General features: G+C 32.6%; 115 protein-coding genes, 4 riboswitches and 2 other annotated features (2 of these 121 only partly in view). Of the genes, 98 read left to right on the forward strand and 17 right to left on the reverse strand.

The genetic code is table 11. The annotated features are described in order from the left end of the window. From secE to rpsI, 51 genes are all read left to right on the forward strand, one after another. On the forward strand, window positions 1–11 hold the end of the coding sequence (secE, locus tag ACWJJ7_RS13310; RefSeq protein ID WP_462964994.1) for a preprotein translocase subunit SecE. The gene continues 214 nt to the left of window position 1, outside the view; the window shows 11 of its 225 coding nt (coding positions 215–225); its start codon lies beyond the left edge, outside the window; the stop codon is at window positions 9–11. 46 nt (window positions 12–57) lie between these two features. Continuing rightward, on the forward strand, window positions 58–579 hold the full coding sequence (nusG, locus tag ACWJJ7_RS13315; RefSeq protein WP_462962514.1) for a transcription termination/antitermination protein NusG: 522 nt from the start codon (window positions 58–60) through the stop codon (window positions 577–579). A 77-nt stretch (window positions 580–656) separates the two neighbouring features. Continuing rightward, window positions 657–1,082, forward strand: coding sequence for a 50S ribosomal protein L11 (gene rplK, locus ACWJJ7_RS13320; protein WP_071614644.1), 426 nt, complete (start codon window positions 657–659; stop codon window positions 1,080–1,082). 58 nt (window positions 1,083–1,140) lie between these two features. Further along, window positions 1,141–1,830, forward strand: a complete 690-nt coding sequence (gene rplA / locus ACWJJ7_RS13325) for a 50S ribosomal protein L1 (protein WP_462962515.1) — start codon at window positions 1,141–1,143, stop codon at window positions 1,828–1,830. 36 nt (window positions 1,831–1,866) lie between these two features. Beyond that, window positions 1,867–2,003, forward strand: a sequence feature (ribosomal protein L10 leader region). A gap of 34 nt (window positions 2,004–2,037) precedes the next feature. Beyond that, the gene (gene rplJ, locus ACWJJ7_RS13330; RefSeq protein WP_462962516.1) at window positions 2,038–2,538 is read left to right on the forward strand and encodes a 50S ribosomal protein L10; all 501 of its coding nucleotides are present in this window, start codon (window positions 2,038–2,040) and stop codon (window positions 2,536–2,538) included. A 117-nt stretch (window positions 2,539–2,655) separates the two neighbouring features. After that, the gene (rplL, locus tag ACWJJ7_RS13335; RefSeq protein WP_462962517.1) at window positions 2,656–3,015 is read left to right on the forward strand and encodes a 50S ribosomal protein L7/L12; all 360 of its coding nucleotides are present in this window, start codon (window positions 2,656–2,658) and stop codon (window positions 3,013–3,015) included. 261 nt (window positions 3,016–3,276) lie between these two features. Further along, a complete protein-coding gene (gene rpoB, locus ACWJJ7_RS13340) occupies window positions 3,277–6,990 on the forward strand; it encodes a DNA-directed RNA polymerase subunit beta (RefSeq protein ID WP_462962518.1) in 3,714 nt (1,237 codons plus the stop codon). Between the two features lie 20 nt (window positions 6,991–7,010). After that, complete coding sequence (rpoC, locus tag ACWJJ7_RS13345) at window positions 7,011–10,544, forward strand: DNA-directed RNA polymerase subunit beta' (RefSeq protein WP_462962519.1); 3,534 nt, start codon at window positions 7,011–7,013, stop codon at window positions 10,542–10,544. Between the two features lie 121 nt (window positions 10,545–10,665). Further along, the gene (locus ACWJJ7_RS13350; RefSeq protein ID WP_462962520.1) at window positions 10,666–10,908 is read left to right on the forward strand and encodes a ribosomal L7Ae/L30e/S12e/Gadd45 family protein; all 243 of its coding nucleotides are present in this window, start codon (window positions 10,666–10,668) and stop codon (window positions 10,906–10,908) included. 117 nt (window positions 10,909–11,025) lie between these two features. After that, on the forward strand, window positions 11,026–11,406 hold the full coding sequence (gene rpsL / locus ACWJJ7_RS13355; RefSeq protein WP_462962521.1) for a 30S ribosomal protein S12: 381 nt from the start codon (window positions 11,026–11,028) through the stop codon (window positions 11,404–11,406). Between the two features lie 143 nt (window positions 11,407–11,549). Then, complete coding sequence (gene rpsG, locus ACWJJ7_RS13360) at window positions 11,550–12,020, forward strand: 30S ribosomal protein S7 (RefSeq protein WP_165414408.1); 471 nt, start codon at window positions 11,550–11,552, stop codon at window positions 12,018–12,020. Window positions 12,021–12,094: 74 nt separating this feature from the next. Further along, window positions 12,095–14,158 carry an elongation factor G gene (fusA, locus tag ACWJJ7_RS13365; RefSeq protein ID WP_462962522.1) on the forward strand — a complete coding sequence of 688 codons (2,064 nt, stop codon included), beginning with the start codon at window positions 12,095–12,097 and terminating at the stop codon, window positions 14,156–14,158. Between the two features lie 45 nt (window positions 14,159–14,203). Next, window positions 14,204–15,397, forward strand: coding sequence for an elongation factor Tu (gene tuf / locus ACWJJ7_RS13370; protein ID WP_462962513.1), 1,194 nt, complete (start codon window positions 14,204–14,206; stop codon window positions 15,395–15,397). Window positions 15,398–15,806: 409 nt separating this feature from the next. Beyond that, entirely contained in the window at window positions 15,807–16,115 is a 309-nt protein-coding gene (gene rpsJ, locus ACWJJ7_RS13375; protein WP_071614633.1) for a 30S ribosomal protein S10, read from the forward strand. 120 nt (window positions 16,116–16,235) lie between these two features. Further along, the gene (rplC, locus tag ACWJJ7_RS13380) at window positions 16,236–16,865 is read left to right on the forward strand and encodes a 50S ribosomal protein L3 (RefSeq protein WP_165414236.1); all 630 of its coding nucleotides are present in this window, start codon (window positions 16,236–16,238) and stop codon (window positions 16,863–16,865) included. A gap of 23 nt (window positions 16,866–16,888) precedes the next feature. Further along, window positions 16,889–17,509, forward strand: coding sequence for a 50S ribosomal protein L4 (rplD, locus tag ACWJJ7_RS13385; protein ID WP_462962523.1), 621 nt, complete (start codon window positions 16,889–16,891; stop codon window positions 17,507–17,509). After that, window positions 17,509–17,802: a 50S ribosomal protein L23 gene (gene rplW / locus ACWJJ7_RS13390; RefSeq protein WP_165414238.1), complete on the forward strand. Its 294-nt coding sequence runs from the start codon at window positions 17,509–17,511 to the stop codon at window positions 17,800–17,802. The genes rplD and rplW overlap by 1 nt, the downstream gene beginning before the upstream one ends. A 56-nt stretch (window positions 17,803–17,858) precedes the next feature. Further along, on the forward strand, window positions 17,859–18,692 hold the full coding sequence (rplB, locus tag ACWJJ7_RS13395; protein WP_462962524.1) for a 50S ribosomal protein L2: 834 nt from the start codon (window positions 17,859–17,861) through the stop codon (window positions 18,690–18,692). 63 nt (window positions 18,693–18,755) lie between these two features. Beyond that, complete coding sequence (gene rpsS / locus ACWJJ7_RS13400) at window positions 18,756–19,037, forward strand: 30S ribosomal protein S19 (protein ID WP_462954934.1); 282 nt, start codon at window positions 18,756–18,758, stop codon at window positions 19,035–19,037. Between the two features lie 20 nt (window positions 19,038–19,057). Then, on the forward strand, window positions 19,058–19,393 hold the full coding sequence (rplV, locus tag ACWJJ7_RS13405; RefSeq protein WP_462962525.1) for a 50S ribosomal protein L22: 336 nt from the start codon (window positions 19,058–19,060) through the stop codon (window positions 19,391–19,393). A 16-nt stretch (window positions 19,394–19,409) separates the two neighbouring features. Beyond that, on the forward strand, window positions 19,410–20,075 hold the full coding sequence (rpsC, locus tag ACWJJ7_RS13410) for a 30S ribosomal protein S3 (protein WP_462962526.1): 666 nt from the start codon (window positions 19,410–19,412) through the stop codon (window positions 20,073–20,075). 25 nt (window positions 20,076–20,100) lie between these two features. After that, window positions 20,101–20,544 (forward strand): 50S ribosomal protein L16, encoded by a 444-nt coding sequence (gene rplP / locus ACWJJ7_RS13415; RefSeq protein WP_462962527.1) that lies wholly within the window; start codon window positions 20,101–20,103, stop codon window positions 20,542–20,544. Continuing rightward, window positions 20,534–20,746: a 50S ribosomal protein L29 gene (gene rpmC, locus ACWJJ7_RS13420; protein WP_165414244.1), complete on the forward strand. Its 213-nt coding sequence runs from the start codon at window positions 20,534–20,536 to the stop codon at window positions 20,744–20,746. The genes rplP and rpmC overlap by 11 nt, the downstream gene beginning before the upstream one ends. A 21-nt stretch (window positions 20,747–20,767) precedes the next feature. Next, window positions 20,768–21,022: a 30S ribosomal protein S17 gene (gene rpsQ / locus ACWJJ7_RS13425; RefSeq protein ID WP_165414245.1), complete on the forward strand. Its 255-nt coding sequence runs from the start codon at window positions 20,768–20,770 to the stop codon at window positions 21,020–21,022. Window positions 21,023–21,058: 36 nt separating this feature from the next. After that, entirely contained in the window at window positions 21,059–21,427 is a 369-nt protein-coding gene (gene rplN / locus ACWJJ7_RS13430) for a 50S ribosomal protein L14 (RefSeq protein WP_165414246.1), read from the forward strand. 17 nt (window positions 21,428–21,444) lie between these two features. Continuing rightward, window positions 21,445–21,768 (forward strand): 50S ribosomal protein L24, encoded by a 324-nt coding sequence (gene rplX / locus ACWJJ7_RS13435; RefSeq protein ID WP_462962528.1) that lies wholly within the window; start codon window positions 21,445–21,447, stop codon window positions 21,766–21,768. A gap of 22 nt (window positions 21,769–21,790) precedes the next feature. After that, window positions 21,791–22,333 (forward strand): 50S ribosomal protein L5, encoded by a 543-nt coding sequence (rplE, locus tag ACWJJ7_RS13440; RefSeq protein WP_462962529.1) that lies wholly within the window; start codon window positions 21,791–21,793, stop codon window positions 22,331–22,333. A gap of 15 nt (window positions 22,334–22,348) precedes the next feature. Further along, window positions 22,349–22,534 (forward strand): type Z 30S ribosomal protein S14, encoded by a 186-nt coding sequence (locus tag ACWJJ7_RS13445; protein WP_462962530.1) that lies wholly within the window; start codon window positions 22,349–22,351, stop codon window positions 22,532–22,534. 32 nt (window positions 22,535–22,566) lie between these two features. Beyond that, window positions 22,567–22,965, forward strand: coding sequence for a 30S ribosomal protein S8 (gene rpsH, locus ACWJJ7_RS13450; protein ID WP_125002884.1), 399 nt, complete (start codon window positions 22,567–22,569; stop codon window positions 22,963–22,965). Between the two features lie 201 nt (window positions 22,966–23,166). Next, window positions 23,167–23,706 (forward strand): 50S ribosomal protein L6, encoded by a 540-nt coding sequence (rplF, locus tag ACWJJ7_RS13455; protein ID WP_462962531.1) that lies wholly within the window; start codon window positions 23,167–23,169, stop codon window positions 23,704–23,706. A 20-nt stretch (window positions 23,707–23,726) separates the two neighbouring features. Then, on the forward strand, window positions 23,727–24,089 hold the full coding sequence (rplR, locus tag ACWJJ7_RS13460) for a 50S ribosomal protein L18 (protein ID WP_462962532.1): 363 nt from the start codon (window positions 23,727–23,729) through the stop codon (window positions 24,087–24,089). Window positions 24,090–24,106: 17 nt separating this feature from the next. Then, a complete protein-coding gene (gene rpsE / locus ACWJJ7_RS13465) occupies window positions 24,107–24,604 on the forward strand; it encodes a 30S ribosomal protein S5 (protein WP_165414252.1) in 498 nt (165 codons plus the stop codon). A gap of 12 nt (window positions 24,605–24,616) precedes the next feature. After that, a complete protein-coding gene (gene rpmD, locus ACWJJ7_RS13470; RefSeq protein WP_462962533.1) occupies window positions 24,617–24,796 on the forward strand; it encodes a 50S ribosomal protein L30 in 180 nt (59 codons plus the stop codon). An 18-nt stretch (window positions 24,797–24,814) separates the two neighbouring features. Continuing rightward, a complete protein-coding gene (gene rplO, locus ACWJJ7_RS13475; RefSeq protein ID WP_462962534.1) occupies window positions 24,815–25,255 on the forward strand; it encodes a 50S ribosomal protein L15 in 441 nt (146 codons plus the stop codon). Continuing rightward, window positions 25,256–26,536: a preprotein translocase subunit SecY gene (secY, locus tag ACWJJ7_RS13480; protein WP_462962535.1), complete on the forward strand. Its 1,281-nt coding sequence runs from the start codon at window positions 25,256–25,258 to the stop codon at window positions 26,534–26,536. It abuts the gene before it with no gap. 22 nt (window positions 26,537–26,558) lie between these two features. Next, a complete protein-coding gene (locus ACWJJ7_RS13485; protein WP_462962536.1) occupies window positions 26,559–27,212 on the forward strand; it encodes an adenylate kinase in 654 nt (217 codons plus the stop codon). Next, window positions 27,209–27,955, forward strand: coding sequence for a type I methionyl aminopeptidase (map, locus tag ACWJJ7_RS13490; RefSeq protein ID WP_462962537.1), 747 nt, complete (start codon window positions 27,209–27,211; stop codon window positions 27,953–27,955). Before ACWJJ7_RS13485 ends, map begins: the two co-directional genes overlap by 4 nt. 14 nt (window positions 27,956–27,969) lie before the next feature. After that, window positions 27,970–28,251: an RNA-binding protein gene (locus tag ACWJJ7_RS13495; RefSeq protein ID WP_462962538.1), complete on the forward strand. Its 282-nt coding sequence runs from the start codon at window positions 27,970–27,972 to the stop codon at window positions 28,249–28,251. A gap of 7 nt (window positions 28,252–28,258) precedes the next feature. After that, the gene (gene infA, locus ACWJJ7_RS13500) at window positions 28,259–28,477 is read left to right on the forward strand and encodes a translation initiation factor IF-1 (protein ID WP_125002904.1); all 219 of its coding nucleotides are present in this window, start codon (window positions 28,259–28,261) and stop codon (window positions 28,475–28,477) included. Window positions 28,478–28,492: 15 nt separating this feature from the next. Next, window positions 28,493–28,606, forward strand: coding sequence for a 50S ribosomal protein L36 (gene rpmJ, locus ACWJJ7_RS13505; protein ID WP_007062395.1), 114 nt, complete (start codon window positions 28,493–28,495; stop codon window positions 28,604–28,606). Between the two features lie 130 nt (window positions 28,607–28,736). Next, the gene (gene rpsM, locus ACWJJ7_RS13510; protein ID WP_462962539.1) at window positions 28,737–29,105 is read left to right on the forward strand and encodes a 30S ribosomal protein S13; all 369 of its coding nucleotides are present in this window, start codon (window positions 28,737–28,739) and stop codon (window positions 29,103–29,105) included. A gap of 15 nt (window positions 29,106–29,120) precedes the next feature. Next, the gene (gene rpsK, locus ACWJJ7_RS13515) at window positions 29,121–29,513 is read left to right on the forward strand and encodes a 30S ribosomal protein S11 (RefSeq protein ID WP_165414260.1); all 393 of its coding nucleotides are present in this window, start codon (window positions 29,121–29,123) and stop codon (window positions 29,511–29,513) included. Between the two features lie 44 nt (window positions 29,514–29,557). Further along, on the forward strand, window positions 29,558–30,178 hold the full coding sequence (gene rpsD / locus ACWJJ7_RS13520; RefSeq protein WP_071614607.1) for a 30S ribosomal protein S4: 621 nt from the start codon (window positions 29,558–29,560) through the stop codon (window positions 30,176–30,178). Window positions 30,179–30,241: 63 nt separating this feature from the next. Continuing rightward, window positions 30,242–31,189: a DNA-directed RNA polymerase subunit alpha gene (locus tag ACWJJ7_RS13525; protein WP_462962540.1), complete on the forward strand. Its 948-nt coding sequence runs from the start codon at window positions 30,242–30,244 to the stop codon at window positions 31,187–31,189. A 12-nt stretch (window positions 31,190–31,201) separates the two neighbouring features. Then, complete coding sequence (gene rplQ / locus ACWJJ7_RS13530) at window positions 31,202–31,543, forward strand: 50S ribosomal protein L17 (protein WP_165414263.1); 342 nt, start codon at window positions 31,202–31,204, stop codon at window positions 31,541–31,543. A gap of 80 nt (window positions 31,544–31,623) precedes the next feature. Then, entirely contained in the window at window positions 31,624–32,469 is an 846-nt protein-coding gene (locus ACWJJ7_RS13535) for an energy-coupling factor transporter ATPase (protein ID WP_462962541.1), read from the forward strand. After that, entirely contained in the window at window positions 32,454–33,308 is an 855-nt protein-coding gene (locus ACWJJ7_RS13540; protein WP_462962542.1) for an energy-coupling factor transporter ATPase, read from the forward strand. Before ACWJJ7_RS13535 ends, ACWJJ7_RS13540 begins: the two co-directional genes overlap by 16 nt. A 78-nt stretch (window positions 33,309–33,386) precedes the next feature. Further along, on the forward strand, window positions 33,387–34,190 hold the full coding sequence (locus ACWJJ7_RS13545) for an energy-coupling factor transporter transmembrane component T family protein (protein WP_216302376.1): 804 nt from the start codon (window positions 33,387–33,389) through the stop codon (window positions 34,188–34,190). A 62-nt stretch (window positions 34,191–34,252) separates the two neighbouring features. After that, window positions 34,253–34,993, forward strand: a complete 741-nt coding sequence (gene truA / locus ACWJJ7_RS13550) for a tRNA pseudouridine(38-40) synthase TruA (RefSeq protein WP_462962543.1) — start codon at window positions 34,253–34,255, stop codon at window positions 34,991–34,993. A gap of 164 nt (window positions 34,994–35,157) precedes the next feature. After that, window positions 35,158–35,592: a 50S ribosomal protein L13 gene (gene rplM / locus ACWJJ7_RS13555; RefSeq protein ID WP_462954946.1), complete on the forward strand. Its 435-nt coding sequence runs from the start codon at window positions 35,158–35,160 to the stop codon at window positions 35,590–35,592. A 24-nt stretch (window positions 35,593–35,616) separates the two neighbouring features. Beyond that, window positions 35,617–36,009: a 30S ribosomal protein S9 gene (gene rpsI / locus ACWJJ7_RS13560; RefSeq protein ID WP_165414269.1), complete on the forward strand. Its 393-nt coding sequence runs from the start codon at window positions 35,617–35,619 to the stop codon at window positions 36,007–36,009. Between the two features lie 116 nt (window positions 36,010–36,125). Here the strand turns inward: rpsI and ACWJJ7_RS13565 are convergent, their stop codons facing one another. Continuing rightward, complete coding sequence (locus ACWJJ7_RS13565; protein ID WP_462962544.1) at window positions 36,126–36,770, reverse strand: superoxide dismutase; 645 nt, start codon at window positions 36,768–36,770, stop codon at window positions 36,126–36,128. A gap of 260 nt (window positions 36,771–37,030) precedes the next feature. Between ACWJJ7_RS13565 and ACWJJ7_RS13570 the strand changes: the two genes are divergently transcribed. Both ACWJJ7_RS13570 and cwlD read left to right on the forward strand, forming a co-directional pair. Further along, entirely contained in the window at window positions 37,031–38,647 is a 1,617-nt protein-coding gene (locus tag ACWJJ7_RS13570; RefSeq protein WP_462962545.1) for a Na/Pi cotransporter family protein, read from the forward strand. A gap of 260 nt (window positions 38,648–38,907) precedes the next feature. Beyond that, the gene (gene cwlD / locus ACWJJ7_RS13575) at window positions 38,908–39,585 is read left to right on the forward strand and encodes an N-acetylmuramoyl-L-alanine amidase CwlD (RefSeq protein WP_462964995.1); all 678 of its coding nucleotides are present in this window, start codon (window positions 38,908–38,910) and stop codon (window positions 39,583–39,585) included. A 174-nt stretch (window positions 39,586–39,759) separates the two neighbouring features. Here cwlD and ACWJJ7_RS13580 read toward each other — a convergent pair whose 3' ends face one another. Both ACWJJ7_RS13580 and ACWJJ7_RS13585 read right to left on the reverse strand, forming a co-directional pair. Further along, window positions 39,760–40,539 (reverse strand): DUF3048 C-terminal domain-containing protein, encoded by a 780-nt coding sequence (locus ACWJJ7_RS13580; RefSeq protein WP_462962546.1) that lies wholly within the window; start codon window positions 40,537–40,539, stop codon window positions 39,760–39,762. 217 nt (window positions 40,540–40,756) lie between these two features. Continuing rightward, a complete protein-coding gene (locus ACWJJ7_RS13585) occupies window positions 40,757–40,936 on the reverse strand; it encodes a L,D-transpeptidase (protein WP_462964996.1) in 180 nt (59 codons plus the stop codon). 286 nt (window positions 40,937–41,222) lie between these two features. Here ACWJJ7_RS13585 and ACWJJ7_RS13590 point away from each other — a divergent pair, with 286 nt between their 5' ends. The 3 genes from ACWJJ7_RS13590 (at window position 41,223) to ACWJJ7_RS13600 (ending at window position 44,188) form a co-directional block, all read left to right on the forward strand. After that, window positions 41,223–42,542, forward strand: a complete 1,320-nt coding sequence (locus ACWJJ7_RS13590) for a tetratricopeptide repeat protein (protein ID WP_462962547.1) — start codon at window positions 41,223–41,225, stop codon at window positions 42,540–42,542. A gap of 229 nt (window positions 42,543–42,771) precedes the next feature. Then, window positions 42,772–43,089: a thioredoxin gene (trxA, locus tag ACWJJ7_RS13595; protein ID WP_462962548.1), complete on the forward strand. Its 318-nt coding sequence runs from the start codon at window positions 42,772–42,774 to the stop codon at window positions 43,087–43,089. Window positions 43,090–43,318: 229 nt separating this feature from the next. Beyond that, window positions 43,319–44,188, forward strand: coding sequence for an NAD(P)/FAD-dependent oxidoreductase (locus tag ACWJJ7_RS13600; protein ID WP_462962549.1), 870 nt, complete (start codon window positions 43,319–43,321; stop codon window positions 44,186–44,188). A gap of 129 nt (window positions 44,189–44,317) precedes the next feature. On the opposite strand, the gene ACWJJ7_RS13605 is transcribed toward ACWJJ7_RS13600, so the two are convergent. Both ACWJJ7_RS13605 and ACWJJ7_RS13610 read right to left on the reverse strand, forming a co-directional pair. After that, a complete protein-coding gene (locus ACWJJ7_RS13605; protein ID WP_462962550.1) occupies window positions 44,318–44,872 on the reverse strand; it encodes a cell wall hydrolase in 555 nt (184 codons plus the stop codon). Further along, a riboswitch (cyclic di-AMP (ydaO/yuaA leader) is annotated at window positions 44,873–44,994 on the reverse strand. A 79-nt stretch (window positions 44,995–45,073) separates the two neighbouring features. Then, window positions 45,074–46,108: a hypothetical protein gene (locus ACWJJ7_RS13610; protein ID WP_462962551.1), complete on the reverse strand. Its 1,035-nt coding sequence runs from the start codon at window positions 46,106–46,108 to the stop codon at window positions 45,074–45,076. A gap of 236 nt (window positions 46,109–46,344) precedes the next feature. Here ACWJJ7_RS13610 and cdaA point away from each other — a divergent pair, with 236 nt between their 5' ends. The 9 genes from cdaA to glmS all read left to right on the forward strand — a co-directional run bounded on the left by cdaA (window position 46,345) and on the right by glmS (window position 57,365). Next, entirely contained in the window at window positions 46,345–47,193 is an 849-nt protein-coding gene (cdaA, locus tag ACWJJ7_RS13615; protein ID WP_462962552.1) for a diadenylate cyclase CdaA, read from the forward strand. Further along, a complete protein-coding gene (locus ACWJJ7_RS13620) occupies window positions 47,163–48,461 on the forward strand; it encodes a CdaR family protein (protein WP_462962553.1) in 1,299 nt (432 codons plus the stop codon). Before cdaA ends, ACWJJ7_RS13620 begins: the two co-directional genes overlap by 31 nt. Further along, window positions 48,442–50,040, forward strand: a complete 1,599-nt coding sequence (locus ACWJJ7_RS13625; RefSeq protein ID WP_462962554.1) for an NAD(P)/FAD-dependent oxidoreductase — start codon at window positions 48,442–48,444, stop codon at window positions 50,038–50,040. Before ACWJJ7_RS13620 ends, ACWJJ7_RS13625 begins: the two co-directional genes overlap by 20 nt. Before the next feature lie 90 nt (window positions 50,041–50,130). Continuing rightward, the gene (gene ptb / locus ACWJJ7_RS13630; RefSeq protein ID WP_462962555.1) at window positions 50,131–51,039 is read left to right on the forward strand and encodes a phosphate butyryltransferase; all 909 of its coding nucleotides are present in this window, start codon (window positions 50,131–50,133) and stop codon (window positions 51,037–51,039) included. Between the two features lie 107 nt (window positions 51,040–51,146). Continuing rightward, a complete protein-coding gene (gene buk / locus ACWJJ7_RS13635) occupies window positions 51,147–52,217 on the forward strand; it encodes a butyrate kinase (RefSeq protein ID WP_462962556.1) in 1,071 nt (356 codons plus the stop codon). Between the two features lie 319 nt (window positions 52,218–52,536). Continuing rightward, entirely contained in the window at window positions 52,537–52,929 is a 393-nt protein-coding gene (locus ACWJJ7_RS13640) for a DUF2089 family protein (protein ID WP_462962557.1), read from the forward strand. Next, a complete protein-coding gene (locus ACWJJ7_RS13645) occupies window positions 52,922–53,335 on the forward strand; it encodes an SHOCT-like domain-containing protein (RefSeq protein ID WP_462962558.1) in 414 nt (137 codons plus the stop codon). Before ACWJJ7_RS13640 ends, ACWJJ7_RS13645 begins: the two co-directional genes overlap by 8 nt. Before the next feature lie 374 nt (window positions 53,336–53,709). Then, window positions 53,710–55,059 carry a phosphoglucosamine mutase gene (gene glmM, locus ACWJJ7_RS13650; protein WP_462962559.1) on the forward strand — a complete coding sequence of 450 codons (1,350 nt, stop codon included), beginning with the start codon at window positions 53,710–53,712 and terminating at the stop codon, window positions 55,057–55,059. Window positions 55,060–55,538: 479 nt separating this feature from the next. Further along, window positions 55,539–57,365 carry a glutamine--fructose-6-phosphate transaminase (isomerizing) gene (glmS, locus tag ACWJJ7_RS13655; protein WP_462962560.1) on the forward strand — a complete coding sequence of 609 codons (1,827 nt, stop codon included), beginning with the start codon at window positions 55,539–55,541 and terminating at the stop codon, window positions 57,363–57,365. A gap of 378 nt (window positions 57,366–57,743) precedes the next feature. Here glmS and ACWJJ7_RS13660 read toward each other — a convergent pair whose 3' ends face one another. Continuing rightward, on the reverse strand, window positions 57,744–60,206 hold the full coding sequence (locus ACWJJ7_RS13660) for a transglycosylase domain-containing protein (protein WP_462962561.1): 2,463 nt from the start codon (window positions 60,204–60,206) through the stop codon (window positions 57,744–57,746). 556 nt (window positions 60,207–60,762) lie between these two features. Beyond that, window positions 60,763–60,882, forward strand: a riboswitch (SAM riboswitch). Between the two features lie 93 nt (window positions 60,883–60,975). Continuing rightward, a riboswitch (SAM riboswitch) is annotated at window positions 60,976–61,080 on the forward strand. A gap of 119 nt (window positions 61,081–61,199) precedes the next feature. Between ACWJJ7_RS13660 and ACWJJ7_RS13665 the strand changes: the two genes are divergently transcribed. From ACWJJ7_RS13665 to ACWJJ7_RS13690, 6 genes are all read left to right on the forward strand, one after another. After that, window positions 61,200–62,189: a methionine ABC transporter ATP-binding protein gene (locus ACWJJ7_RS13665; RefSeq protein WP_462962562.1), complete on the forward strand. Its 990-nt coding sequence runs from the start codon at window positions 61,200–61,202 to the stop codon at window positions 62,187–62,189. A gap of 42 nt (window positions 62,190–62,231) precedes the next feature. Continuing rightward, a complete protein-coding gene (locus ACWJJ7_RS13670) occupies window positions 62,232–62,876 on the forward strand; it encodes a methionine ABC transporter permease (protein WP_462962563.1) in 645 nt (214 codons plus the stop codon). A gap of 50 nt (window positions 62,877–62,926) precedes the next feature. Then, complete coding sequence (locus ACWJJ7_RS13675) at window positions 62,927–63,730, forward strand: MetQ/NlpA family ABC transporter substrate-binding protein (RefSeq protein WP_462962564.1); 804 nt, start codon at window positions 62,927–62,929, stop codon at window positions 63,728–63,730. Between the two features lie 227 nt (window positions 63,731–63,957). Next, the gene (locus tag ACWJJ7_RS13680; RefSeq protein WP_462962565.1) at window positions 63,958–65,487 is read left to right on the forward strand and encodes an alanine/glycine:cation symporter family protein; all 1,530 of its coding nucleotides are present in this window, start codon (window positions 63,958–63,960) and stop codon (window positions 65,485–65,487) included. A 142-nt stretch (window positions 65,488–65,629) separates the two neighbouring features. Next, a complete protein-coding gene (rbr, locus tag ACWJJ7_RS13685) occupies window positions 65,630–66,214 on the forward strand; it encodes a rubrerythrin (protein WP_462962566.1) in 585 nt (194 codons plus the stop codon). A gap of 451 nt (window positions 66,215–66,665) precedes the next feature. Next, window positions 66,666–67,151 (forward strand): hypothetical protein, encoded by a 486-nt coding sequence (locus ACWJJ7_RS13690; protein WP_462962567.1) that lies wholly within the window; start codon window positions 66,666–66,668, stop codon window positions 67,149–67,151. 97 nt (window positions 67,152–67,248) lie between these two features. On the opposite strand, the gene ACWJJ7_RS13695 is transcribed toward ACWJJ7_RS13690, so the two are convergent. Together ACWJJ7_RS13695 and ACWJJ7_RS13700 are read right to left on the reverse strand one after the other, a co-directional pair. Then, window positions 67,249–67,818 carry a DUF1003 domain-containing protein gene (locus ACWJJ7_RS13695; RefSeq protein WP_462962568.1) on the reverse strand — a complete coding sequence of 190 codons (570 nt, stop codon included), beginning with the start codon at window positions 67,816–67,818 and terminating at the stop codon, window positions 67,249–67,251. A 170-nt stretch (window positions 67,819–67,988) separates the two neighbouring features. Then, window positions 67,989–68,840 carry a DMT family transporter gene (locus ACWJJ7_RS13700; RefSeq protein ID WP_462962569.1) on the reverse strand — a complete coding sequence of 284 codons (852 nt, stop codon included), beginning with the start codon at window positions 68,838–68,840 and terminating at the stop codon, window positions 67,989–67,991. Between the two features lie 274 nt (window positions 68,841–69,114). On the opposite strand from ACWJJ7_RS13700, the gene ACWJJ7_RS13705 reads away from it, so the two are divergent. From ACWJJ7_RS13705 to ACWJJ7_RS13715, 3 genes are read left to right on the forward strand one after another with little or no spacing between them, the layout of a single operon-like run. Next, window positions 69,115–69,474, forward strand: coding sequence for an ArsR/SmtB family transcription factor (locus ACWJJ7_RS13705; RefSeq protein WP_462962570.1), 360 nt, complete (start codon window positions 69,115–69,117; stop codon window positions 69,472–69,474). 52 nt (window positions 69,475–69,526) lie between these two features. Then, complete coding sequence (locus ACWJJ7_RS13710; RefSeq protein ID WP_462962571.1) at window positions 69,527–70,543, forward strand: permease; 1,017 nt, start codon at window positions 69,527–69,529, stop codon at window positions 70,541–70,543. A 28-nt stretch (window positions 70,544–70,571) separates the two neighbouring features. Further along, complete coding sequence (locus tag ACWJJ7_RS13715; RefSeq protein WP_462962572.1) at window positions 70,572–70,799, forward strand: thioredoxin family protein; 228 nt, start codon at window positions 70,572–70,574, stop codon at window positions 70,797–70,799. Window positions 70,800–70,916: 117 nt separating this feature from the next. Here the strand turns inward: ACWJJ7_RS13715 and ACWJJ7_RS13720 are convergent, their stop codons facing one another. After that, window positions 70,917–71,354 carry a hypothetical protein gene (locus tag ACWJJ7_RS13720; protein ID WP_462962573.1) on the reverse strand — a complete coding sequence of 146 codons (438 nt, stop codon included), beginning with the start codon at window positions 71,352–71,354 and terminating at the stop codon, window positions 70,917–70,919. 1 nt (window position 71,355) lies between these two features. Continuing rightward, on the reverse strand, window positions 71,356–71,553 hold the full coding sequence (locus ACWJJ7_RS13725; RefSeq protein ID WP_462962574.1) for a helix-turn-helix transcriptional regulator: 198 nt from the start codon (window positions 71,551–71,553) through the stop codon (window positions 71,356–71,358). Window positions 71,554–71,998: 445 nt separating this feature from the next. Here ACWJJ7_RS13725 and ACWJJ7_RS13730 point away from each other — a divergent pair, with 445 nt between their 5' ends. The 9 genes from ACWJJ7_RS13730 to ACWJJ7_RS13770 all read left to right on the forward strand — a co-directional run bounded on the left by ACWJJ7_RS13730 (window position 71,999) and on the right by ACWJJ7_RS13770 (window position 81,734). Continuing rightward, the gene (locus ACWJJ7_RS13730; protein WP_462962575.1) at window positions 71,999–72,343 is read left to right on the forward strand and encodes an ArsR/SmtB family transcription factor; all 345 of its coding nucleotides are present in this window, start codon (window positions 71,999–72,001) and stop codon (window positions 72,341–72,343) included. Window positions 72,344–72,392: 49 nt separating this feature from the next. Then, entirely contained in the window at window positions 72,393–73,457 is a 1,065-nt protein-coding gene (arsB, locus tag ACWJJ7_RS13735; protein ID WP_462962576.1) for an ACR3 family arsenite efflux transporter, read from the forward strand. A gap of 46 nt (window positions 73,458–73,503) precedes the next feature. Next, the gene (gene arsD, locus ACWJJ7_RS13740) at window positions 73,504–73,899 is read left to right on the forward strand and encodes an arsenite efflux transporter metallochaperone ArsD (RefSeq protein ID WP_462962577.1); all 396 of its coding nucleotides are present in this window, start codon (window positions 73,504–73,506) and stop codon (window positions 73,897–73,899) included. A 77-nt stretch (window positions 73,900–73,976) separates the two neighbouring features. Next, window positions 73,977–75,719: an arsenical pump-driving ATPase gene (arsA, locus tag ACWJJ7_RS13745; protein WP_462962578.1), complete on the forward strand. Its 1,743-nt coding sequence runs from the start codon at window positions 73,977–73,979 to the stop codon at window positions 75,717–75,719. Window positions 75,720–75,807: 88 nt separating this feature from the next. Next, window positions 75,808–75,873: riboswitch (Fluoride riboswitch) on the forward strand. 64 nt (window positions 75,874–75,937) lie between these two features. Continuing rightward, entirely contained in the window at window positions 75,938–77,119 is a 1,182-nt protein-coding gene (locus ACWJJ7_RS13750) for a cation:proton antiporter (protein ID WP_462962579.1), read from the forward strand. A gap of 264 nt (window positions 77,120–77,383) precedes the next feature. Beyond that, entirely contained in the window at window positions 77,384–77,626 is a 243-nt protein-coding gene (locus ACWJJ7_RS13755; RefSeq protein ID WP_462962580.1) for a hypothetical protein, read from the forward strand. Window positions 77,627–77,737: 111 nt separating this feature from the next. Continuing rightward, entirely contained in the window at window positions 77,738–78,157 is a 420-nt protein-coding gene (locus tag ACWJJ7_RS13760; RefSeq protein ID WP_462962581.1) for an arsenate reductase ArsC, read from the forward strand. Between the two features lie 635 nt (window positions 78,158–78,792). Next, window positions 78,793–80,481, forward strand: a complete 1,689-nt coding sequence (locus tag ACWJJ7_RS13765) for a ribonuclease J (RefSeq protein ID WP_462962582.1) — start codon at window positions 78,793–78,795, stop codon at window positions 80,479–80,481. Between the two features lie 347 nt (window positions 80,482–80,828). Then, complete coding sequence (locus ACWJJ7_RS13770; RefSeq protein WP_462964997.1) at window positions 80,829–81,734, forward strand: metal ABC transporter substrate-binding protein; 906 nt, start codon at window positions 80,829–80,831, stop codon at window positions 81,732–81,734. Between the two features lie 90 nt (window positions 81,735–81,824). On the opposite strand, the gene ACWJJ7_RS13775 is transcribed toward ACWJJ7_RS13770, so the two are convergent. After that, entirely contained in the window at window positions 81,825–82,691 is an 867-nt protein-coding gene (locus tag ACWJJ7_RS13775) for an SDR family oxidoreductase (RefSeq protein WP_462962583.1), read from the reverse strand. Between the two features lie 225 nt (window positions 82,692–82,916). Here ACWJJ7_RS13775 and ACWJJ7_RS13780 point away from each other — a divergent pair, with 225 nt between their 5' ends. The 3 genes from ACWJJ7_RS13780 (at window position 82,917) to ACWJJ7_RS13790 (ending at window position 86,205) form a co-directional block, all read left to right on the forward strand. Then, the gene (locus ACWJJ7_RS13780; RefSeq protein ID WP_462964998.1) at window positions 82,917–83,174 is read left to right on the forward strand and encodes an HAD family hydrolase; all 258 of its coding nucleotides are present in this window, start codon (window positions 82,917–82,919) and stop codon (window positions 83,172–83,174) included. 167 nt (window positions 83,175–83,341) lie between these two features. Then, entirely contained in the window at window positions 83,342–84,388 is a 1,047-nt protein-coding gene (locus ACWJJ7_RS13785) for a Gfo/Idh/MocA family protein (protein WP_462962584.1), read from the forward strand. Window positions 84,389–84,546: 158 nt separating this feature from the next. Further along, complete coding sequence (locus ACWJJ7_RS13790; protein ID WP_462962585.1) at window positions 84,547–86,205, forward strand: glutamine--tRNA ligase/YqeY domain fusion protein; 1,659 nt, start codon at window positions 84,547–84,549, stop codon at window positions 86,203–86,205. A 53-nt stretch (window positions 86,206–86,258) separates the two neighbouring features. Here ACWJJ7_RS13790 and thrS read toward each other — a convergent pair whose 3' ends face one another. The 3 genes from thrS to ACWJJ7_RS13805 all read right to left on the reverse strand — a co-directional run bounded on the left by thrS (window position 86,259) and on the right by ACWJJ7_RS13805 (window position 89,821). Next, window positions 86,259–88,196 carry a threonine--tRNA ligase gene (thrS, locus tag ACWJJ7_RS13795; protein WP_462962586.1) on the reverse strand — a complete coding sequence of 646 codons (1,938 nt, stop codon included), beginning with the start codon at window positions 88,194–88,196 and terminating at the stop codon, window positions 86,259–86,261. A 133-nt stretch (window positions 88,197–88,329) separates the two neighbouring features. Further along, window positions 88,330–88,532, reverse strand: a binding site (T-box leader). 102 nt (window positions 88,533–88,634) lie between these two features. Next, window positions 88,635–89,531 carry a polysaccharide deacetylase family protein gene (locus ACWJJ7_RS13800; protein WP_462962587.1) on the reverse strand — a complete coding sequence of 299 codons (897 nt, stop codon included), beginning with the start codon at window positions 89,529–89,531 and terminating at the stop codon, window positions 88,635–88,637. 47 nt (window positions 89,532–89,578) lie between these two features. Further along, entirely contained in the window at window positions 89,579–89,821 is a 243-nt protein-coding gene (locus ACWJJ7_RS13805; protein WP_462962588.1) for a hypothetical protein, read from the reverse strand. Between the two features lie 426 nt (window positions 89,822–90,247). On the opposite strand from ACWJJ7_RS13805, the gene ACWJJ7_RS13810 reads away from it, so the two are divergent. Together ACWJJ7_RS13810 and ACWJJ7_RS13815 are read left to right on the forward strand one after the other, a co-directional pair. Continuing rightward, window positions 90,248–92,365, forward strand: coding sequence for a sensor domain-containing protein (locus ACWJJ7_RS13810; protein WP_462962589.1), 2,118 nt, complete (start codon window positions 90,248–90,250; stop codon window positions 92,363–92,365). 215 nt (window positions 92,366–92,580) lie between these two features. Then, a complete protein-coding gene (locus ACWJJ7_RS13815; protein WP_462962590.1) occupies window positions 92,581–93,594 on the forward strand; it encodes a C40 family peptidase in 1,014 nt (337 codons plus the stop codon). A gap of 240 nt (window positions 93,595–93,834) precedes the next feature. Here the strand turns inward: ACWJJ7_RS13815 and ACWJJ7_RS13820 are convergent, their stop codons facing one another. Continuing rightward, on the reverse strand, window positions 93,835–94,044 hold the full coding sequence (locus ACWJJ7_RS13820; protein ID WP_462962591.1) for a DUF1450 domain-containing protein: 210 nt from the start codon (window positions 94,042–94,044) through the stop codon (window positions 93,835–93,837). Between the two features lie 212 nt (window positions 94,045–94,256). Between ACWJJ7_RS13820 and ACWJJ7_RS13825 the strand changes: the two genes are divergently transcribed. Together ACWJJ7_RS13825 and ACWJJ7_RS13830 are read left to right on the forward strand one after the other, a co-directional pair. Further along, entirely contained in the window at window positions 94,257–94,937 is a 681-nt protein-coding gene (locus ACWJJ7_RS13825; RefSeq protein WP_462962592.1) for a response regulator transcription factor, read from the forward strand. A 3-nt stretch (window positions 94,938–94,940) separates the two neighbouring features. After that, window positions 94,941–96,326 (forward strand): sensor histidine kinase, encoded by a 1,386-nt coding sequence (locus tag ACWJJ7_RS13830; protein WP_462962593.1) that lies wholly within the window; start codon window positions 94,941–94,943, stop codon window positions 96,324–96,326. 244 nt (window positions 96,327–96,570) lie between these two features. Here ACWJJ7_RS13830 and ACWJJ7_RS13835 read toward each other — a convergent pair whose 3' ends face one another. After that, entirely contained in the window at window positions 96,571–97,488 is a 918-nt protein-coding gene (locus tag ACWJJ7_RS13835; protein ID WP_462962594.1) for a transposase, read from the reverse strand. A 294-nt stretch (window positions 97,489–97,782) separates the two neighbouring features. On the opposite strand from ACWJJ7_RS13835, the gene ACWJJ7_RS13840 reads away from it, so the two are divergent. The 4 genes from ACWJJ7_RS13840 (at window position 97,783) to ACWJJ7_RS13855 (ending at window position 102,920) form a co-directional block, all read left to right on the forward strand. Further along, window positions 97,783–98,028, forward strand: coding sequence for a FeoA family protein (locus tag ACWJJ7_RS13840; RefSeq protein WP_462962595.1), 246 nt, complete (start codon window positions 97,783–97,785; stop codon window positions 98,026–98,028). A 79-nt stretch (window positions 98,029–98,107) separates the two neighbouring features. Beyond that, the gene (locus tag ACWJJ7_RS13845) at window positions 98,108–98,869 is read left to right on the forward strand and encodes a FeoB small GTPase domain-containing protein (RefSeq protein WP_462964999.1); all 762 of its coding nucleotides are present in this window, start codon (window positions 98,108–98,110) and stop codon (window positions 98,867–98,869) included. A 16-nt stretch (window positions 98,870–98,885) separates the two neighbouring features. After that, window positions 98,886–100,277 (forward strand): nucleoside recognition domain-containing protein, encoded by a 1,392-nt coding sequence (locus ACWJJ7_RS13850; RefSeq protein ID WP_462962596.1) that lies wholly within the window; start codon window positions 98,886–98,888, stop codon window positions 100,275–100,277. Window positions 100,278–101,195: 918 nt separating this feature from the next. After that, the gene (locus tag ACWJJ7_RS13855) at window positions 101,196–102,920 is read left to right on the forward strand and encodes a phospho-sugar mutase (RefSeq protein ID WP_462962597.1); all 1,725 of its coding nucleotides are present in this window, start codon (window positions 101,196–101,198) and stop codon (window positions 102,918–102,920) included. A gap of 519 nt (window positions 102,921–103,439) precedes the next feature. Here ACWJJ7_RS13855 and ACWJJ7_RS13860 read toward each other — a convergent pair. After that, window positions 103,440–105,521 (reverse strand): methyl-accepting chemotaxis protein, encoded by a 2,082-nt coding sequence (locus ACWJJ7_RS13860; protein WP_462962598.1) that lies wholly within the window; start codon window positions 105,519–105,521, stop codon window positions 103,440–103,442. Window positions 105,522–105,853: 332 nt separating this feature from the next. Here ACWJJ7_RS13860 and addB point away from each other — a divergent pair, with 332 nt between their 5' ends. The 4 genes from addB to ACWJJ7_RS13880 all read left to right on the forward strand — a co-directional run. Beyond that, the gene (gene addB / locus ACWJJ7_RS13865) at window positions 105,854–109,444 is read left to right on the forward strand and encodes a helicase-exonuclease AddAB subunit AddB (RefSeq protein WP_462962599.1); all 3,591 of its coding nucleotides are present in this window, start codon (window positions 105,854–105,856) and stop codon (window positions 109,442–109,444) included. Next, the gene (addA, locus tag ACWJJ7_RS13870; protein ID WP_462962600.1) at window positions 109,444–113,292 is read left to right on the forward strand and encodes a helicase-exonuclease AddAB subunit AddA; all 3,849 of its coding nucleotides are present in this window, start codon (window positions 109,444–109,446) and stop codon (window positions 113,290–113,292) included. The genes addB and addA overlap by 1 nt, the downstream gene beginning before the upstream one ends. Before the next feature lie 321 nt (window positions 113,293–113,613). After that, window positions 113,614–114,873 carry an exonuclease SbcCD subunit D gene (locus ACWJJ7_RS13875; RefSeq protein ID WP_462962601.1) on the forward strand — a complete coding sequence of 420 codons (1,260 nt, stop codon included), beginning with the start codon at window positions 113,614–113,616 and terminating at the stop codon, window positions 114,871–114,873. Then, on the forward strand, window positions 114,854–115,343 hold the 5' portion of the coding sequence (locus tag ACWJJ7_RS13880; RefSeq protein ID WP_462962602.1) for an AAA family ATPase. It continues 3,143 nt past the right edge of the window; the window shows 490 of its 3,633 coding nt (coding positions 1–490); its start codon is at window positions 114,854–114,856; its stop codon lies beyond the right edge, outside the window. The genes ACWJJ7_RS13875 and ACWJJ7_RS13880 overlap by 20 nt, the downstream gene beginning before the upstream one ends.

Genomic DNA, 115,343 nt, shown 5'->3' on the forward strand with positions numbered 1-115,343 from the left:
TCTTTAAATAAGGTAAAGGAAGGAGGTAGGGGGACGGAATACTCCACCCCTTGAACTATGGCAGATAAAGCTAAATGGTATGTTGTACATACATATTCTGGTTATGAAAATAAAGTTAAAGTCAACCTAGAAAAAGCGATCGAAAATAGAAATCTTGAAGAATATGTACACGATATTCAAGTTCCTATGGAAGAAGTAGTTGAAGTAAAGGATGGGAAAAAGAAAATAACTTTAAAAAAAGTGTTTCCAGGTTATGTTATGGTTAAAATGCTTATGACAGATGAATCTTGGTATATAGTTAGAAATACCAGAGGTGTAACTGGGTTCGTAGGACCAGGTTCTAAACCGGTAGCTCTTACTGAAGACGAAGTTAGAACTATGGGTATATCAGAAAAAACTATAGTTGTTGACTACGAAATAGGTGAGAATATTCAGGTGACGTTTGGACCATTAGAAGGATTTGTTGCTTTAATACAAGAAATTCATTTGGAAAAGCAAAAAATCAAAGCACTTATAAATATGTTTGGCAGGGAAACTCCTGTTGAACTAGAATTCAATCAAATACAAAAATTAGACTAGGTACTTAATAAAACGAAAGTTTTAGTAAGTGGGAGGATTTTTAATCCGCTTTACCACAATATAGGAGGTATAAATTCATGGCTAAGAAAATAACAGGGATGATAAAACTTCAACTTCCTGCAGGAAAAGCTACCCCAGCACCACCAGTTGGACCAGCACTTGGACAACACGGAGTTAATATCATGGGATTCTGTAAAGAATTCAACGCAAAAACTTCAGATCAAGCAGGTATGATAATACCAGTAGTGATAACAGTATATCAAGATAGATCTTTTAGTTTCATACTAAAAACTCCGCCAGCAGCAATATTGTTAAAGAAAGCAGTTGGATTAGAAAGCGGTTCTGGTGTTCCAAACAAAACCAAAATTGCTACAGTTTCTAAAGCTAAAGTAAGAGAAATAGCAGAACTCAAGATGCCAGATTTAAATGCAGCATCAATTGAATCTGCTATGAGTATGATAGCGGGAACAGCAAGAAGTATGGGAATAGTTGTAGAAGAATAAATTTAAATTAATTACGTGGGAGGTAAAAACCGTTATTACCACGAAGGAGGATACTGATATGGGAAAAAATTACATAGAAAGCGCTAAGCTTATAGATAAAAATGCTCTATATACACCAACAGAAGCTATGGAACTTGTGGTGAAAACATCTAAAGCTAAGTTCGATGAAACTATAGAACTTGCTATAAGTCTTGGTGTTGATCCAAGACATGCAGACCAACAAGTTAGAGGTGCAGTAGTACTTCCTCATGGAACAGGTAAAACAGTTAAAGTTTTAGTTTTTGCTAAAGGCGATAAAGCTAAAGAAGCAGAACTTGCAGGAGCAGACTTCGTTGGAACTGATGAATTAGTTGAAAAAATACAAAAAGAAAATTGGTTTGGATTTGATATAGTTGTTGCTACTCCAGATATGATGGGTGTTGTTGGTAAATTAGGTAGAGTACTTGGACCTAAGGGATTAATGCCAAATCCAAAGTCAGGAACAGTTACATTTGATGTTTCTAGAGCAATAAATGAAATAAAAGCTGGTAAAGTTGAGTATAGAGTTGATAAAACTTCTATAGTTCATGTACCACTTGGAAAAAAATCTTTTGGTGCTGAGAAATTAGTTGCAAACTTCCATGCTTTAATGGAAGCAGTAGTTAAAGCTAAACCATCAGCAGCTAAAGGACAATACTTAAAATCAGTATCAGTTTCAAGCACTATGGGACCTGGAATAAAAGTTAATCAAGCTAAAGTATTAGACTAGTATTGACGAATAGGTTTAAACATGATACAATGTTAAAAGTGAATAAATGATATTCCGTAGATAGTAGGTGCGAAAGCGTAAAAGACAACATGCCTACCGAGGATTCCTATAAGTATACTTGTGTACGTAAAATGGGTCTCTTCGTGTCTACGGAGAGATTTTAATTTTTTATAAAGCGGTTAAAAACTGTTAGGAGGTGGATACACAGTGTTAAGCAATAATAGACAATTAAAAGAAGCAAAAGTAGCAGAAATAAAAGAAAAATTAGAAAAAGCTCAAGGTGTAGTACTTAGTCAATATCAAGGTCTAAATGTAGAAGAAGATACAGAACTAAGAAAAAAACTTAGAGAAGTTGGGGTAGAATATAAAGTTTATAAAAACACTTTAGTTATTCTAGCGGCTAGGGAATTAGGAATTGAAGGTATAGTAACTCACCTACAAGGATCTATTTCGATGGCATTTGGATATGAAGATGCAACTGTTGCAGCTAGAGTTTTAAATGAATTTGCAAAAACTCATAAAAAATTAGAACTTAAAGCAGGCATAATTCAAGGCAAAATATTCGATGGTGCTGAGGTTAATGCTCTTGCATCAATACCACCAAGAAATGTTCTTATTGCAAAATTACTTGGAAGCTTCAAAGCTCCATTATCAAATCTTGCATACCTATTGAATTCAGTTAAAGAGCAAAAGGAATCAGCTCAATAATATTTCAAATATTAAGCTGAAGTACATAGCAAATTTTAATTGATTCAAATTATGCCTTTTTTAAAAGGTAAGTACAAAACAGTATTTATATGAAAAAAATTCGGAGGTGCATTTATAATGACAAGAGAAGAAATTATTCAAGCTATAAAAGATATGAGTGTTTTAGAATTAAATGAATTAGTAAAAGATTGCGAAACAGAATTTGGAGTGAGTGCTGCTGCACCAGTTGCTGCAGCAGGAGTTGCTACAGCTGCTGTTGAAGATAAAACTGAATTCGATGTAATTTTAACTAGTGCAGGTGCTAGCAAAATTAAAGTTATTAAAGTTGTTAGAGAAATAACTGGATTAGGATTAAAAGAAGCTAAAGATATCGTTGATGGAGCACCTAAGACAATTAAAGAAGCTATAAGCAAAGAAGATGCAGAAGCATTAAAAGCTAAAATAGAAGAAGTTGGCGGCGGAGCAGAAATAAAATAATTTTATCATAAACAGGGTACTTTTAGATAAGAGTGCCCTTTTTTAAAATGTTATGTTGACATAGAGTTATACTTGTAATAACATAGCATAATGCATTAAAAATTAGTAGTTTAGCGTTAAAAAAATGAAATTACTGGTTAATGTGAATTAAATTAACAAAAAAGGTTATAATAACATAATAAATATGTGAATCCAAAAGCATAAGGTCCTAGGGGAAAGTGTGTTTTTGGTTATTTTAGTTTATACAAGGGGTGAAAGCTGATGGTACATCCTGTCCAATTAGGTAAAAGAACAAGAATGAGTTTTTCAAAAATAAGCGAAGTAACTGATATGCCAAATTTAATTGAGATACAGTTAGACTCTTATGATTGGTTTTTAAAAGAAGGACTTCAAGAGGTTTTTGACGATATAAATCCTATTCAAGATTATACTGGAAATCTTGTTCTAGAGTTTGTAGGATACAAACTTGATACAGATAACATTAAGTATACTGAAGAACAATGTAAGGAAAGAGATACAACTTACGCAGCACCATTAAAAGTTAAGGTTAGATTGCGTAATAATGAAACAGGTGAAATTAAGGAACAAGAAGTCTTTATGGGAGACTTCCCACTTATGACACCACAAGGAACATTTGTTATAAATGGGGCAGAAAGAGTTATAGTAAGTCAATTGGTTAGATCACCAGGGGTTTATTACAATTATTCTGTTGATAAAACTGGAAAAAAACTTTACTCTGCAACAGTTATTCCAAACAGAGGAGCATGGCTCGAGTATGAAACAGATTCTAATGAAATTGTATATATTAGAATTGACAAGACAAGAAAACTGCCTATAAGTATTTTAGCCAGAGCTATGATGGACAATGGTAGTGATTTAGACTTACATCAATTATTAGGTGAAGAAGAAAGACTAAAAGCTACAATAGAAAAAGATAATACTAAAACAAGAGAAGAAGCTTTGATAGAAATATATAAGAGATTAAGACCAGGCGAACCACCTACAGTGGATAGTGCGGTATCTCTTATTGATTCACTATTCTTTGATGCTAAGAGATATGATTTATCAAGAGTTGGTAGATATAAGTTTAATAAGAAGTTATCAATTAATCACAGAATTGCAAACAAAATTGCTGCTGAGAATATTGTTAACCCTACAACTGGTGAAGTTATAGTTGAAAAAGATCAAAAGATAGACAGAGAAATTGCTTTAGAAATTCAAAACTTAGGAATTAATGTAGTAGATCTTCAAGTAGAGGATAAGGTGTTAAGAGTTATAGGAAATCACTTTGTTAACATTAATAAAGTAGTTAACTTTGATATTTCTGATCTTAATATTAGGGAAATGGTTCACTATCCTACATTAAAAGAAATATTGGATAATTTTAGTGATGAAGAATCAATTAAAGAACAAATAAAAGCTAATAAAAGTAGATTAATACCTAAACATATAATTAAAGATGATATGTATGCTACAGTGAGCTACGAGTTAGGACTAACTTACGATATCGGTTATATTGATGATATTGATCATTTAGGGAACAGAAGGATTAGATCTGTAGGTGAACTTTTACAGAATCAATTTAGAATAGGTTTGTCTAGAATGGAAAGAGTTGTCAAAGAAAGAATGACAATCCAAGACCAAGAAGGAATAACGCCTCAGGCGCTTATAAACATAAGGCCTGTAGCCGCAGCTATAAAAGAATTCTTTGGAAGTTCACAGCTTTCTCAATTTATGGACCAAACAAATCCATTATCAGAACTTACAAATAAAAGAAGATTATCTGCACTAGGACCAGGCGGTCTCTCCAGGGAGAGAGCTGGGTTTGAGGTTAGAGATGTTCATTACTCACATTATGGCAGAATGTGCCCTATAGAAACGCCAGAAGGCCCTAATATAGGACTTATTAATTCACTTGCGAGTTACGCTAAAGTTAATGAATATGGGTTTATTGAAACACCGTATAGGATTGTAGATAAGAAAACATCAGCAGTTACAAATAAAATTGTGTATATGACTGCGGATGAAGAAGATGCATATCTAGTAGCACAGGCAAGTGAGCCAATTAGCGAAGATGGTACTTTTGTAGATGAAAAAGTAACTGTAAGAGCTAAGGAAGAAGTAATGGTTGTTCCAAAAGAAGAAGTAGATCTTATGGACATATCGCCAAGACAGATAGTTTCTGTTGCTACGGCAATGATTCCGTTTCTTGAAAATGATGACGCCAGTCGTGCACTTATGGGTTCTAACATGCAGCGTCAAGCAGTACCGCTACTCAAGTCACAATCGCCAATTGTAGCCACTGGAATAGAATATAGAGCTGCAGTAGATTCTGGTGTTCTTCCGAAAGCTAGAAATGCCGGCACAGTTGAGTATGTAAGTGCTAACGAAATTAAGGTAAGAAGAGATTCAGATAGTGGATTAGATGTTTATAAAATTTTAAAATTTAAAAGATCTAATCAGGGTACGTGTATAAATCAAAAACCTATAGTTAATAAAGGCGAAAAAGTTGAAGTAAATACTGTTTTAGCAGATGGACCTTCAACTGACCTTGGAGAAATAGCATTAGGTAAGAACATCCGTATTGGATTTGTAACTTGGGAAGGTTATAACTATGAGGATGCAATGTTAATATCTGAAGAACTTGTTCGTGATGATATATTTACATCGGTGCACATTGAAGAATATGAATCGGATGCAAGAGATACAAAGCTTGGACCAGAAGAAATAACTAGAGATATTCCTAATGTTGGAGAAGATGCACTTAAGGATATAGATGAGGGCGGAATAATAAGAATAGGTGCTGAGATAAGATCTGGAGATATTCTAGTTGGAAAAGTAACTCCAAAGGGAGAAACAGAACTTACCGCAGAGGAAAGATTATTAAGAGCAATATTTGGTGAAAAGGCAAGAGAAGTAAGAGATACATCACTTAGAGTGCCACATGGCGAAGCTGGAATAATAGTTGACGTTAAAGTGTTCACTAGAGAAAATGGAGATGAACTTCCACCAGGTGTAAATGAACTAGTTAGATGTTATATAGCTCAAAAGAGAAAGATATCTGTAGGCGATAAGATGGCAGGAAGACATGGTAATAAAGGGGTTATATCTAGAGTATTACCAGTAGAAGATATGCCGTTTTTACCTGATGGAAGGGCACTTCAAATATGCTTAAATCCACTAGGTGTTCCTTCTCGTATGAACATAGGTCAGGTATTAGAAGTCCACTTAGGATGGGCAGCTAGTGAATTAGGTTGGCATATTGCAACACCAGTATTTGATGGTGCGCTTGAAGAAGAAATTGAAGCATGCTTGGAAAAAGCAGGATATAATACAGATGGAAAAACTGATTTATATGATGGAAGAACAGGAGAAGCATTTGACAACAGAGTTACTGTTGGCTATATGTACATCTTAAAGTTACATCATTTAGTAGATGACAAAATACATGCTAGATCTACAGGACCATATTCTCTCGTAACTCAGCAACCATTAGGTGGTAAAGCACAGTTTGGTGGCCAAAGATTTGGAGAAATGGAAGTTTGGGCATTAGAAGCTTATGGTTCAGCTCATACATTACAAGAGATTTTAACAGTTAAATCCGATGACGTAGTAGGTAGAGTTAAAACATATGAAGCAATAGTAAAAGGCGAGAATATTCCAGAACCTGGTGTGCCTGAATCCTTTAAAGTTCTTATAAAAGAATTACAAGCGTTGTGTTTAAATGTTAAAGTTCTTACTGATGAATTAGAAGAAATTAAACTGAAGGAATCAGTTGATGATGAAATGGAAGAATTAAATTTAAATGTTAACATAGAAGGATCAGAAGATATAATTCCTGAAGCACCAACGGAAGAGTACATTGAGCTTATCGATGAAGATGAAGAACTAGACATTGATATAAATTACGATGAAATACCGGCAGAAGAATTTGGTGAAGACTTAGAATTAAATGATTTTAATGATGAACATTAATATGAAGGGAGGATGAACCCTTGTTTGAATTTAATAATTTTGATGCTATTCAAATAGGATTAGCATCACCGGAACAGATCAGAGAATGGTCAAAAGGTGAAGTGAAAAAACCAGAGACTATAAACTATAGAACTTTAAAACCTGAAAGAGATGGGTTATTTTGTGAAAGAATATTTGGACCAATTAAAGATTGGGAATGTCACTGTGGAAAATACAAGAGAGTAAGATATAAGGGAATAGTTTGTGATAGATGTGGTGTTGAAGTTACAAAATCTAAAGTAAGACGTGAAAGAATGGGGCATATCGAACTTGCTGCCCCAGTATCTCACATTTGGTATTTTAAAGGAATACCGTCTCGTATGGGACTTATTTTGGATATGTCACCTAGATCTCTAGAAAAGATTCTTTATTTTGCTTCTTATGTAGTATTGGATCCAAAAGAAACATCATTACTTAAAAAACAAATCCTTAGTGAAAAAGAATACAGAGAAGCTATTGATAAATTTGGAAATGATAGTTTTGTAGCGGGTATGGGTGCAGAATCTGTGAAAGTACTTTTACAAGATATAAACTTAGAAGAATTATCTAAGGAATTAAAAGAAGACCTAAAAACAAGTACAGGACAAAAAAGAATCAGAAGTATAAGAAGACTAGATGTGGCAGAATCATTTAGAAAATCTAAAAACAAACCTGAATGGATCATAATCGATGTAATCCCAGTTATACCTCCTGATTTAAGACCGATGGTACAATTAGACGGAGGAAGATTTGCTACATCTGATTTAAATGATCTGTATAGGAGAGTAATAAACCGTAACAATAGACTAAAAAAACTTCTAGATTTGGGTGCTCCAGATATAATTGTTAGAAATGAAAAAAGAATGCTTCAAGAAGCTGTAGATGCATTAATTGATAATGGAAGAAGAGGAAGGCCAGTTACGGGACCAGGGAATAGACCTTTAAAATCTCTATCTGACATGTTAAAAGGAAAGCAAGGAAGATTCAGACAAAACTTACTTGGAAAACGTGTTGATTACTCAGGCCGTTCAGTTATAGTTGTTGGACCAGAGTTACAAATGTATCAATGTGGTCTTCCGAAAGAAATGGCTTTAGAATTATTTAAGCCTTTTGTTATGAAAAAGCTAGTTGGAAGTGGAGTAGCACATAATATTAAGAGTGCTAAGAGAATGGTAGAGAGAGTTATGCCTCAAGTATGGGATGTACTTGAAGAAGTAATATCTGATCATCCAGTACTATTAAATCGTGCACCTACACTTCATAGACTAGGAATTCAAGCTTTCCAACCTATACTTGTAGAAGGTAGGGCTATTAAATTACATCCGCTTGTATGTACGGCTTATAATGCTGACTTTGATGGAGATCAAATGGCGGTACATGTACCTCTATCTGTTGAAGCTCAAGCTGAAGCAAGGTTCTTAATGCTTGCTGCACATAACATTATGAAACCATCAGATGGTAAACCAGTTTGTGTACCTACTCAAGATATGGTTTTAGGCGCTTACTATTTAACTATTGATAAAGATGGTGCTAAAGGAGAGGGAAGATCATTCTCATCGCCAGATGAAGTAATAATGGCTTATCAAGTAAAGGATATTGATATTCATGCTAAAATTAAAGTTAAGTTATTTGGCACCGTCGATGGTGTAAGTATAACTTCAATCATAGAAACTACACCTGGGAAATTAATTTTCAATGAAACTATACCTCAGGATTTAGGGTTTATTGATAGAAGCATTCCTGGCAATGAATTGAAATTTGAGATAGATTTCTTGGTAAGTAAAAAGAATCTTGGTAGTATTATTGATAAATGCTACTTAAAATATGGTCCTTCAGAAACTTCTAAGATGCTAGATAAAATAAAGGCTAAGGGATACCATTACTCAACAATTGGAGCGATTACGGTTGCTACATCTGACATGGTGGTTCCAGAGGCTAAAAAAGCATTGTTAAAAGATGCAGATGAAACTGTTGAAAAAATTGAGAAGATGTATCGAAGAGGATTTATATCCGAGGAAGAAAGATACCAAAGAGTAATAGAAAAATGGACTAAAACTACAGAAGATGTGGCAAATGCACTAATGGATAGTTTGGATAAATTCAATCCGATATTCATGATGGCAGATTCAGGTGCCAGAGGGTCTAAGAGTCAGATTAAGCAATTAGCAGGTATGAGAGGTCTTATGGCTAATCCATCTGGTAAGATAATTGAGTTGCCTATTAGAGCATCCTTTAGAGATGGACTAAGTGTATTAGAGTACTTTATTTCAACACATGGAGCTAGAAAGGGTAACGCAGATACAGCACTTAAAACAGCTGACTCAGGTTATTTAACAAGAAGGCTTGTTGATGTATGCCAGGATGTTATCGTAAGACACGAAGATTGTGGAACAAATGAAGGTTTTGAAGTTTCAGAAATTTGTGATGGAAGTGAAGTAATTGAACAGTTAGTTGAAAGATTGACTGGAAGATATTCTGCTGAAGATATTATTCATCCCAAAACAGGAAAAGTAATAGTTCCTAAGAATGAGTATATGGATATTAAGTTAGCAGAAGAAGTTCAAAAGTCTGGTGTAAAGAAAGTTATGATTAGATCGGTATTTACATGTAATGCTAAAATTGGAGTTTGTGCTAAATGTTATGGAATGAATATGGCAACGTCTCAAAAGATTAACATTGGCGAAGCCGTAGGTATAATTGCAGCTCAATCTATAGGAGAACCGGGAACACAGCTTACAATGAGAACATTCCATACAGGTGGAGTAGCGGGATCAGATATAACTCAAGGTCTTCCAAGAGTTGAGGAATTATTTGAAGCTAGAAAACCAAAGGGACTCGCAATAGTAAGTGATGTATGCGGTAGCGTTAAAATGGAAGATACTAAGAAAAAGAGGGTTGTCATTGTAATTGGTGATGCAGGAGAAGAATTAAGTTATGATATACCTTTTGGATCAAGATTAAAAGTTTCAAATGGGGATAGAATTGAGGCCGGAGATGAGATAATTGAAGGTTCAGTTAATCCGCATGATATTTTAAGAATAAAAGGCGTTAACGGAGTTAAAAATTATTTATCATCAGAGGTACAAAAAGTTTATAGACTTCAAGGTGTTGATATAAATGATAAACATTTAGAAGTTGTTGTGAGACAGATGACAAGAAAAGTAAAAGTTGAGGAATCTGGAGATACTGAACTACTTCCAGGAAATTTAGTAGATATATTTGCTTTTGAAGATGCTAATGCAAAAATCGAAGCTGTAGGTGGCGTACCTGCTCAGGGGAAAATTTCTCTATTAGGTATAACTAAAGCGGCACTTGCAACGGAATCATTCTTGTCAGCAGCATCATTCCAGGAGACAACAAGAGTACTTACTGATGCGGCTATTAAGGGTAAAATTGATCCATTGCTTGGATTAAAAGAAAATGTAATAATTGGTAAATTGATACCTGCGGGTACTGGCATGACGAGATATAGAACGATAAAAATCAATACTGAAGATGATGAAAATGTAGAAATTGAAAATGATTTGGAAGTATAGGGTGTAACTAGTTGACAGGGTGATAGTAAAATGATAAAATACACCTTGTGTGTGATTTAAATCGAGTAGATGCATCTTAATTAGGTAAATCTTTTGATTATAATTGTGAAGGGGGTTAGAAATGGTAGGTAAAATTGTAGGTCAGAAAGTCGTTGGAGTTAAACAAACCCTAAAAGCGTTAAAGAATAGTCAGGGTAAAGTTTTGTATATAGCCAAAGATGCTGATAGTAGTATTACTGATCCTATTCTAAAACTAGCCAAGGTTAATTCCCTACAAATAATATTTGTAGACACAATGAAAGAATTAGGAAGTCTTTGTGATATAGATGTTGCATCAGCAACAGCATTGCGTTTCGAAGATTAAATTAATGCTAGCAACTAAATAATATAGATATATCCATGCGGTAACATAGCCATTTAGTTATGTTACGCTGCATTGATATAAATGAAGATCAGCTTATAAAAATGAGGGGGTGAAATCATGCCAACTATCAATCAATTAGTAAGAAAAGGCAGAAAGACATTAGCAACAAAGTCAGCTGCACCAGCATTGAAAAACTGTCCACAAAAAAGAGGAGTTTGTACAGTAGTTAAAACAACAACTCCTAAAAAGCCAAACTCAGCATTAAGAAAAGTAGCAAGAGTTAGACTTACAAACGGATACGAAGTTACTGCTTATATACCAGGTGTAGGCCACAATTTACAAGAACATAGTGTTGTACTTATAAGAGGTGGAAAAGTTAAGGATTTACCAGGAGTTAGATACCACATCATCAGAGGGTCATTAGACTCTGCTGGAGTTGCGGGCAGACTACAAAGTAGATCTAAATACGGTACTAAGAGACCAAAGCAAAAAAAATAATGCTTTGAATTAAGGTGCAATGTCTTCAGCATTTATATATATGAAAGTTTATATTTACATACATTTGCAGGAGTACAGAGTACTTTGCGGTAGAGATATCGAGTACCTATGAGTTAATTAAAATTGTTAAGGAGGGAAGTAAAGTGCCGAGAAAAGGATATATTGCAAAAAGAGATGTATTACCAGATCCTATGTACAACAGCAAAGTCGTTACAAAGTTAATTAACAATGTAATGGAGGATGGTAAAAGAGGAGTAGCACAAAAAATATGCTATGAGGCTTTTGACATAATCAAAGAAAAAACAGGTAAAGAACCTTTAGAGGTTTTTGAAGAAGCGTTAAATAATGTTATGCCATTACTTGAGGTAAAAGCTAGAAGAATAGGTGGAGCTAATTATCAAGTGCCTATCGAGGTTAGACCTGAGAGAAGACAGACATTAGGACTAAGATGGTTGCTTATTGCTGCAGATAATAGAGGAGAGAAGTATGCAAGAGAAAAACTTGCTAACGAATTGCTCGAAGCTGCAAACAATACTGGAGCAGCAGTAAAGAAGAGAGAAGATATTCATAAAATGGCTGAAGCTAACAAGGCTTTTGCTCATTACAGGTATTAATATTAAAACTGTTTTGGCTTTGCCAAGACAGTTTTGTCAAATTTAAAATCACTCGTTGACAGGAGGGGCAAATAGTGGATAGAGAATATTCTTTAGAAAAATTCCGTAATATAGGTATTATGGCTCATATTGATGCTGGTAAAACAACAACAACTGAGCGTATATTATTCTATACAGGAAAAACACATAAGATTGGTGAGGTTCATGATGGCGGAGCTACTATGGACTGGATGGTACAAGAACAGGAAAGAGGTATAACAATAACTTCTGCGGCTACAACTTGTTTCTGGAAGGGTTATAACATAAATATCATTGATACACCAGGGCACGTAGATTTCACAGTTGAAGTTGAAAGATCTTTAAGAGTACTTGATGGTGCAGTTTCTGTATTCTGTGCAAAAGGCGGAGTAGAACCACAATCTGAAACAGTATGGAGACAAGCAACTAAATATAAGGTACCAAGAATGGCATATGTTAATAAAATGGATATAATGGGTGCAGACTTCTATCACGTTGTAGACATGATGAGAGAAAGACTTCATGCTAATGCAGTTCCAATACAGCTTCCAATAGGTAAAGAAGAAGCATTCCTAGGTATTATAGATTTAGTTAGAAATGTTGCAGAAGTCTATAAAGATGATTTAGGAACACAAATAGAAGAAATAGAAATTCCAGAAGATATGAAATCATTAGCAGAAGAATACAGAGCAGCTATGGTTGAAGCGATAGCTGAACTAGATGAAGAGCTTATGATGAAATATCTTGATGGTGAAGAAATAAGTGAAGAAGAATTAAAAGCAGCATTACGAAAAGGTGTAATTAAGAATGAAATAGTACCTGTAATTTGTGGTTCTTCATATAAAAATAAAGGCGTTCAAATGATGATAGATGCTGTTATAGAATACATGCCGTCACCACTTGACATACCAGCTACCAAAGGACAAGATGTTGATACTGGTGAAGAAATGGAAAGACTCCCAAGTGATGATGAGCCAATGGCAGCATTAGCGTTTAAAATAGCTACAGATCCCTTTGTTGGCAGACTTGCGTTTACAAGAGTTTACTCGGGCGTAATGAAAACTGGTACATATGTATTAAATGCTAACAAAGGTAAAAAAGAAAGAGTTGGTAGACTAGTTAAAATGCATGCTAATCACAGAGAAGAAGTTGAAGAATTACGTTCAGGAGAATTAGGTGCAGTAATTGGACTCAAAAATACAACTACTGGAGAAACTTTATGTGATGAAGATCATCCAATATTATTTGAAACCATGGACTTCCCAGATCCAGTTATTCATGTAGCTATCGAACCAAAAACAAAAGCTGGTCAGGAAAGAATGGGTATGTCTCTTGCAAAGCTTTCTGAAGAAGATCCTACTTTTCAAACTTATACTGATCAAGAAACAGGTCAAACAATAATTGGTGGTATGGGCGAGCTTCATCTAGAAATTATTGTTGATAGACTTCAAAGAGAATTTAAAGTTGAATGTAATGTAGGAAAACCACAAGTAGCTTATAAAGAAACAATACGAAAAGCAGTTAAGGCAGAAGGTAAATTCATTAAACAATCAGGTGGACGTGGACAATACGGTCACTGTTGGATAGAGTTAATACCAACTACTGAACCTTACTCATTTGAAAATTGTACGGTTGGTGGATCTATTCCAAGAGAATTTATAGCTCCAATTGAGAACGGAATTAAAGAAGCATCAAAAAATGGTATTCTTGGTGGATACCCAGTTCTTAACTTTAAAGTTAAAGTAGTTGATGGATCATACCATGATGTTGACTCAAACGAAATGGCATTTAAGGTTGCTGGTTCAATGGCATTCAAGAACGGTATGGCAAAAGCAGATCCAGTTTTGCTTGAACCAATAATGAAGGTCGAAGTAACAGTACCAGAAGAGTACATGGGAGACGTTATGGGAGACATTAATTCAAGAAGAGGTAGAATAGAAGGAATGGAAGCTCAAGCAGGCGCTCAAGTAATTAGAGCTATGGTTGCATTATCAGAAATGTTTGGATATGCTACGACACTTAGATCGAGAACTCAGGGTAGAGGAGTATACAGTATGGAATTTGCTGCATATGAACCAGTTCCAAAGGGTATTCAAGAACAAGTTATAGGAAGTAAATAACAAGTAAAATATGAGATAATATGCAAATATAAGGAGGAATACAAAATGGCAAAGGCAAAGTTTGAAAGAAGTAAACCACACGTAAACATTGGAACAATAGGGCACGTAGATCACGGTAAGACAACATTAACAGCTGCAATAACAGCGGTACTCTCAACTAAAGGTTTAGCAGAAGTATCTAGGTTTGACCAAATAGACAAAGCACCTGAGGAAAGAGAAAGAGGAATTACAATAAACACATCACATGTTGAGTATCAAACAGAAAGCAGACATTATGCACATGTTGATTGCCCAGGACATGCGGATTATGTAAAGAACATGATTACAGGCGCAGCACAAATGGATGGAGCGATTCTAGTTGTTAGTGCAGCAGATGGTCCAATGCCTCAAACAAGAGAGCATATACTATTAGCAAGCAGAGTTGGAGTAGGATATATAGTAGTATTCTTAAACAAAGCAGATATGGTAGATGATCCAGAGTTATTAGAACTCGTTGAAATGGAAGTAAGAGAATTATTAAGTGAGTATGACTTCCCAGGTGACGACATTCCAGTAGTAACAGGTTCAGCTTTAAAAGCATTAGAAAACCCAACTGATGCAGAAGCATCAAAATGCATAGATGAATTAATGGAAGCAGTAGATAGCTATATTCCAACACCAACAAGAGCAACAGATAAATCATTTTTAATGCCAGTAGAAGATGTATTCACAATCACAGGTAGAGGAACAGTTGCTACAGGAAGAGTTGAAGCTGGAATACTTAAGGTTGGAGAAGAAGTCGAAATAGTAGGACTCAGCGAAGAGAAAAGAAAAGTTGTATGTACAGGAGTTGAAATGTTTAGAAAACTTCTAGATCAAGCAATGGCTGGAGACAACATCGGAGCATTACTAAGAGGAGTACAAAGAGCAGATATTCAAAGAGGTCAAGTACTTTCTAAACCAGGTTCAATACATCCACATGATAAATTTGTAGGTCAAGTATATGTACTTAAAAAAGAAGAAGGCGGAAGACATACCCCATTCTTCGACGGATATAGACCACAATTTTATTTCAGAACAACTGATGTAACAGGATCAATAAAATTACCAGACGGAATGGAAATGGTAATGCCAGGAGATCACATAGACATGAATGTTGAACTAATCACTCAAGTAGCAATGGATGAGGGATTAAGATTCGCAATCAGAGAAGGTGGAAGAACAGTAGGTTCAGGAGTTGTTACTTCAATAGTTAAATAAGAATTTACAATGTATTTATAACCATCAATTGATGAATTTCAATAATAATAAAAGCTTTTATTATTAAGGAGAAGAGGACGCTCTTCTCCTTTTAAATACAATAAAACTTTTGTATAAATATAAGCAGAAACAACAAATATAAAAATTATGAAATAATAGTGAAAAAATACTTGTCAAAGCAAAAGAAGTGTTGTATACTTTAGAAGTTGTATTGTGGTAACAGTGATGAGGTAAGAGGTTGCCGGACTTCCGGGTAATTCTTCACCGAGCATGTCCTGATCTTGAATCGGACGACGGGGTTCCTACGATTGTTTCATGCATTTATTGAATGAAACACCCGGAGCAGTTTACAGAACATCCGCTGTTGCACGTAAGAAGTAGAGCGTGCGATGAAAAGGAGGAAATAATAATGATAAAACAAAAAATCAGAATTAGATTAAAGGCTTTTGATCACAACATATTAGATCAATCAGCTGAGAAAATTGTTCAAACAGCTAAAAGTACAGGAGCTAAAGTAGCTGGTCCAGTACCACTACCTACAGAAAAAGATGTAATTACAGTATTGAGAGCTCCACATAAGTATAAAGATTCAAGAGAACAATTTGAAATAAGAACGCATAAGAGACTAATAGATATAATTAGTCCATCACCTAAAACTGTTGATGCCTTAATGAGATTAGACTTACCAGCTGGTGTTGATATCGAAATAAAACTATAAGCGTACATATAAGTGCGATGAAGCGTATAAGTGTAATTTACTGTACGTAAGCATTAAATTAATATTACTAACTGTTATGATCACTAATGTGGTCCGCTAATAAGTAGGAGGTGTATTTTCATGAAAAAAGCAATAATGGGTAAAAAACTTGGCATGACTCAAATATTTGATGAGAATAAAAGAGTTGTTCCAGTAACAGTTGTTGAAGCAGGTCCATGTGTTGTTATTCAAAAGAAAACTATCGAAAACGATGGTTACAATGCAATTAAAGTTGGATTTGGTGACATAAGAGAAAAGTTAGTTAACAAACCAATGCAAGGACAATTTGCTAAAGCAGGAACATCTTTAAAAAGATTCGTAAAAGAATTTAGAATGGAAGATATAAGTGCTTATGAAGTAGGTCAAGAATTTAAGGCAGATATATTTGCTGCTGGAGATAAAATTGACGTATCAGGAATATCTAAGGGAAAAGGATTCCAAGGTTGTATTAAAAGATGGAATCAGCATACAGGACCAATGAGTCATGGATCTAAATTCCATAGAGCAGTTGGATCAATGGGAGCATCTTCCGATCCGTCAAAAACATTTAAAAACAAACGTATGCCAGGTCATATGGGTAATGTTAGTAGAACAGTAATAAACCTTGAAATAGTTAAAGTAATGCCTGAAAAGAACATTATATTAGTTAAAGGTGGTATACCGGGACCTAACAAAGGCACAGTTGTAATAAGAAATGCTGTTAAAGCGTAACTTTAAAGAAAGGAGGATGCAGAATGCTTACATTAGATTTATTTAGTAAAGAAGGACAAAAGGTTGGAGACATTCAATTAAATGAAAATATATTTGGAGTTGAGATCAACACAGATGCTATGCATCAAGTTGTAGTAGCACAACTTGCAAATAAAAGACAAGGAACTCAATCAGCTAAAACTAGAGCTGAAGTTCGAGGCGGTGGAATAAAGCCTTGGAGACAAAAGGGAACTGGTAGAGCAAGACAAGGTTCTATTAGAGCGCCACAATGGATACATGGTGGTATAGTATTTGCTCCAAAGCCAAGAGATTACCGTGTTTCTGTACCGAAGACAATGAGAAGAGTTGCTTTCAAATCAGCTTTATCAGCTAAAGTAGCTTCAAATGAAATGATAGTTATAGATAGCTTAGAATTTGATTCACCAAAAACTAAAGCAATGTTAGAGGTTTTAAACGCTTTTGGAACTAAGAAAACTTTAATAGTTGTTGAAAAGTCAGATGAAAATGTCTATAAATCAGCAAGAAACATACCTGGAGTACAAGTATCACCAGTAAATAATTTGAACGTTTATGACATACTAAAGTATGAAAAATTCATAGTTACAAAGGATGCTGTATCTAAAATTGAGGAGGTGTATATATAATGAAGCTAACTAGCCATGATATTATAAGAAAACCGATAATTACTGAAAAAAGTATGGCTGTAATGGCGGAAAAAAAATACACCTTTATAGTTGATATTCATGCAAATAAAACTCAAGTTAAAAAAGCGGTAGAAGAAGTATTTGGAGTTAAAGTTGAAAATGTAAGAACTCTAAGAAATATAGGTAAAACTAAAAGAGTTGGAGTTCACATTGGAAAAAGAGCTGACTTCAAAAAAGCTATTGTTACTTTAACAACAGAAAGCAAGACAATTGAGTTTTTTGATGGAATGTAATTATTAAGCAGGTATTGGCAGAGGCCAGATAAGCGATAAAGAAGGAGGAAAGTCACATGGGAATTAAGAAATTTAGACCGACCACACCTTCAAGAAGAAATATGACTATGGCTGATTTTGCAGAAATAACAACAGATAAGCCATTAAAATCACTTCTTGTAAGCACAAAAAGATCAGGTGGTAGAAATAATCAAGGTAAAATAACTGTTCGTCACCGAGGTGGTGGAGCAAAACAAAGTTACAGACTAATAGATTTCAAGAGAACTAAAGATAATATTCCAGCAAAAGTTTCTACAATTGAGTACGATCCAAATAGATCTGCTTACATAGCTCTTGTTGCATATTCTGATGGTGAAAAAAGATACATAATTGCTCCAGTTGGATTAAAAGTTGGAGATGTAATTGTATCCGGTGCTGATTCTGATATAAAAGTTGGAAATACTCTTCCAATAATTAATATACCAATAGGTTCTACGATTCATAATATAGAACTACAGGTTGGAAAAGGTGCTCAACTTGTAAGATCAGCAGGTTCTTCAGCGCAACTTATGGCTAAAGAAGGAGAATATGCTCAAGTAAGACTTCCAAGTGGCGAAGTAAGATATGTTAGAGTAAATTGTAGAGCTACTATAGGAACGGTTTCTAATGTAACTCATGGTATTGTTAACATAGGTAAAGCAGGAAGAAAAAGACACTTAGGATTTAGACCTACAGTCAGAGGTTCAGTAATGAATCCTTGCGATCATCCACATGGTGGTGGAGAAGGTAAATCGCCTATAGGTCATGCTAGTCCGATGACTCCGTGGGGTAAACCGGCACTAGGATATAAAACTAGAAAAACTAAAAAGTACTCTGACAAATTTATTGTCAAGGGAAAAAATAGAAAATAGTTTGAAGAGAATTTAAATTCTCTTTAAAACAATGGTTATGGTGTATGAAGGGAGGCCACAAAAATGAGTAGATCAGTTAAAAAAGGACCTTATGTACAAGAAGTTTTGTTAAGCAGAATTAACGAAATGAATAAAAATGGCGAGAAAAAAGTAATAAAGACTTGGTCAAGAAGTTCTACTATTTTCCCGCAAATGATAGGGCATACTATCGCAGTACATGATGGAAGAAAACATGTACCAGTTTATGTTTTAGAAGATATGGTAGGACATAAATTAGGCGAATTTGCTTTAACTAGAACATTTAAAGGACACATTGTTAGAGAAAAAACAAGCAGAGTAAAATAGTGTGGAAGGAGGAGACAATCATGGAGGCTAAAGCTATAGCTAAATATGTGAGAACGTCCTCAATGAAAATCGGGATTGTTCTTGATTTAATAAGAGATAAAAATGTAAATGAAGCTTTTGCTATATTACAATACACTCCAAAAAATGCAGCTGAAGTAGTAACTAAAGTACTAAAATCAGCTGTAGCAAATGCAGAGAACAATTTAAATTTAGATATCAATAGACTATACGTTGCTAAGGCTTATGCATGTCAGGGTCCAACACTTAAGAGATTTAGACCGCGTGCACAAGGAAGAGCTTATAGAATAAGAAAAAGATCTAGCCATATAACTATTACAGTTATGGAAAGATCATAAGAAGGAGGGTTTTAGCGTGGGACAAAAAGTACATCCACACGGCTTTAGGGTTGGTGTAATAAAAGACTGGAGTTCTAAATGGTATGCAGATAAAAAGAATTTTGCAGATAATCTTGTTGAAGATTTTAAGATTAGAGAATTCTTAAAAAGTAAACTTTACACAGCTGGGATTTCTAAAATTGAAATTGAAAGAGCTGCTAAAAGAGTTAAAATCAACATACACACTGCTAAACCAGGAATGGTTATTGGTAGAGGTGGCTCTGGAATTGAAGTTATAAAGCTAGACATGAAAAAAATCATAACAGATAAGAATGTTTTAATTAACATAGTAGAAGTAAAACAAGCTGAAAACAACGCTCAATTAATGGCTGAAAATGTTTCTTCGCAATTAGAAAAGAGAATTTCTTTTAGAAGAGCAATGAAACAAACAATTCAAAGAGCTATGAGATCTGGCGTAAAAGGTGTTAAAATTTCATGTGGAGGAAGACTTGGCGGAGCAGAAATAGCTAGGACTGAACACTATCATGAAGGTACAATACCATTACAAACATTAAGAGCTGATATAGACTATGGATTTGCAGAAGCAGATACAGTATATGGTAAAATTGGTGTAAAAGTTTGGGTATATAGAGGCGAAGTTCTTCCTACAAAGAAAATCGTTAAGGAAGAAATAAAAGCGTAGAAGTGTAAGGAAGGAGGAATAAGACATGTTAATGCCTAAGAGATCTAAACATCGTAAGGTTCAACGTGGTAGAATGAGAGGAAAAGCTACAAGAGGAAACTTTATTGCATATGGTGATTATGCATTACAAGCTATGGAATGTGGCTGGGTTAAAAGTAATCAAATAGAAGCTGCCAGAGTTGCTATCAATAGATATGTAAAAAGAGGCGGAAAGGTTTGGATAAAAATCTTCCCTGATAAGCCAGTAACTGAAAAACCGGCTGAAACTCGTATGGGTTCTGGTAAAGGATCAGTAGAATATTGGGTAGCAGTTGTTAAACCAGGTAGAGTCTTATTTGAAATTGCAGGGGTAACAGAAGAAGCTGCTAGAGAAGCAATGAGACTTGCTTCACACAAACTTCCAATTAAAACTAAGTTTGTATCTAGAAAAGATTTTGAGGAAATGGGTGGTGAAGTCATTGAAGGCTAATGAATTAAAAGAATTAAGACAAAGTAATCCTCAAGATTTGCTAGTGAAAATGTCTGATCTAAAGGCAGAATTATTTAACCTTAGATTTCAGTTAGCTACAGGGCAACTAGAAAACCCTATGAGAATTAAACAAGTGAAAAAATCTATAGCCCAAATTAAGACCATTCTTAGGCAAGAAGAAATAAAAGCTTTTGAACAGTAAAACTGAAAGGAGGTTGCTCTTGTGGAAAGAAATAATAGAAAAACAAGAACAGGTAAAGTAGTTTCTGATAAGATGGATAAGACAATAGTTGTTGCAATTGAAACAAAAGTTCGTCACCCATTATACGGAAAAATACTTAATACAACAACAAAATTTAAAGCTCATGATGAAAAGAATGAAGCTAAAATCAATGATAAAGTTACAATTATGGAAACTAGACCATTATCTAAAGATAAAAGATGGAGAATTACTGGAATAGTTGAAAAAGCTAAATAGTATTTCGGTTTAACAACTGAAAGGAGGGTATTTGATATGATACAACAGCAATCGAGATTAAAAGTTGCAGATAATTCTGGTGCAAAAGAAATTATGTGTATTAGAGTATTAGGTGGTTCCAAGAGAAAATGGGGAAACATCAGTGATACAATAGTTGCTAGCGTAAAAAGTGCAACACCAGGTGGAGTTGTTAAAAAAGGTGAAGTAGTTAAGGCAGTTATAGTTAGATCAGTAAAAGGATTAAGAAGAGCGGATGGATCATACGTCAAATTTGATGATAATGCAGCTGTTATCATAAAAGACGACAAAACCCCAAAGGGGACTCGTATATTCGGACCTGTTGCAAGGGAGTTAAGAGATAAAGACTTCAGTAAGATCTTATCATTAGCGCCTGAAGTTCTATAAGATAGGAGGTGTCTAACATGGCAGTTAAAAAAATGCACGTAAGAAAAAAAGATTCAGTAATGGTTATATCAGGTAAAGACAAAGGCAAAATAAGCGAAGTCTTAGCTGTATATCCTAAAACTGGTAAAGTTTTAGTGAAAGATGTTAGTGTAGTTACAAAACATCAAAAACCGAGCAAACAAAATATGCAAGGTGGAATAACTCACAGAGAAGCGGCTATAAATAGTTCAAAAGTTATGTTATATTGTACAAAATGCAAAAATGTAACAAGAATAAGTAGCAAAATTCTAGAAGATGGAACTAAAGTAAGAGTTTGTAAGAAATGTGGAGAAACATTTTAATTCCTGAAAGGAGGTTTAACATATGAGTTCAAGACTACAAGAAAAATATGAAAATGAAGTAGTTCAAGCGCTAATGGAAAAATTCGGTTATAAAAATATAATGGAAGTACCAAAGCTTGAAAAAATTGTTTTAAATATGGGAGTTGGAGAAGCTAAAGACAATTCTAAAGTTTTAGATGCAGCTCTTAGCGATATGCAAATTATAGCGGGTCAAAAACCAATTATAACAAGAGCAAAGAAGTCAATAGCTAACTTTAAGTTAAGAGAAAACACTCCAATAGGTTGTAAAGTTACATTAAGAAAAACTCAAATGTTCGAATTTGCAGATAAATTAATGAACGTTGCATTACCTAGAGTTAGAGATTTTAGAGGAGCTTCTTCTAAAGCATTTGACGGAAGAGGGAATTATGCTATAGGAATTAAAGAACAACTTATATTTCCTGAAGTAGAGTATGATAAAATTGATAAAATAAGAGGTATGGATATAATATTTGTTACTACAGCAAAGACAGACGAGGAAGCAAGAGAGTTATTAAGATTCCTTGGAATGCCATTTGCTCAATAATAAGGAGGGAAACATATGGCACGTAAGGCTTTAATAGAGAAATGGAAAAAAGAACCTAAATTTGCAACTAGAGCTTATACAAGATGTAGACTTTGTGGAAGACCACATTCTGTTTTACAAAAATTTGGTATATGCCGTATCTGTTTTAGAGAACTTGCACACAAGGGAGAAATTCCTGGTTGCAGAAAAGCAAGTTGGTAATTAGAACATTTTAATGAAAGGAGGCACGAAAAATGGTTATGACTGACCCAATCGCAGATTTGCTAACACGTATAAGAAATGCAAATGTTGTTAGACATGAAATAGTAGAAGTACCTTCTTCAACTATAAAGAAGGAAATTGCAAATATATTGCTTCAAGAAGGATATCTTAAAAATATTGAAGAATATAATGATGGCGTTGTTCCAATGATGAGACTTGCAATGAAGTATGGTCAAAACAAGGAAAGAGTTATCACTGGACTTAAGAGAATATCTAAGCCAGGTTTAAGAGTGTATTCTAAAAATGAGGATATTCCAAAGGTACTAAACGGATTAGGAGTTGCTATAATATCAACTTCAAAAGGTCTAGTAGCAGATAGAGATGCTAGAAAATTAGGTTTAGGCGGAGAAGTTATTTGTTACATTTGGTAATATAATAATTTTAATGCATAACAGTATTGAGTTATTATGTACATAGTAATAATAGATAATTCACAGAAAAACAAAATTGTTATGTGCCTAAAGTAATATAGAGACTAAACAATTAAGAATTGGTTAGTATTTAAAAGGAACACACGAGACGTAGCAATTAATAATTGTTATGTGTCTAAAAAGAATACAGGAGGTGTAAGTATGTCGAGAATCGGAAGACTTCCAGTAGCTATACCTAATGGAGTGACTGTTACAGTTTCACCAATGAATGTTGTAAATGTAAAAGGACCAAAAGGTGAGTTAACTCAAAACATGAGTACTAAAATGAATATAGCTATGGAAGATAATACTGTGGTAGTTACGAGACCGAGCGATGTAAAAGAACATAGAGCTCTTCATGGATTGACAAGATCATTGATAAATAATATGGTTATTGGAGTAACAGAGGGATACCAAAAAACACTTGAGTTAGTTGGTGTTGGTTACAGAGCTCAATTAAAAGGAACTAAAATAACATTAAGTCTTGGATATTCACATCCAGTTGAAATAGATGCAGTTGCAGGAATCCAATTTGAATTACCTGATGCTAACAAAATAATAGTAAAAGGTACTGATAAACAATTAGTTGGAGCTGTTGCAGCAACAATAAGAGCTTGGAGAAAACCAGAACCTTACAAAGGAAAAGGAATTAGATATTCTGACGAAATTGTCAGACGTAAGGAAGGTAAAACAGGTAAATAAAGTAGGAAGGAGTGAATGATGTGTTCAAGAAGGAAGATAGACAAAAGTCAAGAGTTAAGCGTCATCTTAGAGTTCGTAAAAAGATTTCTGGTACAGCACAAAGACCTAGATTAGCTGTATATAGAAGTGAAAAGAACATATATGCTCAAGTAATAGATGATGTTGCAAGAATCACACTAGTTTCTGCTTCAAGCGTAGATAAAGCTTTTGAACAAGAGATAGGAAGCAATAAAGATGCTGCAAAATTAGTAGGAAAAATGATTGCTGAAAGAGCGCTTGAAAAAGGAATAGAAGAAGTAGTATTTGACAGAGGCGGATATGTATACCACGGTAGAGTACAGATCCTCGCTGAGGGAGCAAGAGAAGCTGGACTTAAATTCTAAGAGAAGGAGGGAAACACATGAAAATAGATCCTAGCACATTAGATCTTAAAGAAAAAGTAGTTAATATAAACAGAGTTGCTAAGGTTGTTAAAGGTGGAAGAAACTTCAGATTCAGCGCATTAGTTGTTGTTGGAGACGAAAACGGACACGTTGGCGTTGGAATGGGTAAATCTGTAGAAATTCCTGAAGCAATTAGAAAAGGGATAGAAGATGCTAAAAAGAATTTAATAAATGTAGCTATGGTTGGAACAACTATTCCACATACTATTGATGGAAAGTTCGGTACTTCAGTTATACACATAATGCCAGGTGCTGAAGGTACAGGAATTTTAGCTGGTGGTCCAGTTAGAGCAGTTCTAGAATTATCAGGATTAAAGGATGTTAGAGCTAAATCTTTAGGCTCTAGTAATGCAAGAAATGTGGTTAATGCTACTATCGAAGGTTTAGCAGGTTTAAGAACAGTAGAAGATGTTGCTAAATTAAGAGGCAAGACTGTAGAAGAAATTTTAAGATAGGAGGGGAAAACCTTGGCTAAAGTTAAAATAACATTGATTAAAAGCTTAATAGGTAGAAAGAAAGAACACATAGCTACAGTTAATGCTTTAGGATTAAGAAAAATAAGAAATAGTGTTGAGCACGAGGAAACTCCTCAGATCAAAGGTATGATTAACAAAATTATATATCTAGTAAAAGTAGAGCAAGTATAAAAAAGAGGAGGTGTTGACATGAAACTTCAAGAGTTAAGACCTGCAGAAGGTTCCAAAAAATCTCCTAAGAGAATCGGTAGAGGTACTGGTTCAGGATGGGGAAAAACTGCGGGAAGAGGTCAAGATGGACAAAACTCCAGATCAGGTGGAGGAACAAGACCAGGATTTGAAGGAGGTCAGATGCCTTTATACAGAAGATTGCCTAAAAGAGGGTTCACAAATATTTTTGCGAAAAAATATTCTTGTATAAATGTAGATAGACTGAATATGTTTGAAGATGGTACAGAAGTTACAACAGAATTGCTATTAGAGAGAAGAGTCATAAGAAAAGTATATGACGGAGTTAAGATACTTGGAAATGGTGATTTAGAAAAGAAATTAACTGTAAAAGTATCAAGATTCTCTAAAGGAGCAGCTGAGAAAATTGAAACAGCTGGAGGAAAAGTTGAGGTGATATAAATGTTATCAACCCTACGTAATGCCTGGAAAATTCCTGATTTAAAAAAGCGTATGATATTCACGCTACTTATGGTTGCAATTATGCGGATGGGTATTTTCATTCCTGTCCCTGGTGTAGATGCTAGCAAACTTGTAGACTTAACTAGTAATGGTGGAACATTAATTAGTTTTTATGATTTAATGTCAGGTGGTGCATTAAGTAAATTTAGTATTTTTGCTATGGGTGTTGGTCCATACATAACCTCATCAATTATAATGCAGTTACTTGTAATAGCAATTCCGTATTTAGAGCAACTTTCTAAAGAAGGGCTTGAAGGACGTAAGAGAATACAAGATCTTACTAGATATGTTTCAATAGTGCTGGGGGCTATACAGGCCTTCGGTATGTATGCAATTATTGCAGGTACTGGAGCATTCACAGATACATCTAGTTTAGCCATATTTTTAGTGATACTAACGATGACTACTGCATCAACATTTTTGGTGTGGATAGGTGAACAAATCACAGGTAAAGGTATAGGTAATGGTATTTCATTAATAATTTTTATTAATATGGTATCTGGATTACCTTCAACAGTGTATAAAATTGCTGAACTTCAGAAGGCAGGCACTGTAAATTTTGTAGAGGTTATAATGTTTATTGTAGTTGCTATAGCATTATTAGTTGCAGTAGTAATAGCAAGTTTAGGGGAAAGAAGAATTCCGGTTCAATATGCTGGAAAAGCTATTGGAAACAAGGTTTTTAAAGGACAATCAACACATATTCCAATTGGTGTAACTGCATCTGGAGTTATCGGTATAATTTTTGCAATGTCAGTAATGACATTCCCAGAAACAATAGCACAGATTAAACCGACATCTTCAATTGCAAAATTCATTGTAGGAAGTCCTTGGAGCATATTTGAAAGAAACAGTTGGAAATATTCCTTGGTGTATTTTGTATTAATAGTATTCTTTACATGGTTTTATACTCAGGTAACATTTAAACCAGATGAAATGGCTGAAAATATGCATAAATCATCAGGTTTCATACCAGGGATTAGACCGGGAGAGAATACAGCAACGTATATCGATAAGGTATTGACTAAGGTTTCGATACTTGGAGGAACTTTTGCCGCTGTTATAGCAATATTTCCTATTTTTATAGAGGGATATACTCACTTTAAGGGAATATATTTTGGAGGTACAATGTTATTAATTATGGTGAATGTTGCTCTTGAAACTTTAAGACAACTTGAATCACAATTAGTAATGCGACATTACCAAGGATTCCTTAAATAAATTATTACCAGGAGATGATACTATGAGAATAATCTTGTTAGGTCCTCCGGGAGCCGGAAAAGGAACGCAAGCAAAATCCATAAGTAATAAATTTTCCATACCACATATATCAACAGGGGACATATTCAGAAAGAATATTTCAGAAAAAACCCCTCTTGGAATTGAAGCTAAGAAACATATTGATAAGGGGCACTTAGTCCCAGATGAATTGACTATAGATATAATCAAGGATAGGTTAAATAATGAAGATTGTAGTAATGGATTTTTGCTAGATGGCTATCCTAGAACTGTTAATCAAGGTGAAGCCTTAAAAACTTTATTAGACGAAAAGGGTAACTCCCTTGATACAGCGTTATTAATAAAGGTGCCTAGAGAATTTATTCTAAGTAGAATGACTGGTAGAAGGGTTTGTCTTACATGCGGTGCTAGCTATCATATTAAATTCAATCCGCCGAAAGTGGACGGAAAATGTAATTTATGTGGATGTGATCTTGTACAAAGAGCTGATGACACTGAAGAAACCGTTAATGAACGGATAGACATATATGAAGCTCAAACACAACCATTGATAAAGTACTATGATGACAAAAACTTATTATCAGCAGTTGATGGGACACTAGAAATTAACAGCGTATTTGAAAGTATCTGTGGTATCTTAGAAGAAATAAAAAAATGATAAACATAAAAAGTGATATGGAAATTCAATACATGAGAAGTGCGGGTAAAGTGGTTTCAGAAGCTCTTGTAATAATTGAACAGGTAATAAAACCTGGAATAACCACTGCAGAACTGGATAAATTAGCTGAAGAGTTCATAGTAAAACAAGGTGCTAAACCATCTTTTAAGGGTTATTGTGGATTTCCAGCTTCCATATGTACATCTGTTAATGATGAAGTGGTTCATGGAATTCCATCTAACCGTATTTTACTTGAAGGAGACATAATTAGCATAGATTGTGGTGCCATATTAAATGGCTATCATGGAGATGCTGCTAGAACTTTTCCAGTAGGAAAAGTATCCAATGAAGCTACAATGCTCCTCGAGGTCACTAAAAATACTTTCTTTAAGGGTGTTGAAAAAGCTATAATCGGTAATAGATTATCAGATATATCTGCTGAAATTCAGTGTTATGCTGAAGGCCATGGATATTCTGTGGTTAGGGATTTTGTAGGTCATGGAATTGGTAAATCGATGCATGAAGATCCTGAAATTCCTAATTATGGTGTTCCAAATGGAGGCCCTAAGTTAGTTCATGGTATGGTACTTGCAATTGAACCTATGATAAATATAGGAAAGCATTATGTCAAAATAAGGTCTAATAAGTGGACGGTAGTAACACGAGATGGCAGTTTATCTGCACATTATGAAAATACTGTTGCTATTTTAAAAAATGGTCCTGAAATATTAACTTTGAACTAATAGAGGTGAATGATTTGGATAAAAATAGCCTTATAGGTAAGGTAGTACATTCTAAAGCGGGAAGGGATATGCATAGAGATTTTATTGTGGTAGGAATGCTAAATAACGAATATGTGTATATTTCTGATGGAGAGTTAAGAAAGACTGAGAAACCTAAAAAAAAGAAGGTTAAACATCTAAAATTTACTGACACAGTAGCTGAGGAAATTAGAGATATGATTTTATCTAAAAAAGAGGTTACTAATTCTAAAATTAAAATATTTTTGCAGTCTGCAGATATTGGTAAGGAGGTTTAATTACCTTATGTCAAAAGATGATATAATTGAAATGCAAGGTGTGGTATTAGAAACTTTGCCCAATGCAATATTTCAAGTTGAGCTTGAGAGTGGGCATAAAATATTAGCTCACATTTCAGGAAAGTTAAGAATGAATTTCATAAGAATATTACCAGGAGACAAGGTTACAGTGGAACTTTCCCCATATGATTTGACTCGTGGGAGAATAACTTGGAGAGACAAGTAATAAGGAGGGTTAGCTATGAAAGTAAGGCCATCAGTTAAACCTATGTGTGAAAAATGTAAGATTATAAAGAGAAAAGGAAGAGTAATGGTTATCTGTGAAAATCCTAAGCATAAACAAAAACAAGGTTAATCGATTTTATTTACAAATGATATTGAATTAAATATCAAAGCGAATATATTAATAAATGTTCATTACATCGTTTTTAAATTACAGATGTAATAAATTATAACAACAATTACGTGGGAGGTGTAAACAGTAAATGGCAAGAATAGCAGGTATTGACCTACCAAGGGAAAAAAGAGTTGAAATAGGTTTAACATATATATTTGGTATTGGTTTAACTAAATCACAGGGAATACTTAAAACAACAGGAGTAAATCCTGACACAAGAGTTAAGGACTTAACTGAAGAAGAAGTTAATGAATTAAGAACATACATCAACAAAAACTTTATTATTGAAGGTGACTTAAGAAGAAGAGTTGCACTAGATATAAAAAGGTTAATGGAAATTGGATGTTATAGAGGAATAAGACATAGAAAAGGTCTTCCAGTAAGAGGACAAAAAACTAAAACTAATGCAAGAACAAGAAAAGGCCCTAAGAAAACAATGGCGGGTAAGAAGAAATAGTAAGGAGGGAATGTAATGGCTCAAAAAGTTAAAAGAAGTAGAAGAAAAAAAGAAAGAAAAAATGTTGAGCACGGTTGTGCACACATAAAGTCTACTTTCAATAATTCCATCGTTACACTTACAGATGCAGCTGGTAATGCTTTATCTTGGGCAAGTGCAGGTGGATTAGGTTTTAGAGGATCAAGAAAGAGTACTCCGTTTGCAGCTCAAATGGCAGCAGAAGCTGCTACAAAAGCAGCTATGGAGCACGGATTAAAGAGTGTTGACGTATTCGTTAAAGGACCAGGAGCAGGTAGAGAAGCGGCAATTAGATCACTTCAAGCGGCTGGATTAGAAATTACATTAATCAAAGACGTTACTCCAATTCCACATAACGGATGCAGACCACCAAAAAGAAGAAGAGTATAGTACTTAGTAAGTAAAGAGTATAGTAAATAGGAGGTGTAATTTGAATGGCAAGATATACTGGAGCTACTTGTAGACTTTGTAGAAGAGAAGGCATGAAGCTAAACCTTAAGGGTGATAGATGCTTTACAGATAAATGTGCATTTGCCAGAAGAGGCTATGCACCAGGACAACATGGACAGAGTAAGAAAAAAATGTCTAATTATGGATTACAATTGAGAGAGAAACAAAAGGCTAAGAGAATATACGGAGTGCTTGAAAGTCAATTTAGAAGATACTATGAAAAAGCTGACAAGTTAAGAGGAATAACAGGTGAAAACCTATTAAGACTTTTAGAAGTGAGACTTGATAATGTAGTCTATAGATTAGGTTACGGAAATTCAAGGCAAGAAGCTAGGCAACTAGTAACTCACGGACATTTCTTAGTTAATGGTAAAAAGGTAGATATTCCTTCTTACAGTTTAACAGCAAATGAAGTGGTATCTGCATGTGAAAAAAGCAGAGCTACTGAGAAGTTTAAGGTTTTCATTGAAAATCCTAAAACTTTACCAAATTGGTTAGAAGCTAACTTAGAGAAATTTGAAGGAAAAGTTTTAGCACAACCAACTAGGGAAGATATAGATGTTCCTGTTAATGAAACGTTAATCGTCGAGTTATACAGCAAATAGTCATTAATATAGAATCAGTTGCCCTCATAATAGGTTGCCAATTAAAAAAGAGGAGGGTTTATTATGTTAGAGATAGAAAAGCCAAAAATAGAATGTGTAGAAACAGCTGAAGATGGTTCTTATGGTAGATTCGTAATTGAACCATTGGAAAGGGGCTATGGTATAACTTTAGGGAATGCATTAAGAAGAATTCTTCTTTCTTCATTACCTGGAGTTGCTACAAGTGCAGTTAAGATTGATACAGTACTTCATGAATTCTCCACTGTTAAAGGTGTTAAAGAAGATGTTACAGAATTAATTCTAAACATCAAAAGCTTAGCATTGAAAATGGAGGGAGAAGGTCCTAGAACAATTTATATTGATGCTAAAGGACCTGGAGTAGTTACTGGGGCAGATATTAATACTGATGGAGATATAGAAGTCGTTAACACCGATTTACATATAGCAACATTAGATGATGATGCTAAATTATATATGGAACTAACTGTTAACAAAGGTAGAGGATATGTGTCTATGAGTAAAAACAAGACAGATGAATTGCCAATAGCTACAATACCAGTAGATTCAATTTACACTCCAGTTAAGAGAGTAAATTTTGCTGTTGAAAACACTAGAGTAGGCCAGATTACTGATTATGATAAATTAACTATTGAAATTTGGACTAATGGAACAATTAGACCAGATGAAGCTATCGGTTTATCAGCTAAAATCCTTATCGAACACTTTAAGTTATTTATGACATTAACAGATCATGCTGATAATGTTGAAATAATGGTTGAAAAAGAAGAAGATAAGAAAGAAAAAGTTCTTGAAATGACTATTGAAGAACTTGACCTTTCTGTTAGAAGCTATAATTGCTTAAAAAGAGCTGGAATTAATACAGTTCAAGAACTAACAGAAAGATCAATGGATGATATGATGAAGGTTAGAAATTTAGGTAAGAAATCACTTGAAGAAGTTGAACAGAAACTTCAAGCTTTGAGTCTGAACTTAAAACTAACTGAAGAGTAAGGAGGAGAACACATGGCACAATATCGTAAATTAGGACGCGCCACTGATCAAAGAATTGCAATGTTTAGAAGTCTTGCAACTAATTTGTTGAAATATGGAAAAATTGAAACTACAGTAACTAGAGCAAAAGAAACTAGAAAATTTGCTGAAAGAATGATAACTCTTGGAAAAAGAGGAGATCTTCATGCTAGAAGGCAAGCACTTGCATTTATTACTGAAGAAAGCGTTGTTAAAGATTTATTTGAGAATATTGCACCCAAGTATGCTGAGAGAAACGGCGGATATACTAGGATAATGAAAATGGGTCCAAGAAGAGGCGACGCAGCAGAAATGAGCATAATAGAATTAGTATAGTTTGAGAAAAGGGGATTAAGTGGGAACAAACTTAATCCCCATTTTCATATTCATATTTATAAACGTAGGGAGTGACACTTATGGGTGAAAAAATGGTTAAATGTAATAAACTTGTTTATAAGTACCCTCGAAGTGAAGATGAACAACCTAAAGTAGCCATAGATGGATTAGATCTAGAGGTTGACAAGGGTGAATTTTTAGTAGTATTAGGTCATAATGGCTCAGGAAAATCAACCTTTGCTAAACATATAAATGCACTTTTAATACCAACTGAAGGGGAAATCTATGTAGATGGATTGCAAACCTCTGTAGAATCTAATCTATGGAAAATTAGGAATGTAGCTGGCATGGTATTTCAAAATCCAGATAATCAAATTGTTGCAACGATTGTAGAAGAAGATGTAGCATTTGGTCCAGAGAACTTAGGCCTAGATCCTAAAGAGATTAGACAAAGAGTGGATGAATCATTAAAAAATGTAAAAATGTACGAATATACAAAACATGCTCCACATTTACTTTCAGGTGGTCAAAAACAAAGGGTAGCTATCGCCGGTATTCTTGCTATGAGGCCAAAGTGTATTGTTTTTGATGAACCAACAGCTATGCTTGATCCATTTGGGAGAAAAGAAGTTATTAGAACTATTAAAGAAATAAACAAAAAACATGGCATAACAATAATTTTAATAACCCACAATATGGAAGAATCAGTAGAAGCCGATAGAATTGTAGTTATGGATAGTGGCAAAATTGTAATGAATGGAAAACCTAAAGAAATATTTAGAAATGTACATGTTATGAAAAAAATAGGTTTAGATGTTCCAATGGTGACAGAACTCGCGTATGAACTTAAGCAAAATGGCATTAATATAGAAACAGATATATTAACTATAAATGAGATGGTGAATGCATTATGTCAATTAAAATAGAAAACTTAACGTATATATATATGCCAAAAACTCCTTTTGAAAAAAAAGCTATAGACAATGTATCTATAGAAATAAAGCAAGGGGAATTTGTAGCACTAATTGGGCATACAGGTTCAGGGAAATCTACCCTAATACAACATATAAACGGACTATTAAAACCAACATCAGGTAGAATATTAGTAGACGACATAGATATAACAAATAAAAATGTGAAATTGACAAACATAAGGAAAAAGGTTGGACTAGTATTTCAGTATCCTGAATATCAACTTTTTGAAGAAACTATTGAAAAAGACATTGCTTTTGGGCCACAAAATTTAGGCTTAGATAATGATGAAATAAACAAAAGAGTTCAGCGAGCTATGAAAATAGTTGGACTGGATTATGAAGAGTATAAGGACAAATCACCTTTTGAAATAAGTGGTGGTCAAAAGAGAAGAGTAGCTATTGCAGGAGTAGTGGCTATGCAGCCAAAGGTTTTAATTTTAGATGAACCAACGGCAGGACTCGATCCAAAAGGAAGAGACGATATCTTAAATAAGCTTGTTGAATTGTACAACCAAAACGACATGACTATAATTTTAGTATCGCATAGTATGGAAGATGTGGCCAAGGTTGCAAATAGAATTGTAGTAATGGATAAAGGAAAGTGTATTCTAGACGGGTCGCCACAGAAGGTATTTAGTGAAATAGAATTATTAGAAAGTGTAGGTCTAGCAGTGCCACAGGCAACATACTTAATTAGGGAACTACGTAATAAAGGATTCGATTTATCACAAGATATATTTACCTTAGAAAAAGCTAAACAAGAATTGCTTAGAATATTAAAAAAGAATTAGTATAAATTTTTTGTATTAAGAAGACATCATATATAAAGCAGTAAGATGTGCTTCTTTCAGCACAGTGGAGGAATTTGTATGATCAAAGATATTACAATAGGTCAATATATACCAGGGGAGTCTTTTGTACATAAATTAGATCCAAGATTTAAGATACTAATATCCCTTTTGTTTATTGTAGACCTATTTTTGGTAAATAATTTTATAGGATATTTATTTATAATTATATTTCTTTTAGCCACAATAATAATAGCTAATTTGTCATTTAAGTACATTTATAATGGGTTAAAGCCTATTTTAGTTTTATTACTTATTACAGCAGTATTAAACATTTTTATGACTAGCGGGAAAGAGTTAAATTTAATTTTTCACTATGGGTTTATAAATGTTTATAAAGAAGGTCTAATAGTTGCAGCGTTTATGATTCTTAGACTTGTGTTTTTAATTATGGGAACATCAATATTGACATTGACTACATCCCCAATAGAGTTGACAGATGGCATAGAAAATCTTTTAAATCCATTTAAAAGAATAGGCGTGCCAGCCCATGAGTTAGCAATGATGATGACTATTGCATTAAGGTTTATTCCTACTCTTATGGATGAGACTGATAAAATTATGAAAGCACAAATGGCAAGAGGTGCTGATTTTGAGTCTGGAAATTTGATAAGTAGAGCAAAAAGTTTAATTCCTATTTTAGTACCCTTGTTTATAAGTTCTTTTAGACGGGCTGATGAATTAGCAATGGCTATGGAATCAAGATGTTATAAAGGTGGAGAAGGAAGAACTAGAATGAAACAACTAAAGATAACAAAAAAAGATTATGTTGCAAGTTTTGCTTTTACACTGTTGTTTATTATTACTATTGTTAGTAGAACATAATATTCTGCTAAAGTGCAAAGGATTATTAAATCCTAGGTATAAATAGAAAAGGGCGTGGAATAGTGAAAAATATAAAGCTCATAATAGAATACGATGGAACAAACTATTCAGGATGGCAAAGGCAAAAGCAAAATAACGTTATAACTATTCAAGAAAAAATAGAGCTTGCTATTGAAGAGATTACAGGTGAAAAAACTCAAATTACGGGGTCTAGTAGAACAGATGCCGGAGTTCATGCAAAAGGGTATACAGGAAACTTTTATACTGATAGTAAAATATCTGCGGAAAAATTCACAGGAGCTATAAATAGTAAGCTCCCTCTAGATATTGTGATTTTACATTCTATCGAGGTTCCATATGAGTTTCATTCAAGGTATAATAGTAAAGGGAAGCGGTACAGTTACACTATACTTAATAGGCGAGAGTCTGTTGCCGTAGGACGTAATTACATATATAACCATAAAGAGATATTAGATGTAGATGCTATGAGACTAGGGGCGTTATATTTTATAGGTACTCATGATTTTTCTGCATTCAAAAATCTGGGCAGTTCGGTTAAAACTTCTGTAAGAACTATTTCGCAACTAGATATAATAAAGGATGAAGAACTTATAAAAATATATATTGCTGCTGACGGATTCCTTTATAATATGGTTAGAATAATAGTTGGAGCGCTAATTAGGGTTGGAGAAGGAAAAATTAAACCTAATGAAATTAAAGATATAATTGAGTCAAAAGAGAGAGCAAAGGCTGGAAAATCTGCACCACCCGGGGGATTATGTTTGGAGGAAGTTTTTTATTAAAATAAAAAACAATAAAACTCAAACAGCACGTGTAAAAACATTGACACACCCGGTAGAATGTATTATACTTATTAATGTTTGTATAAAATATCGTGTATAAGATCCACTAGCCCCGGATCTTTAGCATAGGAAGTTAATTGTTAAAAGTTCAGGGAGGGAAAATAATGAAATCATACTTAGCAAAACCACTAGAAGTAGAAAGAAAATGGTTCGTTGTAGATGTAGAAGGAAAAGTTTTAGGAAGAGCAGCTAGTCAAATAGCAGCTATATTAAGAGGAAAGCACAAACCAACATTTACACCACATGTTGATACAGGTGACTTTGTAATTGTAATAAATGCTGATAAGATAGTTTTAACTGGTAAGAAATTAGACCAAAAAATGTTAAGACATCACTCTTTTTATCCAGGTGGATTAAAAGAAGTTCCATATAGAATAGCAATAGTTAAAAAACCTGAGTTTATTTTTGAAGAAGCAGTAAGAAGAATGCTTCCAAAGGGACCATTAGGTCGTCAAACACTTAAAAAATTAACTGTATACAGAGGATCAGAGCATAAAAATGAAGCACAAAATCCAGAAACACTAGTGCTTAAATACTAATTAGATTCGGAGGGAGGATACATAATGGCAAAGGTTCAATATATAGGAACAGGAAGAAGAAAGAAATCAGTTGCTAGAGTAAGACTTGTACCTGGCGAAGGTAAAATTGTTATAAACAAAAGAAACATAGAAAATTATTTTGGATTAGAAACTTTAATTCTTATAGTTAACCAACCTTTAGTATTAACTGGAACTAAAGATAAATTTGATATTCTAGTTAATGTAAACGGTGGAGGATATACAGGTCAAGCTGGAGCAATAAGACACGGTATTTCTAGATCTTTATTAAAAGCTGACGAAACTTTAAGACCAGAGCTTAAAAAAGCAGGATTTTTAACAAGAGATCCAAGAATGAAAGAAAGAAAGAAATACGGTCTTAAAAAAGCAAGAAAAGCATCTCAGTTCTCAAAGAGATAGTTTTTATAAAGTTGAAAATCCCTCAAACAATTATGTTTGGGGGATTTTTAGTTCTTTTAAACTTATAAAATGATTTAAAATCACCTATAACTGACAAATGTTTAGAAAGTTACCCATTAAAAAAAAGTATATGGATAATATCTATGTTGATTCACATTCATGGACCTCATTGAAAAAACGTGTTTTTGAAATCTGTCATTTAGAATATTCCAATTTATATTTTCAATAAATGTAGAAATATATTTTTTCTTGTCTGTTCCAAAATCCATGAAATATGCATGCTCATAAACATCCATGACTAATATTGGGAAAGATTGCCATACTGCACCAGTATCGTGTGAATCGCTTCCTATTATGTGTAATTTGTTGTCAAGCGAATCAATGGAGAGAACTACCCAACCTCTCATGGATAATCCTACATTTGTTAGATAAGAGATAAAATCATCATAGGTAGCAAACTGATTTGTTATAGCATTAAATATGGGACCATAAGGGGTGTTACTTCCCCCAGTCATGTTTTCAAAATAAAGGTTGTGAAGTTTTACACCATTCAGTGCATATGTTTCACCTAGTTTTAAACTGCGCATTTTGGAATAAATGGCATTGCTATCAGTATAATTACCCGGTATATAGGGAATGTTCCAAATTTCATTTAATTTGCTTACGTAACCCGAATATAATTTGTAATGCTCATCGAGCTGCCTCTTAGAAATGCCATTGACTGATTTAAAATCAAAAATGTAAGGCTTTAAATTGTACATAAGATCACCTCTATAAAATATTTTATTCTATTATATTTTATTATATTATATTTTATTATATGATAGGTAATGGAAATATATTAGGATATTATTTTATAAGTATAGTTAAAAGTAAATAATCCATATGTTATGTTTGTGTTAAATTTTTTAAAGTCTGTGTTAAATATGTCGTAAATTGCTTAACATATAGTATAAACGTATAGTATTATTTGTGTGAATGATTAAAATACTTATAATACATTAGACTATGGAGGAATTTTATGCAGGCTATAAATATGGTTATAGGCCTTTTTGGAGGCGTCGGGTTATTCTTATATGGAATGAAAATGATGGGTGATGGTTTAGTAAATGCATCAGGTGAAAAACTCAAAAATATATTTGACAAAATAACATCTAATCCTATTAAAGGTGTAGCTACAGGAGCTGCAATAACAGCAGTTATTCAAAGCAGTAGTGCAACTACAGTAATGGTAGTTGGTTTTGTTAATGCAGGCCTTATGGACCTATATCAGGCAGCGGCGGTAATTATGGGAGCGAATGTTGGAACCACTATAACAGCACAGCTAATTGCATTTAAACTTGATAATATAATGCCACTATTTTTAGGAATAGGTTCTTTAACAATATTATTTTCAAAAGGTAAAAAGGGCAAAGAAACAGGAAATATTATATTAGGCTTTGGTATTCTTTTCTTAGGAATGGAATTAATGAAGAATGCTATGTCTCCACTAGCGAATTCGCCAGCTTTTGCAACTTTAATAATGAAATTAGAAGGAAATACTATCTTAGGAATTTTAACAGGTGTACTTATGACTTCAGTACTCCAAAGTTCTTCTGCGGCGACTGGTATTTTAGTGGCATTAGCGTCTACATCAGCACTGCCACTCGGAGCAGCGGTACCAATTTTATTTGGTAATAATATAGGCACATGTGTAACGGCTTTATTATCGAGTATAGGAACGTCTAAAACAGCAAAGAAAGCAGCTCTAATACATCTATTCTTTAATATATTTGGTACATTAATCTTTATTCCACTAATAAATCCAGTAATACAACTTGTACAAGTTATATCACCGGGTGGGAGTATAGGTATAAAAAGACAAATTGCAAATGCCCATACTATATTTAACATAACAAATACCATAATTATGGTGCCATTTATAAGATATCTTGTTTTACTTGTTAACAAGATGATACCTGGAGAGGATGAAGTTGTAATAATTGGAGTTAAGTATATAGATGATAGATTACTAGAGACACCAGTTATTGCAGTTGGGCAAACGTCGCAAGAGGTCGTTAGAATGGCTAACTTAGCAAAAGAAAATGTACAGCTTGCTATGGAGTGTTTTAGTAACAATAATGAAAGTAATATAAAAACTGTTTATGAAAATGAAAAATTAATAAATTTACTTGAAGATGAAATTACATCATATTTAGTAAAGCTTTCATCAACCCAATTATCGAAGGAACAAACTAAAATAGTAACTTCTATGTTCAATGTAGTAAATGATATAGAGCGTATAGGAGATCATGCTGAAAATTTAGTGGATTTAACTAGTGAAAAGATTCAAAAGAATTTAAAATTCTCAAAGGAAGCTATGGAAGAGTTAGATGGAATGTATAAATACATAGTAAATGCTCTAGAAATTAGTATTGAGAGTTTTGAAAATAATGATATTATAAAAGCAGAATCCATTATGGCAATAGAAAGCAGAATTGATAGTTTAGAAAACGAATTAAGAGCATCCCATATAAGAAGATTAAATAGTAGCGGATGTGGGGCTACAGTTGGTGCGATGTATCTAGATATTATTAGCAATTTTGAAAGAATAGGAGATCACGCAACCAATATCGCAGAAGTGGTAATAAACGAATAAGTATAATTTGAATAAATGAAATATATATACATATGACTTGAGGAAAACAGAAAGCAGTCGCTATAATTTTTAGTGGGTGTTTTTTGTTTGCCATTAAATTGTAAATCTAAATACTGTTTATAGATTTTTATAAAAAAGGATCTAAATCAAACATGAAAATACTAATAAATCATCTGCAAGTTGAATAAAATTAACATATATTAATAAATAAAAGGGTGGATGAATTGGGGTATAAAAACAACAAATTAATAGCTATTATCATGGTAATCATTGTAGGGCTGGGAAGCTTTATAGGCGTAAATCTAAGCATTGCAAAAGAAACTATGAATACTAGTAAAGGGAATAAAAAAATACTCATTGACGCCGGACATGGAGGGATGGATAGTGGCACAAGCTCTCAAAATGGTACTGCAGAAAAAAATATTAATTTAAGTATAGCGAAAAAGCTTAAAGAGAGCTTGAAAAAGTCAGGATATGAAGTAGTTATGACAAGAGAAGAAGACAAAGGACCTTATTCAAAAAGTGGAACTATAAGGTCAAATTACAATGAAGATTTAAAAAGTAGATGTGATTTAAAGAAATCAAGTAATTGTGATATGTTAATTAGCATTCATTTAAATTATTTTACACAGAGTAAATATTATGGAGCGCAAGTATGGTACTCAGATTATAAAGATAGCGTTACATTAGCTAGTATAATTCAAAAAAACTTTAGGGTAGATTTGGATCCTAGTAATAAGAGAATACAGAAGCCTGCTAAAAATGCTTATAAGTTATTAAGGGTGAATGACAATATGGCAAGCGTTATAGTGGAATGTGGATTTTTATCAAACAATGAAGAAGAACAAAAATTAAAGTCTGATGAGTATCAAGGAAAAATTGCAGACTCCATAAGCAAATCTGTAGGTGAGTTTTTTAAAAGTACTTCAAAAGAGTAAATAATTATAATCAAGTAAGCTTGGCCTTGTTTGAATTCAAATCATATTTATTTAAATGTAAGTAACCTAAAAAGGCATATTATTCTAGAAATATGCTTTTTGATTTGTAATTAAATTTTCATAATAATACAGCTTCGAAGATGATGAACAGCTTTTAAAAAAATGCTTTAATTATTAATCATAGGCTATAGAAGAGGTTTCATCAATAAAAGTCCACCATGTAGGGCCTGGCATTAGTGAAATAGAGGCTCCTTTTTGGTCTGTAATATTTATTTGAGAATTCTTCTTCCTATCCCATTTAATATCTTGAGCTTTCCCGTTGCAAAATAATAATCCAGTGCCATAAGATTCAGATGAAGCTAAGGTTTCATCATTTATAATGTTACCGTGGACAAATTGTACAATAACATTAGTAAGCTTTACAGGAGTATTATTATCATTATCAATGGTTAACCCTCTATAATGACAATACTCTCCATTTTGATATAAAAAATTTGAAGATGAATCTTCATTAAAACTTATAAAAATCGAAGTTGCATTGATACCTTTAAGGGAATTTGTTTCAACGTTATTGGAGAATTTTAATGTTGGTAAGTATGAATTACAATATTCTTTTAAGTTAATTGTTGAACTAACATTTTTGGCACTTTCTTGGCTAAATATAGCTTTATAAGTAAGGCCATTAGAGTTACTTAAAAACTCGAGAATCAAATCTGCATTACTAAGTCCATTAATAGATGGTTTATTATTAGTATTAATAAAAGTTGCAATTTTTTCGAGTTTGGTAGAATAAGTTTCAGAAACCCTTTCACCCGTATATTTTGATGGAGTTATTTGATCATGTAAATTAGGGTAATAAATATGCATAATAAACCTATAAACAAATAGTGAAAGAACTAATACTAAAATAGAACTTAAAAAATATATAATAAAAGTAAAATTTTTCTTTGCCATAAGGGCCTCCCTTAGTATCTATATATAATATTTTAATAATCTTATTTACAAATTATAACCACAAAATAAGAGAATATTATTAAATTTACGTGATAATAGTATTAGATCTAAGATAAGTAAGATAGTGAAGTTTAATTTATCTAAAACATTAAAAATAACACTAAATTAGGAGGCAGTCTATGCCCTACTATTGGTATAATAAAGGCAACACTATATTTCATTGGATGGAGATGCTTGTACCGTAAGGAATTGTAGTATATATATATTTAGTATCATCAACAGCAAGTCTTATGCAGCCATGTGATAGAGGATTTCCAAGCCTGCCATCTTTTATATTTCCATTATTATCAAGGAGTGCCGTATGAAATAAATAATTACCTGGTGGTATTTTTACTATTTTTAAGTGAGACTGCCTTAGTGTTAAATTTTATATTTTCATCAGGAGGTATATTTAGGTTTACTAAGGTTTTTAAACCAACTTCCCCGTCAGAGATTTTTTTTATTCATAGAACCTCCTTATAATTGCTGGCATTAATATCATAATATGAATTAATTAAAATTTTAATACAAAAAAATATAATTATATATTTTTATTATTGTAATTATGAACAATTCTATTAAAAAAAATAAATCCTATGATATAATTAGATTAATCATAAATATAGGAAAAAAAAGGTGGATTTATGGATAAATCAGGCAATATATATGTAAAAGCTATGAATAAATATAATGATGGCTATATAGATAAGGCATTAGCACTATGTGAAAAAAGTATTTCGCTAAATAATACAAATGCTGCCGCTTTAAATTTGAAGGGTATTTTATATTATCTAAAAGGTGATTTAGAAAGTGCTAAAAAAATGTGGAATATAAATTATAAAAGAAATAACGATAAGGTATCCAAAAAATATCTAAATGATAGTGTACGTGATAAGGAAAAATTACAGGTATATGTTGACGCCACGCAGCTAATAAAGCAATTTAATATATGTGGGGCTCTTGAGAGTCTAAAGCAGTGCAAAAATAGTCACTTTAATTTTATAAATGTGAATAACCATATTAGTAGTTGCTACATAAAGCAAGGGGAATATGATAAAGCACTACATTACATAAACGAGGTTATAAAAGTAGATAAAAAAAATACTCAAGCTATTATGAATAAAAAAATATTAATAGAATATGGTAGCTTAAAGCGAGAAATGAACTATAAAAAAATAATTATAGTTACTGCTAGTATATGTTTACCTGTAACGCTGATACTTCTAGGTAAAGTTTATATGTATAAGGCAAAAAATATTTCAATAACTGGTATAAAAAAAGCACAAAGTGTAATAGCATTAATTAATAAAGAAGATAGAGAAGAAACTAAAAATTCATCAGAAATAGAAAATCAAAAATCTCAAGAAGCTAAAGAAAACACTGAAGTAGAGAATCAAAGTACAAGTAAGAATGAAAAAAACACAATAGAAAATAAATCACAAGAAACGACGAAATTTCCACAAGAACAACTTAAGGAAAGTATAAATAATAATAATATGGAGCAAATAATTGAATATATAAATAGATGGAAGAATGATGACTTGGGAATGAATGACAAGTTACTTATGGTAAAAGGAGAAGAAATTATTAAGAATAGTGGAGTGCCAATTTTTTATGAAAAAGGTATAAATTATATGAACGATAAAAAGTTTGTTGAAGCTCAGAAATATTTTTTATATGCATTACCATATTCTAAAGATAGTTATTTACAAGAGCATATCCTTTATATGCTAGCTGTAAGTTACAAATCTATTTCCGACTTTCAAAATGCTGTTAAATACTATGAACTTAGTTTAAAACAATTTCCTAGTGGAAGTTACACTAATGAAGTTTTATATAATTTAATTCTTATAAATAAGGATTTAGATTCAAATAAAGCAAAGGTTTATGCAGAAAAACTAGTAAAACAATTTCCAAATTCACAATATAATAACTCTATAGTGAAAAAGATATTAGGAACATAAAAATAAATAACGATACAAAGGTATTACGGACATTTTTAAGATTTGGTTTGGGTATACTAATTTTGAAATGTATATATAAATTTAGAAATTTTATAACATTGACAGCTCTACAAAAAAAACTTAAATCCAACAGATTTAAGTTTGAAATATTATTGACTAGTAATATAATAAGGTATACAATTAAAATATAAACATACCCTGGTGGGGTATAATAATTGGAGGTAATAATATGATTAAAGAAGTTAATGATAAAAATTTTAATCAGGAAATTGGAAATTCAGATAACATAGTTGTAGTTGATTTTTGGGCACCTTGGTGTGGACCTTGTAAAATGTTAAGTCCAGTAATTGAAGAATTAGCAAAGGAAATGGGAGCAAAAGTTAAATTTGCAAAAGTAAATGTAGATGAGAGTCCTATGATATCATCAAAGTATAAAATTTCAAGTATTCCAACAGTTATGGTATTTAGTAAAGAAACAGTTAAAGAAACTATGGTAGGATTCAGACCTAAAGCAGACTTAAAGAAAATAATAGAAAATCATATATAAAATCAATACAGCACTAAAAATGATGATTGGTATGGTAATAATCAAGGTTAAATAAAATAACGTAAGTACTAAATAAAAATGTTTGGAGATAGATATTTTAAATTCTTATAATTTAAATAAATATCTCCATTTTCTAATTAAAGAATTTTTATTTATCATAAGGTCAAGTAAGTAGAATAGAAGTTATTAGTTTCTATTTATTAGGATAGAAACATAAGGAGGAAAAATTATGGGTGAGAGATATGATATAGCTATAATTGGAACAGGACCAGCGGGCCTTGAAGCAGCTATTAATGCTAAAATTAGAAATAAAAACATAATAATTTTTGGAAGCAAGGAATTAAGTCCAAAACTAGTAAAAGCAACAAAGGTAAACAATTTTTTAGGGTTCTATAACGTTTCAGGAAAGGAACTTAAGAATCAATTTGCAGCACATATAGCAGCCATGGGGATAGGTATTGTAAATGAAAGAATAAATAATGTTTATGCTATGGGGGATTATTTTGCTTTGATGGTAAATGAAAAAATATATGAGGCTAAAGCAATAATTTTAGCTACTGGGATAGAATACACGAAAGCATTAAAAGGAGAAGAAGAGTTTTTAGGAAAAGGAGTAGGGTACTGTGCTACTTGCGATGCTCCATTATATAAAGGAAAAACAGTTGTTATAGTCGGATATAATAAAGAAAGCGAAGAAGAAACTAATTATGTAAGTGAATTGAGTGAAAAAACATATTATATACCTATGTATAAAGGGGAATATAATTTAAATTCTAATGTAGAGATAATAAAAAATAAGCCTTTAGAAATAGTTGGTGAAGATGTGGTAACTAAGGTTATTTTAGAGAAGTGCGAAATAACTACAGATGGAATTTTCATGCTAAGAGATAGTGTGTCTCCTAGTCAATTAGTACCAGGTCTTGAAATAGAAGAAGGACATATAAAAGTTGATAGAAATATGAAAACCAATATAGAAGGATGTTATGCAGCAGGAGACTGCGTAGGGAAGCCATATCAGTATATTAAGGCTGCAGGTGAAGGATTAGTAGCAGCATTAGGTGCAGTTTCCTATTTAGATAAAGAACATAAAAATAAATAAGATACATGATGACTATTTATATTTATGTTCTTAATAATAAAATTAGGTAGCTAACTGTAGTTAGAACTAGCTGTAGCTAGAATTAACTAAAGTGAGCTACCTGGCTGTAGCTTATAACTACAGTTTTTTTTATTTAACTACAAAGAAAACATGATTTCCTATAGTTTTTACATTTGTTTTTTTTATACCTATCATCCACTGAGAAGTAGATATTTTAGGATTATAAAAGAAAACAGCATTATATGTAGGATCTTTACCTTTTAATGCATCTAATACAGCAGTGTAACAAGCAGAATCGGGAATAACATTCGATTTGCCATTGTGAATTACTTTTCCATCTTTAACACAAGAAAAAGCGTTTTTTTGATTTATAACACCAGAAATAGATTTTGGGAAATGACCATCACGAGCACGATTTAATATAACGGATGCTACTGCGAGTTTGCCACTATCAGGTTCACCACAACTCTCTGCGTATACAACTTGTGACATTAAATAAATGTCATTATCAGTAATGTAAATTGAGCTATTTGACTGTTTAAATACTGCTACTGCTTCTATTTGATCATTATATAAATCTTTAATTTCTGAACCAAATGAATATAAATTTTCACCATTTACCCTTAAACTAGGCAATACTAATAATAATGTTAGCATACAAGATAAAAAAGTAAATTTTTTCATAGTATCTCTCCTTTTGCCTACGGAGTTAGCTGACGGGTTCGGGAAAGGTTTAACCTACACAATAAATGATTCACCCCAAATGCTTGGTTCCTCCGCGTTTTTTACTTCGGCTAATAATAGTGTGACCAAGAGTACGAAAATAATACACTGAATTTTTATATTATAACGAAAATTAATGAAGTTATAATAATATATACGTATTTATTTATTATTCTTTAGCTGAGTATAGACTTTAATAAAAGCATTATAAGAACGCTCTACTTGTGTAAATAGCACATTAGAAGAATTGTATAAAGCATCTAATGCGGATGTGTCTACTGCTGTACTTAAAGTTTGAACTTTCTCACTTGTAAGTGCTAGTTTAAAATCCCTTAAATAGCTTTCTTGGTTATCTAATAAAATTTTGAAGGCTTCATAAGTAGTAATAGCCACGGGAGGCACAGATAAACTTTTAAATGTAGTTTGCATTTCGCTTAACTTTGTAAAATCACTATCTACTAGTGACAAAAGGTCATCATAGGATATCTCTTTTTTTCTCACCTTTAGTACATTTGAGTAAAAATCAGTTTTAGCATCTAAAAAATCCACGGATAAGCTATCAGTTTTACTGATGAATTCTTGAGTTTGCTCCGATTTAATATCTGTTTCTTTTCTTATCATTACGGCACTATAACTGTAATTAAGCACATTATCAATGAAGACTAAAGATGTGCTTGGTAGTGTTATTTCAACATTATGAATGTCTACTAAGGAGTAAAAATTCATGCAATCATTTCTAAAAGTTTTAAGATCCTCTACGGATTTTTCTACATCTCGACCAGAGGGGTTATTTAAAATTGCTAGTGTTTGTCTGTATATTAACAGGTTTTTGTCTAAGCCTGATTTCAAATTTTCATGGTCTTTTTTATATTTAGAGGTAGGTTCTGAATCCGATAAAGTATCTCTGAGCTTAGCTAAATCTTTAATAATACTAGGTAATTGTTCTTTGGCATAACCAACATCTATTGTTTGGCCACTATTAAATTGTTCTGTATTGTTATTAACCGCGTTAATAACATTAATATTAGTTATTAACGTGGTTTTATAGGAATCATATACATTATTTATAGATTTGTAATAGATAGTTAAGAAAATACCTATGGAGATCGTGATAATAGATAGAAAAAGTATTATTTTAAATGTTTTTCTTTTGTTATTAGTATCTATAATATCTACATTTTCTTTTTGTTCATTCAAAAAAACTCACTCCCTTATTATTTGTCTTGTATTCATATATTAATGTAATACATATATTATTCTAGTTTAATTATAGAATTATACTCTTTAGAATCTAAAAGTAGTATATATTGAATAGAATTACTTTGAAATGTGAGCTTAATTGTTATAATAAAATTAAGTTATAATATATACTAATAAAGCAAATCATGGTGTATAATTGTAAATAGGAGTTTTAGTAGAGGGGTGTGGGCTTTATGGAAGTATTCAAGTTAATGATAAGCACAATCAAAAATATAAGCATATTTTCAATTTTGGATATATTAGTGGTGGCGTTTATATTCTATAAAAGTTACATGCTAATGAAGGAAACAAGAGCTATACAATTATTAAAAGGAATGATTTTTATTTTTGTACTTATTCCAATAAGCCAATTGCTTAATTTAACAGTATTAAATTGGGTTTTAAATAAGACAATAACAATTGGTGTTTTGACTATTGTTATCATCTTCCAACCAGAAATAAGAAGGGCATTAGAGCACATCGGAAGAACAGCTTTTGCTGATAAACACGTATTTGAAGATGAACAAATAATGGAGAAGGTTATAATTGAAATTGTCAATGCTGTTGAAATTTTATCAAAAAGTAAAACAGGAGCACTAATAGTAATAGAACAAAGGACAGGTATTGGAGAAATCGTTAAAACAGGAACCACATTGGATGCTGTAATATCTACAGCTTTACTAGAAAATATATTTGTAGTTAATACCCCGCTTCATGATGGGGCTACAATAATTAGAAATGATAGAATAATAGCGGCAGGATGTTTTTTGCCTTTAACAAATAATGATGTGATAAGTAAGAAGCTAGGGACGCGACATAGAGCGGCAATAGGAATAACAGAAACTTCAGATGCTCTAACAATAATAGTATCAGAAGAAACAGGAACTATATCTATAGCAATGAATGGAAGATTGCTAAAGAACTATGACAAGGAGAAGCTTAAGAAAATACTTCTTCAAATAATAAAAAGAAGACAAAGTAAAAAAATAACTTTAAAGGAGAGAGCAAAGGCATGGATAAAAACGGAAAACAACAATTTATAATTAAAATTTGCTGCGTAATAGCTGCCTTTGCTTTATGGCTGTTTATATCAAGCACAGAAAATCCACTTACTGCTTATAAGCTTCAAGACATACCTGTACAGCTTTTAAATACAAATGTATTAACTCAGTCAAATCTCATTTTAGTACCAGGGCAAGATTTAACAACATCTATAAATATTAAAGGAGCTAGTACTAGTATAATTTTGGGGAAAAAAGCAGAAGATTTCACATTAGTTGCAGATTTAAGTGCATATGCTCTTAAATCTGGAGAACAAATGATTCCTATTGAAATAAGAAAAAGCCCTGATAATATAACCGTGGTAAATAGTAATAGCCTTTTTATAAAGGTAAACTTAGATAAACTGATTGAATCTAATCTACCGATAAGTGTAATTACAAGTGGAAAACCCAAAGAGGGCTTTTATGCATCTGAACCAGAATTATCTCAAAGTAATGCTAAAGTAGTAGGTGGGTCAAAGTTTGTAAATGTAGTAAAAAAAATATTGGTAGAAGTTAATATACAAGACGTGGAATCAAATATTGCAAAAACATACACGCTTAAACCAGTAGATGAAGACGGGAAGGAAGTAAAAGGAGTGGTTATAAATCCAGTTCAGATAGATGTCAAGATTCCTATAAGGAAGACTAAATCTGTAGGAGTAACGGTGAAAACCATAGGTAATTTAAATCCTAATTTTACGCTAGAGAGCATAAAAGTGCAGCCAGAACGATTTGATGTAACAGGAAGTGTAGATGCGCTTAGCAAGGTGGAAAATTTAAACACGGAAGCTATTGATCTAAGTAAAATAAACAAAAGCACTACGATGAATGTTAAGGTATTAATTCCAGGGGGATTAAGTTTAGTTAGTGGTACTGCTTTAGTTAAGGCTGAAGTTAATTTAGATGAGGTAGTTAAAAAGGATACAAATGAAGTAGAGAAAAAGAATATAGATGACGTAGTGCAAAAAAAACTAAGTCAAGACATCAAATATATTAATTTAGATGAAAAATATCAAGTGAAGCTCCAAAAAAATAATAACTCACTAATGGTTTCAGGTACGCAGGCAGTTATGAATTCTTTGGATTTAACAAAAATTAGCGCCGTAGTAGATTTAGCTAATTTAGCAGAAGGAGAGCACACTGTGAAAGTATTGGCAAGTATGCCAGAAGGAGTAAATTTAATATCGCAAGACGCAGATAAAATATTAGTAACTATTACGAAGAAGCAAACGGAGGTAACTACAGGAAATGACAATAAGGGTGAATAACATAGGGTTAGATATAGACGATACTATAGATACTATAAAAACAAAGGCAGCAAAAATAATGAGAGTTGATGAGAACGAAATAAAAGAATTTAGAATAGCTAAAGAATCAATAGATGCTAGGAAAAAAAATAACATTAAATTTAATTATGCTGCTTGTATTAAAATGGATGATGAGTTAAAAATCGTAGCGAGAGCAAATCATAAAGATGTTAAAATTGAAGAAGTTAAGTATAATGCTGAGTTTGAATTTGGAACGAGTGAGATGCAGCATAGACCTATAATCGTAGGAATGGGTCCAGCAGGTATGTTTGCTGGGCTTCTCATGGCGCAAAAGGGATACAAGCCTCTAATTATTGAAAGAGGAGAACAGGTAGAGCTTAGGACAAAAAGCATAAACAAATTTTGGACTAGGGCGGTGCTCAATACAGAATCAAATGTACAATTTGGTGAAGGTGGAGCGGGAACCTTTTCAGATGGAAAGCTAACTACAAGAATAAAGGACACTAGATGTGACTACATATTAGAGGAGTTTGTTAAAGCTGGTGCACCTGACGAAATATTGTATATTGGCAAGCCTCACATAGGTACAGACGTGTTAAAAGAAGTTGTGAAAAATATTAGAGAAACTATTATTAAGCTAGGTGGAGAAGTAAGATTTAATAGTAAGCTTTGCGATATAAAAATTAAAGATAAAAAGGTGAAAAGCATAATAGTAAATGGTGAAGAGTTGCCTTGTGATAACTTAATTTTAGCTCCAGGACATAGTTCCAGGGACACCTATGAAATGTTATATAAAAAAGGTATATTTATGTCTAGTAAGCCATTTGCAATGGGAGCTCGAATAGAGCATCCTCAAGATATGATTAATGAAAATCAATATGGAAAATATGCTAACCACCCAAGGTTAAAAGGTGCTGATTACAAGCTTACTTATACAAGTGGAAAATCTGGAAGAGCAGTATATAGTTTTTGTATGTGCCCAGGTGGACAAGTAGTCTCGGCAGCTTCAGAAGAGGGGTGCCTTGCAATAAATGGCATGAGTGAATATAAGAGAGATAAGGTTAATGCAAACTCAGCTGTAGTGGTATCTGTAGGTCCTAAAGACTTCGGATCAGATAGCCCACTTGCTGGTATTGAGTTTCAGAGGCATTATGAAGCCCTAGCCTATAAAATTGGAGGGTCAAACTATAATGCACCGGTGCAATTAGTTGGAGATTTCCTTGAAGGAATAGACAGTAACAAAATAGGTGGTATAAAACCAAGCTATACCCCGGGATATAAATTTGCTGATCTTACTGGGTGTTTGCCTAGTTATGTAACAGATGCTATAAAAGAGGCTTTACCTAAATTTGATTATAAAATAAAGGGTTTTGCAAGAGAAGATGCAGTTATGACTGGTATTGAAACAAGAACATCGGCGCCAGTAAGAATTGATAGAAACGAGGAGTTACAAAGTATATCTCTAGAGGGATTATACCCAGCAGGAGAAGGAGCGGGATATGCAGGTGGAATAATTTCTGCGGCAGTTGATGGATTAAAAACAGCAGAAAGTATAATGAAAAAATGGAAACCTGCATAAGAAATTTTTTTGAACGTTGGATTTCACTTGCGAAATATGTTAAAATATACTAAGAAGGGTTAAAATAGACAGTAGAAGGAGTGTAATCTAATGAGTAAAACTTTCGATAAAATATTAGACACCGCAAAGGCACAGGGGATGAAAACTGTAGTAGTTGCTGTAGCACAGGATGAACCAGTACTTGAGGCTGTGCGCGATGCTAAGAAAAATGGCATAGCAAATGCAATACTAGTAGGGGATAAAGAAAAAATAATATTTATTGCCAGAAACATAGGTATGGATGCAGAAGAGTTTGAAATTATAGATGAGAAAGACGTTAAAAAAGCATCATTAACTGCAGTTCAGATTGTATCCTCAGGAAAAGCTGATATGCTTATGAAAGGACTCGTAGAAACGGCCACATTCTTAAGAGCTGTATTAAACAAAGAAGTAGGACTCCGAACTGGTAAACTAATGTCGCACGTAGCAGTATTTGAGATACCGGATTATGATAGATTGATATTTTTAACAGATGTTGCATTTAATATGTACCCAGAATTAAAAGAAAAAAAAGGTATAATAAACAATTCAGTAGCGGTAGCAAAAGCTTGTGGTGTTGAACTTCCTAAAGTAGCAGTAGTTTGTGCAGTAGAAGTAGTAAACCCAAGTATGCAAGCAACACTAGATGCAGCAATGCTTTCAAAAATGAGCGATAGAGGGCAAATAAAGGGATGTGTTGTTGATGGACCTCTAGCATTAGATATTGCAATATCAGGCGAGGCTGCAAAACATAAAAAAATAGAGGGACCAGTAGCAGGCAAAGCGGATATTCTTGTAATGCCTAATATTGAAGCGGGAAATACTATGTACAAATGCTTAAATTACACTACTAAATCTAAGAGCGGTGGATTACTAGTAGGTACTTCTGCTCCTGTTATATTAACCTCTAGAGCGGATAGTCCTGAAACAAAGTTACATTCTATAGCACTTGCAGCATTAGTTGCAGAATATAATAAATAAAATTACTACTGGCTTAGGCTCGTGAAAATAGGTAGCAAGTTAAAGGTGATTAGCATACTTGCTTGCTATTTATTTGAATGCGATGTGAAGCACAAAGGAGGAACAATATGTCATATAAATTGTTAATTATTAATCCTGGTTCAACTTCTACTAAAATAGGTGTGTATGAAGATGAAAATGGAATTTTAGAAGAAACATTAAGACATTCTTCAGAGGAAATAGGTGAATTTAAAGGTATATATGAACAGTTTAATTTCAGAAGAGATGCTATATTAAATATACTTAAAGAAAAGAACTTTGATATAAAAACTTTGGATGCCATAGTAAGCCGCGGAGGACTTCTAAAAGCTATTGAAGGTGGTACTTATGCTGTAAATGAAGCTATGCTTCATGATTTGAAAATTGGAGTTCAAGGCCAGCACGCTTCAAATTTAGGAGGACTAATTGCAAGTGAAATCGGAAAATCTTTAGATATACCAGCATTTATCGTTGATCCAATAGTTGTGGATGAACTTATTGATGTGGCTAGAATATCAGGTATGCCAGAAATAGAAAGAAAGAGTATTTTTCATGCTTTAAATCAAAAAGCAGTAGCTAAAAGGTATGCAAAAGAAAATGGCAAAAAATATGAAGAACTTAATTTAATAGTAGCACACATGGGTGGCGGAGTTTCAGTAGGAGCTCACAAGGATGGAAGAGTTGTTGATGTCAATAACGGACTAGATGGAGAAGGCCCATTTTCACCAGAAAGATCCGGAGGATTACCAGTAGGAGATTTAGTTGAAATGTGTTTTAGCGGAAAATACACTTCAGAAGATATGCAAAAGAAGATAAATGGAAAAGGTGGATTTGTTGCTTATCTTGATACAAATGATGCTAGAGAAGTAATAGAGAAAGTAGAAGCTGGCGATAAAAAAGCTAAATTGATTTTTGAGGCTATGGCATATCAAGTAGCTAAGGAAATTGGACAATGTGCAGCAGTTTTATCAGGAAAAGTCGATGCTATAATTTTAACTGGAGGAATAGCTTATGGAAAGGCTACAGTTAATTACATAAAAGAAAGAGTAGAATTCATAGCAAATGTTGTAGTTTATCCAGGTGAAGATGAATTACTAGCATTAACTCAAGGTGGCTTAAGAATATTAAACGGTGAAGAAAAGGCAAAAGAATACAAATAACCAATATATTAATAAGTTGTTTTTATAATTTTAAAGTAATCTATCTAGGCAGCTTCAAAAAAATAGACTAGCATACCAGCTAGTTATTTTTTTGAAGCTGCCTTAAATCATCTCCTGCGGAGCTGCATATTAACGACTTCAGAAGGAGATTTATACTCCCACTGAAGTTTTCTATTTGTTAGGGTAAGTAACTCCCACTTATAGAAGTAGGAGACTTTCCCTCTGAAATGTCGTTAAAAATATTGAAATAATTAATTTCTATATTGAATATTTTAATTAATGATAATATAATGAATATAATGGAAGAAGGTGGTAAAGTATGGCGTGCAAAATATTAAGTAAATGTCCAATTTGTAGCTCTAGATTAAAAGTAACTAGATTGAAATGTGATGGATGTAATACTATGATGGAAAACCAATTTGAATTATCTAGATTTGATTATTTAAATTGTGAACAGTTAAATTTTGTTGAAGTATTCTTAAAATCTAGAGGAAACATTAAGGATGTGGAAAAAGAACTTGGCATAGCATATCAGGCAGTTACAGCAAAGCTAGATGATGTTATTGAAGCACTCGGGTATACTGTTTTAAATCAAAAAGCAGCCACTGATAAAAAGGATGTATTAGATATGTTAGACAAAGGTGAAATTACTGCTGATGAAGCATTAATTATGTTAACAACATTTCAGAAAAGGAGGGAAAATAATGAATGAAGAAATTTCAAGAATATTAAAAATGGTTGAAGAAGGTAAAATCAATTCAGAAGAAGCTATGCAGCTTATGGAAGCTTTAAATGGGGAAAGTAAAGAATTTATTATTTTAGATAAAGAAGCACCAAATAATAGCCACACTAATAGCAAAACACATTCTAAAATGCTCAAAATAAAGATAAAATCTAAGGGAATTGACAATGTAAATGTTAACCTTCCGCTGAAATTTGTAAGCGGTATGATAAAAACATTCGGGAGAATTCCAAACGTAAATGTAGATAGCATGGAAAATGTAGATATGGATGCAATGACTCAAAGTATACTAGATGCCATAGATAATGGAATGGATGGGAAAATCGTAGATATACAAAGTGGAGACGGAGATACAGTTGAGATTGTTATAGAATAATATTGCAAAGGCCTAGGAGCTGATTTAGCCCAACCCAAATAAGTGAGTTGGGCTATTTTTCTGACAAGTATACTGTAAAATACTGAGACTTTTTTTACAAATACTTATCACTGTAGTATAATATAATTAGTTTTCATGCATCTACACAAAAAAAATTACTATATATATACATAAATAGTAGAACAAAATAATAAGATTTTAGCATAGAGTACGATTAAATATTATTAAATTTAGAAAGTAGTTTTCAGTGAATTAATATAAATAAAAAAAGACTAATACAGGTTTGAAAATAAAACACTAACATATTGATTAGTTATTTTGTTTAGGATGACCTGTAATAAATCCATATAATATTGAGAAAGAGGTAGAAAAATATGAGTAGAATATTCGGGACAGATGGAGTACGTGGTATAGCAAATACAGAATTAACAGTGGAGCTTGCATATAAGTTAGGAAGATCAGGAGCGTTTGTATTAACAAGCGGAGCTCATAAACCTAAAATTTTAGTAGGAATGGATACAAGAGTTTCGGGAGATATGTTAGAATCGGCCTTAGTTGCAGGAATTTTATCTGTAGGGGCAGAGGCAATATGTCTTGGAGTAGTTCCAACACCCGCTATAGCATATTTAACTAGAAAATATGGAGCAGATGCAGGGGTTGTTATTTCAGCTTCTCACAACCCGGTAGAATATAATGGAATAAAATTTTTTAACAACAATGGGTTCAAGCTGTCTGATGAATTAGAGGATACAATACAAGCAGTCATAGAAAGTGATTTTAAAGGAGTACCATCACCAATAGCAGGTGATTTAGGTAAAAAAACAGTTAATCACAGTGCTGTAGAGGATTATATAGAATTTGCTAAATCTACTATTTCAGGAGACTTAAAAGGGCTTAAAATAGCATTAGATTGTGCTAATGGGGCTTCGCATATTACTTCAGTAAGAGCTACAAGAGATCTAGGAGCTGAGGTTTTAGTTATTAACAATGATCCAGATGGCATAAATATAAATAGAGACTGTGGATCTACTCATCCTGAGCATTTAATGGCTTTTGTTAAAGAAAATAATTGCGATTTAGGACTAGCGTTTGATGGTGATGCAGATAGATGTTTAGCTGTAGACGAGAAAGGAAATCTCATAAATGGAGATATTATAATTGCTATTTGTGCTAAACACTTAAAGGATATTGGTAAATTAACTAAAAATACAGTAGTAGTAACAGTTATGAGTAATTTGGGCCTTGATATTGCGATGAAGGAAGAAAACATAACTACAGTTAAAACTAAAGTAGGAGATAGGTACGTACTTGAGAAAATGCAAGAAGAGGGTTATAGCCTAGGTGGAGAGCAATCAGGACATGTAATTTTCCTAGATTTTAATACTACAGGGGATGGACTTGTATCAGGACTTCAATTAGCCACTGTTATTAAAGAATCAGGAAAACCATTATCGGAGCTTGCAGCAATGATGACAGAACTTCCGCAAGTATTAGTTAACGCAACAGTACCTAATGATAAAAAGGACATACATGAAACTGATAGTGAAATAGTTGAAGAGATTAGAAAAATAGAAGAAAAATTAGATGGTTGTGGAAGAGTGCTTATAAGGCCTTCAGGTACAGAGCCTTTAGTGAGAGTAATGCTCGAGGGTAAAGTACAAAGCGAATTAGACGTAATGGCGCATGCTCTTGCGAAATTAATCCAGGAAAAAGCAAATAAGTAAGATAGTATAAAATCTCATGATTGCTAAATAATATGGCAAATGACCTAAATTATAGTAGAAAAAAGTAACTATTAAGTTAACTTATCATTAAAAGCATTGACGTTTAGGTTATAAAATGAATATAATAGACTGAAAGCTTATGTGAAAGGTTCATAAGCTTTCAGTTTACGTATTTGTGAATGTAAATATTATGGTAAAGGAGGATAGAGAGAATTAGATGATTTTAAAGCGCCAGGACTCATAATGAGCATTAGTAGTTATTATGCATTATGAGTTGACGAGGATGGGGAGTATCGAATCTTCGGCGGATGCCCCGCGGTAGCGCACTACCGTTAATGGTTGATAAAAGCGATTAGTGATTTTCGTTACAAGATCAATCTGGTGTTAAAACCTTTATAAATATTACGAATAGCACCAAAGGTAATAAAGCACTTTAGTGTTGATTTGTGTAAAATTTTAAATTTGAGAGGAAGATGAATATGTGCGGAATAGTTGGATATTTTGGGAAAAAACAGGCTTCACCAATCTTGGTAGAAGGTCTTAGTAAATTAGAATATAGAGGATACGATTCAGCAGGAATCGCAATTATAAATGATGGAGTTTTAAGCGTTACAAAGTGCAAAGGAAGACTTGCAAATTTAGAGGCTCAATTATTAGAAGAGCCGCTTATTGGACAAGTGGGTATAGGACATACTAGATGGGCCACTCATGGTAAACCATCAGATGAAAATTCTCACCCACATACTAATGAAAAAGGAACTATTAGTGTAGTTCACAATGGGATTATAGAAAATTATATACGTTTAAGAGAATGGTTAATGTCAAAAGGATATAAATTTACATCTGAAACTGACACAGAAGTAATACCACACCTTATAGATTTCTACTTTGATGGAAATATTGTTGAAGCGGTAATGAAGGCTACTACTAAAATGGAAGGTAGCTATGCAATAGCGGTAATATCAAGTGATGAACCAGATAAATTAGTGGCAGTAAGAAAAGATAGTCCGTTAATAGTAGGTATTGGCGAAGATGAATTTTTTGTAGCTTCAGATATACCAGCAGTATTAAATCACACAAGAGAAGTATATTTATTGGAAGATAACGAATTTGTTGTAATTTCAAGTGATGGAATAAAGCTTATTAATGCAGAAAACGAAGTTATAGATAAAGAAGTGTTCCATGTAACTTGGGATGCAGAAGCTGCTGAAAAAGGTGGATATGAGCACTTTATGCTAAAAGAAATCCATGAACAGCCAAAGGCAATCAGAGATACAATGACATCAAGAGTAGTTCTAGGAGAGCCAATATCTCTAGATAAAATAACTATAACTAAAGAGCAAATTCAAAATTTAAATAAAATATATATAGTAGCATGTGGAACTGCATACCATGCAGGAGTTGTAGGTAAATATGTTATAGAAAAACTTGCAAGAATACCAGTTGAATTAGATATAGCTTCTGAGTTTAAATATAGAGATCCAATAATGGACGAAAACACATTGATGATAGTTATTAGTCAATCAGGAGAAACTGCAGACACTATGTCCGCTTTAAGGCTTGCAAAGTCAAAAGGTGCTAGAGTTATAGCAGTAACTAATGTAGTCGGTAGCGCAGCTTCAAGAGAAGCAGACGACGTACTATACACTTGGGCTGGACCAGAAATAGCAGTTGCATCTACTAAAGCTTATGTAACTCAGCTTATAGCAATGTATATAATAGCATTATTCTTTGCTCAGAATAACGAAACATTAAGCACAGATGAAATAGAAGAAATTAAAGCAGCTATGCTGGAGCTTCCAGAAAAGGCAGAGCAGGTGCTTAAAAATAAGGAAACTGTTCAAAAATTCACAGCAAAAACTTATATGCACAAAGATATGTTCTTTATAGGACGTGGACTTGACTATGCAGTTGCAATGGAAGGTTCATTAAAGCTTAAAGAAATATCTTATATTCATTCAGATGCCTATGCAGCAGGAGAGTTAAAGCATGGTCCTATAGCGCTTATGGAAGAAGGGACTATAGTTATAGCACTAGCTACTCAAGAAGAGTTATTTGATAAGATGGTAAGTAATATAAAAGAAGTAGCTACTAGAGGAGCAAAAGTATTTGCTTTTGCGCCAGTTGGACACACTGAAATTGAAAAATCAGTTTATTCCGTAACTTATATACCAAAAGTAATGGATATATTAGCACCAGTAATTTCAGTAATTCCACTACAATTATTATCTTACTACATGGCAATCCAAAAGGGATGCGATGTTGATAAGCCAAGAAATCTTGCAAAATCAGTAACGGTGGAATAATATAAAATAGATGGTATTCATGTGTATTCAAACAATGAATATTGTCCCAAAAATGAAGGAGTGAGAGGGTAACTCCCCGCACTCCTTTATTTTTTTATTACTCCGGGCCTCCACACGCAGATTATTATCAACGGTATGCTTAAATATAGTGTTAAAAAAAGAGGGTAAGTATTTAAAAATACTTACCCTCTTTTAAATGAAATATTGTTATTGTTTAACGACATTTCAGAAGGAAGTCTCCCACTTCTATAGATGGGAGTTACATACTCTAAAAAACAGAAAACTTAAGTGAGAGTATAAATATCCTTCTGAAGTCGTTAATTCATCTTCTTCGAAGATGTGCAGCTCCGCAGGAGATGATTTAACGTTCGTGCTGGGTTATTGTGTAGGGGCTGGTGTTTGTTCTTTTGCTGCTGCGTCTTCAGCTGCTTTGTCTGCAGCCGCTTTGTCTGCAGCTGCTTTGTCTGCAGCTGCTTTGTCTGCAGCTGCTTTGTCTGCAGCTGCTTTGTCTGCAGCTGCTTTGTCTGCAGCTTCGTTTGCGGCAGCTTCGTTTGCGGCAGCTTCGTCAGCAGCTACTTTGTCTGCTGCTGCTTTTGCAGCATCATCGCTTGCTTTTTTTGCAGCATCATCGCTTGCCTTTTTTGCAGCATCATCGCTTGCTTTTTTTGCAGCATCATCGCTTGCCTTTTTTGCAGCATCATCGCTTGCTTTTTTTGCGGCATCATCACTTGGTTTTTCTATGACTTTCTTTTCAGTTTTTATTTTACCATTTTCATTTAATTTGATATATAGAGTATCCATTAATACTCCGTTCCTATCAATTACTGTATTAGGACGAGTAAAGTCCTTTTGTTCTAGACCTTGGTGTAGATACTCCATATATTCTTTCCATATCTGACCGGGTTCATTAGCTCCATACATGTTTTGCGGCGTCGGAGTATCATCTCCTACCCATACAGATGTTGTATAATAAGGTGTATATCCTACAAACCAAGCGTCTTTTGATTGATCTGTAGTTCCTGTTTTACCTGCAGTAAAAGGATAGTTACTAAGGGCTAAATTTGAATGACTTCGACTTTCTGTTAGCACACCCTTTAAAGTATCTGTCATAAGATAAGAAGCTCCACTATCATATACTTTAGTTTGTGTATGTTTATTTTCAAATAATACCTCATTAATTACTGTATTGGTAATTTTACGTACATTAGTCGGGCTTACGAATACACCGTTTCTTGCGAGGGCTGAATAACCTGAAGCCATTTCAACGGAAGTAACACCCTTTGTAAAACCACCTATAGCGATTATAGGGTAAATATCTTGAGGAGTTATATATTTAAATTCCATGTTTTGTAAATATTTCAATGAATTCTTTACGCCCATTTCGTCCACTAATCTAACAGGGATAGTGTTTATAGATATCTCAACTGCATATCTTAAAGATACAGACCCTCTGTATTTAAAATCAACATTAGCGGGACCATTATCAAATGCTGCGTCTGTATATTCACTAGCGGGAATGTATCCTTTTTCAAATGCAGGGGTATATGCAAGTAATGGCTTTATAGCGGAACCTGGCTGTCTTACACCTAAGAAGGCTCTGTTAAAGGTGTTACCATCTTGGCTTCTACCGCCAACTATAGCTACTACTTCACCAGTACTATTATCTATAGTAACGCTTGCACCTTGCTTTTTATATAAACCTGTTTTGTCATCTGTGCTTGTATATTGCTCTAAATGACTATCTACTACACTTTGTAATTTTTCTTGTTTTGTAGTATCAATAGATGTATCTATCCTATATCTTCCACTAAGAAGTTGTTTTTCTTTATTCTCATATTCATCATTATATTTAGTGAAATAAGCTTTTCTATCCTTATCATTACTAAAAGAATATTTAGAAACAAAACCATCTTGCTCCATTAACTTTAAGGTTGCATTGTGAACAGCATATTGAATATCGTAACTCATAGGTTCAGGTGCTGTATGAGGTTTAATATTTAATTTGATAACTTCTGCTTTTGCTGTATCAAAATCATTTTGTGAAATTTGTTCTAAGCTTAGCATTTTATCTAAAACTAAGTCTCTCCTCTTTATAGCATTGTCCAGATGCGTCACGGGGTTATAAATAGATGGATTATTAGGTATTGAAATAAGCATAGCTATTTGAGATATACTTAAATCCTTATTATTCTTTTGAAAGTAAAATTGTGAAGCACTTTCAATACTATAACATCCATTGCCGAAGTTTATGTTATTTATATAAAATTCCAATATTTGCTCTTTTGAATATCTTTCTTCTAATTTCTGAGCTATAACAGACTCTTCTAATTTTCTCGATAAGGTTACGTCAAATGTAAGGAATACATTTCTTGCAAGTTGTTGCGTTATTGTTGAACCACCTTGTATGATATTGCCCTTGGATTTTATATATACCCAGGCAGCTCTCCTTATACCTTTATAATCTATACCACCATGTTCATAAAACCTTTGGTCTTCTATTGAAGTAATAGCTTTGCCTACATAGGGATTTAAGTCTGCTTCTTTTGTGTAATAATATGTATTGGTCTTAAATTCTTTTAATAGTTTACCATTAGTATCATAAAATTGTGTTGGTTTTCGGGTATTAAAAGCGGTTTCGTTTATGGTTTGTGCTATATTGTTAGCATCTTTTATAGTTGCCTCTATTTTAGCCCCATATTTAATATAACCATATCCTAAAGTTATCGTAGCTGATACGAAAATTATTGCAGAAAATATCAATAAACCTTTAACGATTTTTTTCCAAAGTTTCTTTTTAACCGGTTCTATTTTTACGGTTTCTACATTTTTATTCTTATCCATTAATATCTCCTCCTTTTTTTTATTATACAAAAAAATGTCCAGGGTTAGTCCTGGATGACCATGCTTCATATATACGCAAGGGGGGGGTCTTACTTGGTCGCCATAAGTATTATCCTATTTTTAGGTCTATATTCAATTGTTATTATGTGATAATTAAAGTGAATATTACTAAAATTGTAATGCTAGGTCACATAAAAGAGATCTTATGGGTCTCTTTTATACTATTAAAAAAGTGCTTATTTTATGTGTGTATAGTATAATTATTTTACAATTTTATCAATAACACCATGGTATATGATTTACTTTCTATAGGTGTTAATTATTTCTTATTGGCATTTCAAACGTTAGCCATACAATGTATCCATCCTCCTAGAACAATATAATTATTACAATATATTATAACATAAATAATGTAACATGAATATTTATGTTATATATAAAGTATTAACAAAATATATATTTTGATGAAACATCATTATTAAAAAATATAAATAAAAACTTCTTTACATAACATTCATATAGTGATATTATAAATCTAATTTAATAAATCAGTTAATTCTCATCAAGAGAGATAGAGGGACCGGCCCGATGACATCTCGGCAACCATCAGACGTTATTGTCTGAATAGGTGCTAAATCCTGCGCTAATTTCATTGTAACTTAGCGGAAGATGAGAGAGGTGTCTTTGTAATTTTATACCTCTTTCATCATTATATAATGATGAAAGAGGTTTTTGTTTTTATTGTAAATTGAAAGTAAAATTTAATAGTGTCTTATCAAGAGAGGTGGAGGGACTGGCCCTATGAAACCCGACAACCAGTATCATTATTATGATACATGGTGTTAATTCCTGCAGCATTGCTGCAAGATAAGAATAAGTTTGGCAATAGAGCCCAAGTTTATTCTTGGTCTCTATTTTTTTTTAGAGCAATGTTTAAATAAAGTATCAAAAGGTAAAGATGAATTATAAGAAATGAAAAGGAGAAGGGATATCATGATTAAAGTTAGAGGTGTAAGTAAAAGTTTTTCAGGGGTGAAAGTGTTAAATGATATTTCTTTTACAGTAGAGGAAGGTGATATTTATGGGGTTATTGGTCATAGTGGAGCTGGTAAATCCACTTTGCTTAGATGCTTTAATGGGCTTGAAACCTATGATACAGGTACTATTAATATAATGGAAAAAGGGGTAAAACAGCTAAGTCAAAAGGAACTTCGAGAGTTTAGGAAAAATGTTGGCATAATATTTCAAAGTTTTAATCTTATTAATAGTAAAAATGTTTTTGAAAATATAGCATTTCCACTAGAAATATGGGGAAACGATAAAAATTTTATTAAAAAAAGAGTAGATAGTTTAATAGAGTTAGTAGGACTAAAGGATAAAGTAAACACCAATGTAAAACAACTTAGCGGAGGTCAGAAGCAAAGAGTTGGAATCGCAAGAGCGCTTTCACTTAATCCGAAAATATTACTTTGTGATGAAGCCACCTCTGCACTAGACCCTAAAACTACAAAATCCATATTAGGGCTTTTAAGAGATATCAATAACAAATTTAATATAACAATTATTGTAGTTACTCATCAGATGGAAGTGGTAAAAGAAATTTGTAATAAATTTATTCTTTTAGAAGGAGGGGAAATTAAAAGCCAAGGCATTACCGATGAACTATTTATTAGGCCAACAAAGGAAATGCAAACACTTATGGGAGAGGAAGAATTACTGCCTAGTACGGGATATAACATTAAAATATTTTTTACAAAGGAAATTACTCAGAGTTGTCTTATAACATCAATTGCCAGGGAGTTAAATATTGATTTTTCAATAGTATGGGGAAGGCTTGAAAAATTTAGGGATAACGTAATGGGAAGTCTTATAATAAATGCGAGTGAGGATAATAAGGAAAAGATATTAAACTATTTAGATGAAAAATCAATAGCGTGGGAAATAAATGATTGTTTAATGCAGAATGATGGATATATCAATTAATAACTGTTATCTACTTAAGAGGAATACAAAGGGGGAGTATAAATGCTATTTAAAGAAATTTTATTACCTGCACTAATAGACACAATATATATGGTAACAGTATCCACGGTTTTTACAGTTATTATAGGATTTATTTCAGCAGTGGGATTAATTATAACTGGTCCTAAAGGTTTAAGGTCAAACACTTTAATTTACAAAGGATTAAATTTAGTAATAAATATACTTAGGTCTTTTCCCTTTATTATATTAATGATATCTATATTTCCTTTAACTAAGTTTATAGTTGGAACAACCATAGGTACGAATGCAGCTATAGTTCCTCTAACGCTTGGTGCAGCACCTTTTGCTGCAAGAATAATAGAATCTGCACTTTTAGAAGTAGATTATGGAATTATTGAAGCCGCTAAATCTTTTGGTGCAAAAACCTATCAAATTATATTTAAGGTTATGCTAAAAGAGGCAATGCCCTCTATAGTTCTTGGAGTTACGTTAACAATAATAAACATTATAGGTTACTCAGCTATGGCTGGAACAATTGGTGGAGGGGGACTTGGAGATGTAGCCGTAAAATATGGTTACTATAGATTTAAGTCAGATATCATGATATACACTGTAATTATATTAATCGCAGTTGTGCAAATCATTCAAGCCTTAGGAAATATATTGTACAGAAAAATGATTAAATAAATTTTGAATTATAAAAATATTAAAAGAAAAATAAGAGGGGGAAATTAAAAATGAAAAAAATACTAAGCATATTATTAACAGTAGTTGTGATTTTTACACTGAGTGGATGTGGAGCAAAAAAAGAGGTGGCTGTAACTGAGAAAAAAATCATTAAGGTAGGTGCATCACCGGTGCCTCATAAAGAAATATTAGAGGCTATAAAGCCAATTCTCGCAAAAGAGGGATATACTCTTGAAATAGTAGAATTTACTGACTATGTGGCACCAAACACTGCACTAGCCGAGGGACAATTAGATGCTAATTTCTTTCAACATATACCTTATTTGCAATCCTTTAGTAAAGAAAAGGGAGTGGACCTAGACTATACTGTAAAGGTTCATCTTGAACCTATGGGCGTGTACTCTAATAAATATAAAAAGCTCAGTGATTTAAAAGATGGAGCTAAAATAGCTATTCCAAGTGATCCTACAAATGGAGCAAGAGCACTTAGAGTGCTTGAGAAGGAAGGGCTATTAAAACTAAAAAGTGGAGATCTTATTTCTAAACTTGATATTACTGAAAATAAAAAGAATTTTAAAATAACTGAATTAGAGGCTCCCCAACTTCCAAGGATTTTAAAAGATGTGGATGCAGCGGTTATAAATTCAAATTTTGCAATAGAAGCCAATTTAAATCCGACAAAAGACGCACTAGTAATTGAATCAAAAGATTCTCCTTATGCTAATATACTTGCAGTTAGAAAAGAAGATAAAACTAAACCTTATATAGAGGCACTTTCAAAGGCGTTAAATTCTCCAGAAGTTAAAAAAATCATTGAAGATAAATATAAAGGAAATATAATTCCTGCTTTCTAAATAAAAATATAAAACCATAAAATCATTTTGCTTTGGGCGTAATAGTCGAAAGTAAGATGATTTTTTTATAGTAAAGCATAAAGTTTAACGGCATCTTTATACTTTTATCTTTTTAAAAATTCATTTTATACCTTATTAGTGTATAATTACCGTATGCAAATCAATTTTTGGAATAATTAATTCTAAAATGCATAATAAGGAGAATATTATAATATGGAGGTTTAAAAATGAGTGTATTATTTCAAGCAATAAATAATTTTTTTGATTTTATAGTTCCTATTGCGGATTTTCTATGGGAATTTCCAACTAATTTTAAGTGGTATCAAAACATTCCGGTTTTAGGTAATTTTGCATTCGCAGTTATTTTACTTTTAGGAACAGGAATTTATCTTACATTTAAAACTGGATTTATTCAAGTTATGGCATTTAAAAAAGGAATTAAGATTCTTGCTACAAAGAAGGAAACAGATACTGGAGTTAGTTCATTAGAGTCATTTTTACTAAGTTCTGCTATGCGTGTAGGTCCAGGTAATATTATGGGGGTTACAGGAGCAATATCTGTTGGTGGACCAGGTGCACTATTTTGGATGTGGGTTTCAGCTTTCTTTGGAATGTCTACGGCTTTTGTAGAATCAGTACTTGCACAGCTTTTTAAGGAAAAAAACGGAAATGAGTACGTAGGAGGACTACCCTTTTATGGGCAAAAGATTTTGGGCAATAAACGTTGGGTAGGTGTCGTACTGTCTTCACTTTTCATAATATATGCACTGTTTGTTATCCCATCTCAAGCTTTTCATTTATTTACAAGCTTCGGTTCAATAGCTGATACTGTAACTGGGAAGACCTTTGGACGTCAATCTACTGTTTATTATGGTATAGCAATAGTCTTAATAATTACAGTTCTTTTAACTGTAATTGGAGGAATTAAAAGAGTTACGGCGGTTACAGACATAATAGTACCTATTATGGCGGTTATATATACAATTATAGTTGTTTTAATAATATTAGTTAATTTAGATAAAGTTCCATATTTCTTTAAAGAAGTAGTTGGTGGAGCATTTAAACCTAATGCATTATTTGGTGGAGCATTTGGAGTGGCTTTAGCTCAAGGAATTAAGCGTGGGTTAATGTCCAATGAAGCTGGACAAGGAACAATTACAATGGCGGCAGCTACAGCGGAGAATAAACATCCTGCAGAACAAGGATTTGTACAATCCCTAGGAGTTTTTCTTGACACGATGGTAATATGTAGCATGACTGGATTTGTTATTGTTATGGCTCATGTTTGGACAGGTACTGCTGGAGTTGCTTGGGAGAATATACAAGCGTCTAAACTTACAGTTTATCTATCCTCAATCAAATACTTGGTTCCTGGTACTGCATTGGATGGAGCAGTTACGATTATTGTTTCACTATGCTATGGAATGTTTGCATTTACAACATTGCTCGGATTAATATTATTTGCAGAAGTCTCCGCAAATTTAATATCTAGAAATAAGAAATTTATCATGGGAATACGTTTGGTTGGTGCATTATTCTTTGTTCCATTTGGAGCACTAACAGTTCTTGCAGGCTTAGAACTTACAAATTTATGGTACATAGGTGATTTTGTAAATATTGTTTTAGTTTATGTGAATGTTCCAATTATATTAATTGGATCTAACACTGCATTAAAAATATTGAAAAATTACAAAAAAACCGATGGAACTAAGTTTAAGTCAAAGTCTATTGGTATTGATACTGATTTTTGGAAATAAGGTGCAAATAAACTGGATAAACAGGTCATTTATTAAGTTTTCTTAAAAATAACATGGCTTAAAAGAGGGGAATTATACTATTTAGGGAATACTTTAATAGAGATAACTATTTTCTTTAAGTAGAAAAACAAGGAGGCATTTTATGAAAACATTAAAGGGCACAAAAACAGCTGAAAATCTTATGAAATCATTTGCAGGTGAATCACAAGCTAGGAATAGATACACTTATTATTCGTCTATAGCGAATAAAGAGGGATATGTACAAATAGCTAATATATTCACAGAAACAGCAGATAATGAGAAAGAGCATGCTAAAAGATTTTTTAAGTTTTTAAATGAAAGTTTAAATGGAGAAGTGGTAGAAATTAATGCCACATATCCTGTAGGTCTTGGAGATACTAAAGCAAATTTATTGTCAGCAGCAAATGGAGAAAATGAAGAGTGGTCAGATCTTTATCCAGCATTTGCAAAAGTTGCGCAGGAGGAAGGCTTTGAGGATATCGCTTTTGTTTATAGAAAAATTTCTGAGGTTGAAAAACATCATGAAGAAAGATACAGAGAACTATTAAGTAATATAGAAAATAATACAGTATTTAATAAAGATGAATCAGTTATTTGGAAATGTAGAAACTGTGGTTATATTTTTGAGGGAAAAAGTGCTCCTAAATTATGCCCAGCTTGCGCACATCCTCAAGCATATTTTGAAATATTCTCTGAAAAATATTAACGACATTTCAGAAGGAAAGTCTCCCACTTCTACAAGTGGGAGTTACATGCCCTAACAAATAGAAAACTTCAGTGGGAGTATAAATCTCCTTCTGAAGTCGTTAATATTGCAGCTCCGCAGGAGATGATTTAATAGTATTTCAAATGATGCTGAATTAAAAATGCCGTAGCAACGTTTGTGGATTCCTAATATAAAACATAAAAACAACCCTCAAATTTAGTTAATTTGGGGGTTGTTCTATATGACGTTTTGACTTGGTAGTTGTAATGTATAAGTATTCAGTGTGAAATCTTAGTATATAATTATAATAATCTGCAACGTATTATGAGAGATAATTATATCTCTTATACTTGAAGTTAATGTTATAATGCAGCATATAGTGTGAGCTGTTATTTAGTATAAATTGTATTTTGCTTGCTTGTGCAAATGAAATCCATCATGGGGGAATAGAATGAAGAAAAGAAGTATATTTATTTTTCTAGTGTTAATTATAATTATCTTTTTAGTATGTAACCCCTCTAATTCTTTAGAGATTACTAAAACAGATGAAAAAACAATTTTAAAATATCTCGATGAAAAAACAAATGATATTGATGAAGCAAGAGAAGGAAAAATGTACAGTGCATTTACTGTTTTGGGAAAAGATAAAGATAAAATATATATTTGGTTATTAAAACAAGGTTATTTTAAAGAGGGAGATAAGCTAATCCAAGAAAATGGAACATCAATTCCTGTAGTTCTATATATCAAGAATGGTAAGAATGGAATTGAAATTACCAATCATAAATATCCAGAGGATGGAATTGGCTATCCCAAAAGCATGAAAAAACTATTCCCTTCTTATGTTGAAAACACAATTGGTAATAATTACAATGAACGTGCAGACAAACTCGAAAAAATTATAAAAAATAGAGCTGATGAAGATTTTAAAAATTAAAATATAGCTCAAAATATGAATCCAATAGATTTAAAGCAAACGCTGTAACTAAACTTGTATCAGCAATTTAAAGTAATAAGGTCCTAATTTTAGGACCTTATTTTGTTGGAGTTACATTAAGTAAGTTATTTTGTTTTTGTAAACTTTCAATATATTCAAGCATTATAGATTGATTCTTAACTAACATTTTTTGATCTTCAATTAATAAATCCATTTTTTTATGCATATCTTGAATAATTAATTCTGATTTAAGATTTATTTTATAATCATTTTTTGATTTTATTCTATCTTTATCTTCCTGTCTATTTTGACTCATCATTATTACAGGTGCTTGTATAGCGGCAGTACACGATAGTACTAGATTAAGAAGTATAAATGGAAAGGGATCAAATGAGTTCTTTAAGAGTATATTTAATACTATCCATATTGCTATAATTGCTAATGCTGCAATTATAAAACTCCAGCTGCCTACTGATGCGGCTATTTTATCAGCCATCTTATTTCCAAAAGTAAGAGTTTGTTTATGAGTAATCGTAGTATCTTTGGATATCTTATTTCCTATTAGGTCATGCAATAACTCTTCTTCAATATCGTTAAAAATCTCTCCTTGCTCTAATATTTCATTTACAATTCTTTCTGTATCTAAAGCATCATTTCTGTTTGACATAGGAATACCCCCTCATATAACTTTAAAGTGTATATATAGTTAATTCATATTAAAATTTGTTTTGTTTCATTGCTAGATGTACATAATTATACTATAATTCACATTTTCCACATAGGTATTTTATGTAAATATCATGTCTTTTAGATATATTACATTAAATATAAAATGAACTATTTGGATTTAATAGTTGAGTAAAAAACAGCACTTAAAATAACGATTCCTCCTAGGATTTCTCTTAATGTTGGTATTTCTTTTAATAAAAAAGCGGCAAATATTATACCGTAAACTGGCTCGAGGCTGGAAATGATTCCTGCTGTTTGTGTTTTAATATTTTTCAAACCATTTATGAATAATGAATGAGAAATTCCAGTGAAAACTATACCTAATAGAATCAGTAAAAAAATATCTTTAAGCCCAAAAACAGGTTTTTTCAAGATGAAAAAAGGAGTTAATACAATTGTAGCTACAAATTGTTCGTAAAAAGCAATTACGAAGCTTGAATATTTCTTTACATATTTTCTATTAAGCATTGAAACAATCGCATAAGTAAAACCAGATACTACTCCCCATAAAACTCCCTGGGTTAAATTATTAGAAGGGTCAAACCCTGGGATTATAAGCACTACCCCTAAGAATGTAACAATTGCAATTATAATGTCAGATAACTTAATTTTTTCTTTGAAAAAGTATGGCTCGAGAAAAGTAACGAAAACAGGGAACGTAGTAAATGTTAGTAATCCTATTGCTACTGTAGATACCTGAATAGATTTAAAAAAAGTACTCCAGTGGATTGCTAAAATTACTCCTGTTATAGCAAAATAGAAATAATGCTTTTGCTGTTTTGGTTTCATGTCTTTCTTAAGATAAAGCAACATAATTAATAAAAAAATACTTGAAAAGAAAACCCTCCCAAGGACAATTATTATTGGAGACAATGAGAGCAATTTTCCAAATAATCCTGATAATCCGAATAAGAAAACTGCTAAATGTATTTCTATTAAACTTTTATTTTTTACATTCATATAATCACTTCCAATTCAATATGTAAGACCTCTGAATTTCATAAAATAAAACAAAGGTAACTTATTACAAATCAAATTATAGCATGAAATTTCAATAACATTATTAAACATAGTCTTTTTATTTTAAAAAAACAATGAGATGCAGTTGACAATTAATGTATTTAGGCATACTATACTTATATGCACATGTGGGTATATAGGCATGAAGTTATTGTAGCTTCGAAGAAGATAATGAACAGCTTCGAAGAAGATGAGCTTAAAGGATGGGAAACGTATGGAAAAATTAATTAATTTATTTAAAGTGCTATCTGATGAAACAAGACTTAGAATTTTAGTATTGCTATATCATAAAAAACTCTGTGTATGCCAAATTCAAGGGATATTAGGAGAAACGCAGCCTAAAATTTCAAAGCATCTAGGTAAACTTCGTGATATGGGATTTGTAAAAGATGAAAGACAAGAACAATTTATATACTATTACATTGACAAGGATAACGAGCTTCTTAAAGAGGTACTAGAGAAAATAATCTTAGATTCAGAAAATTATGCTACGATTCAAGAGGATTTAAAAAGCCTTCAAAAAGGTGATAAATTTGTTGAAATGTTCAAAAGCAAATGCAACCCTAATAGGTAATTCTGCAGCTCTGCAGGAGATGATTAAATTAGAATAAAGGTAGGTGAAAATTATGAATCTAATAGCACAAATATTTACTTGGATAGACAATGAAATTTTAAAAATGACTTGGCTCTCAAATCTTATTCAAGGGATTGTAGAAAACATATTTGGATTATCAATTAAAGAAAGATTAGGTGGTAGCGTACATTTTTTTATTTATGACACTATAAAAATATTTATACTGTTGTCGGTGTTGATTTTTCTTATATCCTATATTCAAAGTTATTTCCCACCAGAAAGAACAAAAAAACTTCTTGGGAACATTAAGGGGATTAAGGGAAATATACTAGGGGCATTACTTGGAACCATTACACCATTTTGTAGTTGCTCTAGTATTCCAATATTTATAGGATTTAACGCAGCAGGGCTTCCACTTGGAATAACTTTTTCCTTCCTTATATCTTCACCACTCGTAGATTTAGCATCACTATTAATTTTAATGTCATTCTTTGGTGCGAAAATTGCTATAGCCTATGTTGTTGTAGGGCTAATTTTAGCAGTAGCAGGTGGAACTATTATTGATAAATTGGGACTTGAAAAGTATGTAGAAGGCTATGTGAAAGAAATTGAGAATGTAGATGTAGAATTAATTGAGATGACAAGAAGCGAACGGATATCTTATTCAAAGCAGCAGGTCAAAGATGTATTTTACAAGGTTTGGATATATGTTTTAATTGGTGTTGGCGTTGGCGCTGCAATTCACAATTGGATACCACAATCAATAATAGAAACTGTAGTTGGAAATAATAATCCTTTTGCAGTATTACTGGCAACTGCTGTAGGCATACCAATGTATGCTGACATATTCGGCACATTACCAATAGCGGAAGCATTATTTGGTAAAGGTGTAGGAATTGGTACAGTATTATCATTTATGATGGCAGTAACTGCTCTTTCACTTCCATCAATAATTATGCTTAGTAAAGTTGTTAAGCCTAAATTATTAGTTATATTTGTGGCGATAGTTGCAACAGGTATAGTTATAATTGGATATCTATTCAATGCATTTTCATTTATGTTTGTTTAAAAAGTATAAATCTAAAGGGGGAATTATTATGATAATTAAAGTTTTAGGTTCGGGATGTGCTAATTGTAAAAAACTAGAGGAAAACACAAGGAAGGCAGTAGAGGAGTTAGGCATTGAGGCAACTATAGAAAAGGTTACTGACTTTAAATTAATAATGGCTTATGGAGTTATGAAAACTCCTGCTCTAGTAGTTGATGAAAAAGTGAAGATAATGGGAAGAGTTCCATCAGATGACGAGATTAAGAAATATTTATAATTAACCCAGTAAAGTAGGAAAAATTGGTTTGGTAGGGGTACCGATAGCATTAAAGTTGGCTAAGGACCCCTAAAATTAAAAATTTTTTATCTGTTTTCATATATTACATTTTAGAATTTACATCTTCCTACTAAAATGCTTATATGCTATAAAAAATGCTGACAATTGAATATACAATGCTCCAATAGAAATAAACGCTGGTATTTTATAATCAAGCCAAACAAATACAAAAGCCATTATTGCAAAAAGAACACTCGCTATAGTACTAGCAACAGAATAAGCAATTCTTAAAATTTGAATATTTCTTTCATCCTTTAATTCAATTTCTTCTTCCTTTAATTTTACAATAGAAGTTCTTTTATAATGAATTAATTTAACTGTTCCGATCGCTACAAATGCACAACCTAAACCAGTAAACATCCCCATAAGCATATTAAAATTATTTGAGTCATCAGGAATTCTTATAGCACATACTACCCCAAATATAAAAGTTATAACCCCAACAATAACTAAAGTTGCCCAAAATTTATTACTTTTAACTGATTTACAAAACATATTACTCCTCCTCATAAATAAAAATTTCTTCAATTGACATATTAAAATATCGAGCGATTTTAAAAGCTAATGTAATAGATGGGTTATATCGCCCATTTTCTAGTGATCCAATGGTCTGCCTTGAAACTTCCAAGGCTGTTGCGAGGTCTTCCTGCTTAATACCATTTTGCTTTCGAATTTCTTCTAATCTATTTTTCATAGGCTAATTCACTCCTTAATTTTGTTACTTTACGGAAAGCTAACTTTACATTCATACTACTACTTATGTTACTCTATGTCAAGCATGCTTTCCATTTGAAGTTGGGGAGGGAGACGTTCCTTCTAAAATGTCATTAAATTAGTCTAATAGCTTCGCAGAAGATAATTTATCGATATTCAGGTCTTTTAAAATATTTACAACTGTGAGAATGGTAGGGCAGTAAATAGTTTGAGGTGTGATTTAATAATGAAAAATATTAAATAATTACATTGAAGCTATTGACAATAAATGCTATGTGACGTAGTATATGAGTAGATGTTCATATACGAATTAAGAACAAAATAATATTCGGTTAGAACCCATTGTAACAAATGGGGTTTTAGAGACGTACTATATGATTATAGGAACATATAAAGATATAAGAATAAATTAGGAGGCGAAAAGAGTGGTTGATATATTTAAAGCATTAGCGGAAGAAAACAGACTTCGTATAATTACACTTATTATGGAAGGTGAAATGTGTGTATGTGAAATTGAAGAGTGTCTAAATATGACGCAATCAAATGTTTCACGGCATTTAACAGCACTTAAAAAGTGTGGGATATTAGAAAGTTACAAAAAGGCACAATGGACATACTACAAAATAGATAATAAATTTATAGAGAAAAACTCAGACTTATTTGCTTATTTGATAAAAGAACTCAAACAATTATCTTGTTATAATAGCGATTGTGAAAAACGGGATAAATGTAAACTAGAAAATTTATGTGATTGTAAAACACAAAGTTAGCGATATTTCAGTACCACAGGTGATGATCTAAATAAAGGAGCGATTGATTATGAGTGAAGTTAAAACACCAGAGATTGGATTTTTTCAAAAATACTTGACTGTTTGGGTAGCTATTTGCATGAGTGTAGGTGTGCTTATTGGCAAGTTTATTCCGGGGATTCCGGAATTCTTAAATAAGTTTGAGTACGCCAAGGTTTCCATCCCCACTGCTATACTTATTTGGGTAATGATTTATCCTATGATGATGAAGGTAGACTTTCAAAGCGTTAAAAATGTTGGAAAGAACCCTAAAGGGTTATATGTAACATGGATAACGAATTGGCTTATAAAACCATTTAGTATGTATGCAATATCTTCATTTTTCTTTTTTGTAGTATTCAAAGCATTTATAACACCAGAACTAGCTACACAATATCTTGCAGGAACCATACTGCTTGGAGCCGCTCCCTGTACTGCCATGGTATTTGTGTGGAGTCACCTTACTAGAGGTAATCCTGCGTATACTGTTGTGCAAGTAGCGACGAATGATTTAATCATTCTGGTTGCGTTTATACCTATCGTGAAATTTCTTTTAGGCGTCAGTAACATTACTGTTCCTTGGAATACACTCATTTTATCAGTTGTTTTGTTTGTTGTTATTCCTTTGGTGGGGGGCATTTTGACTAGAATTACGGTAACGAAGAAAAAGGGCACAGAGTACTTTGAAAATACATTCCTCCACAAGTTTGATAATGCAACTACCGTTGGATTGCTACTTATGTTGGTATTGTTATTCTCATTCCAAGGCGAAACTATAATAAACGATCCACTGCACATTTTACTGATTGCTGTACCACTAACTATTCAAACATTTTTGATTTTCTTTATTGCTTATTTAACAAGTAAAAAGTTAAGACTAACACATAATATTGCCGCACCTGCTGGAATGATTGGGGCATCAAACTTTTTTGAGCTTTCAGTTGCTGTTGCCATTTCTCTGTTTGGCATGGATTCTCCTGCAGCACTCGCTACAGTGGTAGGAGTATTAGTTGAAGTACCAGTAATGTTGATTCTTGTAAGAATAGCAAACAAAACCAAGCATTGGTTTCCACAACCAGTAGCTCATAACAAATAATAATTAAGAGTATTAAAATAATAAAAAATGATTGGAGAGATTATTAATGAAAAAAATGCAAATATTTGAACCAGCTATGTGTTGCTCAACAGGACTTTGTGGTGTAGGTGTTGATCCAGAGCTTCTTAGAATTTCGACTGTCCTTAGTGCATTAAAGAAAAATGGAGTTGAGGTTGATAGGTTTAATCTCTCAAGTTCACCACAAGAGTTTGTGAATAACAAAGTAGTTAATAATTTTATAAATGAAAAAGGCGTTGATGGGTTGCCGATTACTGTTTTGGACGATGAAATCGTGTTAACAGGTAAGTACCCAACCAATGAAGAATTAGTGAAATTCCTAAGCGTAGAAATGAGCTTTTTAGGTCAAGAGCGAAAGACTTTTAAAATAAAAGTAACTCCTAAATCAGGGGATTGTGGCTGTTCTGGTGGAAAATGTTGTTAATACTGTAATTGAAGCGTATATCAAATACAAGCCAAATTACAAAAGTGGCTTAATAATGAAGCTGGAGGTAAATAAACATGGAAATTTTTAATCTACAAAATATTAAACTTACAAAATATTTATTTTACACAGGTAAAGGTGGTGTAGGTAAAACTTCAACCGCTTGCGCTACAGCAGTCACCCTTGCAGATAGTGGGAAAAAGGTGCTTCTTATAAGCACTGATCCTGCGTCAAATTTGCAGGACGTTTTTAACACTAAGCTAACCAATAAGGGTATCCCAATTAAGGAAGTTCCAAATCTCGTTGTTGCTAATCTTGACCCAATTCAAGCGGCAGCCCAGCATAGAGAGAGCGTAATTGCACCTTACCGTGGTAAGTTACCAGATGCAGTGCTTAAAAACATGGAAGAACAACTTTCTGGCTCCTGCACTGTTGAAATCGCAGCGTTCAATCAATTTTCAAAATTCATAACCGATGAAAGATTGCAGGAAGAATATGACCATATTATATTTGATACTGCGCCTACTGGTCATACACTTAGAATGCTTCAATTACCATCGGCGTGGAGCAATTTTATTAGTGAAAACACACATGGTGCATCCTGTTTAGGCCAGCTTTCTGGTCTAGAGAGTAAAAGAGAAATCTATAAAAAAGCAGTAGAAACATTATCAGATGGAGAATTAACAACACTTATCCTTATCTCTAGGCCCGAAATGACACCGCTTAAAGAAGCGGAAAGAGCATCAAGAGAACTTTCGCAGATTGGTGTAAATAATCAAACAATGATAATTAATGGTGTGATGAGATCTTATGATGACACTGTATCCAAAAGTTTGTATCAAAAACAGCAAAAGTCGCTTACGGAAATGCCACAGGGACTTCAGGGGATTACTACCTACATGATACCCCTCAGAGCTTACAATATAACAGGTATGGAAAATGTGAGGGCACTTCTTACCAAAGATAATTATAGTACCATTAATAATAAAATAAACACTGAAACCATTCCACAGCTAAAAGATATCATTGAAGACCTGTATAAAAGCAATAAAAAAGTAATTTTCACCATGGGCAAGGGCGGTGTAGGTAAAACTACAATTGCAGCAGTCATTGCTTTGGGATTATCGGCAAAGGGCAAAAAAGTACACCTTACAACAACTGACCCTGCGGCTCATCTTAAATTTGTTATTAATGAGAGTGACAATATTACTATGAGTCACATTGATGAGCAGGCTGAACTTGAAAAATATAAGGAGGAAGTGCTTTCCAAGGCAAGAGAAAGTATGGCAGATGACGATATTGCTTATGTCGAGGAGGACCTCCGTTCTCCATGCACACAGGAGATTGCAGTATTTAGAGCCTTTGCAGAAATAGTAGAAAAGGCTGAAGATCAGATAGTTGTCATCGACACCGCTCCAACAGGGCATACTTTACTGCTACTTGATTCAACACAAAGCTATAACCAAGAAATTAAGCGCTCACAAGGCGATATTCCAGAATCCGTGAAAAAACTATTGCCACGGCTCCGAAATGCTGATGAAACTGAAGTCATCATTGTAACTCTTGCTGAAGCTACACCTGTATATGAAGCAATGCGTCTTGAAGAAGATTTAAAACGTGGAAAAATTGCGACAAAATGGTGGGTTATAAACTCATCACTACATGCAACAGGTACAACCAATAAATTGTTAGCCGCAAAAGCAAGCAATGAAATTGAATGGATTAACAAGGTTGATGCACATGCAAACGGTAAGTTTGCGCTCATCGCGTGGAGTCCTGATGAAATTAAAGGTAACAAGTTAAATGAGTTATTAGTATAAATTCTAGATAGCATGAACTTCGGTGGGATTTGAATTCATTTAACGTGTCTAACTATTGATTTAATTCATTTATGGAGTATAATATATTTATAAGATAGGTGATGGAGTTCGCCTTAACTATTGCGATTTTGCAATTAATGACTCCTACTTAGTGTTTTATGCTAAGTAGGAGTCTTTTGTTTTGTAAAAAATATCAAATAAAAGGGAGGGATTGTAATATGGCAATGAGTTTAGCGATTATAATTATTCTAGGACTAATGTCCAATAAATTATTTGAAAAATTAAAACTTCCAGGACTGCTTGGAATGCTAATACTTGGAGTGTTACTAGGACCTTATGGTACAAATATAATAAGTTCGGATATACTTAGAATTTCACCGGATTTGAGGAAAATTGCACTTATTATTATCCTACTAAGAGCAGGCCTTGGGATTAAAAAGGATACTTTAAACAAAGTAGGGGTTCCTGCCTTAAAAATGAGTTGCATACCTGGTATTTTTGAAGGGATTAGTATTACGTTTATAGCAAGTTATGTACTTGGAATAACGAAAGTTGAGGCTGGGATGCTTGGATTTATTATAGCAGCAGTTTCACCAGCAGTAGTTGTGCCACCTATGCTTAATTTTATATCCAGAGGTAAAGGAGAAAAAAAAGGCATACCAACCATAATACTAGCAGGAGCTTCTATTGATGATGTTTTTGCAATAACTATATTTTCAACCTTTTTAGGTTTATACGGTGGCAAAAATGTAAATGTTCCAATGAAAATACTGGATATTCCCATATCTATTTTTATTGGAATAGCAATTGGTGTTATTGCAGGGCTTTTATTAGTAGCAATATTTAAAAAATATCACATGAGAGATACTAAGAAAACTTTAATAATAATTGCTGCAGCAATTATGCTTACAGGAATTGAAGATGCTTTTAAAAATATAGTTCCCATTGCAAGTCTTCTAGGAGTAATGACTATTGGTTTTATCCTTTTAGAAAAGTACGCTAAAGTAGCTAATAGAATGTCATTAAAATTTAATAAGGTTTGGGTAGTTGCAGAAATTTTACTTTTTGTATTAGTTGGAGCACAAGTCAATATATATGTTGCCTTTGCATCAGGTGTATTAGGGCTAATTATTATTGCATGGGGGCTAGTAGCAAGAAGTATAGGGGTATTAGTATCATTAATGGGTACTGATTTAAATGCAAAAGAGAGACTGTTTTGTGTGATTTCCTATATTCCAAAGGCGACTGTGCAGGCTGCCATGGGGGCAGTACCACTATCCGCTGGAGTTAAATCCGGAGAACTTATATTGGCAATTGCTGTATTGTCCATATTTGTAACCGCACCACTGGGAGCTATAGGTATTAAAGTAGCAGGAGAAAGGTTGTTGCCAGACGACTAGATTTCATATTTATATTATTTTTGTATTAAAAGGGTCTTATTTATAGGTTTGAGAATAAAAATTAAATGATAAATGTTTTATTTTTTAAAATATGGTTAATAATTATAAATGGGTACAAAAATTATTAACTTTATAAAAAAAATATTATAATAAATACAATATAATATATCAATGAAAGTTGATTATATATGAACAATTATATATAATAGAGTGTAGAATAAAAATCATAATATATATAATAATATTATGCGAGGAGGAATGTAAATGAATATAGACGTAAACACACCAATAGATAACCTGTTAGAAATATGGGCTATGTATTCACAAAAAATTATCTACACTATGCTTGAAAAAGAAGAACTTGATGAATTTAGTAAAATAAAATTAGTCCTAGTAACAAAAGGAATTTTTAATTTAGAAATACATAATGTTTATGAAAAAGAATATATTTTGCACTATACTAAGCAAGGCGGTATATTTAAAAAGCAAATTATTTTAGATAAATAAATAACTTAGAATAATACTAAAAGTTATAAAATAACTTAAGAAAATAACTAGTAATTATGCTAGTTATTTTCTTATATTTATATATAGAAATTTTAGAAGGAGAAGGATGTTATGAAACCAAAAGTAGCATTTATATGTGTTCACAATTCTTGTAGATCACAAATGGCAGAAGCGCTCGGAAAGATATTTGGGTCATCCGTGTTTGAAGCTTATTCAGCAGGTACTGAAACTAAACCCAAAATCAACCAAGATGCGGTGAGGATAATAAAGAATTTATACAATGTAGACATGAATGAAACTCATACATCAAAACTAATAGATGATATACCAGAGGTTGATATTGTAATAAAAATGGGGTGTAATGTAGCTTGCCCAATTATGGCACACAAGTATGAAGAAGATTGGGGACTAGAAGATCCTACTGGGAAAGCTGATGAAGAATTTATAATAGTGGCGAAGATAATCGAAGAAAAGATTAAAAGCTTAAAGAAAAGAATAGAAAATAACGAAATTGATCTAATAGCACCGTAGGTGATAATTTAACAGCATTTCAGAAGTAAATTAGTCTGTGAAGCAACATATTTTAAGGTTGAGAAATTAGTTCTCAGCCTTTTTTGCATAATAATTGGATATAATCAATTGTTATATGGTATAATTATATTTGACTACAATAAAGGTAACATTGGTTAATGTATTTATTAGGAAATTACGAACATTTTATTATTTTAACGACATTTCAGAAGGGAGTCTCTCACTTCTATAAGTGGGAGTTACATGCCTTAACAAATAGAAATCTTCAGTGGGAGTATAAATTTCCTTCTGAAGTCGTTAATATTTCAGCTCCGCAGGAGATGATTTAGCGTTTAGTAGGATAAGAAAAGTGTTATAAAATATATAGTTAAGTAAAGAGAGTGGTGTTTATATAATAAGCAGCATTTTGAAATATAAGTTTATTAAAAATATAAAAGAAAAGGTAGGTGAAAAACCTGATTTATGGATAGTTAATAGGAGAAAAATACTTGGAATAGTAAGTTAATATTAATATTAATTTTAGTATGCGGTACTGACCTAAGTAGTTGAGTCCTGTGATACTCCCATTATGTTTAGTCGACAAAACGAAAATATTGGATGGATAGATTGCCAAATATTTAGGAATCAGGGAAGTATTGAATAGTAATAATAATTATAAAAGTAAAGGTAAAAATAAAATTAGAGTCATTCCAATAGGTGGACTTGGAGAAATTGGGAAAAATATTACTGCAATAGAATACAAAGAAGAAACTATCATAATAGATTGTGGAATTTCATTTCCAGACGTGGATATGTATGGAGTGGATTTAGTTATTCCTGATATAACTTATCTTTTAGAGAATAAAGATAGGATAAAAGGGATTTTTCTAACACACGGTCATGAAGATCATATAGGCGCATTACCATATGTTTTAAAACAAATGAATGTTCCAGTCTATGGAACACGTCTAACGCTCGGACTTGTAGAAAATAAGTTGCAAGAACATGGAATATTAGCAGATTGCACCCTAAATGTAGTAAAACCGGGAGAAATTGTAAAACTAGATAAAATCAGTGTAGAATTTATAAGAGTTAGTCATAGCATAGCAGATGCCTGTTCCATTTGTATACACACGCCTATTGGTAGAATCATACACACAGGTGACTTTAAGGTAGACTATACTCCAATTGATGGAGAAGTTATCGATTTAGAGCGATTTGCGAAATTAGGTGGCCAAGGAGTACTATTACTAATGGCTGATAGCACTAATGTAGAACGCCCTGGATTTACTATATCTGAGAAAGTAATTGGAGAAACTTTAAATAAAATGTTTTACAAGGCAAAAGGCAGAATAATAGTAGCTTCATTTGCATCAAATATTCATAGAATACAGCAAATTGCTAATGCCGCAGTTGCGAATGGAAGAAAAATAGCATTTAGTGGAAGAAGTATGGAGAGAATTTCTGAAGTGGCTATGGATCTCGGATATTTACATATACCGCCGGAAGCTATAATTACTGTATCTGATCTTCATAATTACACTGATGATAAGGTAACAATAGTAACTACTGGTAGCCAAGGTGAACCGTTAGCTGCATTAACAAGAATGGCATCATCAACTCATAGGAGTATCCAAATACAAAAAGGTGATTTGATTATTTTATCTGCATCTCCCATTCCAGGAAACGAAAAGTTCATATACAATGTTATAAATGAACTATTCAAAAAGGGAGCTAATGTAATATATGATACTACAGAGGAAATTCACGTTTCTGGGCATGCGTGTCAAGAAGAATTAAAATTAATGCATACCTTAGTTCGTCCTAAATATTTTATGCCAGTGCATGGTGAATATAGACATCTTAAACAACATGCGCTGCTTGCAGAAAAATTAGGCATGGATCCTGAAAAGATTTTTATTGCAGAAACCGGACAAATATTAGAAGTATCCCCAAGTGAATGTAGAATAGCTGGAAGAGTTCAAACAGGAGCTATAATGGTAGATGGACTTGGAGTAGGAGATGTTGGAAATATTGTGCTTCGCGATAGAAAGCATTTAGCAGAAGAAGGTATACTTACCGTGGTAGTTACTATAGAAAGAGAAACTTATAGTATAGTAGCAGGACCAGATATAATAACTAGAGGGTTTGTATATATGAAAGAATCTAATGAACTTATTAATGAGGCCAGAGACATTGTGAGAAAAGAATTAGAACAGTGCTTAAATAATAAGATTAAAGAGTGGGCAGTAATAAAATCTAGTATCAGAAATGCTTTAGGTCAGTTTTTATATATAAAAACTAAGAGAAGACCTATAATTATACCAATAATAATGGAAATTTAAGAAAAACTAAATTTTTATGTTCTTTATTTTTAAATAAGTAAAAAAGTATGTATTATTTTATAATAATACATACTTTTTTCATGTATTGGAGAGACTCATAACAATACAGATAGTCGCTAAGCTAATCCCAACTTACCAGGTTTGATAACAAATATTTTTTTCGGATAAAAATATTTACTAAAGTTGTTAAGATTACAGCTTTAAAGATGATAAGCAGATGTGAATGTTATAATAAAACATTGACAGATTGCAAATACTTGGATATAGTATAAAGGTAAATGCAAATGATTTGCAACAGGCATTAACAATATTGCAGCACCACAGGTGATGATTTAAGGAGTGAAAAAATATTGAAAAAAATTATTAGAGCCATACTCTTAACATGTATTATAGGTACATTAGTTGGATGCTCAAAGGCTACAAGTAGTAATCAAAGTGATCAGTCAAAACTACAAGTGGTAGTGTCTTTTAACCCACTAAAGGAATTTGCAGAGGCTATTGGGAGAGATAAAGTAGAAGTGAGAACAGTTGTGCCGGAAGGTGTTGAGCCACATGAATTTGAACCGAAAATAAAGGATATGGAAAATATAAGTAAAGCTAGTTTGTTTGTTTATACGGGATTTGGAATGGAATCATGGGTAGATAAAACTTTAACGGCTATAGATAATAAAAATTTAGTTGTAGTTGATTCATCTATTGGGGTAAATCCAATGAAAAATGAGGGCGAAAAAATTAAGGAATATGGTCAATATGATCCACATATATGGCTTAGTCTAAGAGAAGCAAAAATCCAAACTAAAAACATAAAAGAAGCATTGGTCAAGGCTGATCCAGTAAACAAAGGCTTTTATGACAAAAACTTCCGAGAATTCTCAGATGAACTGGATAAGCTTTATAACGAATATAAAGTAAAATTTGATGCGGTAACAAATAAGAATTTTGTTACAAGTCATGCTGCCTTTGGGTATTTGTGCAGAGATTTTGGGTTAAAACAAAATAGTGTAGAAGGTGTATTTGCAGGAGGCGAGCCTACCCCTCAAAAATTAAAGGAAATAATAGATTTTTCCAAAAAAAATAAAATAAAAGTTATTTTTATGGAAGAACTTGCAAGTGAAAGAGTATCTGAAACCCTTGCAAAAGATTCAGGGGCTAAGGTGCAAAAAATATACACAATAGAAAGTAATGAAGGAAATAAAACATATATAGAGAGTATGAAAGAAAATCTATCCAATATTTATAATAGCTTAAAATAATAATTAACCCCCATCTTAATTAAGGTGGGGGTTAATTAATTTTTGGACAGGCAAACTATATTGGATAGATTTAATATTTAGTTGCTTTATTTATAATTTTAAGTTGAAGTCTTTTAAGCATTTTTTAATCCCATCTGTCGATTCTGAAAAATCTATACCATAACTTTTAATTTTATCAGTACATAGTCTTATATCTCTTGTATGTTCTTTATATTTTTCTAAGTCCGCTTCTAATAAGTCATCTATTCTATATTCCAGACCAATTTCCTTTAATATTAAAGAGCATATATCATAACGGCTTAGATTGTTATGGCTTCCAACATGATATGTACCATAAGGAATTTCAAATATATTTGGAAACCGGTCTATAACTTCATGAACATAAGTTAGGCCTCTATATTCATTTGGACTAACCTTTGTTTTTTTGCCTTGTAAAATATCGGTTAAGGTACCCCAAAGTATATTAGGGGACATACTGCAATTTCGTTCAGGAAGACCAAAGAGCCAAGTAAATCTTAAAATCCAAAGGTCATCTAATACTTCTTTTAGTAAACCTTCAGCTTCAAATTTGTTTTTACCATACATTGTATCGGGACAAGGAGTAATCTCTTCTGTATATGGACCAACCCCTGTATTGCCATTAAAAACTTGCTCAGAACTAAGAAATATCATTTTTGCATGTACTTCCTTGCAGGCTTTTGCAACGTTTATTGCTCCTGTAACATTAATTTTATGTGCAATCTCAGGATTTTTGTCGCAAAAATCCGTACTAGCTTTGGCAGCTGCATGAATAACATAGTCAGGGTTAAAGTTTCTAATAGTTTCAGTTACCTGTGATTCATCAGTAATATCAAGCATGGATGAACTTGCTGAGAGAATTTCATAAGTGCTTTTATATCTCTTTGCAAATCTTGTACAAAAGAACCCATTTCCGCCTGTTAATAATATTTTTTTCATTTTAACACCCCATATTAAATTATTAAATGCTATCACGTATCAAATTTTATAATCATTTTTTATATTATGTTTTAAAAAACTGTTATGTATTATATACTATTTGCTGTCTATAGTCTATTGTTCATTATTATTGTTTATTGTTTGTTCCTATTGTATAATTAAACTAACAAGAATTCAATACATTAATACAAGAAAAATACCAATAATAATTGATATTGAAAAAGTATTGTAGAAGTTATGAAGACAAGCTCTAGTAAAAGATCGGGTATAGAAAAGATTGCAGAGGAATTAGAAATAAAGCCACATGAGATTATATGTATAGGAGATTCAGGGAATGATAAACAAATGATTGAGTATGCAGGACTTGAGGTGGCAATGGGGAATGCCTTTCCAGAAATTAAAAAAATTGCTGATTATGTGACTTTCACAAATGAGGAGAATGGTGTTGCTCATGTAATAAACAAGTTTATACTAAATAACTGATTAGTTCTATCTTTGGATAGACAAGTTCTATCAAAAATAATATGCTGTATATTATATACAGTAGGGTGGAGATACTATGTTTGCAGAGGAAAGAATAGAAGAAATATGTAGAGAACTAGAAAAAATAAACGTATAGCCGATATAAAATGAAAGCGGGGTATAAATCTATGAAAAAAATAAACTTTGCGATAATAGGATATGGTGGTATAGCAAAAACTCACTCACTAGCAGTTTATGACGCTAACTTAAGGTTTTCACTCCCTTATGAGTTAAATTTAACACATATTGTAACTAGAAAGCCTATAAATGTTCCCATAAGTGGTGTGAAGAATATTACAGACATTGAAGAAGTCCTTAAGGATGAACAAGTTCATTTTATAGATATATGTACCCCGAATGATTCACATTTTGATATTGTAAAAAAAGCAGCTGCGTATGGAAAAGCTATTTACTGTGAAAAGCCTCTAGCAACGAATATTTCTGATGCTATGGAAATGGAGAGACTTGTTAAGAAAAATAATATAATAAATTCTGTAGCTTTAGTGTATAGATTTATGCCCGCTCTTTCACTATTAAAAAGAGAACTTGAAAAAGGGACCATAGGGAAGATTATAGATTTTAAAGTTAGAACTTATCATGACAGTTATTTAAATGAAAAGAAAAAGGACACTTGGAGAACTGGAAAAGATTCTGGTGGAGGAGCGCTACTGGATTTAGGTGTTCACTTAATTGACATGATACAATTTACTATGGGAGATATAGAAGAAGTAGAATCTAAAACTAGGATTTATTTTAAGGAAAGAGCAGAAGTTGATGAAATTGCAAATTGTGATTTTACATTAAAAGATGGAACTCGCGGAAGTCTAGAGGTTTCAAGAATATTTACGCAAAGAAAACAAACAGATGATTACGTAGTTTATGGTAGCAAAGGCAGTATAAAAATTAATTTTAATAATCCTTATGAAATTGAAATATATAGATATGAAAGCAGCTCAACAGAAATAAAAAATGTGGCATCGGGGGATAGTCTATTAAAATATTATGCTGACAAAAGGAACTCCCTAGGATTTTTCCAAAATTGTCATACAGCCTCCCTTATAAACTTTGCTAATAAAATTTTTAATAATTGCGAAGGTGGCATTGATGGCGATTTCTCAGATGCATTAAAATGCCAGAGAATAATTGATAAGGTGTATGGGAGACTTTCCTTCTGAAATGTCGTTAAAAATCCTAACATTTAATACCACGATACGTAGAAAAAAAACTGTTTTTGTGATATATTTATTAGCATATAGGTAAAAATTACAGGCAAGTTAATATTACAAGTATGAGTATCATACAAGTATGATAGATTAAAAGGAAGGTGTCAAATATGGAAAATAAAACTACTTCATCAAATTTTATAAGAAATATTGTTAAGGAAGATATAGAAACCGGAAAACACAAAAAAATAATTACTCGTTTTCCACCAGAGCCAAACGGATATTTGCACATTGGGCATGCAAAATCAATTATTTTAAATTTTGAATTAGCAGACGAATTTAATGGTAAGACAAACTTACGTTTTGATGATACTAACCCAGCAAAAGAAGATAAAGAGTACGTTAAATCTATAGAAGAAGATGTAAAATGGCTTGGATTTAAGTGGGATGATTTATTTTTTGCATCAAACTATTTTGATGAAATGTATAAGCGTGCTTTATTATTAATAAAAAAGGGTAAAGCTTACGTGTGTGATCTGACAGCTGACCAGATGAAAGAGTACAGAGGTACTTTAAGAGAGCCAGGTAAAGAAAGCCCATACAAAAATAGAACTGTGGAAGAAAACCTAGATCTATTTGACCGTATGAGGAAAGGTGAATTCGCAGACGGAGCAAAGGTTCTAAGAGCTAATATTGATATGTGCTCTCCTAATATAAACATGAGAGATCCAATAATTTATCGTATATCTCATGCGGTGCATCATAATACAGGAGATAAATGGTGTATTTATCCTATGTATGATTATGCTCATCCAATAGAAGATGCAATTGAGGGAATTACACATTCAATTTGTACATTAGAATTTGAAGATCATCGTCCATTATATGATTGGGTAGTAAATCAATGCGAAATGGAGAGCAAACCAAGACAAATCGAGTTCGCAAGATTAAATATAACAAACACAGTAATGAGCAAAAGAAATCTTAAGCAATTAGTAGATGAGGGGATTGTAGATGCTTGGGATGACCCACGTATGCCAACTATAGCAGGACTAAGGCGTCGTGGCTACACACCTGACGCTATTCGTAATTTTTGCAGAGAAATTGGCGTTGCAAAAGGTAACAGCACTGTAGATGGACAAATGCTGGAGCACTTTATAAGAGAAGATTTAAGCTCAAAAACGCCTAGAACTATGGCAGTTTTAAGACCATTAAAAGTAGTTATTACAAATTACCCAGAAGCTCAAGTTGAAATGCTTGAAATTGAGAATAATCAAGATAACCCAGAAATGGGAACTCGCCAAGTATCATTCTCAAGAGAAATATATATAGAGCAAGAAGATTTTATGGAAAATCCACCTAAGAAATACTTTAGATTGTTCGTAGGTAATGAAGTAAGACTCAAGGGAGCATACTTTATAAAATGTAATGAAGTGGTTAAAGATTCTGACGGAAATGTATGTGAAATTCGTTGTACTTATGACCCAGAAACTAAGAGTGGTAGTGGATTTACAGGGAGAAAAGTTAAAGGAACAATTCACTTTGTAGATGTAGTAAATGCAGTGCCAGCAGAATTTAGATTATATGAGCCTTTGATTTTAGATGAGAAGCAAGAAGAAGGAAAAACCTTTATAGATCAAATAAACCCAAATTCTATAGAAATTTTACAAGGTTTTATAGAACCAAATATGAAGGATTCAAAACCACAAGATAAATTTCAATTCTTCAGACATGGATACTTCAATGTAGATTCTAGATATACAACTGATGATAAAATAGTGTTTAACAGAATAGTATCTTTAAAAAGTTCATTTAAAATTAATAAATAAAAGTTAATAAAAAAAGCAAGTACAAGATTTTATCCTGTACTTGCTTTTTATTATTATAATAGTTTAGTTTCTATTTCTTCTTTAATTCTTGAAATAAATGAGTCTAAAGAAGTTGCACCTTCATCACCATTTTTGCGGCTTCTAACAGAAACTTCATTTAGTTCTGCCTCTTTTTCACCAACTATTAGTAGGAATGGCGCTCTTTCATTACGAGCTTCACGAATCTTATATCCAATTTTTTCTGCTCTAAAGTCTGCAGAGGATCTAATCCTTGATTCCTTAAGCTTTGCAACTACCTTTTCTGCATAATCATGATATTTTTCAGAAATAGGTAATACCTTAACTTGCAACGGCGCAAGCCAAGTTGGGAAAGCGCCAGCATATTTTTCAATAAGCATTGCAAGTGTTCGCTCATAGCAACCAATAGAAGTTCTATGGATAACATATGGGCGCTTTTTAACTCCATCTTTATCAACATAAGTCATGTCAAATCTATCTGGCAGTGCGAAGTCAATTTGCACTGTAATTATAGTATCTTCTTTACCATGAACATTTTTGAACTGAAGGTCAAGCTTAGGACCGTAGAAAGCAGCTTCGCCAATAGCTGTTTTATAGTTTATTCCTAAGTGATCTAGTATATCTTTCATCTTGGATTCAGTTTCTTCCCAAGCCTCAGGGTTGTCAATATACTTATCTTTATCATTTGGATCCCATTTAGAGAATCTGTAAGTGATATCATCTTCGATTCCAAGTGTTTTCATTAGATAGTTAATTAAATTTATAACATCTTTAAATTCTTCTTCTAATTGTTCAGGGGTAACAACTAAATGACCCTCTGAAATAGTAAACTGACGGACTCTCATAAGACCATGCATTTCACCGGAAGATTCATTTCTAAATAAAGTTGAAGTCTCCCCATATCTAATTGGAAGGTCACGATAACTCTTTTGATCTGCATTATAAATTGTAAATTGGAATGGACATGTCATTGGGCGAAGTGCCATGACTTCCTCATTTTTAGATTCATCACCAAGAACAAACATTCCATCTTTATAATGATCCCAGTGACCAGACACTTTATATAAATCACTCTTAGCCATAAGAGGAGTCTTAGTTAGAACATAACCTCTTTTTTCTTCCTCATCTTCAACAAAACGTTGTAATAATTGGATTACCCTTGCGCCATTAGGCATAAGTAGAGGTAAACCTTGACCTATAACATCTGATGTTGTAAAGAATTTTAGTTCACGTCCAAGCTTGTTATGGTCTCTTTTTTTAGCATCTTCCATCTTCTCTAAATGAGCATCTAAATCCGATTTTTTAGTGAAGGCAGTTCCGTATATACGGCTAAGCATTTTGTTTTTCTCGTCACCTCTCCAGTAAGCGCCTGCAACTTGAGTAAGTTTAAATGCTTTTACATACTTTGTAGACATTAAATGTGGTCCTGCACAAAGATCTGTAAATTCACCATGTTTGTAGAATGATAATTTTGCGTCAACTGGTAGGTCTTCAATTAATTGAACTTTGAAATTTTCATCTCTTTCTTCCATAAAAGCAATAGCTTCATCTCTTGCAAGTTCGAATCTTTCTATTGGAAGATCTTCTTTAACAATTTTTTTCATTTCTACTTCGATTTGCTTAATCTCATCTGCTGAGAAAGAATCTTGTTTATCAAAATCATAGTAGAACCCCCCATCTATAGCAGGTCCGATGGCAAGTTTTGCACTAGGGAACAATCTCTTTACTGCTTGAGCTAAAATATGAGTAGCACTATGTCTAAAGGCTTTTTTACCTTCTTCGCTATCAAAAGTTAATATACTAACATCGCAGTCCTCGGTGATTTTATAACGTAAATCTACGATTTCATCATTCACCATTCCAGCACAAGCAACTCGTGCAAGGCCCTCACTAATATCTTTCGCAATTTCAATTACAGTCATTTCAGATTCATAAGATTTAATTGAACCATCTTTCAATTTAATGTTTATCATATATATTGCTCCTTTCTTTTATCTTATAGGGTTAAGTCATATTTGAAAATAAGACTAGCATAAATACTATGCACAATTCTTTAAACCTATATTTTTTATAAAACAAAAAAACCCGTCCCAATTCTAATTATAGAAAAGGGACGAGATTATAATTTCCCGCGGTTCCACCCAAATTGTTTATAAAATAAACCACTTAATAATTATAACGGAATTACCGGACTTTATTGAAGTCACTCAGAGGCAGTCTTCAGCTATTTTCATTTAAGAATACTTCCAGCTAAGGTATCCTTTCTCTGTAAATGTGCCATGGCTTACTTTTCTCTTCGTAGTATTAAATTATTTTATTTGCATTAATTATAGCACTTGCACTAAAAATGTCAAGGTAGCAAATGATATTATTTAGGCGTTTTCAATAAAATAAATAGCAGGTAAGTTTTTCTATTTTACTACTTTAAATTGTGGTGAATAAGTATTTTCAGAAAGTACATCAAAGATGAAACCTTGGTTTTTGAGACCCTCGATAATTTCAGGTAAGGCTTCAACTGTTGTAGTTTTTGGGTTTAAATCATGCATTAATATAATGGCGTGTTTAGTTCGACTAGATTGCGTTAAAACTGATTCTATAATCTTATGTTTGTGCTGACGAAAAGCGGAAGCATCACTAGAATCAACATTCCAATCAAAGTATTTATAACCTTCCTTATTCATTTCTTTAATTACATAGTTCATTATTTCCATGCCACCATAACCGTGACTAATAGTATTATTAGAACCACCTGGATATCTTAAAATATGACTAGGTTTTTTACCTGTAGTTTCAGTAAGGAACACATCTAATTTTTTTACGTCCTTTTTAAAATTATCTGGTGATGTATAAATACTATTATAATCATGACTGTAAGTGTGATTAGCTAAAGTGTGTCCATCATCAGAAATTTGCTTATACAAAAATCTTGATTCAGGGTGACCATTTACAAAAAAAGTAGCCTTAACATTGTATTTTTTCAGGACTTCTAAGATTTGTGAAGTGTTGCTAGATACCCCATCATCGAAGGTTAAATAAGCTATTTTAGTATTATCTAATTTGTCTTTATATAAGATTTCATCTCTTTTGATAGTGTTTTTGAGAATATTATTTTGTGATTTTAACTTCTTATTGTCCTTATGAATCTGAGTTATCTGATGTGATAATAAACTATGTTGATGTTTACTTGAAACAACGGTTACTTGGCTAACTGCTACTTCCAAAAATGAAACAATACATAAAGTAAAAATAGAAATTTTTACTATTAGGAATTTTAATGAGTGCTTTTTTTCTGTGATTGAAATTCTCATAGTAATACCTTCCTTTTTTTTATATTCATGTACATAAATTATCTATATTAATTTGTAATAGTTTTGAAACTATTAACCTTTTCTGAAATGCTAGAAGCTGTTTCAATCAATTGAGAATTTATCTTTGTTAAAGCCTGATTTTCACCTTTTAGAGAATCAAATTCAATTCTTAAAGATTCGGTTTTGAGTTTATTAGCATTTATTTTATTGTTATTAAAAAAATAAAAAAATATTGAATTTAAAAATAGGGCACTAACAAGCACTATGGAAATAATATTTTTCTTTTTCATTTCTTATTCTCCTTCCTTGTAAAACTTACCAAACGACAATATTATACACTGTAATATGTTATAACTCAACTTTTGCATTAAAAAATAATGGGTTTTTTTTATAAATAAGGTAATGTTTCTTGTAATGCCTATAGATATTGATAAAACAGAAAATATTATTATGGAACTCATATGAAAATCCAGTAGTAATAATTCTGTTTATTTTTATTTAACGACATTTCAGATTCGCAGGAGATGATTTAATAATTGTATATTATATAAATATATGTAATTGTTAATAGACTCATGTTAATAGGATATTTAAATTTAAAAAACCATTAATAAAAACTAGAATTGGACGATATATATAATATTAAGTTATGTTTAAACATAAAATATAAAGTGCGCTCAACTACTTTATAAATACTAATATGGGAGCATGTGTAAATGCGTGAAAATAAAATGAATAAGATTAAAATAAAAAAATTAGTAAGCAAAACTGAAGGCCCTAATATGGAGGCTTTATTTTATGATGATAGTAAACTTAAAGGAATGCCACTTAAAGTAACTATGATATATACTTTAGTTAGTGGGATTTGGATATTGTTTTCAAATAGAATTTTAAATATTCTTATAGAAAGTAAATCTTTAATGTCACGTATACAAACAATTAAAGGATGGTGTTTTGCGCTTATATCATCTCTTATAATATATTATTTAATTAATAAATTTACTAAGGAAAGTAAGAGTTGGTCTCACAAATTAAAAAATAATTATCAGGAAATTCAAGATACCTATGAGCAATTAATGGCTGCAGAAGAGGAGTTAAGATCACAATATGATGAATTAAATGAAAAACAAATAATAATTGAAAAAAGTGAAGAAAGATATAAGTTAGCTATAGATGGTTCCAACGATGCCGTGTGGGAAATTGATCTTACAACTAATGATTTTTTTTCTTCAGATAAATTTAATGATATTACGGGATATGATATAAAGGCTATAACGAATTTAAAGAGTGTAATGAAATTAATTATGGAGGATGATAGAAAAATTGCATTAAATGATTTTATTGATCATATTAATGGAAAAACTTCATATTATAGGAGCAGTCTAAGAATTAAGTTTAATGGCGGAGGAGAAAAATGGGTTTTAATTAGAGGTAAGTGCATGAGAAATAAAGAGGGCATTGCAATTAAAATTTCAGGATCTGTTACGGATATATCTGGTCAAAATGATTCTGAAGAAAAAATCAATAAATTGCAGTACTATGATATATTAACAGACATACCTAACAGGAGATTATTTATTAATACCTTAAAAAGTGAGATTATTAAGGCGAAGGATACGAAAATTAAACACGCTGTATTGTGTATTGATTTAGATAATTTTAAAGAAATTAATGATACTTTAGGCCATGATTATGGAGATGAATTATTAAAACATGTTGCAATATTGTTTAAAAATTCGATTAGAGAAGGAGATTCTGTTTCAAGAGTAGGTGGAGACGAATTTTTTATTTTAATGAGGAATATTGATGATTGCTCAGATATAACCCGACTTTGTGAAAGGCTACTAAATTTACTGAATTGTGAGATAAGTATAGATGATAAGTATGTATATGCTTCAGCAAGTATTGGGATTTCAGTATTTCCACAGGATGGAGATCAAACTTCTATGCTATTAAAAAATGCAGATACCGCAATGTACAATGCTAAATATAATGGTAAAGCAAAATATTGCTTTTTTAATAAGAACATGAGTGAAGTAGTGGTAAGACGTGTTGAAATAGAAAAAGGATTAAGGCATGCTTTAGTAAATAATGAGCTTGAAGTTTATTATCAACCACAGATAGATATTATAAACAGCAAAATAAAGGGATTTGAAGCACTCTTAAGATGGAATAGTCCCAAACTTGGGAGAATATCTCCGGAAGAGTTTATACCTGTTGCAGAGCAAAGTGGACTAATAGTTTCTATGGGGGCTTGGATTATAGAAACAGTGTGCCTTCAAAATAACTTGTGGAAAAGCAAAGGATACTTATATGATACTATTGGAATAAATTTATCTACAATTCAACTTCAGAATGACAAATTCGAAGAAACCCTAAAAAATATTATAAGTGAAACAAATATTGATCCAAAATTTGTGGAGCTTGAAATAACAGAAAGTATTTTCATGAAGAATTTTGATAATAATATTAAATTACTTACTGAGATTAGATCATTAGGTATAAATATTGCCTTAGATGACTTTGGAACAGGATATTCTTCTCTTAGTTATTTAAAACGGTTACCAATAAATACACTGAAAATGGATAAGTCTTTTATCGACAATATTGTTACAGATGAAAGAGAAAAAGCCATTGTAGATGGAATAATACAACTTGCACAAATGATTGGACTAGGCGTAATTGCAGAAGGGGCAGAAACCAAGGAACAAATTAAACTACTGAAAAAGATGGGATGCAATCAAATACAAGGGTATTATTTTAGTAAACCTCTTCCAGCGGGTGAAATTGAAGAAAAATTCTTAAAAACTAATTGGATTCAATCTTATAATTAATAAAATAACATAGTGGGGACTTTGGCGACAACTTTAGGGACGGTTAACAATTATTGATATAATTGTTAACCGTTTTGTGAGGTTTCACGAGAAGTTTATTTTATGTAATATCTCCCAATTGCATAAAAATGGACAATTTTCATAACAAATACATAAATTTGTGGTATATTTCTTATGTAAGATATAAATTCTAAACAAATGAAGGGGATGTATGAATGAAGAATGCATTAAGAAATCTTGCAGTTGTGATTATATTAATTTTTAATTCAAATGTAACTGTATTAGCGGTTGGATCAAATGCAGGGGTACAGCAGAAGGACTCATTATCTAAAATTGAAATGAAAATAGAAGAATTTGATAATGAAATTCAACAAAACATGGCCAAAACAGAAGAGAATAAAGATAAAATATCTAAAACTGAAAAGGCAATTGAAAGTGCCGCAGTGGAGATTAATCAGGTTGAAAAAGATGCTAAAAAAGAACAGAAGGTATTTAATAGTAGGATGAGAAGCATGTACATAAACGGGTTTGATGGGTATATGAGCATAATACTTGATTCAGAGAGTTTCGGTGATTTTGTATCGAGAGTAGAAAATATAAAAACCGTTATAGAATATGATAAAAAAGTAGTGGATGGATTTGAAGATACCAAAAAAGAATTAAATGAAAAACAGCAAAATTTAAACAAGACAAAGAAAGCATTACTGAGTTTGCAAGTAGAAAATAAGCAGAAGTTAAATAAAATAATTGCAACTAAAGAATCACAAAACAAATTACTGGCTGAGCGAAATAGCAATCCACAAATATTAGCAACTAAAAACATAACAAAAACAAATGAAGCACCTAAATATACACCTTCAAGAGGCGCAGCTACTCTATCAAGTAATGCTGTAATAGCCTACGCTTCTAATTTTCTTGGCACACCATATTTATGGGGCGGTACATCGCCATCGGGCTTTGATTGCTCAGGATTTACGCAATATGTATATGCACATTTTGGAGTATCTATAGGAAGGACAACCTTTGATCAGATAAATGATGGCATACAAGTGTCTAAAAATAATCTTCAATCTGGAGATCTGGTGTTGTTTGGAAGCGGTGGTAATCCTCATCATGTAGGTATTTATGTAGGGAATAATACATATATACATGCTCCTAGTACAGGAGATGTGATTAAAGTTTCAGCGATGACAAGATCGGATTTTATATCAGCTAGACGAGTGAAATAGAAAGTACATAATTAAAAGTAGTAAGGCATAAAATTTCTCCTTTGCGACGTGTGAACGAAAGAGGAATTTTATGTTTACTACAACATAGTGCAACACAACATAGTGGGGACGGTTAACAATTATTAGTATAATTGTTAACCGTTTTGTGAAGTTTTACGAGAAGCTTATTATCACAAAATAATTCAAAATGGGTAATCTTCATAACAACTACATAAGTTTTTGATAAATTACTTATATGGCTTATAATTTACTAATTATCATATTATACAAATCGTTTGCATCCATGCCTACTAATAGCTCCTTATCAACCTTTGCTATAGGTTGAATCTTACATTTATGGCATTTGCCAAGACATTTTGATTTGGATATCTTTATATTAGGATGAGTTTCGGTTATCATAGTAATAACAGCATTAGACAATTGATTTTTCTTGCAGAATTTCACTTTCATATTATCAACTCCTTTATATATCTATTATGCTAGACATTAGGGAGATATAATAATGAGCGGACTTTAGATAGTGGAAACAAGTAGGGACGGTTAATAATCATTTGCCTTTTAATTCAACAAATAAGTGGGGACGGTTAACAACTTTTTAACTTTTAGCTTTTATAAAAATTTGTAACTGCAAACTATTAAGGTTAAAGAGGGGGTAATTAAACATGGATAATATATTGATTATTGAAGACGAAGAAAAGGTCTCAGAAATACTAAAAGCATATCTTGAAAAAGAAGGCTATAGCGTATATTGCACCACAAAGGGACTGGAAGGCATAAAACTTTTCGAAAAAATTGAATTCAGATTAGTTATTTTAGATCTAATGCTACCGGACATATCTGGCGAAGAGGTGTGCTGTGTGCTAAGAAAAATTTCTGAAGTGCATATATTTATGCTTACGGCAAAGAGTACATTAGAAGATAGAATACAAGGATTAAACCTTGGAGCAGATGAGTATCTTGTTAAGCCTTTCAGCCCACGAGAACTAACAGCAAGGGTAAATGCTTTATTTAGAAGGATTAATATAAATAAGTTTGAAACAAAAGTTTATAATAATGGAGATTTAGAAATTAATTATGATAAAAGAATAGTTAAGGTACGCGGGACAGAAATAGTTCTTACACCAAATGAATTTGATATAGTGCATATTCTGTCATCTAATAGGGGAAAAGTATTTACAAGAGAGCAGCTCATTGAAAGAATAATGGGAATAGATTTTCAGGGTTTTGATAGAACAATAGATGTACACATTAAAAATATACGTAAAAAGATAGAAGAAGACAGTAGAAATCCTAAATATATAATAACCGTAACTAGAATTGGTTATAAATTTGGTGGTGATTAATTTATGATAAGCATGAACTTTACGCAAAGCATAAGAAAAAGGTTAAGTATTATTTTGGTATGCACCTCTATATTAGCACTTTTTTTAGCTACACTCTTGGTTAATGTAACAATATCAAGAACCTTTAACAAGTACTTAGTCGAAATACAAGATAAGAGGGATATTAGAATAGTAAAATATTTAGAAGAAGTATATAAAAAAAATGGTAAGTGGTCAGAAACCTCAGGAATAGAAATTATGCATGAAGCCTATATGAGTAGATACTGCCTTACTCTTAAGGATCAAAATAAAAAAGTCGTTTGGGGAATGAACGCTAATGACATAGTTAACAATACTAATATCACTATGCACGGAAAAAATGAAGGGGTCTATACTACAAGTACCTTTGAAATAAAATCTAATGACAAGATTGTAGGATACATAGAAATAGGACAATACGCTCCAGTTCTATTATCCAAAGAAGATGTGGATTTTAAACTCTCAATAAACAAGAGTATTATTTTAAGTGTTGTACTTTCAATTTTAATAACAATATTAATTAGTCTGTTTATTTCGAAGCAATTCTCTACTCCTCTTAGGCAAGTCTCAAAGATTTCAGTCAATCTTTCAAATGGGAATTATAATGCAAGGGCAAATGATAAGAGTAGTATTTTAGAGCTTGAAGATTTAAGAAATAGTATAAATGCACTTGGAGAAAAGCTTCAGCATCAGGATATCCTTAGAAAGAGGTTAATATCAGATATATCTCATGAAGTCAGAACGCCTCTTAATATTCTTCAAAATAATTTTGAAGCTATGATTGATGGTATTTTCCCAGTGGACAATGAAAGATTGACTTATCTTAATGAAGAAGTTATTAGATTTGGAAAGCTTATAGACAATTTAAATGCATTAAAAGAGGTTGAAGGAGAAGAAATAGTATTAAACATGGAGAAAATTTCTTTGAAAGATATCCTTTCTTCAGTTGTAAAGGAATTTGAATTAATAACAGAAAATAAGAATATTAACATGATCTTAGAATTAAACACAAGTAAACAATGCAACATTTTAGGAGACAGAGATAAAATAAAACAGGTAATTATTAATTTACTTTCAAATGCAGTTAAATTTACTCCAAAGCGGGGAAAAATTGATATTACTTTAAAAGAAGCTGATGAAAAAGTAATATTAAAAATAGAAGATACAGGCATTGGTATTAAGGAGGAGGACTTACCTTATATATTCGAAAGGCTCTATAGAGGAGATAAAAGTAGACATGAAATGGAAGGCTCGGGGATAGGGCTCACCATTGTACATAATATTTTAAATCTTCATAAGGCGAGCATAGGAGTGGAAAGTAAAGAAGGCGCGGGTTGCGTTATAACTGTGAAATTTAAGAGGGTTTTGTGATTATCCAAAAAACAAAAAAAGTGGGGACGGTTAACAAGTAATGAAAAGATACATGTTTAAAAAAAACATGTATCTTTTCATTACTAAGCATATTTAGGAGAGCTTGTTTTAATCATTTTATCTTATACATTAATAAAAGATTATATTTATGTATGCTTGTCCAAGTATACATGAGTGAAAATAACCATATTTTATTCTCTAAAACTTTTTCATTTATTACAACGAATTAATAAATAAGGTGTTGCTAAGCATAGGATTTAATAAAATCACCTATAATATTTTCGTATTTTTCGTCTGTTCCAATTAATTCTATACCGATCGTGCTTAATTTTGATACTCTAGCTTGCGTAATGTTCCCAAGTGTGTTAGATATATCACAGGATTTAAAGTTGCAGAGGCTTCTCATTAGAACAACTGTTAACGCTTTTGCTTTTACAAGTTTTCTACTGTACTTCATATAAAGATGAACCTTTGATATGTTTAGTTTTGACGCTATAAATTCTACTATATCTTCTGGTTTAAAGTTTCTTATAAGTATTTTCCTATCACTTTTATACTCTGTTTTTTCATCTTCAAATTCAAAGTCAATTTCTTCTTTCAGCTTTTCTTCGTTGTCTCTAAAAACAAGGTTATAGTAATTTTTTCTTGCACTTTTAAGGCTATTTCCAAAAAGACTCATAATAAATCCATAATCAATTAATTTAAAATAATCACGTTTTTTTCCTAAAAATATTGCTAGACTAGAAAAAGCATATTTTTCAGGACAATCCTTATATTCCACTATATCTGTAGGATTATTGTGTGTATATAGTGATAAGGTCTTTAAATATCTTTCATTAGCAACTATTATACTCTTAAACCTATCTCTAAAAAGATGACCTTCCCTTTTATGCTTTTTATTAAAATACATTGCATAAGAAAAATTTATTCCATGCATTACTTTTGATATGTCTGATCCATTAGCATCAATTATTAAATGTAAATGGTTATCCATTAGGCAATACCCATAAAGTTTAAAATCATATAGGATTTTATATTTTTTTATAAGCGATAAATACTTTTTCTTATCATCAGCATCCTTGAATAAATCTACCTCAGTGATACTTTTGCACATAATATGATATATAGATCTGTCACTTTTTAATCTAAAGGTTCTTGACATAAAAAATCATCCTTCCTCATAAGCTTTTCTTAAAATTATTGCCTATGGGTCAGGATGATATTCATATTCTTAAGCCAATAGTTCAAATAGTTGTTAACCGTCCCTGGTGTTGAAACTTTTCTTTTTTATTTTAAGTGACGATTTTAGCTTTAAACACATAATATAAAGCAAAGGCACATTAAAATAAATAACAAATCAATATACGAGTATATTCTAGCCTAGTCTATTTTTCGTTATCTTTGACTTGTTTTCTATTCTTGTGGGTCATAAGACAACATCAAGGTAGGTGAAAAAATGGAAAAATTAATAGTAAAACTAACAGAAATTGCAGTAGGGGAAAAAGTACAAGTGGTAAAATTGCTTTCAGAAGGTTTATCAAGACAACGAATGCTGGATTTAGGTATAGTACCAAACACCACCATCCACGTACTTAGGCAAAGCCCTTTTGGAGATCCTACGGCATATCTTATAAGAGATACTTGTATTGCACTAAGAGAAGAAGAAGCACAAAATATTATGGTAAAAGGCATAGAATTGTAGCTATTAGATTACAATGACTGCCTAATGTCATTTCAGAACAAAATCGTTATAAATAATAATAGAGAGAGGAGAAGATATGATGGGGCTAACTTACAGTTCTAGCAATAAGCAAGGGTTAAAGGATCTTTTTAATGTAGAGAAATCAAAAGAAGAGGATTATGTCATTGCACTTGCAGGAAACCCAAATACAGGAAAGAGTACAGTGTTCAATGCACTGACCGGACTTCATCAACATACAGGAAATTGGCCAGGGAAAACCGTTGTAAACTCTCAAGGAAAATTTGGTCATAAAGGTACAGACTTTACTATTGTGGATTTACCAGGCACTTATTCTCTTCTTGCAAGTTCTGTCGAAGAAATAGTAGCTAGAGATTTTATATGTTTTGGAAAGCCAGACGTAACAGTGGTTGTTTTAGATGCCACGTGTATTGAGAGAAATTTAAACTTGCTTTTGCAGGTGCTTGAGATTACTGATAAGGTAATAGCTTGTGTAAATATGATGGATGAGGCTAAAAGTAAAAACATAGGAGTAAATATAGAAGATTTATCAAAGGAATTAGGTATACCGGTGGTGCCAACTACTGCAAGAAGTAATATAGGCATGAATATTTTAAAAGATACCATATATGATTTATGCACTAATAAAATTCATACCTGTCCCGTACAAATTCAATATCCTAAAAGTATTACGCAGCAGCAGCAGCAGCTCACCCCAATGCTTATTTCAATTTTTAAGGACAAAATTAATGCTAAATGGCTTGCATTAAGACTTTTAGATGGAGATGAATCGCTTTTAAATTCTATAAGCAAATTTTTAGGTTATGACTTAAGAAGTAATTAGTAGGAAGGTGTAATTATTGAACGTAAAGGAAGACGCAAATATCAAGGCGATTTTAAAAAAATCAAAACTTTTTAGAACCCAAAACAATGAAAATATAAGAGATACCATTGTAGAAACTATTTATAAAACGGCGGAGGATATAACAAGAAAAACTGTTGTAAAAGACACTGAAAGGTTATTGTCTCAGCAAAAAATTGATGACATAGTTACCTCTAAAAAAACGGGTATCCCGATAATGATACTACTGCTAGCAGTGATATTTTGGATTACAATTCAGGGAGCAAATTACCCTTCACAGCTTTTGTCAAAATTCTTATTTTGGATAGAAGCAAAGATTGGTTTGTTTTTTATCTATATACAAGTCCCCCTTTGGCTAAATAACCTTTTAGTACTAGGAGTATACCGAACTTTCGCCTGGGTAGTAGCCGTAATGCTTCCACCTATGGCAATATTCTTTCCTATATTTACACTACTTGAAGATGGTGGATATCTGCCTAGAATATGTTTTAATTTAGACCATGCTTTTAAAAAAGCTTGCTGTCATGGAAAACAAGCGCTAACCATGTGTATGGGATTTGGTTGCAATGCTGCCGGGGTAATAGCCTGCAGAATAATTGAGTCTCCAAGAGAGAGGCTTATAGCCATTGTAACTAACAATTTTGTACCCTGTAATGGTAGATTCCCAACTCTTATAGCTCTATCCATGGTGTTTGTAGGAGTGAGTTTAACGCCTGCTAGTAGGTCTGTTATAGCTGCACTGATGGTAGTGCTTTTAGTGCTTATAGGTATAGGCATTACATTACTAACATCCTATGCACTATCAAAAACAATACTAAAAGGTATGCCCTCAAGCTTTACATTAGAGCTGCCACCCTATAGAAAGCCTCAACTAGGCAGAGTATTATATACATCTATAATTGATAGGACCATGTTTGTGTTAGGAAGAGCCATAATGGTAGCTGTGCCCGCTGGTGCTATAACCTATATTCTTGGAAACGTCATGGTTAACGATATAAGTATACTAGCTCATGCAGCAAATTTTCTGAATCCCTTTGCAAATGCCATAGGTTTAGACGGCTTTATTTTGATAGCTTTTATCTTAGGATTTCCAGCAAACGAAATCGTACTGCCTATTCTTTTAATGGCATACTTATCTAAAGGAGCTATGCTCGAATTTGAAAGTATAGATCAGCTTAGGGAGATTTTGCTAAACAATGGGTGGACATACTTAACACTAATAAACACAATGTTATTTTCACTATTGCACTTTCCGTGCGCCACAACAGTATGGACTATCAAAAAAGAAACCGGAAGTATAAAATGGACAATATTATCTGTATTAATGCCCACAGCCATTGCTATAATCATTTGCTTTTGTACCACCCAAATTTATAGAATTTTCATGTAGTCAAAACCTTATAGAATTTTCATGTAGTCAAAACCTTAAACCCTTAGGGACAGTTAACAACTAATTAAATTTTAGTCTGGGTAAACCTAGGGACAGTTAACAACTAATTAAATTTTAGTCTGGGTAAATCCTTAGGGACAGTTAATAACTAATTAAACATTAGCCTAATCAAAAACCTTAGGGACAGTTAATGACTAATTAAACTTTAACTTAATCCAAAACCTTAGGGACAGTTAATGACTAATTAAACTTTAGCCTAATCAAAAACCTTAAGGACAGTTAATAACTAATTAAACTTTAGCGTAATCAAAAACCTTAGGGACAGTTAATGACTAATTAAACTTTAGCCTAATCAAAATCCTTGGGGACAGTTAATGACTAATTAAACATTAGCCTAATCAAAAACCTTGGGGACAGTTAACAACTAATTGAACATTAAACTGTCCCTCACAAATATATATGGAAAAAATAAAGACTTTTGTTTTAACAAATCTTGCGAATTTGCTAAAACAAAAGTCTTGTTCCAAGAAAATCTTGCACCAAACCGGGCGTAAGCCAGTATGTCGATTTGATGTATAAGGCAAAGCCTTACGAACTACTCCCTTTCATTTTAAAGTAAAGGTTATATTGATAATCCACTAAAAAGATACAATTAATGATTCCAGAAGGATAAATAATTAATTAATGGTTATTAACTATTGTTGAAATAATAATAAGCACAATCGCATCCAAGGAGGAATTTCTTCCGAAGTGTCATTAATGTATCCTAATATATTATATGCTCAAAAGAATAATTTGTTACAGATATTTATTGCTATATGTAAAATTTATCCTAAAAATGCTATTAGATGTTTAAAATACATAGGAAGTAATGTATAATGTTATCAAATGGTAATTATTTGGAAGGTGGGAGTTAAAATGACTTATATAAAAAAATATGAAGAATGGTTAAATAATAAATACTTTGATGAAAAGACTAGAGAAGAATTAAGGTCAATAGCAAAAGACAATAAAGAAATTCAAGATAGGTTTTATATGGATTTAGAGTTTGGAACTGCAGGACTAAGAGGAAAATTAGGTGCGGGGCTTAACAGAATGAACATATACATTATCTCAAGAGCAACTCAAGGGCTTGCAGATTACATTAAAGATTATGGACAAGCATATATGGATAGAGGCGTAGCAATAGCTTATGACTGCAGGCACTTTTCTCTTGAATTTGCAGCTACAGCAGCACAAGTTTTAGCAGCAAATGGAATAAAGGCTTATCTATTTGAGGAATTAAGACCTACGCCAGAACTATCTTATGCAGTAAGAACATTAGGTACTTCTGCAGGAATCGTTGTGACTGCCAGCCATAACCCTAAAGAATACAACGGATTCAAGGTATATTGGGAAGATGGTGCCCAAATTTTATCATCTATTGCAAATGGTATAACAGAAAAAATTCAGAGCATTACAGATTTTAATACCATAGAAATTATGGATATTGAGGAAGCTAAGGAAAAAGGCTTAATAGTAATGCTTGGGAATGCCATGGATGATGAGTATATGGAGAAAGTAAAGGGGCTAGCTTTAAGAGAAAACATAGATAAAGATATAAAAATTGTTTATACGCCTCTAAATGGTACTGGAAATATGCCTGTACGAAGAGTGCTAAAGGAAAGGGGGTTTACTAATATAATAGTAGTACCAGAGCAAGAAAACCCAGATCCAGACTTTACAACCGTTGGATATCCAAACCCAGAGGATGTAAAAGCCTTCAAATATGCGCAAGAGCTCGGTAAAAAAGAAGGGGCAGAGTTATTAATAGCTACAGACCCAGATTGTGATAGACTTGCCATAATGGTTAGAGACAAGTTGGGTGAATATGTTGCATTTAATGGTAATCAAACAGGTGCTATATTAATAAAGTATGTCATAGAAGGGATGAAAGAAAATGGCACACTTCCTAGCAATGCCGCCATAGTAAAATCGCTAGTAACAGGGGATTTAGGAAGAGCTATAGCTAAGAAATATGGAGTAGAAACCTTCGAAGTACTTACAGGCTTCAAAAATATTTGTGGTAAAATCAATGATTTTAAGAAAGACGATAGCTATGAATTTATCTTTGGATACGAAGAAAGCATTGGTTATGTTGCTGGGACTTTCGTTCGTGACAAAGATGCAGTAATATCTTCCATGCTTTTATGTGAAGCAGCAGCCTACTATAAATCACAAGGAAAAACTCTAATAGATATACTAAATGAGATATACGAGGAATTTGGATATTATAGAGAAAACCTAATATCTATAGTTCTAGAAGGCATAGAAGGACAAGAAAGAATTTCTAGAATGATGGAAGAATATAGAAAAGATAATCCAAATACAATAGGCACTGCGAAGCTTACTAAATATATAGATTACGATATAGAAAAATCTTATGACGTAATTAATGGCACAGAAGAATCTAGTGGAATTCCAGTATCTAATGTACTTAAATTCTACTTTGATGATGAGAGCTGGTATGCTGTAAGACCTTCAGGTACAGAACCAAAAATTAAAATATACATGTACTCAAAGGGAGAAACTTTAAAAGCAGCAGAAGAAAAATTGGTAGAAATGAAAGAGATAATTATAGGGAAACTTCAAAGCACAAAATAAACATACTAAGTAATATAATATATTAAAGGGATTCATGCATTACTCTGAATGCATTCGGCTGCACTGCATGAGTCCTTCAATACATTTAATTCATCCTTAATGCATTATCAGATACTGATTGTGTCATTTTGGATTACAGTGATTATACTACTTGTCCCATGCTTGTTTAAAAAATATAGAATGGCTACTGGAATAGGGCTCAAATAAGGTAAAGATTATATTGATGCTCTAAGTGAAAAGGAATTAAAATAGGCGTGTAATTTTACACGTCTATTATGGTTCATAATTATTAGGGGGAAATTATTGGCTTGTCTTAAATAGACAAGCCAATTTTAGGGCACATTAAATCATCTTCTGCGAAGCTGCAACATCTTCACAGAAGATGTATTAACGACTTCAGAAGGAGATTTAGACTCCCAATGAAGTTTTCTTTTTTTTCGGTGGTAAATACCACCACTTATAGAAGTTGGGGGACTTTCCTTCTGAAATGTCGTTAATTTTAAGTATTTCCAAATGCCTCTAAACTTTAAACCTCTGAACCAACTCATTAAGTTTTTGTGCAAGCTGTGCTTGATGGTGTGATGCTTGTGCGACTTGCCCCATAGCTAATGATGTTTCACCAATATTAGCCTTAATATCTCCTGTACGTTCTGCAGAAAGCTGCGAATTTTGTGACAGAACTTGTACCGCTGTACTAACTTGATTTACTGTGGCTTCTACCTCTTCTGACATTGATGCAATTTCATCTGACATGGAGCTTACAAATTCTCCATCCGCGCCATATTGAATGCCGGCTGCAGCATATTGTTCTAAAACAGGGTTAATATTTTCTACAATGAATTTAAGCAGGTCACTGCTATTTACCGATAAATTGTTAAATGAATCTTGAACTTTTACTATAATACCTTGAATGCTATTTACAGTTTCGGCGGATTGTTCTGCAAGTCTTCTTACTTCCTCAGCAACTACTGAAAAACCTTTTCCTTGCTCTCCTGCTCTTGCAGCTTCAATAGCTGCATTTAATGCAAGCAAATTAGTTTGTCCTGCAATAGCTGCAATTCCATCAGCCATAGTTTTTATTTCAGCTACAACTTGTCCATCTTCTATAGCTTTTAATATCCTTTTTTCCTTTTCTTTATAAATACTAGCACTTTCTTCTAACGCTTTTTTAGCCTCTATTTGGACTTGATTAGCTTTTCCTTTTATTTGTGAAGCGTTGTTGCTACCTTCCATAGCCTTTGAAGACAGTACATCCATACTAGAGTTAACTTCCTCAACAGATGCAGTTATTTCCTCTGATGTAGCACTTGCTTCTTGAGTATTTTTATTTATTTCCTCTGTTGAACGGTCTATAATTTCTATTTTAGATGTTATTTCTTGTACTGTAGCTGAAAGTTCCTGCGAAGATGAACTCATATTCGAAGAATTATTAACGATTTCTTTAACCAGCTCTTTAATATTTTCCTGTGCAGTATTTAGTGCTATTGCTGTTTGTCCAAATTCATCTTTTCTTTTTAAATCAATTCCTTTTGACAAATCATAAGAGGATAATCTTACTGCTAAGTTCTTTATTTTATCAATTGCCTTAGTAATGTTCCTAGATAATATACTTACAATTATCGAAGTAAGTACTAATAATATAATAGCGAAAATTATATTTTTGTATCTAATACCTTTTATGGCAGCAAGAGCATCAGATTCCTTTTCAACGGTTATAACAGCCCAATTATCTGAATTGCCAGGGAGTTTTATAGTATCATAAGCACTAATTACTTTATCCCCATTTGTATCTACATACTGTGTAATTCCTTTTTTACCACTTAATGCAGAGCTTGTTATATTTTTTAATTCTTCTGGAACTTTAATATTTTTAATTTCTGTTTTAGCAACGCTCTGGGCATCTTTTGCCACATTGCCAGATGAATCTTTTACCTTAATTGTTTTAGTCATACTTTTATAATTGTATATTTCTAAAACTTGATTGTTATCAGGATGGGCTATTACTGCACCTTCTCCGTCTATTACATAGGCATAAGTATTTTTAGTGCTATATTTTTTAACTATATTTTGCAATTCTTCAAGTTTTAAATCAGCATCCATTACACCTGTGAGCTTAGAGTCCTTATTGTAAATTGGATATATGATAGAATTTATTGCATAATTGTCACCATTAACTGTTAAATATGATTTTGAAATAAAAGGCTCTTTTGTCTCAATGGATTGTTTAAACCACCATCTATCAGCTCTATTCGCAAGATTTCCGCTAGAACGAGAAGTTTGATCACCTTTTAAATCTTGAATACAAAATAAACTGAAATATGGATTTCTTTCCATAGTGCCTTTAATGGCTTCAGTTTGATTTGCAGGCACAAAATCACTGACAGCTTTACTCTTTACTAATTCCTCAGTTAAAGCGTAAGATTTAGTCATATAATCTAAAACACTGTTACCGATAGTTTTAGCTAAAACCTGATTACTCTCGTAAACATCTTTTTTTAATTCATTCGACATGTAATGATCAGAAACTAAATTTGATATTAAAAATGGTATGCCTACTACTAATATAGCAATGATAATTAGTTGATGTTTTATAGATTTCATTTTCAGACCCCTTTTCTTATATTTATACATATATGTAATAAGTATATACTAAAAGTTATATTAAAGGGTTACATTTAAAAAAAAATGTAAATATATGACGAAATAAATGCAATTATATTAATAATATGTATAATATTTATATAATTCATTTCAACTTTTTCGTCAGCTAATTTTATTTAGCCTAATATATAAAAATTTTAAGTTATTATGTCGTTAAACATTCAAAGCTAATATGTCCCACATGGTATAATATAATAAATACAAAGCGCACTATGTGGAAAAATATACATGGTATAATATATATAATAAATTAAAGGAAAGGACGTGTTTTTGTGAGTTTAAGATTTATATACGGAGGAGCTGGAAAAGGGAAGAGTACGTTCTGCTTAGAGGATATAAAAAAACGAAGTACGGTCGAGAGCGAAAAGCCCTTAGTACTTTTGGTCCCAGAACAATTTTCCTTTCAAGCTGAAAAAAATCTTATAAAAGTAGTTGGATCCACAGGAATAAAAAACGTCCAAGTACTTAGTTTTAATAGATTAGCGTACAAAGTGTTTAGTGAGGTTGGAGGCATAACCCGTAAACCTATGGATGCCTCAGGAAAGGCAATGCTTATTCATAGCATACTTCAAAAAAAGAAAGATGAACTCAAGGTATTTAAAGGCGCGGCTAGGCAAAAAGGATTTGTAGATAATGTAGTCGGTGCAATTACAGAGTTTAAAAAATATAATGTTTCTGTTGAAGATTTAAATAAGACATTAGGCAATTTAGGAGAAAACCTATTGCTAGTAGATAAAATAATGGATTTATCCCTTATATATGGAGAATTTGATAATATTTTAAATAAAAACTACGTGGATCCAGATGATGATTTAACACGTTTAAATAGTGCTCTTGATGAATGTAATATTTTTGATGGTTCTGAGTTTTGGATCGATGAGTTTACAGGCTTTACACCACAGCAGTATGGAATACTTGAAAAGCTATATAAAAAGGCTAAGAGGATAAATATAACGCTGCCACTAAAAAGCTCAGAGCATTCAAAATGTATGGAGGAATCTGATGCATTTTATTCCATAAAGTTTACAGAAAATAAGCTTTTAAGTTTAGCAGAGGATAGTGGGACAAGTATCGAAGTGCCTATAGAGCTAAAAGGTAATAAAAAATATAAATTTAAAAACAATAAAGAACTAGCTTTTCTTGAAAAAAATTATTTTGCATTCCCATATACAACAAGTGTTGAGAAATGTGAAAACATAAAGGTATTTAAAGCTCTTAATGGATACTGCGAAGTGGAACATGTGGCAAAGGATATCTTAAGGCTATGCCGGGATGAGAATATAAGATTTAATAAGATAGCAGTAGTAACAAGAGACTTACCTTCCTATGAAAAGTTAATTAAAGCCATATTTACAGAATATAATATTCCATTATTTATAGATAAGAAAAAGGATATAACAAGTAACCCCTTAATTGTGCTAATAACCGGAGTCGTTGAGATTTTCACTAAGAACTTTAGCTATGAGGCAATGTTTAGGTATCTTAAAACAGGGCTTTTAGATATAGAAAAGCAGCATATAGACATACTAGAAAACTTCGTAATAGCAGCGGGTATAAAGGGCAAAAGAAAATGGACAGAACCTGATTTATGGCAGGAGAAAATAGAATACTATTTTAGAGATTACTACAATGATAAAGCTGGCATAGACGAAGCTTCAGAAAAAGCTTCAGAGAAACCTGTAGAAAAAGTTGCAGGTTCTACTGAGGACAAAGCTGAAAGAATAGAAGCCACTATTAAAATTCTAAATGAAACTAGAGAGAAAGTCATAAATCCACTACTACAATTCAAAGAAAAATTAAAAGGCGGATGTAGCACCATAAAAATATGCACAACTTTATTTGAATTTCTAGAAACTATAAATGTATATAAAACAATAGAAGAGTGGATAGAAAATTTCAAAAGGGAAGGTGCGCAAGAGCTCGTTACCGAGTACAGTAAAATATGGAACTTAGTTATGGAGCTACTAGATCAGATGGTGGAAGTCCTTGGCAATGAAACCCTATCCCTTGAGGATTTTGTAAAAGTACTATCCATGGGCTTTAGTAAACATCAAATGGGGATTATTCCGCCTGCACTAGATGGAGTAACAATTAGCAGCGTGGAGCGTATAAAAAGTCATGACATAAGTGCACTATACATTATAGGGGTAAATGATGGAGTATTCCCAATGGCAAACAAGGAAGATGGAATATTAACAGACAATGATAGAATGATTTTAAAAGAAAATGCAGTAGAATTGGCAAATGACACAAAAACTGAGGTGTTTAATGAGCAGTATTTAATCTATGCTATAATAACCATCCCAAGTAAATATTTAAATATAAGTTATCCTATAGCAGATTATGAAGGCAAAACTCTAAGACCTTCTATTGTAATATCTAGATTTATTGCCTTATTTAAAGGTCTAATAGAAGAAAGTAATATAACGCAGTTTAATGAAGGGCTACAAGAAGCGGGTGATATGCAGCAGGTGTGTGCTAAAGTTCCAACATTTAATGATTTGATCTTTTCTCTAAGAAAATATTTAGAGGATGGAGTTATATCGCCACTTTGGATTGAGGTTTATAAGTGGTACCAAAAGGACCCTAAGTTTCGAGAAAAAAGCAATACCATGTTTCAGGGCTTTGACTACAAAAATGAAATGAAAATGCTTGAGAAAGAAAAAGTAAAACTACTTTATGGAGACAAAAATTATTTTAGCGTATCTAGAATAGAAAAATATGAAGAGTGTCCCTTTGCATATTTTGTTCAATATGGCCTAAAAGCTAAGGAGCGAAAAACTTTTACATTTTCATCTCCAGACTTAGGTAGCTTTATGCACAGTGTACTTGATAATTTTTCAAAGCTTGTGGATAAAAATGAAATAAAATGGGCGGATCTTCAGCGCGAATGGTGTGAAAAAAATATAGAAAGCATTGTCGAAAAAGAAGCAGAGGAAGGCATAAGTGGCTATATATTGAACAGTACCCCAAGGTACAAGTACTTTACCGAGCGGTTAAAAAGAGTTTTAAAGCGAACTATATTGGTGATAGTTGAGCAAATGAAAAATAGTGGATTTGAACCATTTGGCTACGAAGTATCTTTTGGGTTTGAGTATGGAGATTATCCACCAATAAGAGTAGAGCTATCCACAGGGGAAATAGTAAATCTAGTGGGCAGGATAGATAGAGTGGATAAGTTAATTAATGAGGGAGAAGAATTTTACAGGATAATAGATTATAAATCTGGAAATAAGGATTTTAAACTATCTGATGTATACTATGGACTTCAAATACAGCTATTGACGTATTTAGATGCCATGCTTAAGAGCGAGAGTAAGATTTCAGAGGAGCCAATTTTCCCGGCAGGTATACTGTATTTTAAAATAGATGACCCAGTAATAAAAGCTAAAAATAATTTAGATGAAGAAGAACTAGAAAAAGCAATAATGAAGGCTTTAAAAATGAAAGGATTATTGCTTGCAGATACTAAGATAATCAGGGAAATGGATAGAAATATTGAGGGCGCCTCTCTAGTTGTTCCAGCATCTCTTAAAAAAGATGGGAAGTTAGGCTCAAGATCATCAGTTGCAACTAAGGAGCAGTTTGAAATGTTACTGCACCATGTAAAGGAAAACCTAATAAGCACCTGTGAGCAAATGTTAAGTGGAGAAATAGACATAAAGCCATATAAGAAAAAGGACGCTACCCCTTGTGCTTACTGTGAATACACGGCTATTTGCCAATTTGATCCTACACTAAAGGAAAATACCTATAAGATAATAAAAGATAAGAGAGACAAGGAAATATGGGAACTCTTATCATCAGTCGAAACTGAGCAAAATAGTGTAAATACTCAAGAGATCGGAGTGGATGAGGAGTAATGATAAAGAAAGAGAATGAAATTAAACAGGTGGAAGCAGGAGTTTCATGGACAGAGGATCAGAAAAAGGCTATCTATACCCGTGACTGCAATATTCTAGTAGCCGCAGCGGCAGGCTCAGGTAAAACAGCAGTACTAGTTGAGAGAATAATAAAGATAGTAACAGATGAGGAGAGGCCTACAGATATAGATAAGCTCTTAGTAGTTACATTTACGAACGCAGCTGCATCCGAAATGAGGGAGAGAATAGCAGCTGCTATTTCAAAGGAACTGCGTATTAATCCGCAAAGCAAACTACTGCAAAGACAGTTAACCTTATTAAATAAATCCAGCATTACAACTATTCACTCCTTCTGCCTTGAGGTTATTAGAAGCAATTTTCATATAGTAGATTTAGATCCTAATTTTAGAATAGCAGACGCAACAGAGGCAGTGCTTTTAAAACAAGAAGCTCTAGAGGAACTATTTGAAGAAAGATATGTGACAATGAATGATGAAAATAACTCTAGTTTTTTAAACCTTGTTGAATCCTATAGTAATAATAAAGAGGATTTAGGTATTCAATCCATAGTACTAAGCCTTTATAACTTTGCCATGAGTTCTACAAATCCAACAAAGTGGCTTCTTGATTCTGCAGAGGATTTTAACATAAAAGATGGGTATAGTTTTAGTGATACTCCTTGGGCAAAGGTTTTAATGGAAGATGTTAAAATAGAGTTACTAGGCATTGAAAAAGTAATGATTAAAGCATTAAAAATCATAGAAAACAATGAAGCTATAGCATTATATTACGAAGTGTTCAAAGCAGATTTAGAGTTAATTGCAGATTTAATAAGCGCTGCTAACAATTGCTTTGAAAGCTTAGCAGAAGCATTTGAAAGTTTAAGCTTCCCAAAACTCACCACAATAAAGGCTTGCAAAGATAAGGAAAAACAAAAGGTAGTACAAGACATAAGAAATAAGGTGAAAAAACAATTAGGGGAACTGGGGCAGCAAATAATGAATGCGAATTCAGAAACTGCATTAAGAGATATAAAAACATTGTATCCACAAATGCTTGAGTTATCTAACCTTGTTATAGATTTACAGGAAAAATATAGAGAAAAGAAAAAGGAACGTTCAATTATAGATTTCAATGATTTTGAGCACTACTGTCTTGACATTTTGATGGAAAAAAATGAAGAGGGGGAAGTCGTAATAGACGCTCAGGGAAAACCAGAACCTTCCGCAGTAGCGGTTGGGCTAAGAAATAAATACGAAGAAATTTTGATAGATGAATATCAAGACAGTAACATGGTGCAAGAGACTCTATTAAATATAATCTCAAGAGAAAAAATAGGTTTTCCAAATGTATTCATGGTAGGAGACGTAAAACAGAGTATATATAAATTTAGGCAGGCAAGGCCAGAGCTCTTCTTAGCAAAGTACAATAGTTATTCAAAAATTGACGGGGAAAAAACCAGAAAAATAACTCTATACAAAAATTTTAGAAGTCGTGGGCCAGTTATAAATGCAGTAAACTATATTTTCAAACAAATAATGTGCAAAAACATTGGAGATCTTGACTATACAGATGAGGAAGCGTTAAATTTGGGAGCTCACTTTGATGAACTTGAAGGTCCTGGAGTAATAGGCGGAGCAGTGGAGCTACATCTTATTGAAAAGGAAGTTAAAGATGCAGGAGAAGAAAACGAGGCCGAAGAAGTCGAAGATGAGGGACGGTTAACAACTAATGGAACTGAAGCCGAGGGACAGGGCAAAACAAATGAGGATGAAACCCCTACAAATATTGAATTAGAAGCTAGAATTGTGGCAAAAAGAATAAAAGAATTAATGCTACATAAAGATGAAAAAGCTTTTAAAATTTATGACAAAAAAATAAAAGGTTATAGAGACGTTGAATATAAGGATATTGTAATATTACTTCGCGCCACCTCAAATTGGGCACCCTCCTTTTTAGAACAATTGAAGCTAGAAGACATACCGGTGTATGCAGATACAGGCACAGGATATTTTAGTACCATAGAAATTCAAATAATCATGAGTCTACTTCAGATTATAGATAATCCAAGACAGGATATTCCTATGCTAGCAGTTCTTCGTTCTCCAATAGGAGGGTTTACCTCAGAGGAACTGGTAGATATAAGAGTAGGTCAAAGGGAAGTAAGTTTTTATGAAGCAATGGTAAAGTTAGAAGGCTATAAGAAATCAGAAAAGCTCGGTAAATTCCTTGAAAACTTAAATAACTTTAGAGAAATTTGCACGTATATGCCCATTGATGAATTCATCTGGCACTTATATACTAGCACTGGTTATTATGGATATATAGGAGCAATGCCAGGAGGAATCCAAAGACAAGCGAATTTAAGAGTGCTTTTCCAAAGAGCGAGGCAATACGAAGAAACTAGTTACAAGGGACTGTTTAATTTTATAAACTTCATAAACAAGTTAAAAATAAGTAGTGGAGACATGGGTAGTGCTAAAACCTTAGGGGAAAATGAAAATGTAGTTAGGATAATGAGTATTCATAAAAGTAAAGGGTTGGAATTTCCTGTAGTATTTTTAAGCGGTATGGGAAAAAACTTTAACTTAATGGATATAAATAAGAGTATATTATTTCATCATGAATTAGGTTACGGTCCAGATTTTGTTGACCCAATTAGAAGGATTTCTTATCCAACAGTTCTAAAACAAGCGCTTAAAAAGACAATAAAGATAGAAAGCCTCGCAGAGGAAATGAGGGTGTTATATGTAGCGTTAACAAGATCAAAGGAAAAGCTAATAATAACTGGGTCAATGAGAAATATAGAGAAAAATTTAACTAGAATGAGTTCTAGTTTAGAAGAAAATAGTGAAAAGCTTGGAGAATATGAAATTTTAAAAGGTAAAAGCTATTTAGATTGGATAGTACCGGCGGTAATAAGACATGTAGACGGAAAACCATTGCGTGAACTAATTGAAATAGATGATAGTACAACGTATTTATTAAGTCATCCTGCAAGCTTTGCGGTAAGGTTCTGGAATAGAGAAAGTATAAAGAAAAGCGAGAATTATGAAGAAGAAATTACTGTTAGCTCACAGGAAAAGCTAACAGCACTTCAGGAAAAACCTACAGATGAGAAGTTCATCTTTGAAATAGAAAAAAGGCTAGGATTTATTTATAAATATGAAATGTCCACAAAAATGCCTACAGTACTTACAGTAACAGAGCTTAAAAGAAAATTTAATGCAGAAATTACTGAAGGTGATTCAAACAATATGTACCAACCAAAACTTATAAATAAACCTAAATTTCTAGAAGAGGCGAAGGGATTAACTCCAGCAGAAAAAGGAACCGCTATGCATGCAGTGGTACAAAGATTAGATTTAACTAAAGTGACAACCACAAGTGAAATAGGATCACAAATTGAGACTTATGTTGAAAAATTGCTAATCTCAAAAGAAGAGGGCAAATCCGTCCGGATCGATAAATTATTAAAGCTATTTAAAACAGATCTTGGACAAAGAATGATAAAAGCTTATAACCAAAAAACTTTAAAAAGAGAAGTACCATTTCATATGGAAATTAAGTCAACAGATATAGATAAAAATCTCCCGATCGAAATATATGGAGAGGAAAAAATAATGCTTCAAGGAATAATAGACTGCTATTTTGAGGAAAATGGAGAGATAATTTTAGTGGATTATAAAACAGACTCCTTAAAAAATGGAGATGTAAATTTCTTAATAGAGAAATATAAATCTCAGCTAGATTATTATGCAAAGGCAATTGAAGCAACACTTGGGAAAAAAGTTAAAGAAAGTTACCTATATTTATTCAGTAACGATGAAGCCGTAGACGTTAAATAAGGCATGTTCAAATAATAAGAACAAAAGGGTGCATCCGTATAACTTTCTCCTGCGTGACTCCAAATAAGAGATTGAAACGTGAAAATTCATTAAGTAATTCTAGCATTTTGTGAATATTAAATCCCCTGACACTCATATTCGGCTTCCTGCCTCAGGTTCGCTAGCCTGGCTTCCTGTCAGGCTCACGAGAATTTAATATTAGCAAAACAAGAATTACTAAATGAATTTTCAATGTTTCTGCTCTTCTTATTTGGAGTCACTTCCAGAGATGATTTAATACTAATATGCATCTAACAGGTTAATAAGAAAGGGGAGACACAAATGAGAATACTTCACACCTCCGATTGGCATCTGGGGAAGACTTTAGAGCAGTACAGTAGACTAGAGGAACAGGAAGAATTTCTAGAAGAATTTATAGAAATAGTTGAAAAAAATAATATAGACTTAGTACTTATAGCTGGAGATATCTATGACAATGGAAATCCACCAGCAAGAGCTGAAAAAATGTTTTATAGCACACTTAAGGATATAACAAGTAGCGGGAAAACTGCAGTGCTAGTTGTGGCAGGTAACCATGATAATCCAGAAAGATTAGTTGCGCCGAGTCCTCTTGCATACGGTCATGGAGTGGTACTTTTAGGGGAACCAAAGAGCATAGCAAGGCAAGGCGTATTTGGAGAATTTAATATTGACGGAAAGTGTGATTTTGAAATAATAGAAAGCGGAGAGGGGTACTTAGAGCTTAGTATAAGAGGGGAAAAAGCAGTTATTATAACACTGCCCTATCCAAGTGAAAAAAGGTTAAATGAAGTACTTTCAATAGAGATTAACGATGAAGAAAGGCAAAAAAGCTATTCTGATAGAATAGGGGAACTGTTTGAAAATCTATCTGATAAATATAGAGAGGATACTGTAAACCTAGCAGTATCACACCTCTATGCTATGGGTGGAGAGGAAAGTGGATCAGAGAGAAGTATACAACTAGGGGGAAGTCTTTCAGTTTCACCATCTAAATTTCCAAAGAATGCTCAGTACTCAGCATTAGGTCATCTTCATAGACCGCAAAAAGTGCCAGGAACTAAGGGGAAGATAAGATACTGCGGATCTCCAATTCAATATAGCAAAAGTGAAATAAATTATAGTAAGGGAGCGTACCTCGTAGATGTTAAAGCTGGGGGCGAAGCTGAAGTTTCACAAATAATGTTTAGAAACTATAAGCCTATAGAAGTATGGAAATGTAACAGCACCGAGGAAGCAATAGAAAAATGCAAAAATGAGGGTGAAAGAAACATTTGGGTATACCTTGAAATAAAGACAAAAGAAATAATAAGCACCGAAAACATAAAGGAAATGAAAAGACTTAGGCCTGATATAGTTTCTATAGAACCAATACTTGAGGGCATAGAACGCGAAGAGGATTTAGAGGAAAGCCTAAGGGAAAAATCCATGGAAGAAATGTTTAGAGAATATTTTACAAAGGCAAAAGGTGGGCTAGAGCCATCGGATGAAATTATGGAATTATTTTTAAACATAGCATTAGATGAAGAGGAGGAACCGAAAGATGAAACCAGTAAATCTTAAAATAAAAGGGCTAAATTCGTTTGTAGAGCAGCAAACTATTGAATTTTCAAAGCTTACAGAAAAAGGACTTTTCGGTATCTTCGGTCCCACAGCTAGTGGTAAATCCACAATTTTAGATGGGATAACCATAGCTCTTTATGGAAAAGTATCTAGAGACACCAAAGAGTTTGTAAACACAGAAACCAATGTAGTAGAAATAAGCTTCGACTTTGAAATAGGACTAGGGGAAACTCGAAAACTATATAGAGCAGAAAGAAGCATAAAGAGATTAAAAACTGGAAATTTCAAAACTGCTTATGCAAGGCTTATAGAAATAAATAAGGGAAATGCTGATGAAAACAAGGTTTTAGCAGAAGGACCAAAGGAGATTGACACAAAAATTACAGAAATAATAGGACTGAAAGTTGAGGATTTTACAAGGTCAGTCGTGTTACCTCAAGGTAAATTCAATGAATTTTTAAAGCTTACAG

This window comes from Clostridium sp. CM042, from assembly GCF_055080995.1.

What these genes read in the sequence shown, in the direction of transcription:
- nusG (WP_462962514.1), top strand. Translation starts at nt 58, where the DNA reads ATGGCAGATAAAGCTAAATGGTATGTTGTACATACATATTCTGGTTAT.
- rplK (WP_071614644.1), top strand. Translation starts at nt 657, where the DNA reads ATGGCTAAGAAAATAACAGGGATGATAAAACTTCAACTTCCTGCAGGA.
- rplA (WP_462962515.1), top strand. Translation starts at nt 1,141, where the DNA reads ATGGGAAAAAATTACATAGAAAGCGCTAAGCTTATAGATAAAAATGCT.
- rplL (WP_462962517.1), top strand. Translation starts at nt 2,656, where the DNA reads ATGACAAGAGAAGAAATTATTCAAGCTATAAAAGATATGAGTGTTTTA.
- rpoB (WP_462962518.1), top strand. Translation starts at nt 3,277, where the DNA reads ATGGTACATCCTGTCCAATTAGGTAAAAGAACAAGAATGAGTTTTTCA.
- ACWJJ7_RS13350 (WP_462962520.1), top strand. Translation starts at nt 10,666, where the DNA reads ATGGTAGGTAAAATTGTAGGTCAGAAAGTCGTTGGAGTTAAACAAACC.
- rpsL (WP_462962521.1), top strand. Translation starts at nt 11,026, where the DNA reads ATGCCAACTATCAATCAATTAGTAAGAAAAGGCAGAAAGACATTAGCA.
- tuf (WP_462962513.1), top strand. Translation starts at nt 14,204, where the DNA reads ATGGCAAAGGCAAAGTTTGAAAGAAGTAAACCACACGTAAACATTGGA.
- rpsJ (WP_071614633.1), top strand. Translation starts at nt 15,807, where the DNA reads ATGATAAAACAAAAAATCAGAATTAGATTAAAGGCTTTTGATCACAAC.
- rplC (WP_165414236.1), top strand. Translation starts at nt 16,236, where the DNA reads ATGAAAAAAGCAATAATGGGTAAAAAACTTGGCATGACTCAAATATTT.
- rplD (WP_462962523.1), top strand. Translation starts at nt 16,889, where the DNA reads ATGCTTACATTAGATTTATTTAGTAAAGAAGGACAAAAGGTTGGAGAC.
- rplW (WP_165414238.1), top strand. Translation starts at nt 17,509, where the DNA reads ATGAAGCTAACTAGCCATGATATTATAAGAAAACCGATAATTACTGAA.
- rplB (WP_462962524.1), top strand. Translation starts at nt 17,859, where the DNA reads ATGGGAATTAAGAAATTTAGACCGACCACACCTTCAAGAAGAAATATG.
- rpsS (WP_462954934.1), top strand. Translation starts at nt 18,756, where the DNA reads ATGAGTAGATCAGTTAAAAAAGGACCTTATGTACAAGAAGTTTTGTTA.
- rplV (WP_462962525.1), top strand. Translation starts at nt 19,058, where the DNA reads ATGGAGGCTAAAGCTATAGCTAAATATGTGAGAACGTCCTCAATGAAA.
- rplP (WP_462962527.1), top strand. Translation starts at nt 20,101, where the DNA reads ATGTTAATGCCTAAGAGATCTAAACATCGTAAGGTTCAACGTGGTAGA.
- rplN (WP_165414246.1), top strand. Translation starts at nt 21,059, where the DNA reads ATGATACAACAGCAATCGAGATTAAAAGTTGCAGATAATTCTGGTGCA.
- rplX (WP_462962528.1), top strand. Translation starts at nt 21,445, where the DNA reads ATGGCAGTTAAAAAAATGCACGTAAGAAAAAAAGATTCAGTAATGGTT.
- rplE (WP_462962529.1), top strand. Translation starts at nt 21,791, where the DNA reads ATGAGTTCAAGACTACAAGAAAAATATGAAAATGAAGTAGTTCAAGCG.
- ACWJJ7_RS13445 (WP_462962530.1), top strand. Translation starts at nt 22,349, where the DNA reads ATGGCACGTAAGGCTTTAATAGAGAAATGGAAAAAAGAACCTAAATTT.
- rpsH (WP_125002884.1), top strand. Translation starts at nt 22,567, where the DNA reads ATGGTTATGACTGACCCAATCGCAGATTTGCTAACACGTATAAGAAAT.
- rplF (WP_462962531.1), top strand. Translation starts at nt 23,167, where the DNA reads ATGTCGAGAATCGGAAGACTTCCAGTAGCTATACCTAATGGAGTGACT.
- rpsE (WP_165414252.1), top strand. Translation starts at nt 24,107, where the DNA reads ATGAAAATAGATCCTAGCACATTAGATCTTAAAGAAAAAGTAGTTAAT.
- rplO (WP_462962534.1), top strand. Translation starts at nt 24,815, where the DNA reads ATGAAACTTCAAGAGTTAAGACCTGCAGAAGGTTCCAAAAAATCTCCT.
- secY (WP_462962535.1), top strand. Translation starts at nt 25,256, where the DNA reads ATGTTATCAACCCTACGTAATGCCTGGAAAATTCCTGATTTAAAAAAG.
- ACWJJ7_RS13485 (WP_462962536.1), top strand. Translation starts at nt 26,559, where the DNA reads ATGAGAATAATCTTGTTAGGTCCTCCGGGAGCCGGAAAAGGAACGCAA.
- map (WP_462962537.1), top strand. Translation starts at nt 27,209, where the DNA reads ATGATAAACATAAAAAGTGATATGGAAATTCAATACATGAGAAGTGCG.
- infA (WP_125002904.1), top strand. Translation starts at nt 28,259, where the DNA reads ATGTCAAAAGATGATATAATTGAAATGCAAGGTGTGGTATTAGAAACT.
- rpmJ (WP_007062395.1), top strand. Translation starts at nt 28,493, where the DNA reads ATGAAAGTAAGGCCATCAGTTAAACCTATGTGTGAAAAATGTAAGATT.
- rpsM (WP_462962539.1), top strand. Translation starts at nt 28,737, where the DNA reads ATGGCAAGAATAGCAGGTATTGACCTACCAAGGGAAAAAAGAGTTGAA.
- rpsK (WP_165414260.1), top strand. Translation starts at nt 29,121, where the DNA reads ATGGCTCAAAAAGTTAAAAGAAGTAGAAGAAAAAAAGAAAGAAAAAAT.
- rpsD (WP_071614607.1), top strand. Translation starts at nt 29,558, where the DNA reads ATGGCAAGATATACTGGAGCTACTTGTAGACTTTGTAGAAGAGAAGGC.
- ACWJJ7_RS13525 (WP_462962540.1), top strand. Translation starts at nt 30,242, where the DNA reads ATGTTAGAGATAGAAAAGCCAAAAATAGAATGTGTAGAAACAGCTGAA.
- rplQ (WP_165414263.1), top strand. Translation starts at nt 31,202, where the DNA reads ATGGCACAATATCGTAAATTAGGACGCGCCACTGATCAAAGAATTGCA.
- ACWJJ7_RS13535 (WP_462962541.1), top strand. Translation starts at nt 31,624, where the DNA reads ATGGGTGAAAAAATGGTTAAATGTAATAAACTTGTTTATAAGTACCCT.
- ACWJJ7_RS13540 (WP_462962542.1), top strand. Translation starts at nt 32,454, where the DNA reads ATGTCAATTAAAATAGAAAACTTAACGTATATATATATGCCAAAAACT.
- ACWJJ7_RS13545 (WP_216302376.1), top strand. Translation starts at nt 33,387, where the DNA reads ATGATCAAAGATATTACAATAGGTCAATATATACCAGGGGAGTCTTTT.
- rplM (WP_462954946.1), top strand. Translation starts at nt 35,158, where the DNA reads ATGAAATCATACTTAGCAAAACCACTAGAAGTAGAAAGAAAATGGTTC.
- rpsI (WP_165414269.1), top strand. Translation starts at nt 35,617, where the DNA reads ATGGCAAAGGTTCAATATATAGGAACAGGAAGAAGAAAGAAATCAGTT.
- ACWJJ7_RS13565 (WP_462962544.1), bottom strand. Translation starts at nt 36,770, where the DNA reads ATGTACAATTTAAAGCCTTACATTTTTGATTTTAAATCAGTCAATGGC.
- ACWJJ7_RS13570 (WP_462962545.1), top strand. Translation starts at nt 37,031, where the DNA reads ATGCAGGCTATAAATATGGTTATAGGCCTTTTTGGAGGCGTCGGGTTA.
- cwlD (WP_462964995.1), top strand. Translation starts at nt 38,908, where the DNA reads ATGGTAATCATTGTAGGGCTGGGAAGCTTTATAGGCGTAAATCTAAGC.
- ACWJJ7_RS13580 (WP_462962546.1), bottom strand. Translation starts at nt 40,539, where the DNA reads ATGGCAAAGAAAAATTTTACTTTTATTATATATTTTTTAAGTTCTATT.
- ACWJJ7_RS13590 (WP_462962547.1), top strand. Translation starts at nt 41,223, where the DNA reads ATGGATAAATCAGGCAATATATATGTAAAAGCTATGAATAAATATAAT.
- trxA (WP_462962548.1), top strand. Translation starts at nt 42,772, where the DNA reads ATGATTAAAGAAGTTAATGATAAAAATTTTAATCAGGAAATTGGAAAT.
- ACWJJ7_RS13600 (WP_462962549.1), top strand. Translation starts at nt 43,319, where the DNA reads ATGGGTGAGAGATATGATATAGCTATAATTGGAACAGGACCAGCGGGC.
- ACWJJ7_RS13605 (WP_462962550.1), bottom strand. Translation starts at nt 44,872, where the DNA reads ATGAAAAAATTTACTTTTTTATCTTGTATGCTAACATTATTATTAGTA.
- cdaA (WP_462962552.1), top strand. Translation starts at nt 46,345, where the DNA reads ATGGAAGTATTCAAGTTAATGATAAGCACAATCAAAAATATAAGCATA.
- ACWJJ7_RS13620 (WP_462962553.1), top strand. Translation starts at nt 47,163, where the DNA reads ATGGATAAAAACGGAAAACAACAATTTATAATTAAAATTTGCTGCGTA.
- ACWJJ7_RS13625 (WP_462962554.1), top strand. Translation starts at nt 48,442, where the DNA reads ATGACAATAAGGGTGAATAACATAGGGTTAGATATAGACGATACTATA.
- ptb (WP_462962555.1), top strand. Translation starts at nt 50,131, where the DNA reads ATGAGTAAAACTTTCGATAAAATATTAGACACCGCAAAGGCACAGGGG.
- buk (WP_462962556.1), top strand. Translation starts at nt 51,147, where the DNA reads ATGTCATATAAATTGTTAATTATTAATCCTGGTTCAACTTCTACTAAA.
- ACWJJ7_RS13640 (WP_462962557.1), top strand. Translation starts at nt 52,537, where the DNA reads ATGGCGTGCAAAATATTAAGTAAATGTCCAATTTGTAGCTCTAGATTA.
- ACWJJ7_RS13645 (WP_462962558.1), top strand. Translation starts at nt 52,922, where the DNA reads ATGAATGAAGAAATTTCAAGAATATTAAAAATGGTTGAAGAAGGTAAA.
- glmM (WP_462962559.1), top strand. Translation starts at nt 53,710, where the DNA reads ATGAGTAGAATATTCGGGACAGATGGAGTACGTGGTATAGCAAATACA.
- glmS (WP_462962560.1), top strand. Translation starts at nt 55,539, where the DNA reads ATGTGCGGAATAGTTGGATATTTTGGGAAAAAACAGGCTTCACCAATC.
- ACWJJ7_RS13660 (WP_462962561.1), bottom strand. Translation starts at nt 60,206, where the DNA reads ATGGATAAGAATAAAAATGTAGAAACCGTAAAAATAGAACCGGTTAAA.
- ACWJJ7_RS13665 (WP_462962562.1), top strand. Translation starts at nt 61,200, where the DNA reads ATGATTAAAGTTAGAGGTGTAAGTAAAAGTTTTTCAGGGGTGAAAGTG.
- ACWJJ7_RS13670 (WP_462962563.1), top strand. Translation starts at nt 62,232, where the DNA reads ATGCTATTTAAAGAAATTTTATTACCTGCACTAATAGACACAATATAT.
- ACWJJ7_RS13675 (WP_462962564.1), top strand. Translation starts at nt 62,927, where the DNA reads ATGAAAAAAATACTAAGCATATTATTAACAGTAGTTGTGATTTTTACA.
- ACWJJ7_RS13680 (WP_462962565.1), top strand. Translation starts at nt 63,958, where the DNA reads ATGAGTGTATTATTTCAAGCAATAAATAATTTTTTTGATTTTATAGTT.
- rbr (WP_462962566.1), top strand. Translation starts at nt 65,630, where the DNA reads ATGAAAACATTAAAGGGCACAAAAACAGCTGAAAATCTTATGAAATCA.
- ACWJJ7_RS13690 (WP_462962567.1), top strand. Translation starts at nt 66,666, where the DNA reads ATGAAGAAAAGAAGTATATTTATTTTTCTAGTGTTAATTATAATTATC.
- ACWJJ7_RS13695 (WP_462962568.1), bottom strand. Translation starts at nt 67,818, where the DNA reads ATGTCAAACAGAAATGATGCTTTAGATACAGAAAGAATTGTAAATGAA.
- ACWJJ7_RS13700 (WP_462962569.1), bottom strand. Translation starts at nt 68,840, where the DNA reads ATGAATGTAAAAAATAAAAGTTTAATAGAAATACATTTAGCAGTTTTC.
- ACWJJ7_RS13705 (WP_462962570.1), top strand. Translation starts at nt 69,115, where the DNA reads ATGGAAAAATTAATTAATTTATTTAAAGTGCTATCTGATGAAACAAGA.
- ACWJJ7_RS13710 (WP_462962571.1), top strand. Translation starts at nt 69,527, where the DNA reads ATGAATCTAATAGCACAAATATTTACTTGGATAGACAATGAAATTTTA.
- ACWJJ7_RS13715 (WP_462962572.1), top strand. Translation starts at nt 70,572, where the DNA reads ATGATAATTAAAGTTTTAGGTTCGGGATGTGCTAATTGTAAAAAACTA.
- ACWJJ7_RS13720 (WP_462962573.1), bottom strand. Translation starts at nt 71,354, where the DNA reads ATGTTTTGTAAATCAGTTAAAAGTAATAAATTTTGGGCAACTTTAGTT.
- ACWJJ7_RS13725 (WP_462962574.1), bottom strand. Translation starts at nt 71,553, where the DNA reads ATGAAAAATAGATTAGAAGAAATTCGAAAGCAAAATGGTATTAAGCAG.
- arsB (WP_462962576.1), top strand. Translation starts at nt 72,393, where the DNA reads ATGAGTGAAGTTAAAACACCAGAGATTGGATTTTTTCAAAAATACTTG.
- arsD (WP_462962577.1), top strand. Translation starts at nt 73,504, where the DNA reads ATGAAAAAAATGCAAATATTTGAACCAGCTATGTGTTGCTCAACAGGA.
- arsA (WP_462962578.1), top strand. Translation starts at nt 73,977, where the DNA reads ATGGAAATTTTTAATCTACAAAATATTAAACTTACAAAATATTTATTT.
- ACWJJ7_RS13750 (WP_462962579.1), top strand. Translation starts at nt 75,938, where the DNA reads ATGGCAATGAGTTTAGCGATTATAATTATTCTAGGACTAATGTCCAAT.
- ACWJJ7_RS13755 (WP_462962580.1), top strand. Translation starts at nt 77,384, where the DNA reads ATGAATATAGACGTAAACACACCAATAGATAACCTGTTAGAAATATGG.
- ACWJJ7_RS13760 (WP_462962581.1), top strand. Translation starts at nt 77,738, where the DNA reads ATGAAACCAAAAGTAGCATTTATATGTGTTCACAATTCTTGTAGATCA.
- ACWJJ7_RS13775 (WP_462962583.1), bottom strand. Translation starts at nt 82,691, where the DNA reads ATGAAAAAAATATTATTAACAGGCGGAAATGGGTTCTTTTGTACAAGA.
- ACWJJ7_RS13785 (WP_462962584.1), top strand. Translation starts at nt 83,342, where the DNA reads ATGAAAAAAATAAACTTTGCGATAATAGGATATGGTGGTATAGCAAAA.
- ACWJJ7_RS13790 (WP_462962585.1), top strand. Translation starts at nt 84,547, where the DNA reads ATGGAAAATAAAACTACTTCATCAAATTTTATAAGAAATATTGTTAAG.
- thrS (WP_462962586.1), bottom strand. Translation starts at nt 88,196, where the DNA reads ATGATAAACATTAAATTGAAAGATGGTTCAATTAAATCTTATGAATCT.
- ACWJJ7_RS13800 (WP_462962587.1), bottom strand. Translation starts at nt 89,531, where the DNA reads ATGAGAATTTCAATCACAGAAAAAAAGCACTCATTAAAATTCCTAATA.
- ACWJJ7_RS13805 (WP_462962588.1), bottom strand. Translation starts at nt 89,821, where the DNA reads ATGAAAAAGAAAAATATTATTTCCATAGTGCTTGTTAGTGCCCTATTT.
- ACWJJ7_RS13810 (WP_462962589.1), top strand. Translation starts at nt 90,248, where the DNA reads ATGCGTGAAAATAAAATGAATAAGATTAAAATAAAAAAATTAGTAAGC.
- ACWJJ7_RS13815 (WP_462962590.1), top strand. Translation starts at nt 92,581, where the DNA reads ATGAAGAATGCATTAAGAAATCTTGCAGTTGTGATTATATTAATTTTT.
- ACWJJ7_RS13820 (WP_462962591.1), bottom strand. Translation starts at nt 94,044, where the DNA reads ATGAAAGTGAAATTCTGCAAGAAAAATCAATTGTCTAATGCTGTTATT.
- ACWJJ7_RS13825 (WP_462962592.1), top strand. Translation starts at nt 94,257, where the DNA reads ATGGATAATATATTGATTATTGAAGACGAAGAAAAGGTCTCAGAAATA.
- ACWJJ7_RS13830 (WP_462962593.1), top strand. Translation starts at nt 94,941, where the DNA reads ATGATAAGCATGAACTTTACGCAAAGCATAAGAAAAAGGTTAAGTATT.
- ACWJJ7_RS13835 (WP_462962594.1), bottom strand. Translation starts at nt 97,488, where the DNA reads ATGTCAAGAACCTTTAGATTAAAAAGTGACAGATCTATATATCATATT.
- ACWJJ7_RS13840 (WP_462962595.1), top strand. Translation starts at nt 97,783, where the DNA reads ATGGAAAAATTAATAGTAAAACTAACAGAAATTGCAGTAGGGGAAAAA.
- ACWJJ7_RS13845 (WP_462964999.1), top strand. Translation starts at nt 98,108, where the DNA reads ATGGGGCTAACTTACAGTTCTAGCAATAAGCAAGGGTTAAAGGATCTT.
- ACWJJ7_RS13855 (WP_462962597.1), top strand. Translation starts at nt 101,196, where the DNA reads ATGACTTATATAAAAAAATATGAAGAATGGTTAAATAATAAATACTTT.
- ACWJJ7_RS13860 (WP_462962598.1), bottom strand. Translation starts at nt 105,521, where the DNA reads ATGAAATCTATAAAACATCAACTAATTATCATTGCTATATTAGTAGTA.
- addA (WP_462962600.1), top strand. Translation starts at nt 109,444, where the DNA reads ATGATAAAGAAAGAGAATGAAATTAAACAGGTGGAAGCAGGAGTTTCA.
- ACWJJ7_RS13875 (WP_462962601.1), top strand. Translation starts at nt 113,614, where the DNA reads ATGAGAATACTTCACACCTCCGATTGGCATCTGGGGAAGACTTTAGAG.